A 108,943-nucleotide genomic window follows, 5' to 3' on the forward strand; every position below is an offset into this window, starting at 1 on the left:
TCCAGGTGCGTGGCGAAACGGGGCAGCGCCGCGGGGAGCTCGGCGCGGGCCGATTCCTGCGCCTCCACCGCCTGTTTCTCGTCGCCGAGCCGGGCGAGCAACAGCGACCGGAAGACGTTCAGTCGCCACCAGGGCACCGCGTAGTCGGAGGTCTGCTCGTACGAGCCCGCTTCGTCGAAGATCTTGCGCCCCAGGGTGTCCAGCGCACGGGCGGACGCGTGATCGCCCCGGAGGGCGGCGGCATGGGCCTTGCCGTACACGGCGTTCAGCAGACCGAGCGAAGGCCGGTCACCGATCTCCATCGCCTGATCGGCCAGCACGTCGGCCACGCCGAGAGAAGCCCCCTCGTACCCGAGGGCGATGGCCGCACGCCCACGCACCCACACGCGCGCGTGTGCGTCCCTGGACTCGTCCGCCGCCTGCGCCGCCATCCGGTACCAGTGCACCGCCTTGGAGCCGTCCGAACCGGGGAACGTCTTGGCGTACAGCGTCATCAGCCTGGACGCCACCGACCACAGGCGTGACTGATCCAACTGCTGCTGCACCACGACCAGTTCACCAGACACACGCCGCTGGATGTCGGCCGCGCCCATCGACATGTAGTCCGTGCCGTACGTGGCGAGCCGACTCTCCCAGTCGTCCGCCGAGGGCCCGCCCGAAAGCCGGGCGGCGAAGCCGGCGGACAGCAGCTCGGAGGCCGCCACCGGAGCTATGGCGGTCCCGGCGACATCGGTCAGGAAGGTACGTCGCTTCACTTCACCCTCAAGGACAGCCAGGGGCACGTCGAGGACGGCCGACAACTTCGCCAGGTAGAACCCGCTCGGGACGTTCCTGGAACGCTCCCACCGGCTCACGTACTCCCGATCGAGACTCGTGCCGTACGCGTCGTTGAGCGCCTGCGCCAACCGGCCTTGAGACCACCCACGGGCCTTGCGCAGGTCCCGGATCAACTCCCCGATCGCCATGGGTCCCATGATGCCCCTCGCGCACCACTCAACGGTCGTGAGAACAAACGAACATAGCGACTTGCCCCTGGAAATGCCCCTACGAGGGCGGACGAACAGCGGGACGATTCCCTGAGCGCAGGCCGCGCGGAGAACCCAAGGAAAAGAGGCTGCATGAGTACGCCACCGCTACCGCCCCTGCGGGAGACCCGACCGTTCCGCCCCGTCTCCGAGCCCGAGGCCGCCCGGGTCTTCCGGGACCTCAAGGCCGCCATGGATTCCGCCGGCCTGCCCACGAGCGGGCTCTACCGGGACGTCACGCACGGGCCCGGGGGTGACGAGCACCGGTACGGACTCGGGGTCGTCAGCCTCGGCGGGGCCAAGCGCCTCACCGTGCTGCTGAACTCGACGACCTGCACCACCCCGTGAGGTACCGCGTGGGTGACATCGTGACCGACGCGCAGCGGGCGCTCACCGGTGAAGTACGGGACGTGCACGGGAACCTGCTGACCCTGGTGCGGCCCAGCGGATACCTGTGGGAGGCGGCGATCGACCAGTGCTGGACGGCGAGCCCGGCGGAACGCGCGAGTCTGACCCCGCGCGGAGCCGTACGCATCATCAGCACCTCGCCGCCGCCCGCACGGCCCTCTTCCTGATCGCGGTGGCCGTGGGCGCACTCGGCACCGCCCTCTGGCTCCGCGCCCCGTGAGGCCCCTGCCCAGGGAGTCCGGGGCGGCCGGAGTTCGCCCGGTTGGGAGATGTCACTCGTACGGGCGTACTTTACTGGGCGTGTCGTCCTGGACACACAGCGTGCGGTACGTTCGCCGCAAAACGGCCCCCGCCGACGGTTCGCACCCATCGGCGAGGGCCTGAACCACCAGTGGAAGCAGCCCACCGTGATCTACCGGCACTTTAACGCGCCCTCCCGCGCCTTCAGTCAGTTCTCGCACGAACTCATCCGGCACCCTCGGCTCTCCTCCGACGCCGTCCGGCTTCTGACCTGGCAGCTCTCCCTGCCCGAAGGCGCCCGCGAATCACTCTCCCGAACCGCCGAACGCGCCCGGATCGGGGCAACCGCGTTCACCCGCGCCAAGCGACAGCTCAAGGAGGAAGGATTCGTGCACGAGCGGCGCGTCCAGGGCGCCCAGGGGCACTGGATCACCCAACAGCTCGTCTCCAGCACCCCGTTGACCTCCGACCAGGCCATCAAGCTGCTCGCCCGCACACCCCTCCCCACCTGCACGGACCAGACATCCCCGCAGGTCGTACCGAGCCCCCGGAAACCGGCCGCCGGTGAGCCGGGACCCCCACCCACCGACGGTCATCCAAAGAAAGACCCGCAGGGAAACACCTCCAACCTTCCCGCCGAGGCGCAGAAGACAGCCGGGACCGCCGGGGCAGACCAGCCGGACAGGACCGACCACACCCCCGCGACCGACCACACCCCCAGCCCCCACCTCCCCGACGCCCGCGCCCTCATCGGCGCCCTCCCCCTCCTCTCCCCCGCCCTCCGCCACATCCCACCCGCCATGCACGACGAACTCACCCACCTCGCCACCCGCTGGCTCGACGCCGGACACACCCCCACCGACATCCACCAACACATCCTGCGCGGCCTGCCCGGCACCGGAACCCCCGTACACCGCCCCGGAGGACTCCTCCGCTACCTCCTCCGCGACGTACCACCCCTCGCCCCATCCTCACCGCCCTCACCGCCCTCACCCCCCACCCACCGCCTCTCCGCCCGACTCCACGGCACCCGCGAATGCACCGGCCACCACACCCAGCCCATGCTCTTCCGCCCGATCGCCGACGAGACCCTCTGCGCCGCGTGCGTACCTCACGTCCCGCCACGCACCACAGCGATGTCCTCATGACGCCGACCGGGGTTGCTTCCCATACGGGTCGACCCGTATGGTTAATCCCCATGAGCTCCTCTCCGTCCTCCAGGGGACGTCCCAGGGATCCCCGCTCGCACGAGGCGATCGTCGGCGCGGCCACGGAGCTGCTGATCGAGGTCGGCTACGCCGCGACGTCGATCGGGGCGGTGGCCGCCCGCGCCGGTGTCGGCAAGGACACGGTCTACCGGAGGTGGCGGGGCAAGCCGGAGCTGGTCTTCGAGGCCGTGTTCACGACCACCGACCAGGCTCCGACCCCGGACACGGGAACGCTGGCGGGGGACCTGACCGCCCTGCTACAGGGCCTGATCGACGAGTTCCACGCACCGGCCGCCGCCGCGGCGCTCCCGGGGCTGCTCGCTGACTTCGCCGCCGATCCGGCGTTGAAGGCGCGCATCCGCAGCGACTTCCTGGCCCCCTCGAAGGAGCGGCTGCTCGTCGTCTTCGAACGTGCCGTTGCGCGCGGGGAGATCGCGGCCGACACCCCCGTCGATCTCGTCCTGGACACACTGGCGGGAGCCGTGTTCTTCCACGTCGGTCTGGTCGGGGAACACCCCGACCCTCAGCTGGCCGACCGACTGGCCGCCGTCCTGGCCGAGGGAATCGAGATCCGATGAACGGCTGGCTTCTCGCAGCGGGCGTCACCGCGTTCGGTGTGGCCGCGGCGCACATCGTCGGCGGGCACCGGGATGTGGTGCGCCCGCTGCTGACCTGCGGCCTCGCGGACGAACCCAAGCGCGTCCTCCACGCCGTCTGGCACATGGTGAGCGTCGACCTCGTGCTCTCCGCAGCCGCCTTGGTGTATCTGGCGCTGGCGGACGACACGTCAGGGACCGCCCCGACGGCGTGGTTCGTGGCCGCGCACTTCGTGGCGTACGCAGCCGCCTTCCTCGTCGTCACGCTCTCGGTCGGCTGGCCGAAGCCCCTGCTCCGGTTGCCGCAGTGGATCCTTCTCCTGCCGGTCGCGATCCTGACCGTGGCGGGCGTCGCCTAGCGTCCGCCCGCGACGGGGGGTGGACGCCCGCCGACCTGCACGTGGCTACCGCGCCGGTGTCGGCGCTCGGGGTGCAGACGAGGGCGCTCGACGCGCCGAGTTCGCGATCGCCAGCCGCAGCAGCCCGGGGCCGTCCAGCAGCCGGACGGCGAGGATCGGGCCGTCCCGGCGCCACGTCCTGACCGCCTCGGCGGTCGCCTCCGCACCCGACCGCCAGAACCAGCCCAGGTCCCCCGGATGCAGGTGTGACGGCGCTCCGTCGTGCTGCCGCTCCCGCAGCACGCCCACCGCCTCGCCCAGCGCGTCGACTTCCTTGCTTGCCGCACACGATCGCCATGCGCCCGATCGCAATGCGCCCGATCCCCCACCACGCCACCCGTCCTCCGCACCCCGTGTCCGCGACCGTGCGGCGGAATCGGCTCCTCCCTGTGCCTCCTCGGTAACAGACGTACGAGAACGGCTTGTCGATGCCGTTCCGGGAGCAGACTCCGCTCGCCGGCGACGGCCGAAGACACGGTCTCGCACGGCCGACCACGGGGGGACATCACCATGAACACGCACGTCAGGCAGGACCGTCAGAGCCCCAGGGGCTGGAAGCCGTACGCCGTCGGGGCCGCCGTCGTCGCCGCGCTGCTCGCCTCCACCGCGTGCCGGCCCGCTGCCGACGACGGCGCCGGCACGGGCGGTGCCTCCGGTGCGCCGAGCACCCCGAGTGCGACGGGTTCGGCCACGCCCGGCGGCGCGGCGACGACGGCGACGCCCAGTGACGCCCCTCCGGCCACGACCGGTGCCACGCCCGGCAGCCCCGCCGCTCCCGCCGCCCTCGCCGCCTGTACCGTCGACGACCTCGCCGTGTCCGCCGTCAAGGAGCCCGCGGGCGGCAAGGAGAACAAGCACCTTCTCCTCACCGTCCAGAACTCCGGCGACGACACGTGCCTCCTCCACCACTACCCCTACGTACGCCTCGGGGCCGATGCCCGGACCACCGTGCCCGTGATCAAGGACAGCGACCCGGACCCCGGCAAGCCCGTCTCCCTCGCGCCTGGTGACGAGGCCCACGCCGCGCTGCTCGTCCGCGGGGGTGCCAGGGACGAGTACGAGGCGCGGAGCATCACCCTCACCCTCCAGGGCCGCGAGCCCGGCAGTCGCGCGGGCGGGCCGATCGACGTCCCCATGCCGGCCGACCCGCTGTACGCGGACGACGGCCAGCTCGTCACCTACTGGACGACCGCCTCCGGGCTCGCCCTGGACTTCATCACGTCCAGGTGAGCGGACGCCCCGCCGCACCCGCCCCGCCCCGTCCGCCGGGCAGAATGCCCCCATGACCGCCGAGGAACACCCCGAGCTGCTCCAGCGCTGGAACGCCACCCTGCTCGCCGCCCGCGCCGGCCACGAGGGCCCGGACCCCGCCCCGTACGGACGGAACCTGCTGTCCCGCTGGTCCGAGCCGCAGCGCCGCTACCACACGGTCGACCACCTACGGGCGGTCCTCGACCGCATCGACGAACTGACCGACCTGGGCGGGGAGGGCGGCGAGCTGGAACTCGTACGGCTGGCCGCCTGGTTCCACGACGCGGTCTACCGGCCCGACCGCTCGGAGAACGAGGAACGCTCGGCGGTCCTGGCCGAGAAGGCCCTCACCGAGGCGGGCCTGACGGCACACGAGGTGACGGAGGTCGCCCGCCTGGTCCGCCTCACGACCACGCACGACCCGTCCCCGGGCGACCTGAACGGCGAGACGCTCTGCGATGCGGACCTCGCGATCCTGGCGACCACCCCGGACACCTACCGGGGATACACGGAAGCGGTCCGCGAGGAGTACGCCTTCGTCCCCGACGACGCCTTCCGCACGGGCCGCGCGGCGATCCTCCGCCACCTCCTCGACCTCCCCCGGCTTTTCCGTACGCCGTACGGGGCGGCGGCCTGGGAGGGGAGGGCGCGGGAGAACCTGGAACGGGAACTCAAGGAGCTGACGGACATGTCCGATACGGGGCGGGGCGAGGCCAAACCGTAACGCGGAATCCTTCCTGCCGCCCGTAAGATCATTTCGTTTTGATCTGTATGTGAACTGGCGCCAGGAAAGAAAAGTACATGAAGCTGCGCAGGGCCCTCCCGATTCTCGCCGTACTACCGGCCCTCCTCGCGGCGACCGCGTGCAGTGGCGAATCCACGGGATCCCCCACCGAAAAACCGAAGGCGAGCGCGACACAGAGCGCCGACGAAAAGGAGGCCGCCGAGGCGAAGCGTCTCGGGGCATTCGACGCCAAGGCCCTCGAAAAGATCGCCATCACCGGAAGGACCGGGGGTTTCGACGCCAAGAAGATCGCCCGGACGGAGGTCGAGGCCGGCCGCGGCATGGAGGCCGACCAGAAGGCCTGCCAGCCCCTCGCCAGCCTCATCGGCGGATTCACGCACATGCCCGCGGTGAGCACGGTCCACCGCTCCCTCCAGCCCGGCGACGCGGCCAACGCGACCGTCGGCTCCATGTGGCTCGCCTCGCACTCGGAGGACGACGCCACCCGGGTCATGAAGGAACTCCGCAGGGCCGTCACCGAATGCCCCAAGGGTTTCAAGACCCTCGGTCTCACGTACGGCAAGGTCGAGAGCCTCCCGACACCGAAGCTCGGCGACGAGGCGGTCGGCTATCGGATCACCGGCGACATCGGCAAGCAGAAGGTGCCGATGACGTACACGGTGGTACGCAGCGGGGGCGTCGTCGCCGCGTTCTACGGGGTGAACATGCTGGACCCGAAGAAGGCGGCGATCCCGGAGCCGGTGATCAAGGCCCAGCTGGAGCGGATCGCGGACGCGGAGGGCTGACACCACCGCCGCGGAAATGGAGAGGGGCCGCCCCCAGTGCATCCGCACTGAGGACGGCCCCTTCTTCTTGACGGTCAGAAGACATTCCCCGATTCCGCCGGGAACTCCGGCGGCCAGGGCCCGTCGTACAAGGACTCCCGCTCACCCATCAGGGCGTACTCCGCCTCCCGCCAGTTCGGATGGGAGCTGACGACGAAGCTTTCGCCGTCCGGATCCAGCATCCAGGTGTATTCGGCGCTCTCCGCCGGAATGCCGTGCCGTTCACCGAGCACGGCGAACTCGGCCGCGGACGCCCGCCGAATGTGGATCCCGTTCCGGTAGATGGGCTTGAGGAACATCAGTTCCACATGCCCGAAGTAGACCTCGACCCGCGTCGTGGTCCGGTCCACCAGAGTGGCCTCACTGGCCAGGAAGAGCTGTCGGTGCGAGGGGAGGAAACCGGTGACTCTGAAGAGCCGGCCCTCCCGGATGAAATCCGTCATGCCCGCCCTCTCCTCATCAGTCGGCGACCGGCTGCCCGTTGGCGTACTTCCACCGCTCCGGATAGACCTGTACGACCTTGCCGTCCTTGTTGGTCATCCACCAGTCGATGGACTTCCAGCCGCGGTCGTCCACCCGGACGGACGACTTGAGCTTGGTCATCTCCCATGCCGTTCCGTTGCCGGCCTGCCGGACGGCCTCCCAGTCGCCGCGCTTGATCCCCTCCCCTCTCTGGAGGAGCAGATTCAGCGCCTCGTCCGCGTTCGTGGCCCCTGGGACACCGTCCAGGGACACCGAGATCCGCACCGTGCGGTTGGACACCGCGTACTCCACTCCCACCGTCCAGATCGGGCGTACTCCCATCCCCATGTCGTCCGGCAGAAGGGTGCCGTATTCCTGGTTGTTGAAGGTGCGTCCCCCGACGACGCCCCTCAGATCATCCGAGTGGGGGTTGATCCCGAGGATGATGTGATCGCCGTCCTTGACGATGTCCTTGAGGATCTCCCGGCACTTCTCGATCAGCTCGTCGTTGCCCGACGAGGCCGAGAAGGAGGCAGCAGCCTTGAAGCCGGCGGCCCCGAAGGTCGCGGCGTCCGCCGCCTTGCACGCCTCGCCGGCGGCCCGGAAGACGCGGCTCAGGATGCCCTGGATGGCCACCTCGGTCAGACCGATGGTGCGCAGCGCCCGATAGGCGTCCATGAACCCGACGCCCATCCTGAGGGAGGCGTCCAGCGCGGCCACCGCGGCCTTGGCCGACCTGAAGATCGGACCCGCGACGAACCAGCTGGCCGCCCAGGCGCAGTCGCCCCAGCTGCCACCGGAGAGACCCGGCGTGATCAGCTTCGCGCAGCCGATGAAGTCCCCGAGAAGGACGTCGATCGGGTCGATGCCCGAGTTGAACTCCAGCATCGTCAGCGTGTGGCTGAGCCGCTTGGTCACGGGCTCCGACACGTCGGTCTTGAGGAAGATCGTGTCCTTCTGGGGGCAACTGCCCGTGGTGGTCGCGTACGACTCCCACGGCGCCGCGCACATGTAGACGTCCGCGTACGACCTGTACGTGACGTCCGCCGTGATCGTGCAGGTTCCGACGTGAATGAAGGGGTTGCAGTTGTCCTTGACGACGTTCTTCGGGTCGCCGATGTACTCGATGTGGTCGAGAACCGCCCACACGTCGCCGACCCCGGTGGTGACACCCTGCGAGATCTGCTCGCTGTTGCCGCTCTTCTCCGTGCGGTCCGCGGCCTCCTGGGCCTCGGTCGCCGCGTCCCGCGCGCCTTCGGCGGCCTTCTCCGCCGCCGTCGCGTCCTCCTCCGCCTTGGTGGCGGTGGCACGGGCGCTCGCCGCGTCCTCCTCGGCCTTTGCGGCCGCGGCACGGGCGGATGCGGCGTTCTTCTCCGCCTCGGTCGCCGCCGCGTCCGCCGCACCGGCGTCGGCCGCCGCGTCCATCGCCGCCGAAGACGCCTTCAGGGCGTCCTCGCCGGCCGACTTGGCGTAGCCGTCGGCACGGCCCGCTGACGCCTGGGCCTCCTTGGCGTCCTTCGCGGCCTGGGCGGCCGACTCCTGGGCGCGCTGGTAGGCCTTGGCCGCGCGCGACGCGTCGGTCGCCGCCGCCGCGGAGGCCTGCGCCGCGAGCTTCATGTCCGCGGCGGCCTGTTCGGCCAGGGCTTTCGCCTCGGCGGCGAACCCTTCGGCCTGCTGGGCCTTGGCGGCGGCCGCAGCGGCCTGCTGCTGAGCGATCGTCAGCGACTGCTGGCCGGTGAGCACCGCGAACGCGGCGGAGCTGTCGGCCTCCTGGAACGGACCGCCGAGCGAGATCGCCTCGTTCGCCGGCTTGAGCACAGCGGCCGCGGAGTCACGGGCCGCGAGCGAGGACTGTACGGCCGCGAGCGCCTTACCCGCGGTGGTCGCCGCCCAGGACGCGGTCTGCGCGGCCTCGGAACGGGCGGCAGCCGCCTCCGTCTTGGCGGTCTTCGCCGCCGCGGAGGCCTTCTCCGACTGCTCCTTGGCGCCCTTGGCGTCGGCCGCCGCCGCCTGCGAGGCGTCGATGGCCTCGGCCGCGGCCGCGTGGGCCGCCGCCGCGGAAGCGGCCGCGACCCAGTAGGCCGCCATGGCGCTGTCCGCCGCCGCCTTCGCGCGGGACGCGGCGCCCTGCGCCTTGGTGGCCGCCTCACGGGCGTTGACGGCGGCGGCGGTGGCCGCGTCCGCCGACGCGCGGGCGGCGGTGGCCGCCGTGGTCGCCGTGTTGGCGGCCGACCGGGCGTCGGTGGCGGCGGTACGGGAGGCGGTGGCCGCGTCCGTACCCTCGTCGGCGTCGGCCTTGGCCTCGAAGGCCGCTGCCTTCGCGTTCAGCGAGTCCCGCCGCAGCTCGGCCTCAAGGGCCCTGTCGCGGGCGGCGACCGCGTCGCGCTCCGACTGCTCGGCGACACCCCGCTTGGCCGAGGCCGTGGTTCCCGCCGCCTCGGCCGAGGTGCGGGCCTCACTCGCGATCCGGCCTTGGGCCAGGGCGTCGGCCTCGTGGCCCTTGGCCTTGTCCCGCTCGCGCTCGGCGGTGGCCCGGTAGGCCGCCGCGTTGGCGCGCTCCAACTCGGCGATGGCGCGCTGCGACTGCGAGATCGCCGCGGCCTTGCGGGCTTCCTCCTCTTCCGCCAGTGCGGTTTCCTTGGCCTTCCTGGCCTTCTCGGCGTTCGCCGCGGCCGAAGCCGCGTACGCGTCGGCGCTGTCCGCCGCGGCCTTCGCCTGGGCGGCGGCCTCCTGGGCGGCGATGCGGCGGAACTCGGTGTTCACCGCGTGTGCCTGGGTCTGCGCCAGGGCGAACAGCGTCTGCGACGTCGACACCGTGGCGTTGGCCGCGTTCAGGGCCGTCTCCGTCGCCTTCGCGGCGGCCGTGGCAGCCGCGCCCGAGGCACGGGCGACCTGGACCGACTGCTGGGCGTACATCAGGCCGCGACCGCGCGGCACCTCGGCCGCGTCCGCGATCGTCCACGCCTGCTGCTGCGCGGTCACCGCGCGCTGGGCGGCGGCGGTGGCCAGACCGGCCTGCTCCTGGGCCGTGGTGACGAGCGTCCGGACCTTGCCGCGGGCCTTCTCCAGGTCGGACTTCGCCTGGTCGAAGAGGGCCTGCTTCGGCTTGAGGATGTGGTCCGGGTCGGCCGCGAGCTTGTCGTGCCAGTACTTCTGCCAGCGAAGGATCTGGTCGGCGAGCCACGCCTGGCCGATGGCCTCGATCATGTTGTCGGTGGCGGCCTTCGTCGCCGCGGCGGCGTCGGCCTCCGCCCGCATGATGATCGCGCGCTGCGTGTTCTGCCCGGCGTACTCCGTCTCCCACTCGGCCGAGGCCTGGGAGACGACGTCACTGAGGGCGTTGCGCGGGTCGACCGGGTCACCGTGGTTGCACGTGGCCCAGGCCTGCTTGAGGTCCTCGACCTCGACACGGAACTCGGGGGTGCCCTCGGTGACCTTCCTGGCGGGGAAGCCGCCGTGCCGCAGATAGGTGGCGATGTCCGCGGAGGTCGTACCGCCGAAGAACTGGTTGTTCGTCGTACTGGCCGACCGCAGCATGGAGTCCGCCGCGAAGTCGTGCCAGTCGTCCTCGCCCCGGTTCTGGTCGGTGATCTCCCGGGCCTTGGCCAGCGACTCGGCACTCGGGTTGGTGTGCCCGTCCCAGCCGAGACGCGTCGACAACTTCGGCTGCGAGGCGTGGGTGAACGCCATGATCTCCGCACCGAACTGCGGTGCGTGCAGCGTGATCCCGTCGTCGAACGAGCTCATCGCGTACGGCCGGTTGGCGTCCTCCAGGATCGCCTTACGGGCCGCGATGGCGTCCACGTACTCGTACGCGGCCTTCTTGTCCTGGGAAGTGGCCTGCCCGAGGGGCATCAGCTGGAGCCAGGAGAGGTCGCCGACGACCGCGTGCAGCTGCGCGTTGTTCCCGGTCAGGCCGTCGATGGCGACCGCCTTCGTCCTGGCGCCGCCCGCGTGCAGGGCGACGCCGGTGATGCAGCGCTCCAGACGCGGGGTGGAGCGGACGCCACTGATGACGGACGTCAGCTCGTTGAGCCGGCGCAGGGCGTCGTCGGCGGCGTTGAAGATCGTCCGCATGCCGTCGGAGACCTTCTCGATCGCCACCGCGAGCGCGGGGACACGACCCACGATCACGGACGACGAGGGGATGTCGACCAGTGCCCAGAGGCAGTCGTCGACGTCCCGCGCGGCCAGGCAGTCCTTGACCTTCGCGGCGTCGAGCTGTTCGAAGAGGATCTGTCCGCCGTTGGCGGCGGCCCACTCGACGACGTTCACGGAGACGGCCGCGAGGCCCTTCCGGTAGTCGTCGACGCAGGTCTGGCCGCAGGCGTCGAGGAGGATCCGCTCCTCGCGGTCCCCGAGCGCGGGCCAGTTGCTCGCGCCGCCCTTGATGGGCGTGGTGCCCTTCTCAAGGGCCTCCTGGTGCGCGGCCTCGTTCTTCTCGCGCTGCTGCCTCTCGGCCTCCTTGGCGGCCTCTTCGGCGGCGGAGCTGTCGCCCGCCGCGTCGGACGCCTTGTCCTCGGCGTCCTTGGCGTCCTTCTCGGAGTCGGCCGCCTTCCTGGCGGCTTCGAGGGCCGCTTCGGCGGACCGGCCGGCCTTCTCGTTCGCCTCGGCCGCGTGCCGCTCGGCGGCGGTCGCCTCCCGGTCGGCCTCGGCGGCGATACCGCTCACCGCGCCGGCGGTGGTCCGGGCGCTCAGGGCGTCCTTCCCGGACTGCTCGGCGTGGCCGGCGGCGGCGTCGGAGGCGGCCTTCGCGCCCTGCCGGGCGTCGGAGGCCTGGGTGGCGGACGCCTGGGCCCGGGTCGTCGCCTCGACGGCACGCACCGAATCGCTCGCGGCGCGGGCGGCGGCCTCGGCGGCGAGCTTCGCGTCACCGGTGGCCTGCGCGGCGGTCTGCTGCGCGGACTCCGCGGCGGCGGCCGCAGCGGTGGCCTTGGCCTCGGCGGCGGCGGCCTGCTGCTCGGCGGCCGTCTTCGACGACTGCCCGACCAGTACGGCGAACGCGGCCGCGCTGTCCTTCTCCTGGTACGGGCTGCCGAGGGCGACGGCCTCGGCGGCGGAGGTGATCGCCGCCTTGGACGCGTCCCGGGCGGCGAGCGCGGCCTGGGCTGCGGCATGGGCACGGCCGACGACGGTCGCGGCCGACTTCACCGCCTCGGCGGCGCTCGTCCCGGCCGCGTCCGACTCGTGCCGGGCCTTCTTGGCCAGCTCGGTCGCGTTCTCCGAGGCCGTCGCCGCGTGGTCGGCGCGGATCGCGGCGTCCTGCGACGCGTCGAGGGCGGTGGCCGCGGCGGCGTGTGCCGAGGAAGCCTCGCCCAGCGAGGCGTAGTAGGCGGACCAGGCCGTGGCGGCACTGGTCTTGGCGCGCTCGGCGGCGCCCTCCGCCCTGGTGGCGGCGGTGCGGGCGCCGACCGCGGCGGTGGTCGCCTGGTCGGCGGCGGTCTGCGCGGCGGCCGCGGCCTGGACGGCCTCGTTCGCCGCCGTACGGGCGGCGGTGGCCGCTGCCCGCGTCTCGGCGGCGGCGGCGCTGCCCGCGGCGGCGGTCGCGGCGGCTTCGAGCGCGGCGGCGCGGGCCGCGGTGGCCTGCTTCGCCCTGAGTGCGGCTGTCGCCTTCTCGCGCGCGGTCTGCGCGGCCTTCGCCTTCTCGTCGGCGAGCTTCCGCTTCGCCGTGGCGTCGGCGGTCGCCGTGTCGGCAGCCGTTCCCGCGCTCGTGGCGGTGGTCTGCTGCGTGGCGGCCTTCTCCTCGGCCGCCTCGGCCTTGGCCCGCTCGGTGGCGGCCTTGGTGCGGGAGGCGACGGCGGTGGCCTTCTCCGCCTCCGCCTTGGCACGCTCGGAAGCGGCCGTGGCGGCGGCGGTCCTCGCCTTGTCGCGCTTCTCCTCGGCCGTCGTACGGGCGGCCTTCGCGGTGTTCGCGCTCTCCGCGGCGGCCGTGGCGTTGGCCACGGCGCTGTCGGCGGCGGCCTTCGCCTGGGCGGCGGCCTCCTCGGCGGCGACCCGGCGGAACTCCGTGGTGAGCGCAGCCGACTCGGTCTTCGCCTTGGCGAGGAGCGCGTCGCTGGTGGCGGCGGTGGCGTTGGCGGCGGCGAGCGCGGTCTCCGTCGCCTTCGCGGCGGCCGTTGCGGCGGCCGCCGAGGCACGGGCGACCTGCACCGACTGCTGGGCGTACATCAGACCCCGGCCACGCGGCACGTGCGTCGTGTCGGCGGCGGCCCACGCCTGCTGCTGCGCCGTCGTCGCCCGCTGGGCGGCGGCGGTGGCCTTGGCCGCCTGTCCCTTCGCCGAGGTGGCGAGGGCGGCGATGTCGGCGCGGTGACGGGCGAGGTCCGTCGTGGCCCGGTCGTAGTCGGCCTGGGTGGGCCGGCCCGGGTAGTCGGGCGTCCTGGCCAGCGTGTCCTGCCAGCCCTTGCGCCAGCGCAGGAGCTGCTCGGCGAGCCACGCCTTACCCAGGGCCTCGACGAGGTCGTCGGTGGCCTCGCGGGTGGCCGCGGAGGCCTCGGCCTCCGCGCGCATGATCGCGGCGCGCTGTTCCGCCTGACCGGTGTACTCCAGCTCCCATTCGATCATCGCGGCCATGACGAGCTCGTTGAGCCTGCGCGACGGGTCGTACGGGTTCGCGTAGTCACAGGCCGCCCAGGCCTGCTTGAGGTCCTCGACCTCGACGCGGTACTCGGGCGAGTCCTTGACGGGCGACACGGTCGGGAAGCCGCCACGCTTCAGGTAGGCCGCGATGTCGGTGGAGGTCCTGGAGCTCCAGCCGACCTGGCTGTCGCTGAGCATGCTCCTGGACGCCCAGTCGTGCCACTCGTCCTTGCCGCGGTTCTCCTCGGCGATGACGCGGGCGCGGGCGAGGGCCTCGGGGCTGGCCTTGCTGAGGGTGTCGTCGTCGAGGTGCTTGGCGAGTTCACGCTGGGTGCCGATGGTGAAGTTCCAGACGGCGTCGCCGAACTTCGGCGCCAGCCAGTCCAGCGGCTGGTCCCCGACGTGGTTCCTGGCGTAGACCTGGTTGGCGAGCGACAGCGCCTCGTCCCGGTCCCGGACGGCGTTGGCGTAGACGCCCCCGGCGTCCTCGTCGGCGTCGGCGGCGACGTCCAGGGGGCTGTCGAGCCACCAGTCGAGGTCCTCGCCGAGGACCGTGTCGAGCTCGCCCTCGGTTCCGGCCAGGCCCTCGATGGCCTTGGCCTTCATCAGGGGGCCGCCGATGCGCAGCGCCTGCGCGCCCCTGCAGCGGTCGAGGCGCCGGTCGGCGCCGATGCTGTTGCGGTACTGGGTGAGGTCGTCCTGTTCGGGCTCGGTCGCGGCGGCGACGGGTGAGCTGTGGATCATGCCGACCAGGACGGCGGAGGCCGTCATGAAGGCGGTGGTCGCGGTCACCCTGTTCAGGGCCGACCGGAGGCGACGCCGGCGTCTGCCGACGTCTCTGGGCAATGACATGTTCTGCCTTGGAATCTCGCTATCGTCCGGCAGCACGAATAAACATGGGCATGACAGGTAGCGGCTCGCCGGCCGGATGCGATCTCCGGGCACGACGGATGCCGGCACGCTCGCCCCCCACGAACCGGCGCTGCCGCTTACGTCGTGACAATGTCACGTACGAACCCACAAATGAAGATCAAATAAACCTCGCCAAGAGCGCATATCAGCCTGGTCCGGAATAAAACGACCACGAGTTGATCATCTTGTTACCGCGCGTAAAGGGCCGGGCGGAGCGGGCTCCCTCTCGCATCACGAGAAAAACCGGAACCCCGGAATGACAGCAACAAATCCACCGTTGACCCATGTCATGCCGTCTTCCCCCGCCGAGCCCGCCGCACCCGCCGCACCCGCCGCACCCGCCGCACCCGCCGCACCCGCCGCACCCGCCGCGGCGACCGCGTCCCCCGCCCCCGGCGCCCGCATGCCCCTGGCCGTCTACATCCTCGGCCTCTCCGTCTTCGCGCTCGGCACGAGCGAGTTCATGCTGTCCGGGCTGCTGCCGGCCATCGCGGAGGACATGAACGTCTCCATCCCCCGCGCCGGCCTCCTCATCTCGGCCTTCGCGATCGGCATGGTCGTCGGCGCGCCGCTCCTCGCGGTGGCGACCCTGAGGCTCCCCCGCAAGACCACCCTGATCGCCCTGATCACCGTCTTCGGCCTGGGCCAGATAGCGGGCGCGCTGGCCCCCACCTACGCGATCCTCTTCGCCTCCCGCGTCATCAGTGCCCTCGCCTGCGCGGGCTTCTGGGCGGTCGGCGCCGCGGTCGCCATCGCGATGGTCCCGGTGGGCTCACGCGCCCGCGCCATGGCGGTCATGATCGGCGGCCTGTCCATCGCGAACGTCCTGGGCGTCCCGGCGGGCGCGTTCCTCGGCGAGCACCTCGGCTGGCGCTCCGCGTTCTGGGCGGTCGGCGCGGCCTCGGCCGTCGCGCTGATCGGCGTGGCGACCCGTATCCCGCACCTCCCCCTCCCCGAGACGAAGCCCCGGCTCAAGCGGGAACTCGGCATCTACCGCGACCGTCAGGTCCTCCTCTCGATCGTGGTCACCGCGCTCGCGGCGGGCGGCGTCTTCTGCGCCTTCTCCTACCTGGCCCCGCTCCTCACCGACGTCTCCGGCCTCGACAAGGGCTGGGTCTCGGGCGTCCTCGGGCTCTTCGGCATCGGCGCCGTCGTCGGTACGGTGATCGGCGGCCGCGTCGCCGACGCCCACCTCTTCGGCGTGATGCTCACCGGCATCGCCGCCTCCACCGTCTTCCTCGTGGCCCTGGCCCTCTTCGCGACGAGCCCGACCGCGACGATCGTCCTCGCCTTCCTGCTCGGCGTCTCCGCCTTCTTCACGGCCCCGGCCCTCAACGCCCGCATGTTCAACGTCGCCGGCACCGCCCCCACCCTCGCCGGCGCCACCACCACCGCCGCCTTCAACCTCGGCAACACGGGCGGCCCCTGGCTGGGCGGTACCGTCATCGACGCCGGTCTCGGCTTCGCCTCCACGGCCTGGGCGGGCGCGGCGATGACGGCCCTGGGCCTCGGGACGGCGGCGGTGGCCCTCAAGCTCCACAGGTCGCCGTCGCGGGTGGTCACGTCGGGCGCCCCCCGGACCGAGAAGGCCGTGTCACGGTCCCGCTGAATTCCGGTGCGTACGGGGCCGTCCCCGTCCTACTGTGGCGTGGTGACGACTCGGATGATCATCCTCAACGGCGCCTCGAGCTCGGGGAAGTCCGGCATCGTCCGGTGCCTCCAGTCCCTGCTGCCGGACCTCTGGCTGGCGTTCGGCTGTGACTCCTTCGTCGACGCCCTGCCCGCGAAGGCGCAGACGTCCGACGGCGGGATCGTCGTCGACGCGGACGGCGGGGTCACCGTCGGGGAGGACTTCCGGAGACTGGAGGCGGCCTGGACGGAGGGCATCGTGACGATGGCCCGCGCGGGCGCCGGGATCATCGTCGACGACGTCTTCCTCGGCGGCGCGGCCTCCCAGCAGCGCTGGCGGAAGGCCCTCGGCGACCTGCCCGCCCTGTGGGTCGGCGTCCACTGCGACCCGGCCGTCGCGGCCGGCCGGGAGATCGCCCGGGGGGACCGCACGCCCGGCATGGCGGCGCGGCAGGCCCTGGTGGTGCACGATGGCGTGGAGTACGACCTGCGGGTCGACACCACGCACACGGAGTCCCTGGAGTGCGCGCGCACGATCACCGCCCGGCTGGGCTGACCCGGCGACCGGACTGCGCCATGCCGACCCGGCTGACCCGCACCCGGCTCGATCCTGGCGACCCGGCCGACCCGGCCGACCCGGCCGACCCGGCCGACCCGGCTGACCCGGCTGACCCGCACCCGGCTTCGTCCTGGCGACCCGGCCGAACCCGCCACCGGTCTACGAAGCCGGTCGCCCCTTCGGCCTCCGCAGGCCCGCCTTCGTGAGGCGGCGCAGCAGTTCCTTGGAGCCGACCTCGACCGCGCCGCCCGCCACGGCGTCCGCGTAGCGGTCGGAGGGGATGTCGTAGTGATCGCGCTCGAAGGCGCGGGGCGGGGCGCCGATCGAGGCGGCGAAGGTGTGCAGTTCCTCGAAGGAGACGTCGCTGACCAGGTGCGACCACATGCGGCCGTGGCCCGGCCAGGTCGGCGGGTCGATGTAGAGCGTCATGCCCGGACCACCTTCACCTCGCGCCGCCCGCTGAAGCCGGCCCACCCCGTCACCCCTCGCCGCCCATTCACCTCAGGCCCCCCACCGGCGCGACCACCACACCCTGTTCGGAGCAGACCCAGTGCGGGTCCGGGCCCAGTTCCGGTTCGACGTCCAGGGCGTGGGGGTCGCCCGTGGAGCAGACCGGGCAGAGGGGCCAGCGACCGTGCCGTTCGAGCAGGGCGTCCTGGACGTCCTGGGCGACGAGGCCCGCGACGTACGCCACGCCCTCGGGCCACTGCTCGACCCACCAGCGGCGGTGGGTCACCGAGTCCTCCACCATCGACACGACCTCGGCGGCGGCGACCTCCCGGGCCGCGAGGTCGGCCAGTACCAGCGCGCGAGCGGCGTGCAGCGCCTGCTCCACGGGGTCGATGTCGTCCATGCAGTCATTGTCACCCGACACGCGGAGACCGTGCGAAGCCGTCGGGAGAGGTGAGGGTCGTCGAAGCGGGGGTCTTCGAGACCGGGGTCTTGTCGACCCGCCCACCCGAAAGTATCTTTCAGATGTGAACAATGTAGTGAAGGAAAGTTTCATGAACGACGCGCCGCCCGCCCCCGCGGCCCTCGCGGCCAAGGTGCGGACCCTCGCGCCGTCCATGACCCGCTCCATGCAGCGGGTCGCCGAGGCCGTCGCTGGAGACCCGGCCGGCTGCGCCGCGCTCACGGTCACCGGCCTCGCCGAGCTCACCGGCACCAGCGAGGCGACCGTCGTCCGCACCGCCCGCATCCTCGGCTACCCCGGCTACCGCGACCTGCGCCTCGCCCTCGCCGGGCTCGCCGCCCAGCAGCAGTCCGGCCGCGCGCCCGCCGTCACCGCCGACATCACCGTCGACGATCCCGTCGCCGATGTCGTCGCCAAGCTGGCCCACGACGAGCAGCAGACCCTCGCCGACACCGCCGCCGGACTCGACACCGTCCAGCTCGGCGCCGCCGTCGCCGCCCTCGCCGCCGCGCGCCGCATCGACATCTACGGCATCGGCGCCTCCGGTCTCGTCGCCCAGGACCTCGGCCAGAAACTCCTCCGCATCGGCCTCATCGCGCACGCCCACAACGATCCGCACCTCGCCGTCACCAACGCCGTGCAGCTCCGCTCCGGCGACGTGGCCATCGCCATCACCCACTCCGGTTCCACCGGCGACGTCATAGAACCGCTGCGGGTCGCCTTCGACCACGGCGCCACCACGGTCGCGATCACCGGCCGGCCGGACGGACCCGTCACGCAGTACGCCGACCACATCCTCACCACCTCCACCGCCCGCGAGAGCGAACTGCGCCCCGCGGCCATGTCGTCCCGGACCAGCCAACTCCTGGTCGTGGACTGCCTGTTCACCTGCGTCACCCAGCGGACGTACGAGACGGCCGCCCCTGCCCTCGCCGCCTCGTACGAAGCACTCGCCCACCGCCACTCCCCCCGCACCCGCTGACGGAGCACCGCACGACTCCGACAGCGCCGACGACCACAGCCCCGAAAGAGCCGCACGTGTCTGCTACCTACTCCGAACTCCGCGCCCAGCTCGCCACCCTCACCACCGAGGCCTTCCGCCCCGAGCTCGCCGAGATCGACAAGCTCCCCACCGCCGAGCTCGCCGCGCTCATGAACGACGAGGACAAGACCGTCCCCGCCGCCGTCGCCAGGCAGCTCCCCGCCATCGCCGCCGCCATCGACGCCACCGCCGAGCGCATGGCCCGCGGCGGACGTCTCCTCTACCTGGGCGCCGGCACCGCCGGACGCCTCGGCGTCCTCGACGCCAGCGAGTGCCCGCCCACCTTCAACACCGACCCGTCCCAGGTCGTCGGCCTCATCGCGGGCGGCCCGTCCGCGATGGTCAAGGCCGTCGAAGGCGCCGAGGACTCGAAGGAACTCGCGGCGGAGGACCTCACCGCGCTCGGCGTCACCGCCGACGACACCGTCGTCGGCATCTCCGCCTCCGGCCGCACCCCGTACGCCATCGGCGCCGTCGAGCACGCCCGCGCCCTCGGCGCCCTCACCATCGGCCTGTCCTGCAACGCGGACAGCGCGCTCGCCGCCGCCGCCGAGCACGGCATCGAGGTCGTCCCCGGCCCCGAGCTGCTCACCGGCTCGACCCGGCTCAAGGCGGGCACGGCCCAGAAGCTCGTCCTCAACATGATCTCGACGATCACGATGATCCGGCTCGGCAAGACCTACGGAAACCTGATGGTCGACGTCCGCGCCTCCAACGACAAGCTCCAGGCCCGCTCCCGCCGGATCGTCGCCCTCGCCACCGGCGCCCCGGACGAGCAGATCGAGACCGCGCTCGCCGCCGCCGACGGAGAGGTGAAGAACGCGATCCTCATGATCCTCGCCGACATCGACGCCCCCACGGCCACCCGCCGGCTGCGGGACTCCCAGGGCCACCTGCGCGCGGCGCTGCACGCGACCGGGCCCACCCCGTGACTCCCACCCGGCAAGGCCGCGTCCTCGGCCCGGAGCCGCGAAGCGCCGGAGTTCGCCTCGTCTCCGGGGGTGAGGTCAGGCACCTCGCCCGGCCGGGCACCCGTCAACGACAGAGGACGTCCTCGCCCGGCCGCGCCCCCTCCGTCAGGAAGCGGGTCACCGCCCGGTCGCCGCACGCGTTCCCGTTGCCCAGATAGACCCCGTGCCCGCCCTGGTCGACGGTGACGAGCCGCGCCCGCTCGCCGAGCGCCGCCCGCATCCGCAGCCCCATGGAGTACGGCGTCGCCGGGTCCCGCAGGTTCTGGATCATCAGGATGTTCGACGGCCCGCGGCCGGTGACGCGGACGGGCTTCTCCCCGGACCCGCCCTTCCAGAAGGAGCAGGGCGTGATGTTCGCCGGCATCCCCGCCGTCAGCGGATTCCGCGCCCGGTCCACCGCTACGGCCCGCTCGTACGCCGGTACGGACGCGGGCCAGTCCACGTCGTTGCAGACCACGCCCATCGTGATCGCCGCCGCTTCGTCGGGCATCGCGCCCGAGAGCTCCCGCGGCAGCACCGGCTCGCCCGCCGGGTCGAGCGCCTCCGTCACGAGCCGCGCGAAGGACGGGAAGGCCGCGTCGGAGTAGAGCGCGAGCTGGAACGCCTGGAGCAGCACGGTCCCCGTCAGCATCGCCCCCGGCGTGGTCGTGGGGAGCGGTTCCCGGTCGAGCCGGGCGGCCAGGTCGAGGACGACCCGCCGTACGTCCCCGGGCCGCTCCGCGAGCCGCAGCCCTTCCGCCGCCCGGTCAGGGTGCGCCGCCCAGGCCGCGAAGTCCGGCAGCCGGTCCTCGGCGCCCCGCGCCATGCCTTCCAGCCAGCCCCGGGCGACCCGCCGCGGATCCGGGTCGCTGCTGCTGTCGAGGACCCAGCGGTCGGTGCGCCCGGGGTACCTCTCGGCGTACGCGGCCGCCACGTACGTCCCGTACGAGACGCTCCACGCCGACAGCTTCCGCTCACCGAGCGCCTGCCGCAGCCGTTCCAGGTCACGCACCTGGTTGGCCGTGGTCAGCCCGCGCAGCATGGCACCGCCGTTGCGGGAGCACGCCTCCGCGATCCGCTTCGCCCGGGTCACGTTGTCGTCGATCCGGCCGCCGCCGCCCGGCCAGGACCGCAGGGTCACCGTCCACCGGTCCTCCTCGGCGAGCCCGCACCGCGCCTTCGCGGACCCGCCGGTCCCGCGCGGATCGAAGGCCACCAGGTCGTACGCCCCGTCCATCTCCTCCGCCAGCGCGGCCCCCTTCTGCGCGAGCCGCTGCACCCCGGAACTCCCGGGCCCGCCCGGGATCACCATCAGCGTCCCGCGCCGCGCCTCCGGCCGCCCGGCGGTGAGCCGGGAGACGACGAGACCGATCTGCTCACCGCCGGGATCCGCGTAGTCGAGGGGTACGGAGAGGGTGGCGCACCGCTGCCCGGGCAGCGGCTTCACGGCGGGGTCGCAGTCCCCCCACTCCAGCCCGGCCGCGACGGCCGGGGCGGCACCTCCCCCGCCGAGGGTGACACCGGCGACGGCGGCGACGGAAAGGGCGAGCAGCAGGGCCTGACGTCCACGGTTCGTTGTCATACCCCCAGCCTCCCGAACCCCCGGCCCCCACCCCATCCGGCAGGCACGCCACCCGGGGTGGGGCCAACCCCCGCCCGACGGGGCCGGGTCGCCCGAGGTCCCCCCCGTCAGCCGTGGACAGGCCGCATCGTCCGCAGATGCCCCGCCAGCCGGTCGAACTGCTCCCGCACCCCCGCCTCCATCCCCGCCGCCAGCGCCTGGTCCCTGATCTCGTTCGACGGCCACACGGAGGTGCTGGTCAGGGCCGTGCCGCCGTCCGGGGTCGCGTCGAAGGTGAGGGTCACCCGGACCGGATCCGCGTCCGGCATCTGCTCGAAGACCTCCGTGTAGTCGAGCCGTTCGGCCGGGACGATCTCCTCGTACGTGCCGGAGAAGACGATCTCCTGGCCCTCCGGTGTGCTCTGGCCCCAGCGCCACGCGCCGCCGACCCTCAGGTCGATGTCGACGACCGACGTGGTCAGCGCGGACACGCCGTACCACGCGCGCACGTGCTCGGGACGGGTCCACGCCTCCCAGAGCAGGCCCGGCGGGGCGTCGAAGGTCCGGGTGATGACCAGCTCGCGGTCGGCCGGCGTCGTCAGCAGGGTGACCATCGTGGTCTCCCTTCACGAGAGGGGCCATTCCAGGATCACCCCGGCACCGAGGTAAGGCGAGCCCCGCGCAACACCGCAGTCCCCGCACGACGCCGAGGTCCCGTACGACGCCCCGGTCCCGTACGGCCCCGAAGTCCCGTACAGCCGGGGTCCTGGACAACGCCCGAGGGCGGCACCCCCTGGGGGTGCCGCCCTCGTTCTGATCTTCGCTTCCTCGCGTCAGCTCGCGCGTTCAGCGATGAACCACCGATCCCGGAGGATCAGAAGTCCATGTCACCGCCCGGCATGCCGCCGCCGGCCGGCGCGGACGCCTTCTCCGGCTTGTCGGCGATGACGGCCTCGGTGGTGAGGAACAGCGCGGCGATCGACGCGGCGTTCTGCAGCGCGGAGCGCGTGACCTTCGCCGGGTCGATGATGCCCTCGGCGATGAGGTCGACGTACTCGTTGGTCGCGGCGTTCAGGCCGTGGCCGACGGGCAGGTTGCGGACCTTCTCCGCCACGACGCCGCCCTCGAGGCCGGCGTTGATCGCGATCTGCTTCAGCGGGGCCTCGAGGGCCAGCTTCACGATGTTCGCGCCCGTGGCCTCGTCACCCGTGAGGTCCGCCTCGAGCTTCTCGAAGACCGAGGAGGCCTGGAGCAGGGCCACGCCACCGCCGGCGACGATGCCCTCCTCGACGGCCGCCTTCGCGTTGCGAACGGCGTCCTCGATGCGGTGCTTGCGCTCCTTGAGCTCGACCTCGGTCGCGGCGCCGGCCTTGATGACGGCCACGCCGCCGGCCAGCTTCGCGAGGCGCTCCTGGAGCTTCTCGCGGTCGTAGTCCGAGTCGCTGTTCTCGATCTCGGCGCGGATCTGGTTCACGCGACCGGCGACCTGCTCGCTGTCACCGGCACCGTCGACGATGGTGGTCTCGTCCTTGGTGATGACGACCTTGCGGGCGCGGCCCAGCAGGTCGAGGCCCGCGTTCTCCAGCTTCAGGCCGACCTCCTCGGAGATGACCGTGCCGCCGGTGAGGATGGCGATGTCGTTCAGCATGGCCTTGCGACGGTCGCCGAAGCCCGGGGCCTTGACCGCGACGGACTTGAAGGTGCCGCGGATCTTGTTGACGACCAGGGTCGACAGGGCCTCGCCCTCGACGTCCTCGGCGATGATCAGCAGGGGCTTGCCCGACTGCATGACCTTCTCCAGGAGCGGGAGCAGGTCCTTCACGGAGGAGATCTTGGAGTTGACGATGAGGAGGTACGGGTCGTCGAGGGACGACTCCATGCGCTCCATGTCGGTGGCGAAGTACGCCGAGATGTAGCCCTTGTCGAAGCGCATGCCCTCGGTGAGCTCGAGCTCGAGCCCGAAGGTCTGCGACTCCTCGACGGTGATGACGCCTTCCTTGCCGACCTTGTCCATCGCCTCGGCGATGAGCTCGCCGATCTGGGTGTCGGCGGCGGAGATGGAGGCCGTCGAAGCGATCTGCTCCTTGGTCTCGACATCCTTCGCCTGCTCGAGGAGGGCGCCGGAGACGGCCTCGACGGCCTTCTCGATGCCGCGCTTGAGGGCCATGGGGTTGGCACCGGCGGCGACGTTGCGGAGGCCCTCGCGGACGAGCGCCTGGGCGAGAACGGTGGCGGTGGTCGTACCGTCGCCGGCGACGTCGTCCGTCTTCTTGGCGACTTCCTTGACCAGCTCGGCGCCGATCTTCTCGTACGGGTCCTCGAGCTCGATCTCCTTGGCGATGGAGACACCGTCGTTGGTGATCGTGGGGGCGCCCCACTTCTTCTCGAGGACGACGTTGCGACCCTTGGGGCCGAGGGTGACCTTGACGGCGTCAGCGAGCTGGTTCATGCCGCGCTCGAGACCGCGCCGGGCCTCCTCGTCGAACGCGATGATCTTGGCCATGTGAAGTGGTCCTCCCGGACATGGGGTGGATAACGCTCCAGGACCGCGCCGACGCCCGCGACGGACGGCCTCCGCAACTCCGCGTGGTTCCTTGCCCCACCCGGCCGGCGACCTCGTCATGCCCGATCCTCGTAGCACTCTCACCTGCCGAGTGCTAACGCCAATGATTAGCACTCGACCTAGGAGAGTGCAAGCCGTTCCGAAGGAACGCCGACGAGGGGTGGCGGTCGGGTGACGGGCGGGTGCGGGCGCCTCTCGACGGTCGGGACGCGGACCGGCCGGTGGCGGAACACGTCGAGGGGCCCGCATCCCCAGGGATGCGGGCCCCTCGACGGCGTTGCGTCGGTGGCCGATCGCGCCGCGCTCAGACGGCGAGCTTGACCATGTCCGCCTGCGGACCCTTCTGGCCCTGCGAGATCTCGAACTCGACCCGCTGTCCCTCTTCGAGGCTGCGGTAACCATCCATCTGGATCGCGCTGTAGTGGACGAAAACATCCGCACCACCGTCGACCGCGATGAAGCCGTAGCCCTTCTCCGCGTTGAACCACTTGACGGTGCCCTGAGCCATGCCTAACTCCCCTATTACTGGCCCTTGCGCGGGACCCGCACTTCGCGGACCCGGGTCAGACCCTGCGCCGGAACGCGTCGACCGCGGCTGAATGTATCTGCCCAACTGCCCTCTGCAACAGGTCAATCGAGCGAGAATTCTGGGCGTCACGGAAAGGTGAATCGGGGAGAATTCCTGGAATTACGGGGCAAGTCGGGCCCGGCAAAGTACGCAGAAGGTACACAAGGCGCACACACTTTGGCTGCTTCTCGACGGGCGGGGCGCATTCACATATGCACCCGGCATGAGCAGCGGAGGGGACTTCCCCAACTCTACCCCGCTCAACCATGCAGAATTGCCCCCTCCGCTTTATGGCGCGGAAGGGGCAATTCGAGATCTTCGACGAAGAGAGGACAACGGGTACGGCTCAGCCTCCGGCGACGGCCGGGATGATCGAGACGCCCGCACCCGCCGGGGTCGCCGTCTCCAGGCCCTGCTCGAAGCGCACGTCGTCGTCGTTCACGTAGACGTTCACGAAGCGGCGCAGCTTGCCCTGGTCGTCGAGGACGCGGGCGGCGATGCCCGTGTGGTTCTTCTCCAGGTCCTCGATCACCTCGGCGAGGGTCGCGCCCTCGGCCTGGACCTCGGACTGCCCGCCCGTGTAGGTGCGGAGGATGGTGGGGATGCGGACGTTCACGGCCATGTCTTCGTAACCTTTCAGAGCGCCAGGCCGGCGTCGCGGAACGCGTCCAGGCTCGGGCGGATGGTGACGGTCGCCTGAGAGGTGTCGGCCACCGCGTCCAGGGTCTTGAGTCCGTCGCCGGTGTTGAGGACGACGGTGGTGAGGTTCGGGTCGATCAGCCCGTTCTCGACGAGCTTCCTCGCGACGCCGACGGTCACGCCGCCCGCGGTCTCGGCGAAGATGCCCTCGGTCTGCGCGAGCAGCTTGATCGCGTCGACGACCTGCTCGTCGTTCACGTCCTCCACGGCGCCGCCGGTGCGGCGGGCGATGTCGAGGACGTACGGGCCGTCGGCCGGGTTGCCGATGGCGAGCGACTTGGCGATCGTGTTCGGCTTCTGCGGGCGGACGACGTCGTGGCCGGCCTTGAAGGCGACGGAGACCGGGGAGCAGCCCTCGGCCTGGGCGCCGAAGATCTTGTACGGCTTGTCCTTGACGAGGCCCAGCTTGATGAGCTCCTGGAGACCCTTGTCGATCTTGGTGAGCTGCGAGCCGGAGGCGATCGGGATGACGAGCTGGTCGGGGATGACCCAGCCGAGCTGCTCGCAGATCTCGTACGCCAGCGTCTTGGAGCCCTCGCCGTAGTACGGGCGGAGGTTGACGTTCACGAAGCCCCAGCCCTCGCCGAGCGGGTCGCCGATGAGCTCCGAGCAGAAGCGGTTGACGTCGTCGTAGTTGCCCTCGATGGCGACGAGGTCACCGCCGTAGACACCGGCCATGACGACCTTGCCCTGCTCCAGGTCGTGCGGGATGAACACGCAGGAGCGGAAGCCGGCACGGGCGGCGGCGGCGCCGACGGCGCCGGCCAGGTTGCCGGTGGAGGAGCAGGACAGGGTGGTGAAGCCGAAGGCGCGGGCGGCCTCGATGGCCTGGGCGACGACCCGGTCCTTGAAGGAGTGGGTCGGGTTGCCGGAGTCGTCCTTGACGAAGAGCTTGCCGGGGGCGACGCCGATCTCGCGGGCGAGGTTGTCCGCCTGGACGAGCTTGGTCCAGCCCGGGTTCAGGTTCGGCTTGTCGGCGACGTCGGCGGGGACGGGCAGCAGGGGGGCGTACCGCCAGATGTTGGCGGGGCCGGCCTCGATCTGCTTGCGCAGCGCCTCGGGGTCACCGGTGGGGAGGTCGTACGCCACTTCGAGAGGTCCGAAACAGAGTTCGCAGGCGAAGATCGGGCCGAGCGCGAACACTTCACCGCATTCGCGACAGGAAAGCCCGGACGCGGGACCGAGGTCGACGGTGGTGGCGGGGGTGACGGTCTGTACAGCCATGGAGGCGAGGCCCTTTCTCCTCATCTTTCCCATGACGAATTTTTCGCCATGAGACGGATTTGGCACCTTCCCTAGTCAGGGACCTCGCTGGAGTACGAGCTGCTGACTGGAGGGTTGCCGGGGCTTCAACGGGCCGTTTCCCTCTGCCCCTCTGGATGAGCGGTATTCGGTTGTGTGACGCGGGCGGCACCCCGACATGCATCGGGCGTCCGCGTTGTTCAAGACTGTAACCGAAGGCATGGACGGTCGAGATGGTCGTCCGAACCGCGAGATGGAGATCACGTGCTGGATGAGGTGGAGCGCTGGCTGGACCGGCGGTCCTGGTCCGTGGCCGATCGACCGCTGGAGCGGGTTCTCGCCGCCAAGCGCGGGACGAAGGTCAGCGTGGTGCTGCCCGCGCTGAACGAGGAGGCGACGGTCGGGGACATCGTCACCGTGATCCGGCGCGAGCTGATGGGCGGGGCGGCGCCGCTCGTCGACGAGCTGGTGGTGATCGACTCGGGGTCCACGGACCGTACGGCGGAGGTGGCGGCCGAGGCCGGGGCGCGGGTGGTCGCGCGGGACGCGATCCTCCCCCGGATACCGGCGGTGCCGGGCAAGGGCGAGGTCCTGTGGCGGTCACTGATGGTGACCAGTGGGGACGTCGTCTGTTTCGTGGACGCGGACCTGCGGGACTTCTCCGCGGACTTCGTGACGGGGATCGTGGGCCCGCTGCTCACCGACCCGGACGTGGACCTCGTGAAGGCGATGTACGACCGCCCGTTCAACGACACCCCTGGTCAGGGCGGTCGCGTCACGGAGCTGGTGGCACGCCCGCTGCTCAACCTGCACTGGCCGCAGCTGGCCGGTTTCGTGCAGCCGCTGGGCGGGGAGTACGCGGCCCGCCGTTCGCTGCTCGAACGGCTGCCGTTCCCGGTCGGTTACGGAGTGGAGCTGGCGCTGCTGGTCGACGCGCTGCACACGGTGGGCCTGGACGCGCTCGCACAGGTGGACGTGGGGGTCCGCAAGCACCGCCACCAGGACGGGCTGGCGCTCGGCCGGATGGCGGCGGCGATCTACCGGACGGCGCAGCTGCGGCTTTCGCGGGGACATCTGGTGCGGCCGTGGCTGACCCAGTTCGAGCGGGGTGAGTCGGGGTTCACGCCGCGGACGTACGCGGTGGACACGGAGGAGCGGCCGCCGATGGCCGAGATCGTGGAGTACGCGCGCCGCCGCGTGGCGTAACGCCCCATGATGATGTGTTTTGCCTACATTGCCCTTTTATGCGCTTCAGACAACATCACCTGGGAAAGGTACTCGCGGCCGTCGCACTGATGACGGGCTCGCTCGCGCTCACCGCCGCCGGACCGGTCGCGGCCGACGTGGTCGAGCCCTTCGGCAAGCGGTACGACGCGTCGCTGTACGGCGACTTCGCCACGATCGGCGACACGGTGACGGCCGCCAGGACCGGCACCACCGGCGGAGGCACCGGCGCCGGCGGCGGTTACGGCTCCAGCACCGGCCGCGTCGTGCTACCGGCGGGCGCCGAGGTGGCGTACGCCCGGCTGTTCTGGGGCGGGAACGACGGCACGTACACGGGGCCGAGCGGCGCGCGCCTGGGCCGCTGCGACCTCTCGGGCGCGGACGCCGTCCGCTCGCCCGGCGACCCCGCGACGACCGCCCCCGTGCTCAAGGTCGGCGCGGGTCCCGCGACCCCCGTCTCCCTCGACAGCATGGTCACCGACCCGGCCGGCGTCGAGGGCCCGCACTACTACACGGGCGAGTCCGACGTGACCGCCGCCTTCAAGGGCGTCACGGGCACGGACACGCGGATCGCGGTCGGCAACGTCTGGGCCCCCACGGGCAAGGGCTGCGTGGCGGGCTGGTCCCTGACGGTCGTCCACCGGTTCCCGGGGCCGGACCCGGTCCACGCCCCCGAGCGGCGGAAGGTCTACGTCTACGGCGGGCACGTCCTCCAGCGCTCGACCTCCCCCTCGACCACGATCACCGTCGACGGCTTCGAGCGGGGGCCCGGCCCGGTACGGGCGAGCGTGACGGCGTACGGGGACGGCTGGAGCGCCTCGGACGCCCTGTTCCTCGTCGACGGCAGGAACCTCCGGGAGAGCCGCACCGGCACGGTCCGCGACCTCCTCGTCGCTGAGGACGTGGGCGCGGTCCCGCCGGGCGCGACCTCGGCCGACCTGACCTTCTCCACGAGCGGCGACACGTACGTGCCCGCGGCGCTCGCCTTCTCCGTACCGGTGCCGACCCCGACCCCGACGCCGACGCGGGTGCCTGACCGCCCGGCGAAGACCGAGGACCCGGCGGCCAGGGACGGGAAGCCGATGAAGACGGGGCCGCCCGCCACGCGAAAGCCGACGAACGCCACGCCGACGAACGCCACGCCGACCCCGACACCCACCCCGACCCCCACTCCGACCCCGGTGGACGCCACTCCCACCCCCGCTCCCCCGGCGACGTCGGATCCGGCCCTTCCGCCTCCCCCGGCCCCCGGGCCGGGCGGTCACAGCGGCGCGATGGCCGAGACCGGCGGCGACGGCGAGCGGCTCTGGCTGCTCGGGGCGCTCGCCCTGGCGCTCGCGGCGACGGGCCTGGTGGCGAAGGCGGCGATGCGAGGCCGACGCGACTAGGGCCAGGCATCCCGCCTCCCGGGCCCCTTCCCCACCACCGGAGGGACTCGCGACCACCCTCCGTGGCCGGAACCCCCCCGTCTCGTATACGTACGTTTGAGCGTTTACGGGACGGGCTAGGTTCGCCACATGGCTTCTGTGCTCGTGGCATCCAACCGTGGACCCGTCTCGTACGTGCTCGACGAGGACGGTTCGCTCGACACCCGGAGGGGTGGCGGCGGTCTCGTCTCCGGGCTGAGCGCCATCTCCTCGCAGGACAGCGTGTGGGTGTGCGCGGCGCTCGGCGCGGGTGACCGGGAGGCGGTCCGGCGCGGGGTCGGCGAGCCGGGCGTACGGATGCTGGACATCGACCCGGACACGTACGCCGACGCGTACAACGGCATCGCGAACTCGGCGCTGTGGTTCCTCCACCACCACCTGTACGACGTCCCGCGCGAGCCGGTCTTCGACGCGGAGTTCCGGCGCCGCTGGGAGGCGTACCGCCGCTACAACCGGGCCTTCGCGGAGGCGCTGGCCGCCGAGGCGGACGACGGCGCGGCGGTCCTGGTGCAGGACTACCACCTGGCCCTCGTCCCCGGGCAGCTCCGGGAGCTCCGCCCCGACCTGCGGATCGCGCACTTCACCCACACCCCGTGGGCCTCGCCGGAGTACCTGCGGATGCTGCCGGACGACATCCGCGAGGAGCTGCTGCGGGGGATGCTCGGCGCGGACCAGCTGGGCTTCCACACGGAGGAGTGGGCCGCGGCGTTCCGGGGCTGCGCCGGCGCGGACGTCGAGGGCACCCGGGTGGAGGTGTACCCGCTGGGCGTCGACACGGACGAACTGCGGGCGCTGGCGCACCGGCCGGCGGTGGACGAGTGGCTGGCGCGGCTCCGGGAGGAGGTCGGCGACCGGAAGACCATCGTCCGCGTGGACCGCACCGAGCTGTCGAAGAACATCCTGCGCGGCCTGCTCGCCTACCGCGAACTGCTGACCGCGCACCCCGAATGGCGCGACCGGGTGGTCCACCTGGCCTCGGCGTACCCCTCACGGCAGGACCTGGAGTCGTACCGGGCGTACACGGCCGCGGTGGCGACCCTCGCGGACGAGATCAACACCGAGTTCGGCACGCCGGACTGGCAGCCGGTCCTGGTCTCCGTCCAGGACGACTTCCCCCGCTCCCTCGCCGCCTACCGGCTCGCCGACGTGGCCCTGGTGAACCCGGTCCGCGACGGCATGAACCTGGTCGCGAAGGAGATACCGGTCGTCTCGGAGGAGGGCTGCGCCCTGGTCCTGTCGACGGGCGCGGGCGCCCACGAGGAGCTGAAGGAGGACGCCCTCACGGTGAACCCCTTCGACGTCACGGAGACCGCCGAGGCCCTCCACCGCGCCCTGTCGATGCCGCCGGCCGAACGCACCGACCGCACCAAGCGCCTCGCGGCAGCCGCCACGGCCCTCCCGCCCCAGCGCTGGTTCCTGAACCAGCTGGAGGCGCTCAGGGCGTAGGGGGCCGCTCCCTTCCCCATCGGGCCAGGGGTTCGAGGGCCTCGTTCAGGCGGGTGCCGCTCTTCGTGAGGGTGTACTCGACGCGGGGCGGGACCTCGTCGTAGGCGACGCGGTCCACGATGCCGTCCGCCTCCAGCTCGCGCAGATGGGAGGCGAGGACCTTCTCGGTGATGCCCGGGACGAGGCGGCGCAGTTCGCCGAAGCGGCGGTGCGGCTGTTCGTGGAGCGCCCAGAGGATGAGCACCTTCCACTTGCCGCCGATCACCTCCATCGCGGTGTCGATCCCGCACACGTGTCCTCCGTCGCCCTGCGGCCGGTTCACCGTCGCCATGCTCCCCACCCCTCCGACCTGCTCGCTCACCCCAGAGTAACCACCCACCTCCAAGTGGGTACTTGAGCAGGTCAGAGGGGTGGAGCAGCCTTGCACGCATGACACGGAACACCGCCGAAGAGTCCCCCCTCACCCTGCTCGGCCTCGGTGCGATGGGCACCGCCCTGGCCCGTACCTGGCTCGGAGCCGGCCACCCGCTCACCGTCTGGAACCGCACCCACGCCCGCGCCGAGGCGCTCGTCCCCGAGGGCGCGAAGGCCGCCGACAGCGCGGCCGCGGCCGTCGCGGCGAGCACCCTCGTCGTCGTCTGCCTCCTCGACGACGCCTCCGTCGGTGCCGCCCTGGACGGCGTCGACCTGACCGGCAAGGACCTGGTCAACCTGACCACCACGACCCCCGCCCGGGCCCGCGCCCGCGCCGCATGGGCCGAGGCGCGCGGGGCCCGCTACCTGGACGGCGGCATCATGGCCGTCCCGCCGATGGTCGGTGTCCCGGAGGCCGGCGGGTACGTCTTCTACAGCGGCTCGCGGGAGCTGTTCGAGGAGCACCGCGCGACCCTCGCCGTCCCGGTCGGCACGACGTACGTGGGTACGGACGCCGGGTTCGCCGCGCTGCACGACGTGGCCCTGCTGAGCGCCATGTACGGCATGTTCGCGGGCGTCGCGCACGCCTTCGCCCTGATCCGCCGGGAGGACATCGACCCGACCGCGTTCGCCCCGCTGCTCTCCGGCTGGATCGGGGCGATGGCGGGCCCCGCCGTGCTCCAGACCGCCGCCCAGCTGAAGAGCGGCGACTACACCACGGACGTCGTCTCCAACCTGGCGATGCAGGTCGCCGGCACGCCCACCTTCCTGGCGACGGCCGAGCAGCAGGGCGTCAGCCCTGAGCTGCTCACGCCGTACTTCGAGCTGATGCGCCGCCGGCTGGCCGTGGGCAGCGGAGAGGAGGACCTGACGGGCGTCGTCGACCTGCTGCTCCCGTGAGCCCCGCGCCCGGCGGGGCCCGTGAGCCTCCGCCCGGCGGGGCCCGTGAGCACCACGCCCGGCGGGGGCGCCGCTCAGTCCCCCCGTACCGCCGTCGCCAGTGCCGCCAGGAAACCCACGACGTCCCGGGGGCCGGCCACCGCGAGGTCCGCGCGGTCGGCGAGTTCGGGCACCTCGGTGGTGCCGCTGCACACCAGGAGGCCCGGGGTGCCGTCGGAGCGCAGCTTCTCGACGGCGGCGAAGGCGGGCAGGTCACCCAGGTCGTCACCCGCGTAGAGCACGGACCCGGCGCCCACCTCCCGTACGTACTCGGAGAGCGCCACGCCCTTGTCCATGCCGGGGGGCCGCAGCTCCAGGACCATGCGGCCCGGTTCGAGCACCAGGCCGTGGTGGGTGGCGAGCTCGCCGAGCGGGCCCTTCAGCGCCTCGAAGGCGCGCTCGGGGTCGGAGGCGCGGCGGGTGTGGACGGCGACCGCCCGGCCCTTCTCCTCGATCCAGACGCCCGGCCAGGCTCCGGCCCGATCGAGGAAGCCGGGGAGTTCGGCGCGTACGGAGGCCACCCCGGGGTGCGGGGCGGCGGCCTGGACGGTGCCGGTGACGGCGTCCCAGCGTTCGGCGCCGTAGTGGCCGAGGACCACCAGGTGCTCGAGGCCGGGCACACCGGCGAAGCCGCCGTAGCGGACGGCGACCCCTGCGGGGCGGCCGGTCACCACGGCGACGGAGGCGACCCGGGGCGCGAGCGCGGCGAGCGCGGCCACGGCGCCGGGGTGGGCGCGGGCCTGTTCGGGGTCGGGGACGATCTCGGCGAGGGTGCCGTCGAAGTCAAGGGCGACGACGGCCTTCTCGGGCCGCGCGAGAAACGCGGCCAGACCGTCGCGGCCGGCGGATGTGGTCGGGTGCGGAAGGCTGCTGACCATGCCTTCGACCCTACCCACGGTGAGGCGTTCAAGTCAGCGGGGCCCCACCGGACCCTCGGCGCCGGTCCCGGCGCAGGTCCCGGCGCCGGTCTCGGCGCAGGTCTCGGCGCCGGTCTCAGCGCCGCCGTCGCCGCTCGTCCCTGACCCGGCGGAGGCGGTTGACCGTCACCGGGTCGTGGGCGAGGGCGCGCGGGTCGTCGAGGAGCGCGTTGAGCAGCTGGTAGTAACGGGTCGGGGAGAGCCCGAGCCGCTCGCGTACCGCCCGCTCCTTGGCGCCGGGCCCGGGCCAGGAGCGGCGCTCGACGGCGAGGACGGCCCGTTCGCGCTCGCCGAGCCCGCTCTCGTCGTCGGCGTCCACCGTTTCCCGGTCCTCGGTCATACGACCAACCTATTACTCCTGCCCGGTACCGCGGCTCGTCGCTCCTACTCGGCGTTCTCCGCCGCCGTCGCCGTCCGGCTGATCGAGCCGAGGACGTCGGCGGGGCGACCGGCCGGGCTGACGGCCTTGCCGATGTTCTGCTTGATGTTCTCGCTGACCTGGGACCAGGACGTCTTGCCGACGGGCGGCAGCTGGCTGTCCGGGAGCGTCTTCAGGAAGACCCGCAGGTTGGCGTGCTCCGGCTCGGTCTCCATCCGGGTGGAGGCGCTGACGGTGACCGGGAGGAGGTCGTTGTCGCCGGCGAACTTCAGGACGTTCTCGTCGGTGAAGACGAAGTTGAGGAAGTCGCCGATCTCCTTGCGGTGACCGTTCTGCTTGAAGCCCATGATCCAGTCGGCGACGCCCATGGCGCTGTCCGGCGGCCCGTCGACGCCGGGCAGCGGGACCTGCCCGACCTCGACGCCCTTCTTCGCGGCCTCCTTGAGGAGCGACGGGTGGCCGTTGAGCATGCCGACCTCGCCGTTGGCGAAGGCGGCGAAGGCGGCCTTGCGGTTGAGCTTGGCGGGGGCCACGGGCCCGGTCAGGCCCTTGTCGACCAGGCTCTTCTTGAGCCACTCGAAGGTGCGGACGTTGGCGTCGGAGTCGACGGCGTAGCGGTCGGTTCCGTCGGTCCAGCCGCCGCCGCCGCTGAGCAGCCACATCAGGGCCTCGGCCTGGGCCTCCTCGGGGCCGAGCGGCAGCGCGAACGGGGTGCGGACACCGTCGTCCTTGAGCTTCTCTGCGGTGGCGGCGAGCTCGGCCCAGGTGGTGGGCGCCTTGGCGCCGGCGTCCTCGAAGAGGGCCTTGTTGTAGAAGAGGGACCGGGTGGAGGCCACGAAGGGCAGACCGTACTGGGTGCGCTTGTGCTCGCCGGCGTCGACGAGCGGGGCGAGGAAGTTGGCCTGTACGGGTATGGAGAGCAGCTCGTCGGCGGCGTAGAGCTGACCGGCGGCCGCGTAGTCGGCGTAGGAGCCGACCTGCGCGATGTCGGGGGCCTCGTCGGCCTTCACCATCTCGGAGACCTTGCGGTCGACGTCGTCCCAGGACACGACCTGCACCTCGACGGTGACGCCGGGGTGCTCGGCCTCGAAGGCGGCGACGAGGTCGGTCCAGTACTTCTTGGTGGTGTCGCCACCGTTGAGGTCGTAGTCGGCGGCGACCAGTCGCAGGGTCACGTCGCCCGAGTCGCCCCCCAGGGAGCCGCAGCCCCCGACCGTCGCGGTCAGGCCGAGTGCGGCGGCTGCCGCGGTCAGTCCAAGGAATCGTCGCCGTTCCACGGCTTCATCCACCTTTTGCTCGTCGTTGAGCTGCTTCGAGCGCCTTGTTTGCTCTGCGCAGGGCCGTAAGTCTCTCCTGTACGCGAACTGGAGGTCTACACCACTGGAGTGTCAGGTGCGCAACACCGGCGGGGACCACGGCCCCGTGACCCCGGTCGGATTTTGTACCCGCACGCAACAATCCACGAAAGTGGACTAGACCTTTGGGTTCCCGCGCGTCAGAATGTCCCCCGTGAGACACGTCATCGCCCTGGATGTGGGCGGCACAGGTATGAAGGCCGCTCTCGTCGGGGCGGACGGCACCCTGCTCCACGAGGCCCGCCGCGCCACCGGACGCGACCGCGGCCCCGAGGCGGTCGTGGAGACGATCCTCGGCTTCGCCGCGGACCTCCGCACCCTCGGCCGGGAACGGTACGGACAGCCCGCCGCGGCCGCCGGAGTCGCCGTCCCCGGAATCGTCGACGCCGAGAACGGTATCGCCGTCTACGCCGCCAACCTCGGCTGGCGCGACGTTCCCATGCGCGAACTCCTCAGCCGCCGCCTCGACGGCATCCCCGTCGCCCTCGGCCACGACGTCCGCACCGGCGGCCTCGCCGAAGGCCGTATCGGCGCGGGCAACGGCGCCGACCGCTTCCTCTTCGTACCACTCGGCACCGGCATCGCCGGCGCCATCGGCATCGGCGACCGCATCGAGGCCGGCGCCCACGGCTACGCCGGCGAGATCGGCCACATCATCGTCCGCCCCGGCGGCACCGCCTGCGGCTGCGGCCAGCACGGCTGCCTGGAACGGTACGCCTCCGCCTCCGCCGTCTCCCAGGCCTGGGCCGAGGCCAGCGGCGATCCGGACGCCGACGCCGCCGACTGCGCCAAGGCCGTCGAAGCCGGCGACCCCACGGCCCTCCGGATCTGGCAGGACGCCGTCGACGCCCTCGCCGACGGCCTGGTCACCGCGCTCACCCTGCTGGACCCGCGCACGCTCGTCATCGGTGGCGGACTCGCCGAGGCGGGGGAAACCTTGTTCACACCACTCCGGGCCGCGGTGGAGGAGCGAGTCACGTTCCAGAAGCTGCCCGCCATCGTCCCGGCAGCCCTCGGGGACACCGCCGGATGCCTGGGCGCGGGCCTCCTCGCCTGGGACCTGCTCGCCGACCAGCACTCCACCGACCCGGAGGTTTCCCCCTGATGGCCGATCACCAGGTTCTCGCCGGCGCACACGTCGTGCTGCCCACCGGAATCGTCGAGAACGGACGCGTGATCGTCACGGGTGACCGCATCACCGGCGCCGCCCCCGAAGGCGCGCCCGTGGTGGACCTGACCGGCCACTGGCTCGTCCCCGGCTTCGTCGACATGCACAACCACGGCGGCGGCGGGGCCTCCTTCACCTCGGGCACCGTCGACGAGGTCCTCAAGGGCGTCCACACCCACCGGCTGCACGGCACCACCACCGTCGTCGCCTCCTTCGTCACCGGCGAGGCGGACTTCCTCACCCAGCGGGCCGGGCTGCTCTCCGAACTCGCCGAGCAGGGCGAGATCGCCGGCCTCCACTTCGAGGGCCCGTTCATCTCCCCCTGCCGCAAGGGCGCCCACGACGAGTCGCTGCTGCGCGACCCCGACCCGGCCGAGGTGCGCAAGCTGGTCGACGCCGCCCGGGGCCAGGCCAAGATGGTCACCCTGGCCACCGAGCTGCCCGGCGGCCTCGACTCCGTACGGCTCCTCGCCGAGCACGGCGTGATCGCCGCCATCGGCCACACCGACGCGACGTACGAGCAGACCGTCCAGGCCATCGACGCGGGCGCCACCGTCGCCACCCACCTCTTCAACGCGATGCCCGGCCTCGGCCACCGCGCCCCCGGCCCCATCGCCGCCCTCCTGGAGGACGAGCGGGTCACCGTCGAGCTCATCAACGACGGCACCCACCTCCACCCCGCCGCCCTGGAGTTCGCCTTCCACCACGCGGGCAGCGAGCGGGTCGCGTTCATCACCGACGCCATGGACGCGGCGGGCTTCGGCGACGGCCGGTACATGCTCGGCACGCTGGAGGTCGAGGTGAAGGACAGTGTCGCCCGCCTCGTCGAGGGCGACTCCATCGCCGGCTCGACCCTCACCCTGGACCGCGCCTTCAAGCGCGCCGCCACCATCGACCGGCTCCCCGTCACGGCGATCGTCGAGGCCATCGCCGCCAACCCCGCCCGGCTCCTCGGCGTGTACGACCGCGTCGGCTCCCTCGAACCCGGCAAGGACGCCGACATCGCCGTCCTCGACGCCGAGTTCAACCTCACGGGCGTCATGCGCAAGGGCGAGTGGATCGTGGCCCCGACAGCGGCCTGATCAGGGGTCATACGCGAGGGCGGTCGGCCGGGGGGCTGGGCCGGCCGCCATTCGTTTGGCATGATCGGTGCCCGTCGGAACGTACGTTCCACAGAAGTTCACACGGTGCACGGAGTACGGGGGTGGAACAGGTGATTCTCACGGTCACCCTCAACACGGCACTCGACCTGACCTACCGGGTCCCCGCCCTCGTCCCGCACGCCTCGCACCGGGTCACCCAGGTCATCGAACGCCCCGGCGGCAAGGGCCTCAACGTGGCCCGCGTCCTCGCCGCCCTCGGATACGAGACGGTCGCCACCGGTTTCGCGGGCGGTGCGACCGGCGCCGTGCTCCGCGACCGGCTCGCCGCGACCCCCGTCCAGGACGAACTGGTGGAGACCGCGGGCCCGACCCGCCGCACCGTCGCGGTCGTCGACGCCGCCACCGGCGACACCACCCAGCTCAACGAGCCGGGCCCGGCCGTCACCGCCGCCGAGTGGACCGTCCTCCGCGCCCGCTTCACCGCGCTCCTGGACGGCGCCACGGCGGTCGCCCTCTGCGGCAGCCTCCCGCCGGGCATCCACGTCGGGGCGTACGCGGAGCTCGTCCGGCTCGCCCGCGCGGCCGCCGTGCCCGTCCTGCTCGACACCAGCGGCGAACCCCTGCGGCGCGGTATCGCCGCGCGCCCCGACCTGGTCAAGCCCAACGCCGACGAACTCGCCCAGCTCACCGGCTCCCGCGACCCGCTGCGCGCGACCCACGACGCCCGGGGCCGGGGCGCCCGCGCGGTCGTCTCCTCACTCGGCCCCGAGGGCCTGCTGGCCGCCACCCCCGAGGGCCTGTGGCGAGCGACCCCGCCCACGGCCATGAAGGGCAACCCCACGGGCGCCGGCGACTCAGCCGTCGCCGGCCTCCTCTCAGGCCTGGCCGACGACACCCCCTGGCCGGTCCGCCTGACCCGCGCGGTCGCCCTGTCGGCGGCGACGGTGCTCTCCCCCGTGGCCGGAGAGTTCGACCGAACGGCTTACGAGGAGCTGCTGCCCCGGGTGAGGGTCACCGAGGTACCGGTCCGGGACCGGGTGTAGCGGCCGTACCGGCCGTGATCAGCTCGCCGGTTCGTGCGTGACTTCCAGCCAGTCGAGCAGCACGTCGCACTGGTTGCCCGTCTCGCACGAGATCTTGATCTCGTTGCCGCCCTTCTTGAGGGTGACCGGCGCCCAGGTGGTCTGCCAGTTCTTCTCCAGGCTCGGGTCCGTGGAGTGGACGAAGTTCTTCAGGCCGAGGGGCGAGGAGTTCGCCTTGCCGTTGACCGTCAGGGTGGCGTTGGCGTCGACGGCCGGGATGGCGTAGCGCACGGTGAGGCGGTACTTGCCCCCCACCGGCATGTTCGCCTTCCACGTCACCGAGGAACCGACCTGGTTGAAGCCCGCGACGTACGTGCCGTCCGAGCCCTCCGCGCCCTTCACGTCCTTGGCGAGGGCGGCCGTGCCGCCCAGCTTCAGCGTCGCCGCGTCCTGCTTCGGCAGTTCCGCCGGGGTCTTGTCCGCGCTCGGGGCGGTGCTGGGCTGCTCGGAGACCGTGGACGGGGCCGTCGGGGTCGTGCCGCCGTCGGCCTGCCGGCCCTTGTCGTCCTTGCCCGCGTTGGTGATCACCGCGGCCGCGATGCCGATCACGACGACCGCGACGACCGCGACCGCGCCGATGAGGAGGCCCTTGGTGTTGGGGCCGCGGCCGGAGCCACCGCGCTGCTGGTGCGGCGGCGGGGACTGCCTCGGCGGGCCGCCGTAGGTCTCGGGGGCGGCGTACTGCGCCTGCTGCTGGCGGTACGGGGCCTGCTGCTGCGGCGGTACGTAGGCCTGCCCCTGACCCTGGGCCGGCCCGCCGTACTGGCGCTCGCCGACCGTTCTGACCTGGTGGTACGAGGTCCGGGGCACGCCGGGCTGAGCCACCGCGGGGCCGGGGTAACCGTAGCCGCCGCCCTGGGGAGGCTGAGCGCCCGCTGCCTGACCGTCCTCGTACAGGTAGCCGAACGGGTCGTCGTTCTCGGGCTTCTTCGCGCCGTCGTTACCGGCAGCCATCCGGGTTCCTCTCCATGCTCGCCAGCCGTCGCCGACCGGCCGAGCCTACCCCGAACGGACCAGCCCCCGAATCGGCCCCAAGCGTGTCACGGGCCTCAGCCGGCGCGGCGGTGGACCTTGGCGCGGGAGCGTTTCTCCACGTACATCCGCTGGTCGGCGGAGTTCAGGACCTCCTCCACGGACATCCCGCATTCGGCCCAGCCGATGCCGAAACTCGCCCCCACGCGGACCGCCCGGCCGTCCACCCGGATCGGCGGAATGATCGCGCTGCGCAGACGGACCGCGAGGTCGGCGGCGTCGGCCGCGCCGAGGCCGTCGGCGAGGACGACGAATTCGTCGCCCCCGAGCCGGGCGACGGTGTCCCCGTCCCGGACGCAGGTGGTGAGCCTGCGGGCGACCTCGATGAGGACGGCGTCACCGGTGTGGTGACCGAAACGGTCGTTGATCGACTTGAAGCCGTCGAGGTCGCAGAAGAGGACGGCGAGGCCCTTGGTGCCGTCGTCGGTCTCCCCGCCCGCCGGGCCGACGAGGTGGACGTGGTGGTCGTACGGCCCGACGCCGCCCACCGGCTCGAAACCGAAGCCGTGCTCGTGTTCGTGCTCGTACGGCACCTCGTAGGGGGAGGACCCGGCCGGGCCGGGGCCGTACCCGGTGCGGCCCGTCTCGTAGCCACCGTCCCGCGCGGAGTCGTAACCGCCGCCGAAGCCGCCGACCTGCGCGGCCACGGGGGGCGCAGCGGGGCGCTCGCAGATGCGGGCGGAGAGCCGGGAGCGCAGTTCGGCGCTGTTGGGGAGGCCGGTGAGGGCGTCGTGCGAGGCGCGGTGGGCGAGCTGGAGCTCGTGGCGCTTGCGCTCCTCGATGTCCTCGACGTGGGTGAGGAGGAAGCGGGGGCCGTCGGCGGCGTCGGCGACGACCGAGTTGCGGAGGGACACCCATACATAGGTGCCGTCGCGCCGCCCGAGCCGCAGCTCGGCCCGGCCGCCCTCGGCGGAGGTCCGCAGGAGGGTCCCTATGTCCTCGGGGTGGACGAGGTCGGCGAAGGAGTAGCGCCGCATCACGGAGGCGGGCCGGCCGAGGAGCCGGCACAGGGCGTCGTTGGTGCGGAGCAGCCGTCCGTGCTGGTCGCCGCCCATCTCGGCGATGGCCATGCCGGACGGGGCGTACTCGAAGGCCTGCCGGAAGGACTCCTCGCTGGCGCGCAGGGCCTGCTGCTCCCGTTCGAGCCGGACGAGTGCGCGCTGCATGTTGGAGCGGAGGCGGGCGTTACTGATGGCGATCGCCGACTGGGAGGCGTACATCTGGAGCGCCTCCTGGCCCCAGGGGCCGGGGTGCCGGCCGTTGCGCGGGCGGTCGACGGATATGACGCCGAGGAGCTCGCGGCCCGAGCCCGACGCGTACATGGGGGCGTAGAGGCGGTCGTGCGGGTGCCACTCGTCCTCGAAGCGGGGGGCGGGGCCGTCGGTGTGCCACTGGGGGACGTCGTCCTCCATGAGCACCCAGCCCTCGGTGTGCGGTATGAACCGCAGGTCGCCCCAGGCGTCCGCCATGGCGAGGCGCCGCTCCCAGGAGGCGCGGGAGCCGACCCGTCCGGTGATCAGGGCCTCGGCGGCGGAGCTTCCGGCGAAGGCGGCGACGACGAGGTCACCGTCGGGGCGTACGAGGTTGACGCAGGCCAGCTCGTAGTTGAGACCGGCGACCACACCGTCGGCGACGGTCTGCAGGGTGTCCGCCAGGCTGCGCGCAGTGTTGAGGTCCGCCACGACCTGATGCAGCTGCCGCAGGGTCGAGAGACGGACGTACGGCTCCGACTCGGTCTCCATCGCTCGCTCTCCCCGAGACCTCGACAGCAACTCCAGGGTTCTCATCGGCTTCGTGTTGCAGTGTCCCTGCCACTGAATCACAGCGAGCTGCGTAGCCGGTACACAGGGTCAGCAATAACTCGCCTCTGTGACTCAAGTCACAGCAGGTCATGGCCGGTTGCGCCGGGTCCCGGAGCCGGGCGGGCGTTCCGGACAGGGGCAGGTCCTAGGACCGCCGGGGGTACCGGACTGGTCCCCCCGCCCGATGCGGCCTCCGGAGCGCCCGGACTAGCGTGCGGGTGTGCTGCAGACGACCCCAGGCTCACCCCCCGTGTCCGATCTGGCCATCCCTCATGCTGAGGGGGTGAGCAACGACGACTTCCGGGCGGCGATGTCCCGCCTCGCGGCGGGCGTGGTCCTCGTGACCGCGCACGACCCCGACGACGGCCCGCGCGGCGAGGACGTCGGCATGACGGCCACCGCCTTCGTGTCGGTGTCCCTCGACCCGCCGCTGGTCCTGGTGAGCCTCCGCAACGGCTCCCGCATGGACGACCTGCTCACCGACGTCCCCGTCTGGGCGGTGTCGGTCCTCTCCGAGGGCCAGCGGCACATCGCCGGGCGCTTCGCGATGAGGAACCGCGTCAGCGACCGGCTCCTCTTCGCCGACCTGCCGTACATCCGGGGCGAGGAGAGCGGCGCCCCGCTGATGGGCGGCGCGCTGGCGACGCTGGAGTGCCGTACGGAGAGCCGTGTCGTGGCCGGTGACCACACGCTGGTCGTGGGCCGGGTCCTGACGGTCGGCGCCCTGGCGGCGGAGGGCGGCCCGCTGACGTACTACCAGGGGGAGTACCGGCACCTGTCCTGACGGACGGGACCCGTGGGAGCGCCCGGCTCCGGCCGACCGGGAGACGCGGGGGCGCTCAGCCCCGGTCAGGGGGATGCGGGAGCGGCCGGCCCACCTCGCGGGTGGCGGAAGCGCTCAGCCCCAGTCGCGGGACTGGCGGGTGCGCTTGGTCTCCGAGCGCTGCTTCTTCTCCCGCAGCCGGCGCTCGTTGATACCGCGCGGGATCTTCGTCGCCCTGCGGGGCTTCGGCGGCGGGGCCGTCGCCTCGGCGAGGAGGGCGGCCAGGCGGACCGCCGCCGTCTCGCGGTTGCGCCACTGGGAGCGGTGCTCCGAGGCGCGGACCGTCACCACCCCGTTGACCAGGCGGGTGGCCAGGCGCTCCAGGGCGCGGGCCTTCCACACCTCGGGCAGCGACGCGGTGGCCGCGAGGTCGAACCGGAGCTCGACCTGGGAGTCGCTGGTGTTGACGTGCTGTCCGCCCGGCCCCGACGAACGCGAGAAACGCCACTGGAGCTCGGCCTCGGGGAGCGAGACGGAGCCGCGGATGGGATACGGACCGGACATGCCCCCCATGTTCCCCGCAGGGGGCCATCGGAGTCATCCTGTTTTCGCCGGGCGGCTTCCGGGAACCGCCGGGGGCGCGCACGCGTTCCTCCAGGCGAAGACATCACGATGAAAGGGACTTTCCATGGCTGTGAGCCTGTCCAAGGGCGGCAACGTCTCTCTGACCAAGGAGGCCCCCGGCCTCACCGCTGTCACCGTGGGCCTCGGCTGGGACGTCCGTACGACCACCGGCACCGACTTCGACCTCGACGCTTCCGCGATCGGTGTGGACGCCGCCGGCAAGGTCGCCTCCGACGCGCACTTCGTCTTCTTCAACAACAAGTCGACGCCGGACCAGACCATCGTCCACACCGGTGACAACCGCACCGGCGAGGGCGGCGGCGACGACGAGCAGATCAACGTCAACCTCGCGGCCCTCCCGCCGAACGTCGACAAGATCGTCTTCCCGGTCTCCATCTACGACGCGGTGAACCGCTCGCAGAACTTCGGCCAGGTGCGGAACGCGTACATCCGCATCCTCAACCAGGCCGGCGGCGGCGAGATCGCCCGTTACGACCTCTCCGAGGACGCCGCCGTCGAGACCGCCATGGTCTTCGGCGAGCTCTACCGCAACGGCGCCGAGTGGAAGTTCCGCGCGGTCGGCCAGGGCTACGCCTCGGGCCTGGAGGGCATCGCCCGCGACTTCGGCGTCAACCTCTGACCCAGCACCACCACAGGCTGCCGACACGGCGGCGGAGGCGACTGCCGGCGCGGTCGCCGCAGCGACTGCCGACACCCGTCACGGCCGCCGCAGCGACTGCCGACACGACGCCGTCGCCGTCACGGGCAGGGCCCCGGCCGGGATTCTCCGGCCGGGGCCCTGCCCGTTCCGCGTGACCGTCGGGGGCCTCACGGCCGGTCCGGCTTCCCCTCGCCGTAGAGCCACACCTTCCACAGACCGTCGAGGTCCCGTCCGGCGACGCCCTCCGCGTAGGCCGTGAAGTCGGCCGTGGAGGCGTTGGCGTGACGGTACTTCGCGGGCCAGCCGCGCAGGATCTCGTCGAAGACCTCGTCCCCCACCGTCTCGCGCAGCTTGTGGAGGACCATCGCGCCCCGCTGGTACACGGGCGGGTCGAACAGGTTCTCCGGGGCGGGCGGATCGGCCGGCGGGAAGGTCCAGTTGATCTCCTTGGCGAACGCGCGGGCGAAGCTGGTCCGGGCGGGGACGTGCCCGTACTCCTCCGCGTACAGCCATTCCGCGTACGTCGCGAAACCCTCGTTCAGCCACAGGTCCCGCCAGGTCGCGGGCGACACGGAGTTTCCGAACCACTGGTGGGCCAGCTCGTGGACGAGGGTCGTCCGGTCGAAGGAGGCCGCGGGGAAGACGGGCCGGGTCTGGGTCTCCAGGGCGTAGCCGAGGGTGCCGTCCTCGGTGACGATCGCCCCGGCGGCCGAGAAGGGGTACGGGCCGAAGCGCCGGGTCTGCCGGTCGAGGATCTTCGGGATCTCGTCGAGGAGCGCGGCGCTGCCCGCCGCGACCACCGGATCGGCGGCGGTCAGGACGGGTACGGACCCCAGGGCGGTCGCCGTGTCCGTACGGAACCGGCCGACGGCGACCGTCGCCAGATAGCTCGCCATCGGTTCGGGCGCCTGCCACACGGTGGTGACGCGGCCGTCCGGCGCCGTCCGGCGGGCGGTCCTGACGCCGTTGGAGACGGCCTCGACACCGGCCGGGACGGTGAGGGTGATCTCGTACCCGGCCTTGTCCGAGGGGTGGTGATTGCCGGGGAACCAGGTCATCGAGCCCACCGGCTGACCGACCGCGACCGCCCCGTCGTCGGTGCGCAGCCAGCCTTCCCGGGTGCCGTCCGCGTCGGTGACCGCCTCGGGCACGCCCGCGTACGTGACGGTCGTGCGGAACTCCGCGCCCTCGCGGATCTCCTCGCGCGGCCGGAGCGTCAGCTCGTTCCCGGCCCGGTTGACCGCGGCGGGCTCGCCGTCGACGGTCGCCCGGCCGACCGTGAGACCGGCCAGGTCGAGGTTGAAGGCGCTGAGGTCCTGGCCGGCGCGGGCGGTGATCTCGGCGGTGCCGTCGAGCTGCCCGGTGCGGGGGTCGTAGGCGAGGGTCAGGGCGTACTGCCGCACGTCGTAGCCGCCGTTGCCCAGCTTCGGGAAGTACGGATCGCGCAGCCCTGCGGCCCCGGGGGTCCCCCGGACGCCGCCGAGGGCCGCGGTGCAGCCGCCCGCGAGCAGCGCGAGAGCGGTGAGGGCGGCGGCGAGAGCCGTGGCCGCCCGGGTCCGGCGGAGGTTCACGTACCGATCCTAAGCAGGACGGATACGACGTGCCCTGTCGACCTCGGGCGCTCACTCGCACAGGACGCGACGCCGGCGCTGCGCGCTTCACGCCTCGGGCCGCGACAGCTGATCTGCGCGCTTCACCGCCAAGGGCCGCGAGCCGCTCTGCGCGCTTACTTGCCCAGGGCCGCGACGCCGGCCTTGGCGAACTTCTCGTCGAGGTCGCCGGAGGGGGCGCCGGCGACACCGATGCCGGCGATGGGGGCGCCCTTGGCGGTGACCGGGGCGCCACCGGCGAGGAAGAGGGTGCCGGGGATGTCCTTCAGGTTCGGGGCCTGGGCGAGGCGGCCGGCGAGGACGGAGGTGGGCGCGTTCCAGGAGACGGCGGTGTACGCCTTCTTCTCGGCGGACTCGTAGGACTGCGGGCCGGCGCCGTCGCCGCGCAGGGTGACGAGGGTGTTGCCGTTGCGGTCGACGACGGCGACGGAGACGCGCTGGTTCTCCTTCTCGGCGGCGTCGAGGGCCGCCTGCGCGGCCATCGTGGCGGCCTCGATCGTCAGGTGCGTCGACTGCTGGAGGTTGCCGTTTCCGGCGTCGGCTCGGACCGCGGCGGCGGGGGCGGCGGCCGGGGCGGAGGCGTTCGCGGAGACCACGCCGAAGGTGCCGGCGGCGAGGACGGCGGCGGCGGCGGCACCGAAGAGGATCTTCTTCATGGGGAACTCCGTGAGGTGAGGTGAAGTGGTGTGGAGTGGTGTGAAGCGAAGTGGGGTGGAGTGAGGCGGGCGGGACGGGCTGGACGTCCGCCTCCTTCGCTCTGCCATCCATCCTGTGGCCGCGCCCCGCGCCGTCCGGTCCACGGACCGGCTGCCCTCCTCGCGCACACTGGAGGACGGCCGGGTCAGCCGATCGGCTGATGCCGGTGTGGTCACCCCGGGCCAGGATGGACAGATATCCCCAGGTCGGAAGGCAGTGGAAGGTGGGAACGTGACACGCCCGACGAGCCCCGCCGAGACCGGCCTCCCCACGGAGACCGACCGGGACCCCGACGCCCCCTGGCTGGCTCGGGTCATGCACATCGCCTTCTTCCTGCTCCTCGGCGCCTCGCTCGCCCGCTTCCTGCTGCGCCACCCCTGGGAGGACCGCAGCCCCTGGATCGTCGCCCTCTCCGGCGCCCTCGCCTCCCTCTACCTCCTCGGCCCCGTCGTCGGCACCCGCGCCGCGCCCCGCCGGATCGCCTGGCTGGGCACGGTCGTCGCGGTCTGGATCCTGCTCGTCGTCCTGGCGCCCAGCTTCGCCTGGTGCGCGGTGCCGCTCTTCTACACGGGGCTTCGCACCCTCCCGGCCCGCGCCGCGCTCGGCCTGGTCGCGCTGCTCACCGTGTTCGTGGTGTTCGCGCAGGTGCAGCTCGCGCACGGCGGCTGGGACCCGAACCTGATCGTCGCTCCGCCGGCCGTCGCCGCCATCGCCACCGGGGTCTTCGTGTACTCCGACCGGCAGGCGGCGCGTCAGCGGGCCCTCATCGACGACCTGATCCGCACCCGGCGGGAGCTGGCCGCGATCGAGCGCCGCGAGGGCACCCTCGCGGAGCGCCAGCGGCTGTCCATGGAGATCCACGACAGCCTGGCCCAAGGTCTGTCGAGCCAGCAGATGCTGCTCCAGGCGGCCGACCGGACCTGGGACGGCGACCCTGCGACGGCCCGCCGCCATGTCCGTACGGCCGAGTCGATCGCCGAACGCAACCTGGCCGAGGCCCGCCGCTTCGTGCACGACCTCGCGCCCGCCGACCTCGCCGAGGACGGCGGCCTCGAAGAGGCCCTGCGCGGTCTGGCCGGCCGCGAGTCGGCGGCCTTCCGGGTGGACGGGGCGGCCGTACCACTGCCCGAGCGGGTGCAGTCGGCACTGCTGCGGATCGCGCAGGGCGCCCTGGCCAACATCCGCGAGCACGCGGGCGCCGACTCCGCCGCCCTGACCCTGACGTACCTCGACGACCAGGTGGTCCTGGACATCGCCGACGACGGCCGTGGCTTCGACCCCGTCGAGAAGCCGGGCGGGGTGCGCGGCCACGGACTGCCCGCGATGCGCGTACGGGCCCGGCAGCTCGGCGGCACCCTGACGGTCGAGTCCACCCCCGGCGAGGGCACCGTGCTCTCCGCCGCGATCCCGCTGTCCCTGGAGTCGTGATGTCCGTACGGATCCTCCTCTGCGACGACCACGTCGTCGTCCGCGCCGGGTTGCTGGCGCTGCTCGGCAGCACCCCGGACATCGAGGTCGTCGGCGAGGCGGGCAGCGGCGAGGAGGCCGTCGCCATGGCGGCGAAGCTGAGGCCCGACGTCGTCCTGATGGACCTCCAGCTGGGCGCGGGCATCGACGGTGTGGAGGCGACCCGCCGGATCGCGCCCACGGGCGTCCACGTCCTCGTCCTCACCACGTACGACACGGACGCCGACATCACCCGCGCGATCGAGGCGGGCGCCACCGGCTACCTCCTGAAGGCCGAGCGGCCGGAGGAACTGTTCGCCGCCATCCACGCGGCCGCCCAGGGCCGCACCGCCCTGTCCCCGCCGGTCGCGAGCCGGGTCATGGACCGGATGCGGGGCGCGGCGGGGCCGAGTCTCACGGACCGGGAGCGGGACATCCTCGGCCAGCTCGGGCGGGGCCTCGGCAACCGGGAGATCGCACGGGCCCTGTTCATCAGCGAGGCGACGGTCAAGACGCACCTCGGCCGTATCTACGCGAAGCTCGGCGTCGACACGCGCGCGGGCGCGGTAGCGGTGGCGAAGGAACGACGCCTCCTCCCGTAGGGCCCCCACCCGCGCAGCCACCCCACGACACCTGCTCCCGTGGGGCACCGCCCCGCGCAGCCACCCCGCGGCGGCGGCTGCCGTAGGGACCCGCCCCCGGCGCCTGCAACGCCTCAGGCCGACACACTGCTACGGTGCGTTACCATCCGACCGCACGGGGTCATCACACGTGTCCCGAGACGGTCAGCCAGTCAGCCAGTGGGAGCGCAAGTGAAGCTCGCGATCGTCGGCGGCGGACCCGCCGGCCTCTATCTCTCGATCCTCCTGAAGCGGCAGGACCCGGCCCACGACATCACCGTGTACGAGCGGAACCAGGCGGGTTCCACGTACGGCTGGGGCGTCACGTACTGGGCCGGGCTTCTGGACAAGCTGCGCGCGGGCGACCCCGAGTCCGCGGCGGCCGTCGCGGAGGCCTCCGTGACCTGGAACGACGGGGTCGCCATCGTCCGCGACGAGCGGACCGTCCACCGCGGCGACGCCGGCTTCGGCATCGGACGCCGCCGGATGCTCGCCCTGCTCGCCGACCGGGCCGGGGAACTCGGCGTACGGGTGGAGTTCGAGCACGACATCCCCGGCGCGGACGCGCCCGAACTGGCCGACGCGGACCTGGTCGTGGCCGCCGACGGGGTGAACAGCGTGCTCCGCGAGGCGCACGCCGGCCACTTCGGCAGCGAGGTCGTGAGCGGCCGCAACCAGTACATCTGGCTCGGCACCACCAAGGTCTTCGACTCCTTCAGCTTCGCGTTCAAGGAGACCGCGCACGGCTGGATCTGGTGCTACGCCTACGGCTTCAGCGGCGAGCGCTCCACCTGTGTCGTCGAGTGCTCCCCCGAGACGTGGACGGGCCTCGGTCTCGACACGCGCGGCGAGACCGACAGCCTGCGCTTCCTGGAGAAGCTCTTCCACGACCTCCTGGACGGGCACGAACTGATCGGCCGCGACAGGGCCGACGACGCCGCCCAGTGGCTCACCTTCCGCACCCTCACCAACAGGGTGTGGCACCGCGGCAACCTGGTCCTCCTCGGAGACGCCGCCCACACCACCCACTACTCGATCGGCGCGGGCACGACGCTGGCCCTGGAGGACGCGCTCGCCCTCGCGGACGCCCTGCGCTCCTCGACGGACCTCGACACGGCCCTCACCCTGTACGGGAAGCGGCGCCGCGCCGAACTCGTCTCCGCCCAGAGCGCGGCCCGCTACAGCGCCCAGTGGTACGAGAACCTCCCCCGCTACATGAGGCTGGAGCCGGCCAGGATGTTCGCCCTCCTCGGCCAGCGCCACTCGCCCCTGCTCCCCCACGTGCCGCCGCAGCTGTACTACCGCCTCGACCGGGCCGCCGAACAACTGGAACCGCTGCGCCGCCTCAAGCGCTGGCTGGGACCCCGCCTGGCCCGGGCGACCCACGGCCGCCGCTGAACACCGTCCGTCACACGTCCCGGCGACGGACCGCGACCAGGGCCACCGCCACCGCGGCGATCGACCAGACCGCGTACACCGTCCAGGCCCCGCCCGTCGTCCACGGGTACTCCACCGGCACCGGAGACTCCCCCACCTCCGTGAGCCGCTTCCACGCGCTCTGCGGAAGGGCGTGCAGGAAGACCGCCGACCAGCGGCTGTCCCCGTCGACCAGCGCGGGGAGCAGCAGCAGGACGCCGGTGAGGGTGACGATCGTGGCCGCCGTGTGCCGCACGAGCGCGCCGAGCCCGAAGCCGACGAGCGCGCACACGGGAGCGAGCAGCGCGGACGCGGTGACAGCCGCCGCCGCGCCCGGATAGGCGATCGACATGCCCACGTCCCGGCCGGACAGCACCGCCTGCGTGGCGGCGAACGACACCCCGGCGACGAGGGTCCCGTACCCGAGCATGACGCCCGCGAGGACCAGCGTCTTCGCCGCCGTGACGGCACGCCGGTCGGGAACGGCGACGAAGGTCGTACGGATCTGCCCGGTGCCGTACTCGCCGACGATCACGAGCGCCCCGATCGCGCCGGTCGCGAGCATGAACACCATGGCCCCGCCGAGGGTGAAGGCGTCCCGCATCGCCCAGACCGGCACGAAGAGTGCGCGGATGCCCTCGGAATAGTGAGGGTAGTTCCGAAGGTCGGCGAAGGCCGCGCTGAGGTTGACGCCGAGGACGGCGACCGCGCCGACACCGAACGCCCAGGGGGTCGAGCGCAGGGACCACAGCTTCATCCACTCGCCGGCGAGCAGATCGCGGAAGCGGGCGTTCACCGGCTTCCCTCCTTCTTCTGGTACTCGACGCTGTCGGCGGTCAGTTCCATGAAGGCCTCCTCCAAGGACGCCGCACACGACGTCAGTTCGGCGAGCGGGGTGCCGTGCCGGAAGGCGAGCAGCCCGACGCCGTCCGCCGCCATCCCGGTCACGGTGAGCGCCCATTCCTCTCCTTCCGGGGGCCGTACGGTCGCCCCGGCGCGGATCAGAGCGGCGGCGAGGCCCGGCCCGGCGGCCCGGTCGGCGGTCCGTACGATCACGCCCCGGCGGGTGCCCCGGGCGGCGAAGTCCCCCAAGCTCTCGGCGGCGATCAGCCGGCCGCGGCCGATGACGACGAGGTCGTCGGCGGTGTGCTCCATCTCGCTCATCAGATGGCTGGAGACGAACACCGTGCGGCCCTCGGCGGCGAGGCGCCGGAACAGCTCCCGCGCCCAGCGGACCCCTTCCGGGTCCAGGCCGTTGACCGGCTCGTCGAAGAGCAGCACGGGCGGGTCGCCGAGCAGGGCGGCGGCGATCCCGAGGCGCTGCCTCATGCCGAGGGAGTAGCCGCCGATCCGGCGACGGGCCGCCTCGGCGAGACCCACCTCGTCGAGGACCTCGCCCACGCGGCGGCGCGGGAGACCGTTGCTCCGGGCGAGGGCGGCGAGGTGCCCCTCGGCGGTCCGCCCGCCGTGGACGTCGTGCGCGTCGAGCAGCGCCCCGACGTGCCGCAGGCCCCGGGGCAGCTCCCCGAACCGCCGCCCGCCTACGGTCGCGGTCCCGGAGGTCGGCTCGTTGAGCCCCAGGACCAGCCGCAGGGTCGTGGACTTCCCGGCGCCGTTGGGTCCGAGGAACCCGGTGACCCGCCCGGGCCGCACCGTGAAGCTGAGCCGGTCGACGGCGGGCCGGTCGGACATGACGGCCCTCCGCCCGAGGGGGCCGCCGATCCGGCGGCCGTAACGCTTGGTCAGTTGTTCTACTTCGATCACCTGGCCCACGGTGCCGGGACGCCACCCCCGCCCGCATCGGCCCGCCGGCCGCAGTCACACGGTGGCAGTGGCCCCCGGGCGTACGCCCCCGGGCCGATGTCCGGCCGGCCGCACCGCGCCTACGATCGGCCCATGCCCGCCACCGGACCGCCCGCCGACGCCCCCTCGGCCACCCGCACGGCCGACGCCCCGCCGGGCGGGCGCACCTCCGCGACCCTGGCCTGGTGCGCGGCCGCCGCGCACCCCTTCGTCCTCTTCGCGGGCCTCCAGGCGGGACCGATCCGCACCGCCCCCGAGTTGCGCATCCTCCTCGTCGCCATCGGCACCGGCCTGCTGCTCCCCCTCCTGCGGCGCCGGCCCGAGGTGGTGCTCGGGCTGCTCCTCGTCGGGCTGTTCGCCGCGTCGACGACCCGGCCGTCCGCCGGGCTGACGTACCTGCCGGTCCTCGCCGCCGACGCCTGCGTCGGACGGCTGGTGGCCCACCGCCCGCTCCGGGTCGCCCTGCCCGCCGCGGCGGTGACGCTCGCCGTACAGATCGGTTCGGCGCTGTACACGACCTCGGGCCAGGACGTCTTCGTCACCACGGTCGTCGCCCTGGCCCTGGCGATGTTCACCGCGGGCCTGCTCGGGCACTCCTCCCGTGAGCGGCGCTCGCACGCGGCGGAACTGCGCGCCCGGACGGCGGCCGAGGCCGTCACCGCCGAACGGCTGCGGATCGCCCGCGAACTGCACGACGTGATCGCCCACAGCATCGGCGTCATCGCCATCCAGGCGGGGGTGGGCCGCCGGGTCATCGAGACCCAGCCCGCCGAGGCCCGTAACGCCCTCGCGACCATCGAGACCACCAGCCGGGAGACCCTCGCCGGTCTGCGCCGCACCCTGGGCTTGCTGCGGGCCTCGGCGAAGGACGCCCCGGGGCACGCCCCCGCACCGCGTGGCCCGGCGCCCGGCCTCGCCGACCTGGAGCGGCTCGCCGCGTCCACGGCGGACGCGGGAGTGCGGGTCGAGGTGCGGCGGCTGGGAGACCCCGGGCGGCCGCCGCCACCGGAGGTCGACCTGGCCGCGTACCGGATCGTCCAGGAGTCGCTGACCAATGTCGTACGCCACGCGGGCGCCCGCGCCTGCCGGGTGACGTTGGAGCGGGGCGAGGACGTCCTGCTCGTCGAGATCACGGACGACGGCCCGCCCACCCCCGCCGCACCCCCCTCCCCTGTCCCCTCCCCCGAAGAGGGGTACGGCATCGTCGGCATGCGCGAGCGGGCGGCGCTCCTCGGCGGCCGCTTCTCGGCGGGGCCGCGCGCCGGAGGCGGCTTCCATGTGACCGCCGAACTACCGCTGCCCCACCCGGCTCGGAAAGGAACCCCCGCCCCATGAGCACGCCGATCCGGGTCCTCCTCGTCGACGACCAGCCGCTGGTACGAGCGGGTCTGCGCGTCCTGATGGCGGACAGCCCGGATCTCGAGGTCGTCGGCGAGGCGGGCACCGGCATCGAAGCGGTCCGGCTCACCGAGGACCTCCGGCCGCGGCCCGACGTGATCGTGATGGACGTACGGATGCCCGGCATGGACGGCATCGAAGCGACCCGGATCGTCACGGCGGGCACCGACGCGCCCCGGGTCCTCGTCCTGACCACCTTCGACGACGACGAGTACGTGTACGGCGCGCTCCGCTCCGGGGCGAGCGGCTTCCTCGTCAAGGACATGGCCCTGGACGACATCCTCGCGGCGATCCGGGTGGTCGCCGCAGGTGACGCCCTGATCGCGCCAGGCGTCACCCGCCGCCTGATCGAGGAGTTCGCGGCCCGCCCGGAGCCCGCCTCGGCCTCCGGCGCCGCCACGGCCCCCGCCGCCACACTTCTCACGCCGGGTGCGCTCGCCGGGGTCACCGCGCGGGAACGCGAGGTCCTCGCCCTCGTCGGCCGCGGTCTGTCCAACGGCGAGATCGGGGAGCGGCTCCACATCAGCGCGGCCACCGCCAAGGCACACGTGGCACGCCTCTTCACCAAACTGGGCGCCCGCGACCGGGTGCAGCTGGTGATCCTCGCGTACGAGGCGGGGCTGGCGCCGTGACACCATCGGTCCCGTGCTCGACATCGGCTACTCCCTCTCCCGTCGCTTCCCCGACCCGCCGCAGACCGACTACCGCCACGCGGACGTCCACGCGCTGCGCCACGACCTGTTCTGCGGGGACGTGTACCTCGCCGACACCAAGGCGGACCGGGAGATCTCCACAGCCTGGGGATGGGTTCCTGTGCTCGACTTCGCGTGGGCGCTGTGCGACATCGTCGAGCAGCTCGACCAGGACCCGCGCGGCAACCGCTCCGCCCGGCAGCAGTACGCGGAGCTCGACTTCACCGAGTCCTCCGACCGGATGCTCTTCGAGCGCCGCTTCGGCTGGGTGGACGTCGAGGCCGACTGGATGCCGGGGGACGAGCCGCCCCTCACCTTCGGCCACTCCCTCCTGCGCCGCGAGGCCCGCGACTTCCTGCACGACCTGATCGCCGACCTCACCGACATGCACGAGGGCCTCGCCGACAACCCGGCCGTCTGGTCCTTGCAGGCCCGCTTCCCCCGCCTGCCGTAGGGGACCTCGCAGGACAACGCGCCACGGCGAGCCCCCGGGTCTCACCCCTCCACCCGCACCCCCAGCCGCGCCGCGAGCACCGGCGCCAGGTCGAGGAGCTGGGCCGTCGAGATCACCGCGCCCGCGAGCGACTCCACCCCCCGCTCGATCTCCAGGCGCTGGACCCCTCTCAGGTCCACGTCCGTGAGCCGGGCCCCGCTGAAGTCCACGCCCGTGAGCACGCAGTCCACGAACTCCACCCGCTCAAGCACCGCACCCCCGAGGTCGAGCTCGCTCAGCACACAGCCCTCGAAGACGACGTCCTTCAGCTTCGCCGCCCGCAGGTTCAGGTAGTCGCACTTCCCTCCCCGCACCACGACTCTCTCCAGCACCGCCCCGTGCAGCTGCGCCCCGCCGAGCCGCGCGTCCACCACCTCCACGTCCCGCAACTGCGCCCCGGCCAGGACCGTCCCCACCCCGCGTACGCCGGTCAGCACCGAGTCGAGGAACCGGGCCCCCGTCAGGCGCGTCTCGTCGAGCCCGCACTCGCGCAGCGCGCAGTCCAGGAACCGCGCGCCCTCCCCCGACTGCCCCGCGAGGTCGAGCCCGGCCAGTTCGAGGCCGTCGTAGTCCCCGTCCGGCGCGAGACCGCCCTCGTACGCCTCCAGGGGAGGGAGCCGCACCTCCGGCCGCCGGGCCCCCGCCACCGCCGCCTTCTTCTTCCGAGTCGTCACCATGACCCCATGGTGATGTACGCCACTGACAACGCCCCCGATGTCACGAACGCGTCCCCGCCGTCCGTCCTCCGGTCAGGACCGGTCACCAGCCCGACACGAGGGAGACGGACATGCGGAAGCTCACGATCATCGGCGGCGGCTTCGCCGGACTGACCGCGGCCATCACCGCCGCCGAGGCCGGCACCAGGGTGACCGTGTACGAGGCGCACCGGACCCCCGGCGGCCGGGCCCGTACGGCCGAGGGCCCGTACCGCACCAACGAGGGCCCGCACGCGCTCTACGCCGGCGGCCCCCACTGGACCTGGCTCGGGCAGCGGGGCCTGCTCGGTCCGCTCGCGCCCCTGCCGCCCGCCGAGGCGCTCCGGTTCCGCTTCCACCGCGCCGGCGCCCTGCGCCGCACCCCGCCGCTCGGCCTGCTGCGGCAGTCCCTCCGTACCGCCGGCAAAGCCCCCGTGGACCTCGACTTCCACACCTGGGCCCGGGGGTTCGCGGGCGAACGGGCGGCGCGGGAGGCCGCCGCGTACGCCGGGGTCGCGCTCTTCCACCACGACCCCGGCGCACTCTCCGCCCGCTTCGTCCAGGAACGGCTGCACCGGGCCGCCGCCGTCCCGCCCGAGGCGCACTACGTGCGGGGCGGCTGGGGCGAGCTCATCGGGCGGATGGTCGCGCGCGCGTGCGAGATGGGCGTACGGATCGAGACGTCGGCCCGCGTCGAGAGCCTCGATGGCCTCGATGGCCTCGATGGCGGCGGCGGACCGGTGATCGTCGCCACCTCCCTGCCCGCCGCCGCCCGGTTCCTCCGCGACCCGTCGCTGACCTGGGAGAGCGGCCGTACCGTCCTCGTCGACCTTGCCCTGCACGGCCGGAAGGGGGACCCGTTCGTGATCTCCGACCTGGACGCGCCCGGCTGGATCGAACGGTTCACCGCCCAGGACCCGTCCCTCGCCCCGGCCGGACATCAGCTGATCCAGGCCCAGTTCCCCATCGGACCCGGCGCGACCGGGGCGGACGGCGTCGCCCACGGGGAACGCCTCCTCGACCTGGGCTTCCCCGGCTGGCGCGAACGGACGGTGTGGCGGCGGGATTCGGTGGCCCAGGGGCGTACGGGGGCGGTCGACCGTCCTGGCACGACCTGGCGCGACCGGCCGGCCGTCGACCGGGGCGACGGCGTGTACCTGGTGGGGGACCAGGTGGCGGCGCCGGGGGTGCTGTCGGAGGTGTCGTTCACGAGCGCGGTCGAGGCGGTGTCCCTGGCCCTGCGCGCGGACCACCTGGCCGCGAGGCACGCGTGACCTCGGCCGTACTCGCCGACCACCTTGAACCCCCTGAATCCCTCGAACCCGTCGAACCCCTCGAACCCGTTGAACCCGTTGAACCCCTTGACCTCAAGCAAGCTTGAGGTCGGAGGCTTGCCCTGTCGGCGCCGCACGACACCCGCACACCCGCCCGTACGACGACAGGGGAACCGCCATGCACGCCGTCCGCCTCCACGCCTTCGGCCCCGCCGAGAACCTCACGTACGAGGAGACGCCCGACCCCGTACCGGGCCCCGGTCAGGTCCGCATCCGGGTCGCCGCGGCCGGTGTGCACCTCCTCGACACCGCGCTCCGCGAGGGGATGACGGGCCCGTTCCCGGCGCCCGCCCGCCTGCCCACCATTCCCGGCCGCGAGGTCGCCGGCACCGTCGACGCCCTCGGCGAGGGCACCGACCCGGCCTGGCTCGGCCGGCGGGTCGTCGCCCACCTCGGCATGAACCCCGGCGGGTACGCCGAACTCGCCGTCACCGACACCGCCCGCCTCCACGCCCTGCCCGACCACCTCGGCGAGGCCGAGGCCGTCGCCATGATCGGCACCGGCCGCACCGCCCTGGGCATCCTGCAGTTCACCGAACTCGGCCCCGAGTCGGTGGCCGTCGTGCCCGCCGCCGCCGGCGGCATCGGCACCCTGCTCGTCCAGTACGCCAAGAACGCCGGCGCCACCGTCATCGGCCTCGCCGGCGGCCCCGCGAAGGTCGCCCTCGTCCGGGAGAACGGCGCCGACCTGGCCGTCGACTACAAGGAGCCGGACTGGCCGGAGAAGGTCCGCGCGTACCTGGGCGACCGCACCGCCACCGTCGTCTACGACTCGGTCGGCGGCGACACCGGCCGCGCCGCCGTCGACCTCCTCGGCCCGGGCGGACAGCACGTCGTCTTCGGCTGGTCCGGCGCCGGACTCCACGACGGTGAAGCGCTCACCTTCCCACCGGAGGAACTCGCGGCGCGCGGCATCACCTCGGACTCCGTCCTCGGCCCCGTCATGATCCAGAAGGCGGGCGGAGACGTCCGCAACCTCGAACTCGCCGCCCTCGACGCGGCGACCACCGGCACCCTCCGCCCGGCGGTCCACCGCTTCCCGCTCGCGGACGCGGCGGGCGCCCACCGCGCCCTGGAGACCAGGGGCACGACGGGCAAGGTGGTCCTGGTGCCGTAGGGCACGCCCGGCGGCCCGGGCGGCGGCCCCGGTCCCGTCCGCTGTCACGCCCCGAGGGTCAGACCCCGACGACGTCCCAGGAGTGTGCCTTGAACTCCTTCTTGAAGTCGGGGTGGTCCTCCCACATCCGGGCGATGGAACGCAGCACGTCCCAGTTCTGTTCGAGGGCCTGGTCCACCACGGGCCGCAGCTCCGCCGACTCCCGCTTCTCCACGAGCCCGCCGACGGCCGCCGCGGCCTGCACGGTGTAGCGCGTGGCGCGCAGGGCCCGGGACGTGTCGTCCATCCCGAACCCGTGGTCGCTCCCGTTCGCGGGATCGAAGAGCGGGGTCAACCGCGCCTCGATGAAGGCCGTGATCCGCTGGAAGCGCTGCTCGATGTCCGTATCCATGCCCCCTTTCCTACACCCCCGGCCCACCGAGCCCGGCCAGTGCCCCGTCCGTCAGGCGGTAGACCGTCCACTCGTCCTGCGGGCGGGCGCCGAGGGACTCGTAGAAGTCGATCGAGGGCTTGTTCCAGTCGAGTACGGACCACTCCAGGCGCTCGTACCCGCGCTCCACGCAGATCCGGGCCAGTTCGCGCAGCAACGCCTTGCCGTGGCCGCCGCCGCGGGCCTCCGGGCGGACGTACAGGTCCTCCAGGTAGATGCCGTGGACTCCGCGCCAGGTCGAGAAGTTGAGGAACCAGAGCGCGAAGCCGACCACGTCCCCGGCGTCCGTCTCCGCGACGTGGGCGAAGGCGGCGGGCCGGGCACCGAAAAGGGCCTCGTGGAGCTGCTCGGGGGTCGTACGGACCTCGTGGAGGGCCTTCTCGTACTCCGCGAGGTCGCGGACCATGGCGTGGATGACGGGGACGTCGACGGGCGTGGCGGTACGGATCATGCGCCCCAGGGTGCCCTGGCGGAGGCCTCCGCGGCGAACGGAATCCGCGCGACGGTCACGCCCCACGCCACCGCGCCACAGACCACCCCACCACCTCCCACACCACCCGCGACACAGACCGCCCCCTCACCCCCTCCCCGCCACCAGGAGCCGCGCGACCTCCACCTGCTCCTCGTTCAGGCCCGGTTCGCCGTCCGCCACGTCCCAGAGGGCGTTCTGCAGGATGCGGCCCAGCGTCCACGCCACCGCGCGCGCCCGGTCGCCGACGACCTCGGCGAGCAGGTCGAACCGCCACAGGACGTCAGCCGGGTCGAAGCGGTCGAGCAACGACGGCAGCAGTTCGAAGCCCGGGTCCCCCGCGAGCGGCTTCGGGTCGATCGCCAGCCACGGTTCGCGCCCGCCCGCCAGGACGTTCCCCAGGTGCAGGTCCCAGTGGAGCAGCCTGCCACCCGGTTCGCCCGCCACCTCCCGTACCGCCGCCGCGCAGTCCCGCAGGACCGCCGCGTCCCGCGCGCCGAGGCGTACGGCCGCGTCGGGGACCTCGGCGAGCATCCCGGCCGCGATGTCGCCGAGCGTGCGCAGCCCCGGAGGCGCGGGGACCGCCGTCAGGCGCGCGAGCAGCCCGGCGACGACCCCGAGGGCCTCCCGGGTGTCGGTGAGGGACGTCAGCGGCCGGGCGTCGTCGAGCCGTTCCAGGAGCATGGTGCCGTTCCCCGGGTCATGGTCGAGGAGCCGTACGACGCCGTCACCGTCCCAGGCACGCAGGCCGATCGGCTCGCCCTCCGTCTCCTCGTCAAGGAGCTGCATCTTCAGCGCCGCGCGCGTGCCGTCCGCAACCCGTTCGACGGGCAGGACCAGGGAGGCCACCCCGTACATGGAGGGACCCGTGACCCGCAGTCCCCACCGGCGGATGGACCCCTCGGCGAGGGCGGGCAGCCCGGCGACGAATGCCCGCCCGGCCTCCCCGTTGTACTTCGCCTGCGACGCCGCCAGTTCGTCAGGAACGCGAATCATCCCCGAACCTTAGGCACCCGCCTTCCGGAGCGACGAGTTCCGCACGAGATCCGCAGGGCGGACGCAACGGAATCCGCACCGCTCACGCGCGGGACGGGCCCCGTCGAACCAGGGCCGGGCGCCCTCGGGAAGGCGCCGCCGAGGGCCCGTATCCCTGGGACCGAGGCCCCGGGTAACCTCCCGCCCACGCACCCGGAAGAGGGATACACATGAGTACGGTCAACGGCGGCATCTCGTTCTGGTACGCGCAGGACGGCACCCCCGCTCCCCGCGAACCGCTCCCCGGCGACACCACGGCCGACGTCTGCATCGTCGGCGGCGGCTACACAGGTCTGTGGACCGCCTACTACCTGAAGAAGGCCGTCCCCTTCCTCAACATCACCGTCCTCGAAGCGAAGTTCTGCGGGTACGGAGCCTCCGGACGCAACGGCGGCTGGCTGTACAACGGCATCGCCGGCCGCGACCGCTACGCGAAGTTGCACGGCCACGAGGCGGCCGCCCGCCTCCAGCAGGCCATGAACGCCACCGTCACCGAGGTCCTCGACGTCTGCGAGGCCGAGAAGATCGAGGCCGACCAGCACCGCGGCGGCGTCCTGGAGGTGGCCCTCTCCCCCGCCCAGCTCGCCCGCCTCAAGGCGTTCCACGCGGCGGAGGCCGCCTTCGGCGAGACCGACCGCGCCCTGTACGGGGCCCGCGAGACCGCCGCCCGGATCCGCGTCACCGGTGCCGTCGGCTCGTCCTGGACCCCGCACGGGGCCCGACTGCACCCCGTGAAGCTCGTGAAGGGCCTCGCGGCCGCGGTCGAGGCTCTGGGCGTCGTGATCCACGAGTCGACCCCCGTCACCGAGATCAGGCCGAAGCACGCGGTCACCCCGTACGGCACGGTCCGCGCCCCGTACGTCCTGCGCTGCACCGAGGGCTTCACCGCCACCCTCGCCGGCCAGCGCCGCACCTGGCTCCCCATGAACTCCTCGATGATCGCCACCGAGCCCCTCGACGACGCCCAGTGGGAGGCCGTCGGCTGGGAGGGCCGCGAGACCCTCGGCGACATGGCCCACGCCTACGTGTACGCCCAGCGCACCGCCGACGGCCGCATCGCACTGGGCGGCCGGGGCGTCCCGTACCGCTTCGGCTCGAAGACGGACAACGACGGCCGCACCCAGCCACAGACGATCGAGGCCCTCCGCGACATCCTGGTCCGCCTCTTCCCCCAGCTGGCGGGAGTACGGATCGACCACGCCTGGTCCGGAGTGCTCGGCGTCCCGCGCGACTGGTGCGCCACGGTCACCCTCGACCGCTCCACGGGCCTCGGTTGGGCGGGCGGCTATGTGGGCTCGGGCGTCGCCACGGCCAACCTCGCGGCCCGCACCCTCCGCGACCTCATTCAGCAGGACTCGGGCCAGTCGGGCCCCACGGACCTGACGGCCCTGCCCTGGGTGAACCACAAGGTCCGCAAGTGGGAACCGGAGCCCCTGCGCTGGCTCGGAGTCCAGACGATGTACGCGGCCTTCCGGGGCGCGGACCACCGCGAGGCCACGGGGAACACCGCGGCGACGGACCGGGTGGCGGTGGTGGCGAACCGCCTGAGCGGGCGCTGAGGGGCGGGGTCGGGGAGAGGCACGGATACCGGGTGGGGGGGCGCCCCCGCCCGCCGAGCGGGCGCTGAGGGGGCGGGGTCGCGAGGAGGCACGGATACGGGGGTGGGGCCCCCGCCCGCCGAACGGGCGCTGAGGGGGCGGGGCCGCGAGGAGGCACGGATACGGGGGTGGGGCCCCCGCCCGCCGAACGGGCGCTGAGGGGGCGGGGCCGCGGAGGGGCACGGATGCCTGGTGGGGGCCACCCCCGCCCGGCATCCCCCGCCCGCTCCCCGGGGCCCTCACTCCACCTGGATGCCGAAGTCCCCCACGAGCTCCCCGAGGCCGCCCCGGTATCCCTTCCCCCCGAGGACGAAGTCCCAGTCGCCGCCGGCGCGACGCCGGAACGAGCCGAGGACGAGTGCCGTCTCGCCGGGGCGCCCGTCGGAGACGACGAGCTGGTCGAGCTCGGCCCCGGAGTCGTCGCGGAGCCGGATGCCGGCATCGGTGAACCCCCCGAGGTCGGCCTCGGGGTTCACCTCGGGGTCGACGGCGGCCACGAGCACGAGCCGGTCGGCCCGCGTCGGCAGCGCGTCGAAGCCGACGCGTACGGCGGCCCGGTCGCCGGGCACGGCGGAGGTCATCGCGACCGAACCGTCAGGCGTTGAAGGGTTGTTGAAGAAGACGAACCACTCGTCGCCGAGGACCTGGTTGCCGGAGCAGACCAGCGCGCAGACGTCGAGCGCCGCCGAGCCGGCCCACACCATCCCGAGCAGATTGAAGTCGGCATCGGCCTCGACGGGCGCGTCCACGGCGGCGACGGCCGGGGCCCCGGGCCCCAACCGCCCCCGGAGCCCGTGCTGATGGAGCAGGTCGACGAGCTCGGTCCCGGCGATGAGGGTCAGGGGCTTGCCGTTGGCGAAGGTGTACGAGCCGGGGCCGAACTTCGAGGTGGTGACGAGCACACCCTTGTTCGCCCCGGCGCCCTGCACGGTCCCGTACAGATCACGTACGGCGGACGGGGGCACGGTGTTCCGGTACCGCTTCACCTGGACGACGATGGAACCGCCGCTGATGGGGTCGGGGTCGAGGGCCTCGACGTCCACCCCGCCGTCGTTGGAGCGGCGGGTGGTGACGGCCTGGAGCCCCCGGGCCCGGAAGAGCTGGGCCACGAGCCCCTCGAAGGCGATGGGGTCCATGGCGAGGAGGTCGGGTTCCTCACCGTCCCCCTGGACGACGACGTCCGGCCCGACCTGATCGGGGGTCAGCAGGGGAGGGACGGAGGCCCGCTCGTCGGGCTTGGTGGCCAGCCGCCCGCCGAGGGCGCCGGTCAGGCACTCCACGGCCGCGACGAACTCCAGGTTCAGGCGGTCGAAGACGTTCCGCTCGACGGCGACGGAGGCGACGCAGACCCTCCCGGCGAGCCCGGTGGCGGGATCGACCCCGCCGACGTACCCGTTGAGGACGACGGTCTCCAGGGCACCGAACCGGTCGGCGGCGAACAGCTCGCGCACGGCGAGAAGCACGCTCTGCGCGATCACGTCACGGTAGAGGGCGCGCCGCTGCGTGGCCGGCCTCGGCACCTCCTTCTCCTGGTCGGTGCCGGGCAGGTACTTCACGCCCTTGGCCTCGGGGACGACGTCGTACCCGGGCAGGTCCCAGTCCAGCACCAGCTTCCGGCCACCGCGCGCGTAGGCGGCGGACACCTCCCGGGGAAAGCCCTCGGGCCAGCCGGCGGAGGAGAAGAGCACGGCGGAGAAGAACTCCACGACGGTCTCGGCCTCACCGGCGCGCAACGCCGCCTCGGTCCCGGCGACACCACTGTTGTGCGCACGTATCTCGGCGAGCCGGGCGGCGGCCCAGGTCTCGTACTCCCGCCGGTACGCGGCGAGTTGCTCGACCCGCCGGGCCTCGGCGGCCTGCGCCGCGTACCAGTCCCGCTCGAACCGGGCGCGCGCGTCCCGCTCGGCCTGGGCCCGCCCGGAGGCGGTCCAGGCGCTCTCGGGCTGGTACGACCGCTGGTCGGGCATGGCGACGGGCTCCCCGAGGGGCCCCGACGAGAACGGCTCGACGGCCTCGTCCCGCCGCAGCGACCCCACGGAGAACGCGGGCGCCCGGCAGCCGGCGGCGAGCAGACCCTCCAGCAGGGCGACGCGCTCCTCCACCTCCCGGGTCCGCCGCAACGCGTCCGCGTCCCGCTGCTGCCGGTAGGCGGCCCGCTGCTCCCGCTGCATCCGGGCGACGTCCCGCTCGTACGCCCGCTGGGCCCGCTCGGCGTCCCGCTGCTGCCGCAGCACCGCCTGATGCTGCCCCTCCCGCTGCCGCTGCGCCACCCGCTGCTGCTCGGCCCATACGCCGATCAGCCCCCCGGACCGTCGCACCATCAGCCCCACCCCTCCCGCAGAACACCCCACACCACCGGCACACCCCGTAACGCCCAAGTGTCCCGGACAGGAGCGGCCCGGGACACAAGAACGCCGGAGCCGAGGCCGCGGCCCGACACCCCAGCCGACCGGCACGGCACGGAAAGGCTCTCGCTGCGCCTGGACACCGCCCGCGCAGGAACCAGGGCCGGGTCGGGGGCGTAGGCGGGGGGATGCCGTCGGGATCTCAAGCCACAGCTCATGCGGGCCGACGGGCGTCGAGGCCCAGGGGGTGGTGGGTGGTGGTGCCGCCGTCGTTGACACCGGTGAACGCTCTGAACAGGCTCTTCACAAGAGAGGGCGGGCCATCATGGGCCCGAGATGCGAGTTCGCTGGCTTGGTGCAGTGCGGCCATGTCGCCCGCTTCGTGTGTACCGCGCGTGACCACCCGCTCGGCTTCGTGCAGACCAACCCCCAGCGGGCGCAGCGCCTCCCAGACGGACCTGACCGCCGACAGTCGGCGGTCGCGCAGCACGTCGGCATCGACCTCTTGGCAGGTCCGTTCCTCCAGGTAGGCCCACCAGCCGCTCACCGGGCCACCAGCCGGGATTTCAGGGTGCGCGTCATAGGTTCGAACGTACGCCAGGACTCGGTGCCCGCCCCGGCCGCCCTCATGGTGGTGCCGTCGGATCTCGGGCTCTGGCTCTGGCTCATCTTCTGTGAAATCACCCGGGCCGGGCTCGTGCCCACGCCTCAAGCCTCCGGCCTGCCAGTTCTTTTCGGTCGCCAACCTCGGACGCCGGGGATCGGCTCGACTTCTCACCAGGTGAGCCAAAACCCGATCTCGCGTCGACAAAGCCAGACGGCAACCTGCAAGGGAAGACCCGGCAAGAGGGCGCTCTCTGTCGTAGGTGCCTGACAGGATCCGGACCGTGATAGCCATCGAAGATCTCGTTCCTCGCGTAGCTGCGAAGGCCAAGGCCACTTCTACGGCCTTGCCTTCCGCCGCCACCGCCGAGGAGGTTGCCGAGGCGGAGGCAGTTCTCGGCTTCGGCCTCCCGCCCCTGCTGGCGAGCCTGTACCGGGAGGTGGCCAACGGTGGCTACGGCCCCGATTACCAGCTTCTTCCGCTGGTCGGACCAGGGCGTACGGCGCTGAGCGAGTACCAGTCCGAACGATCCGCCTCGGCCGAGGACGAGGCACCGTACTGGCCGGCGGGCGTGCTGCCGATCCTCGACTGGGGCTGCGCCATGTACGCCGCGGTGGACTGCCTCAGCGAGACCGCCACGGTCCTCCTCTTCGACCCGAACGCCATGACGGACGACGGAGCCGCCGCCTGGTTCGTCGATGCCGGGAGTTTGGCCGAGTGGCTCGAAACCTGGCTCGCCGGAACAGGCTGGTACCGGGAAGACGCCGACGAGTACGAAGACGTCGCGGAGCCGACCCCGTGGGAGATGGCCGCCTCCCGGATCGGGGAGTGAACGAACCGCGGGATGGCCGTTGAGCTCACTCGGTGGAGCGGCTCCATAAGCGAAAGCGGCCTGGGGGCCGCCCAATTGTGGCCGGGTGCGCTGGATGCCTGTCCGGCCCGACCCATGTTCACCCCGGGGTCGAGTCAGTGGAACCAGACGACGAGACGCACGTTCTCCGCGCCGTGGACCTCGCTGAGGATGCGCATGACGCTCCAGACGCGACCCCAGTCAGTGTCGGTCCCTGCGGCCGACGCACGACTTCGTGTGCCGGAGGCGTCCGTCTCCTGCCAGTCGGTGGCGGACAGCTCGGCCCAGGTCACCCATGTCGTCCCGTACACGGAGTCGGTGCCGCCGCAGCCGGCGAACTCACGACGCAGCCCTTCAGACGCGTCATCCGGAAAGCCACGGTCCTCAGCAAGCGGACGGAAGCCGAAGGAGTTGCGGATCCCGAAGAGACAGGCCAAGCCGTCGTAGGCGTTGCCCCTGTTCAGCAGGAAGAGGTCGATGCCCGCTTCCCAGACGGTGTCCTCGTCGTCCGAACCCCACAGCCGGGCCCCCGGTCGGCACTCGATCATTCCGCTGACATCGGTCGACATGGCGTGATCCTGCCCCCAGGCCCAGGAGCCGGCACCCGCGTTTCGCCCCGCGCGCTCGCGGCCGTCCTCGGCCGATCGCAGCCGTTGATGTCACCCGTAGATGTCGAAGACCCCCAACCAAGATCGGTTGGGGGTCTTCGCTTGTCCTACCTGGAGCCCCCTGTCGGGTTCGAACCGACGACCCCCGCTTTACAAGAGCGGTGCTCTGGCCAGCTGAGCTAAGGAGGCAGCGAGTGCAGTGTATCCAACCTCGTCCGGGAGGCGGTCGGAAATCTCGCACGCTTCGGACTGCTGACAGATCCCGGTTCGCCAGGTAGCGTCGCCTGGAGTTCACCCTGGTGGACTAGACCTCCATCCTTCCTTTACTCGGATCGTCCGGCACGTTCCTGCCGGTGAAGGGACACATCACCATGGCTTCCGTCACTTTCGACAAGGCGACCCGGGTGTACCCCGGTGCCACCAAGCCCTCCGTCGACCAGCTCGACATCGAGATCGCCGACGGCGAGTTCCTCGTCCTCGTCGGGCCCTCCGGCTGTGGCAAGTCGACCTCCCTGCGCATGCTCGCGGGTCTCGAGGACGTCAACGCCGGCTCCATCCGCATCGGGGACCGCGACGTCACGCACCTGCCGCCCAAGGACCGGGACATCGCCATGGTGTTCCAGAACTACGCGCTGTACCCGCACATGAGCGTCGCCGACAACATGGGCTTCGCGCTCAAGATCGCCGGCGTCAACAAGGCCGAGATCCGCGCCAAGGTCGAAGAGGCCGCGAAGATCCTCGACCTCACCGAGTACCTGGACCGGAAGCCGAAGGCGCTCTCCGGCGGTCAGCGTCAGCGTGTCGCCATGGGCCGTGCCATCGTGCGTGAGCCGCAGGTCTTCCTCATGGACGAGCCGCTGTCGAACCTCGACGCCAAGCTCCGTGTCTCGACCCGTACGCAGATCGCCGGCCTCCAGCGCCGCCTGGGCATCACCACGGTCTACGTCACCCACGACCAGACCGAGGCCCTCACCATGGGCGACCGCGTCGCCGTCCTCAAGGACGGTCTGCTCCAGCAGGTCGACTCCCCGCGCAACATGTACGACAAGCCCGCCAACCTCTTCGTCGCCGGCTTCATCGGCTCCCCCGCCATGAACCTGATCGAGGTCCCGATCGTCGACGGCGGCGTGAAGTTCGGCAACAGCATCGTCCCCGTCTCCCGCGACGCGATCGCCGCGGCGTCCGCCAAGGGCGACACCACCGTCACCGTCGGCGTCCGCCCCGAGCACTTCGACGTGTCGGGCCCGACGAGCAAGGACGGCCTCGCCGTCATCGTCAACGTCGTCGAGGAGCTCGGCTCCGACGGCTTCGTGTACGGCTCCACCCGCGTCGACGGCGAGGACAAGGACCTGGTCGTCCGCGTCGGCGGCCGTGACGTCCCCGCCAAGGGCACCACGCTGCACGTCGTGCCGCGCGCCGCCGAGCTCCACGTCTTCTCGACCTCCACGGGTGCGCGCCTCAGCGACTGACCCGCACCCGGTCGGCTCGACCCCGACCTCTCCTCGGCCCCGCGTCTCTTGCAGATGCGGGGCTGTTGGTCTAAGTGGTGGTTTAACCCGTGAAACCCCGGCATTCAGGGCCCACACCCACCTCCCGCGTCAACACGGAATTCGAAAAGCCGCTTCGAACCATCCCCCGCAAGAGTGACTAAATGTCGCCATTTCACTACCTACCGCTACGCTCTCGTGCGTGACGCACACTGCCCGCCGAATCGGCCGCTCTCTCGCCCTCGTCCTGCCCGTCGTCCTGGTGCTCTCGGGAACGCTCGCGGTATCCGCCGTTCCGTGGGCCGGCCAGGACGCCGGTACCCAGCTCACGGCCTCCTCCTCGGAGGTCTCCGTCCCCGCCAAGTCCCGTGCCCCGCAGGACGTCCTGCGTGACCAGCTCCTCGCCGAGCTCCAGGAGAAGGATCCCGGCACGGCCCTCACCCACCTCCAGCGCGAGGTGGAGAACCGGCCCTCCCTCGCCAAGCACTGCATGTCCATCGCCCGCGCCCTGGGCCGCGCCGCCGTCGAGCAGTACGGCCCGCACCGCGCCCAGTCCTTCTCCCGGCCGGTCTGCGACACCTCGTACGCCACCGGCGTGATGCGCGCGAGCTGAGGCACCGTCGCGCGTCAGGCAGTCGGCCGTACGGGGCGCCTATCGTTCCCCGTATGCACAACACCTCTCCGACGCAGGCCGTGGTCCTGGCGGGCGGCCAGGGCTCACGGCTCCGCCCGTACACCGACGACCGCCCCAAGCCGATGGTCGAGATCCCGGGCACCGGGACCCCGATCATCGGCCATCAGCTTTCCTGGCTCGCCGCCGAGGGCGTGACCCACGCCGTCGTCTCCTGCGGCCATCTGGCCGAGGTGCTCCAGGAGTGGCTGGAGAGTGCCGACCTACCCCTCGAGGTGACCACGGTCGTCGAGACCGAACCCCTGGGCCGTGGTGGCGGCCTCAAGTACGCCGCCGCGCGTCTGCCCGCGCCGGACCAGCCCTGGTACGCCACCAACGGCGACATCTGGACCCGTTTCTCCCTGCGCGAGATGGCCGCCTTCCACGCGGAGCGCGACGCCCTCGCCACGCTCGCCCTGGCCCGCCCCCGCATCCCGTGGGGCGCCGTCGAGACCGACACGTTCGGGCACATCACCGACTTCGTCGAGTCGCCGCCGTCGCCGTTCCTCATCAACGCCGGCGTGTACGTCTTCTCCGCCGCCTTCACGGAGCTCCTCCCGGACCTGGGCGACCACGAGCGCACCACGTTCCCCCGGCTCGCCCGCGAGCGGCGCCTGGCGGGCTTCCCGCTGCCCCAGGGCGCGTACTGGAGGGCCATCGACACCGCCAAGGACCTCACCGAGGCCGCCAAGGAGCTCGCCGCGCAGCGGGGTTGAGGCCCACAGCGTCCAGGCCCGCCGGAGAGGCGGCGCCTCGTCCGTGCGGTACCAAGCACGCCGGAAGAGCGGCACCGCTCCGTGCGGTACCAGGCACGCCGGAAGAGCGGCACCGCTCCGTGCGGTGCCGCCCTTCCGTTGCTCGTCCGTACGGGCTGTCAGCCCAGCAGGCCACCGATCGGGTTCCTCGCGCCGCCCGTCGTCGAGCCGCTCTCCGACGGGGTCCCGGTCGAGCCGGTCGAGCCGGTCGAGCCGCCCGTGGTGCCGCCGCCGCCCGTCGTACCGCCGGTGGTGGTCGGGGTGTCGCTGGTGGTCGGCGGGGGCTCCGGCCTGGACCGCGTGGGCGTACGGCTGCTGCCGCCGCCGGTGCTGCCGCTGCCCTGCGTGGCGGTCGGGCGCTGCTCACGGGTCCGGGTGGACTCACGGGTCGGCTCGGTGGGCCGGGTCGCCTCCTGCGTCTCCTCGCGCTCCGCCGGGGCCTCGCCGGTCGCGGAGGGCTTCGGCTCGGTGGGCGCGGCCTTGGAGGGGGCGCGGCGCGTCGGCTCGGCGGGGAGCGGCTGGCCGGGGAGGTGGTTGATGGGGTCGTCGTTGGGACCCGGGACGGTGACCATCTCGGTGGAGCGGACGGCGCCGCCGAGGACGGAGCCGACGAGGAGGGTGAGGCCGACGACGACGGAGGCGACGAGGATGCTGCGGCGCATGACGCGGCGGCGGAGGTCCCAGAGGTCGGCGCGGGGGCCGAGGGTGCGCCAGGCCTCTCCGGCGAGGCGGCCGTCGAGGGAGTAGACGGGGGCTCCGGCGATGATCAGCGGGGACCAGGCGGCCAGGTAGATGATGTCGGCGGAGTCGTAGACCGGGACGGTCTTCCAGCTGACGGTCAGGAGCAGCGCGGCGGAGAGCAGGGCGCCGACGACGGCGGCGACGCGCTGCCAGAGGCCGAGGACGGTGAGGACGCCGACGACGACCTGGAGGAAGGCGACGGTGAGTCCGGCGCCGACGGGGTGCTGGAGGGCGAAGTCGCGGAGGGGTTCGGCGAGGGCCCAGGGGTGGAGGGAGTTGAGCCACTTCACCATGGAGCCGCGCTCGCCGCCGTCGAAGTACACGGGGTCGCAGAGCTTGCCCATGCCCGCGTAGATGGAGATGAAGCCGAGGAAGACGCGGAGCGGGAGGAGGACGACGCCGAGGTTCATCCGGCGGCCCGGGTAGTAGGCGTGCCGGACGCTGTCCTGCCCGTGGCGCTGCGCGGTCCGGCCCTGCGCGTCCTCGTCCTCGTACGCTCCGGGGCCCTCGGGCTCGGACCGGAGGTCGTACAGGTCGTCGTACGCGCCCTCGGCGCGGCGCATCGGCGGCAGCAGCGGTCCGGCGGCGGGGGGCACCACGGAGGTGGGCATGGTGTCGTCGATGCGCGGGACGGCCTGGGTGGCGCCCGCGTCGAGACCGGGGCGGCCCGGGTGGCCGATGCCCGGCTCCAGGGTGGAGACGGAGGACTCGCGGACGGCCTGGAGGAGGCCGGTGGCGCCCGGTGAGGACTTTCCGGTCCATACGACGGGACGACGGCGCGGTCCGCCCGCTCCGGCCGTGGCCCCGGACAGGGCGGGGGTACGGGCGCCGGCGCCGAACTTCGGCTGCGGAGCCGGCGCGAGCCGCACACGGAAGCTGGCGTGGTTCACGATCACCTGGGCGGGATCGGAATCCACCTTGACCATGCTCAGCGCGGGCTGATCGTCGAACCCCGGCCGGGGCGTTCTGGTGTCCACACTCATCTAACCGAGTGATCTGGGTTTAGGACACTGCCTTGACGGCTCGCAAATGTCCGAGACCCGTCAAGATCAACGCCACGGCCGGGGCCGGGTGGTGCGCGGGGTGTCACTCCCGGGTGTTACGCCATACGGCGGCGGGCCGCCTCGTAGAGGACGACGCCCGCGGCGACACCGGCGTTGAGCGACTCGGCGCCGCCCGGCATCGGGATGCGGACGAGGAAGTCGCAGGTCTCGCCGACGAGACGGGACAGACCCTTGCCCTCGGAGCCGACGACGATGACGACCGGGCCGCCCAGCTCCTCCAGCTCGTGCACGTCGCGGTCCCCGTCGGCGGCGAGGCCGACGACCGTGACGCCGGCCTTCTGGTACGCCTCCAGGCAGCGCGTCAGGTTGGTGGCGCGGGCGACCGGCGTACGGGCGGCGGTACCGGCCGAGGTCTTCCAGGCGCCGGCGGTCATCCCGGCGGCGCGGCGCTCGGGGACGACGACGCCGTGGCCGCCGAAGGCGGAGACGGAGCGGACGACCGCGCCGAGGTTGCGCGGGTCCGTGACGCCGTCGAGGGCGACGATCAGCGGGTCCTCGTGGTCGTCGAAGGCCGCCGCGGCGAGGTCCTCGGGGTGCGCGTACTCGTACGGCGGGACCTGGAGGACGAGGCCCTGGTGGTTGAGGCCGTTCGTCATGCGGTCGAGCTCGGGGCGCGGCGCCTCCATGATGTTGATGTTGCCGCGGCCTGTGGCGAGGTTCAGGGCCTCGCGCACGCGCTCGTCGTTGTCGATGAACTGCTGCACGTACAGCGTCGAGGCGGGCACGCCGTCGCGCAGGGCCTCGAAGACCGGGTTGCGGCCGACGACCATCTCGGACAGGCCCTTGCCGCCGCGGCGGGCGACGGGCTTGCGCTTGGCCGTGTTCCGGGCCATCGCGTTGGTGACGCGGAAGGCCTTGTGGCCCTTGCGGGCCTCGGCCTTGGGCGTCGGGCCCTTGCCTTCGAGGCCCTTGCGCCGCTGGCCACCGCTGCCGATCGTCGCACCCTTCTTGTTGGACGTGCGACGGTTCCTGCGCTGGCTGTTCCCGGCCATGACTACTCTCATCCTCGGTGTTGCGTACGGAGGCGTATGCGGCCCACGTACAAGGTCTGTAACTGAAGTGTGCCGCCCGGGGGTCCGAGCGGCACTTCTTCTAACGGTTGCCCAGCGTCCAGCGGGGGCCGTCGGGGCTGTCCTCGATGGCGAGGCCGGACTGGCCCAGTTGATCGCGGATCGCGTCCGCGGTCGCCCAGTCCTTGCGCTCGCGGGCCGACTCGCGCTGCTGGAGCACGAGCCGTACGAGGGTGTCGACGACGCCGTGGAGCTCTTCGCCGCCACCGGTCTCCTCGGCCCAGTGCGGGTCGAGAGGATCGAGGCCGAGGACGCCGAGCATGGCCCGGACCTCGGCGAGGCGGGCGATGGCCTCGTCCTTGTCGTCCGCGGCGAGGGCGCTGTTGCCCTGGCGGACGGTGGTGTGGATGATCGCGAGCGCGTGCGGCACGCCCAGGTCGTCGTCCATGGCCTCGGCGAAGGCCGGCGGCACCTCGGCGGCGGGGGCGACGGTCGTCCCCGCCTTCTCGGTGGCGCGCTGGACGAAGCCCTCGATACGGGCGAACGCCGACTCGGCCTCGCGCAGGGACTCCTCGCTGTACTCGATCATCGAGCGGTAGTGCGGGGTGCCCAGGTAGTAGCGGAGGACGATGGGCCGCCAGTTCTTCACCATCTCGGACACCAGCACGCTGTTGCCGAGCGACTTCGACATCTTCTCGCCGCTCATGGTGACCCAGGCGTTGTGCACCCAGTACGAGGCGAAGTCGTCGCCGAAGGCCTTGGCCTGGGCGATCTCGTTCTCGTGGTGCGGGAAGATCAGGTCGAGGCCGCCGCCGTGGATGTCGAAGGCGGAGCCCAGGTACTTGTGGGCCATGGCCGAGCACTCCAGGTGCCAGCCGGGGCGGCCGCGGCCCCACGGGGTCTCCCAGTCGGGCTCGCCCGGCTTGGTCGCCTTCCACATGGCGAAGTCGCGGGGGTCGCGCTTGCCCGTGATGCCGTCCTCGGAGGGCTGGCGGAGGTCGTCGATGTCCTGGTTGGACAGCTCCAGGTAGCCCGGGAAGGACCGCACGTCGAAGTAGACGCTGCCGTCGGCCTCGTAGGCGTGACCGCGCTCGATGAGGCCGCGCATCATCTCGATCATCTCGGGGACGTGCCCGGTGGCCCGGGGCTCGTACGTCGGCGGGAGGCAACCGAGCGCGTCGTAACCCGAGTTGAACGCCCGCTCGTTCTCGTAGCCGATGGACCACCAGGGGCGGCCCTGGTCCACGCCCTTGGTGATGATCTTGTCGTCGATGTCGGTGACGTTGCGGATGAACGTGACGTCGTAGCCGCGGTACGCGAACCAGCGGCGCATGATGTCGAAGTTCAGCCCCGACCGGATGTGACCGATGTGCGGGGCCGCCTGGACGGTGGCGCCACAGAGGTAGATCGAGACGCAGCCCGGCGTGAGCGGGGTGAAGTCACGGATCTGCCGGGCGCTGGTGTCGTACAGGCGAATAGTCACCACTCCAGGGTAGTGGGCGTGTGGTAGTGCCCCGATACCTGTCGCCCGTCTCCCACCACGTTTTTCACCGGCCCTGCCGCGATACGGGGTAGACGAGGGCGGTCGCGAGCGCCGCGAGGCCCTCGGCGCGACCCGTGAGCCCGAGGCCGTCCGTGGTGGTGCCGGAGACGGAGACCGGCGCTCCGGCCGCCTCGCTCAGCGCCTGCTGAGCCTCGTCGCGCCGCTTGCCGACCTTGGGGCGGACGCCGACGACCTGGACGGCGATGTTCCCGATCTCGTACCCCTCGGCGCGGACGATCCGGGCGGCCTCGGCGAGGAGGGTGACGCCGGAGGCGCCGGACCACTCGGGGCGCGAGGTGCCGAAGTGGGCGCCGAGGTCGCCGACGCCGGCGGCGGAGAAGAGCGCGTCGCAGGCGGCGTGGGCGGCGACGTCACCGTCGGAGTGCCCGGCGAGGCCGTACCCCTCGGAGTCCTCCCAGAGCAGGCCGGCGCACCACAGTTCGCGGCCCTTCTCGAAGGCGTGGACGTCGGTGCCGATGCCGGTACGGGGGATGACGGGCGGCGTGGGCGACGGCAGGGTCGGCGGCGTGGTCGGCTCAGAAGCCATCGTTGGCCCTCCTGCGGGCGAGTACGGCCTCGGCGAGCACGAGGTCGAGGGGGCGGGTCACCTTGAAGGCCTCTTCGTGGCCGGGGACGACGACGACGGGCGCGCCGAGCCGCTCGACCATGCCGGCGTCGTCGGTGGCGCCCTCACCCGCGAGGGCGACGGTGGCGTGGGCGTGGACCAGGGTGTCGTGGTCGAAGCCCTGCGGGGTCTGGACGGCGCGGAGCCGGGCCCGGACCGGGGTGGCGACGACCTGCTCGGGGTCGCCCGGCTTCTCGGCCGGTTCGACCTCCTTGACGGTGTCGGAGACGGGCAGCGCGGGGACGACGGCGACGGCCCCGTCCCGTACGGCCTCGATGACGGCGTCCACGGTGTCGACGGGGACGAGCGGGCGGGCCGCGTCGTGGACGAGGACGGTGGTGACGCCCTCGGGGAGCGCGTCGAGCCCGAGGCGTACGGACTCCTGACGGGTCTCACCGCCGGGCACGACGAGGTAGTCGGTCCGCTCGGGGAGGGCGTGGGCGTCGAGGAGGTTCTTGACCTCGGCGGCGCCCTCGGGGGGCGCGACCACGACGACGAGCGAGACCGCGCGGGAGGCGGCCATGGCACGGACGGCGTGGATGAGCATGGGGGTGCCGCTCAGCGTGCGCAGCGCCTTGGGGGCGCCCGGCCCGAGGCGTACGCCCCGGCCGGCCGCCGGGATCACCACGGCGGTACGAGAAGGACGCGCTTCGTCTGACATCGGTTGCACTCCGGCAGGTTTGTTTCCGCGGCCGACATGGGTATGGCCTCACCGTGCCGGACGCTCCGCCTTGACCGGGCCCTTTCCGTGACGACGGTCGAGGCGTGCCGCCCGAGCACTGGGGTTCGTACGGCACAGGGGGTGCGGGGTCTTCTTCGGCGGTGGGCAGGTGCTCCGCATACGGTGATGCCCGCATGCGTACGCGAACATGCCGCAGGGCCCGACGGCAGCACTGTGTGGATCACAGCACGCCAACGGGCACCGCGGCATCGCTTCACTTGGATACGCGCTCGAATGTCGTCAGAGCACGCTCAGGACGCGAGGACCTCGTCGAGGAGAGCCTCGGCCTTGTCCTCGTTCGTGTTCTCCGCGAGCGCCAGCTCGCTGACCAGGATCTGCCGCGCCTTGGCGAGCATGCGCTTCTCGCCTGCGGAGAGACCCCGCTCGCGCTCGCGCCGCCACAGGTCGCGGACCACTTCGGCGACCTTGATGACATCGCCGGAGGCGAGCTTCTCGAGGTTTGCCTTGTAGCGACGGGACCAGTTCGTCGGCTCTTCGGCGTACGGCGCGCGCAGCACCTCGAAGACCCGGTCCAGCCCGTCCTGACCGACAACGTCGCGAACACCGACGAACTCCGCATTGTCCGCCGGCACGCGAACCGTCAGGTCGCCCTGCGCGACCTTGAGCACCAAGTAGGTCTTGTCCACGCCTTTGATCTGGCGAGTTTCGATGGCCTCGATCAGCGCGGCCCCGTGATGGGGATAGACCACGGTGTCGCCAACCTTGAACGTCATGTGACAGGTACCCCTTCCGTGGCTATCCAGAGTAACACGGATTCAGCTTCTTCTGAATGGCGTTTTCGCAGGTCAGGGCATATCTCGGGGCTTGACAACGGCGACACGAACGTGCTGCGGAGGGCTTCCGGAAGGGGGTATTCGCAGGTCGGAGCGGCTGTGCGGACACAGAGAAACCCGCACGTTACACCTACCGGGAGCCCCACCAAGGAGGGCCGATGTCCCGATTTGTCGGGTTCAGAGTGGGCTTCTTCACCTACTCCGTTCGAGGATCGTCCACCCGTACGGATGCATCGCGGGGTGATTCCGTAATTGATCAGTCGACGCGGGTGCGGGATTTTCCGGAGGTGCGGCTCGGGGAATGCGGGGCCGCCGTCGAATTGATCAAGGCGGTTATGTGAACAACGGGTCAATGGGGCGTGATCCGGCCACACCGGCCGACTTCCGACGCGGGCGGGGCGGCCACCGGTCCGGCGCCCGGCCCGGCGTCCGGCCGGTGGCTGGCCCGGTGGCCGGCCGGTGGCCGGGGGCGTCGGCCGCTCCGCAGCGATGCCCTGGAGAGGGCCGAGGGCGGTTGGGGGCGGTTAGGGGCGGGTCGGGTGCGGGACGGAGAGTAGGGCTCGGTAACCTAAGCGCGCTGACGCACCTTTAGTCGGCTCTCAGCTCCACAGCCGGTCCGTCAGCTCGCCCGTAAGCCCTGTCCTCAAGCCTGTCCGTACGTCCTAGGAGATGCCGCCGCCGTGAGCCGCAGCCTTCGACGCGGCGCCCTCGCCGCCACCGCCATCGTGTTCTCCATCGCCACGCTCTCCGCCTGTGGGGCGGGCAACGACGCACAGACGCTCGGCGTCCGGCCGGACAACCCCGCCGTCACCGTGGACGACGTCAAGATCCAGAACGCGCTCGTGATCACCCAGCCCGAGGCGGGTGTCAAGGGCCCGGCCGTCGTCTCGGCCACCGTCTTCAACAACGGGGACGCGCCCCAGACCCTCGACGCCATCAGCCTCCCGGGCAGCAACGCCACGGTGAAGCTGAAGGCGGCCGAGGGCACCGGCCCGATCACCGTCCCGGCCGGCGGCTCCGTCGTGATCGGCGGCGCGGGCAACGCCACCGCCACCATCGAGAACGGTTCCGAGGCCGCCCGCAAGGGCGACGCCCAGAAGGTCGTCTTCAAGCTGAGCAAGACCGGCGACGTCGGCATGAACGCCTTCGTCGTCCCGGCGTCGAGCTACTTCAAGGACTTCGGCCCGTCCATCGTCCCGGCCCCGCCGGGCACCACGCCCAGCGCCTCCGCGACGCCCTCGGGCGAGGCGGAGCACGGCGCCGAGCACGGCGGCGAGTCCACGGGCTCCGGCCACTGACACAGCCAGGCACGTGTGAAGGGGCGCTCCCCGGCCGGGGAGCGCCCCTTCACACGTACACCGAGCCTTCCCGTCCCCTGGGGGCCGGGCGGGAGCCACGGCCGCTGAGGGCCGGGCGTGGTTCACGGCCCCTCGGGGCCGGGCCGGGTCTACCGCTCGAACTTGTAGCCCAGGCCCCGGACCGTGACCAGGTAGCGCGGGGCGCCCGGGTCCGGTTCGAGCCCCTCCCCCGCGTGCGCCCCTCGCGCCGCTCGGCCCCGGAGGGCCTCCCGGGCTTCGGGACGCTGTGCCGGACTCCGTCCGGCCCCCCGGGGCCGGGCCGGGTCTACGGCTCGAACTTGTAGCCCAGGCCCCGGACCGTGACCAGGTAGCGCGGGGCGCCCGGGTCCGGTTCGATCTTGGCGCGGAGGCGCTTGACGTGGACGTCGAGGGTCTTGGTGTCGCCGACGTAGTCCGCGCCCCACACCCGGTCGATGAGCTGCATGCGGGTCAGCACACGACCCGCGTTGCGCAGGAGCATCTCCAGGAGGTCGAACTCCTTCAGCGGCAGGTCGACCTTCCCGCCCGCGACCGTCACCACGTGGCGGTCGACGTCCATGCGGACCGGGCCGGCCTCCAGCGCCGCGGGGGTGACCTCCTCCGGCTCACCCCGGCGGCGCAGGACCGCGCGGATGCGGGCGACCAGCTCCCGCGAGGAGAAGGGCTTCGTGACGTAGTCGTCGGCTCCTATCTCCAGCCCGACGACCTTGTCGATCTCGCTGTCCTTGGCGGTCACCATGATCACCGGGACGTTCGAGCGGCCGCGCAGCTGCCGGCACACCTCGGTGCCGGGCAGCCCCGGGAGCATCAGGTCGAGGAGCACCAGATCGGCGCCGTTGCGCTCGAACTCGTCGAGACCGTCGGGCCCGGTCGCCGCCACGGCGACCTCGAAGCCTTCCTTGCGAAGCATGTAGGACAGGGCGTCGCTGAAGGATTCCTCATCCTCGACGACGAGCACTCGGGTCACGGAAGGACCTCCGGGGCAGGAAGCGGTTCGGTCATGAGATCAGGGGTGGAGGACGAGACAGGCCGGCGGTCCCGTACGTTGCCCGCCTCTGGCAGTCGCAGGGTGAAGGTGGAGCCCTGACCCTCGGTGCTCCAGACGGTGACCTCCCCGCCGTGGGAGGCGGCCACGTGCTTGACGATGGCGAGGCCGAGTCCCGTGCCGCCGGTGGCACGGGAGCGGGCCGGGTCGACCCGGTAGAAGCGCTCGAAGATCCGCTCGCGGTCCTTCTCGGAGATGCCGATGCCCTGGTCGGTCACGGCTATCTCGATCAGGTCGCCGCCGGGCGCCGCGATGGTGCGGGCGGCGATGCCCACCCTCGTACGGGCCGGTGAGTAGTTGACGGCGTTCTCCACGAGGTTGCCGAGGGCGGCGGCGAGCTGGCCGCGGCTGCCCCAGACGTACAGGTCGGCGGCGCCGCCGGAGACCATGGTGATCTGCTTGGTGGAGGCGGTGTGCCGGGAGCGGTCGATCGCCTCGGCGACGAGTTCGTCCACGGACACCGGCTCGGAGTCTTCGAGCGGGTCGTCGTTCTGCACGCGGGAGAGGTCGATCAGCTCCTGTACGAGGTTGGTGAGGCGGGTCGCCTCTATCTGCATCCGGCCGGCGAAGCGGGTGACCGCCTCGGGGTCGTCCGACGCGTCCATGACCGCCTCGGAGAGCAGGGAGAGCGCGCCCGTGGGCGTCTTGAGCTCATGGCTCACATTGGCGACGAAGTCCCGTCGTACCGCTTCGATACGGCGGGCCTCGGTGAGGTCCTCTACCAGGAGCAGCACCAGCCGCGAGCCCAGCGGGGCGACCCGGGCGGAGACGGCGAGGGCCTCCCCGCGTCCGCTGCCGCGCCGCGCCAGGTCCAGCTCGACCTGGCGTATCTCCCCGTCCCGGCGCGTGTCGCGGGCCATGTTGAGCATGGGCTCGATGGCCAGCTTGCCGCCCCGGACCAGGCCGAGGGCGTACGCCGCCGAGCTGGCCTTCACCACGGAGTCGCTCTCGTCGAGGACGACCGCGGAGGAGCGCAGCACGGACAGCACGGTGTCGACACCGGGCGGGAGCACGGCGTCGGTGTGCAGGGAGGTACGGGTGGGTCTCGCCTGGTCGCGCTCGCTCCAGCGGAACGCCAGCATGGCGATCACGCCGGTGCACACGCCGGCGATCGCGGCCAATGCGGCGACTGCCGCGTTCACGTCCATGCCAACCAGGTTATGCGGGCGGAGGGACACTCTCCCAGCCGTCCGAGTGGCTGCTCGAACACTCGTCGCTCAGAGTTCACTGTGTAGACGGGGCCGGTTCATTTGCCCCGGACCGGACGGTGGCGCGTGTAGCCCAGAGTTCACCTGGGGGAAAGTGCCGGTTCATGTGTGGGGGTGGAACCGGACGCGTAGGGAGCCGAACGTGGGAGCGTGGGGGTTCCGAGCCCCACCCGGACCCCGGAGCTTTGCGTAGAGAGGGACAGCCCATGCGGGACGCGTACCACGAGGAACTGGACTCGATCGGCGAGAGCCTGGTCGAGATGGCCCGACTTGTCGGGTCTGCCGTCGGGCGCGCCACGACGGCGATGCTCGACGCGGATCTGAAGCTCGCGGAGAGCGTGATCGCGGCGGACCAGAAGGTCGACGACCTGCAGCACGACCTGGAGGCGCGCGCGATCGCGCTGCTCGCGCGGCAGCAGCCGGTCGCGACGGATCTGCGGATAGTGGTGACCTCGCTGCGGATGAGCGCCGACCTGGAGCGCTCGGGTGACCTGGCGCAGCACGTGGCGAAGCTGGCGCGGCTGCGGTTCCCGGACTCTGCGGTGCCGCGTGACCTGCACGCGACCATCCTGGAGATGGGGCAGCTGGCGCAGCGCCTGATGGCGAAGGCGGCGGAGGTCATCATCACGAAGGACGTCGACCTGGCGCTCCAGCTGGAGCAGGACGACGACGAGATGGACCTGCTGCACCGGACGCTGTTCCAGCACCTGATCGACGACCGGTGGAAGCACGGCATCGAGACGGCAGTGGACGTGACGCTGCTCGGCCGGTACTACGAGCGGTTCGCCGACCACGCGGTGTCGGTGGCGAAGCGGGTCGTGTACCTGGTGACGGGTGAGCACGCGGACGAGCTGCAGGCGTCGGACGCGCCGGTGGAGGGCGCGTAGTCCTGGCGCGGGCCGGTCGGGCGGCGTGGGCGCCGATGCGCCGTTGATGCGCCGGTCCGACTGGGCATGCAATGGGGGGAGGCGACGCACGCCTCGAAAGGGAGGGACCCTATGGCCGAATCCCCGATGACGACGACCGACTCCGACGCGGAGGCGCCGCGCGAGGCGGTGTTCCTGCCGCTGCTCGGCGCCTGCGGCTGCGGTTCGGGCTGCGGCTGCGGCTGCCAGTCGGGCGCGCCCTGCCAGTGCGGGGGCTTCACGGGCTGACGGGCGAGGGTGGGGGGGGGGGGGGGGGCTGGTTTGGGGCCCGCCCCCCCCGCGGCCCGCGCTGGGCGGTGAGGGGTCGGCAGAGGGGGGCGGGTGGGGGGGCTCTTCTGGGGCGCCGGGGGGGGGGGGGGGGGGGGGGGGGGGAGGGTTCCGCACCCCGCCCCCCACTCCCCCCTGCTTCCCCTACGTCTCAGACATCTAGGACGTCGAGTACGCCGACGGTCTGGCCGCCGCTGACCTCGCCGGTCGTACGGAAGCCGAGCCGGCGGTAGAAGGCGCCGGGTCCGTTCCCGCCCGGCTCCCACGTCACGTACATCCGCTGTGTTCCGCGCCGCCGGAGCTCGTCGCGTACGGCCTCGACGGCGAACCGGCCGTACCCCTTGCCCTGGGCGTCGGCGGAGATGTTGAGGCGCCACAGTCCGCTGCGGCGGTCGGCGGGGTCCTTCTCCTCGTCCCAGGGGAGGTCGATGAAGGCCATCAGGAAGCCGACGAGCTCGTCGCCGTCGAAGACGAGGCGCGGCCAGGCTCCCTCCCCGAAGGCGTACGCCTGGGCGAGGGACCGCACGACGGGGGCGACGTCGCGCTCCTGGTGGGGGTGGACGCGCAGGGCGACGGCGGCGTCGACGTTGGCGGGGGTGACCTGCTCCAGGCGCAGCGAGGGGTTTCGGGGGGTGCTCATGGCCTGGACGGTAACGACTCCGCGGGACGGTCGCCGCAGGTTGTCGGACCGGGCCCGGGGGCCTGCCCCGGCACGACACGAGGCCCCCACCGGCGGGGACTGCCGCGGGTGGGGGCCTTGAGGGTGCGTCAGGGCTACTTCTTGCCCTGGTTCTTCACGGCCTCGATGGCCGCGGCGGCCGCGTCCGGGTCGAGGTAGGTGCCGCCCGGGTTGAGGGGCTTGAAGTTCTCGTCGAGCTCGTAGGACAGGGGGATGCCCGTCGGGATGTTGAGGCCCGCGATGTCCGCGTCCGAGACGCCGTCGAGGTGCTTGACCAGGGCACGGAGGCTGTTGCCGTGGGCGGCGACCAGGACCGTGCGGCCGGTGAGGAGGTCGGGGACGATCGCGTCGTACCAGTAGGGGAGCATCCGCTCGACGACGTCCTTGAGGCACTCGGTGCGCGGGCGCAGCTCCGGGGGGATCGTCGCGTAACGGGCGTCGCGCGCCTGCGAGTACTCGTTGTCGTCGGACAGCACCGGCGGCGGGGTGTCGTACGAGCGGCGCCACAGCATGAACTGCTCCTCGCCGAACTCGGCGAGCGTCTGGGCCTTGTCCTTGCCCTGGAGGGCGCCGTAGTGGCGCTCGTTGAGGCGCCAGGAGCGGTGGACCGGGATCCAGTGGCGGTCCGCGGACTCCAGCGCGAGCTGCGCCGTGCGGATGGCGCGCTTCTGGAGGGAGGTGTGGAGCACGTCGGGCAGCAGGCCGGCGTCCTTGAGCAGCTCGCCGCCGCGCGTCGCCTCCTTCTCGCCCTTGGCGGTGAGGTTCACGTCCACCCAACCGGTGAACAGATTCTTCTCGTTCCACTCGCTCTCGCCGTGGCGGAGGAGGATCAGCTTGTACGGTGCGTCGGCCATGCGGACGAGCCTAATCGACCTCTGACGATTGACGCGCGTCGTCAATCGGCTGGCGTCCGACGGGTGAGATGCGTAAGTTACGGAAGCCGGAAGCAGGGCTTACGTACAGCAGGGGGCGGCCTCACATGTCCATCGACTCGCTCAGACGATCGGCGGGGGCGACGGTCTCCGGACTCCCCCAGGGCTTCTGGTGGCTCTGGCTGTCGACCCTGGTCAACAGGACGGGCGCTTTCGTCCTCACCTTCCTCTCGCTCTACCTGACGGTGGAGCTCGGGCACTCCGCCTGGTTCGCCGGGCTCGTCGTCGCCCTCCACGGCCTCGGCGGCGTCGCCGGTTCGCCGCTCGGCGGCGCGCTCACCGACCGCTGGGGCCGGCGCCCCACCATGGTCACCATGCACCTCGGCGCCGCCGCCTGCGCCGCCGCCCTCGCCGTCGTGACCAGCGCCTGGGCCATCGCCGTCGTCGTCCTCCTCATGGGCGTCGCCATGCAGGCCGTCCGCCCCTCCATCAACGCCACCATCGCCGACATGGTGCCCGCCCACGACGTGCGCCGGGCCTACGCCCTCAACTACTGGGCCCTCAACCTCGGCTTCGCCATCGCCTCCATCGGCGGCGGCGCCGCCATCTTCCTCGGCTACCGCACCCTCTTCGTCGTCGACGCCGTCGCCACCGTCCTGTGCGCCGTCATCGTCTTCCTGCGGCTCCCCGAGACCCGGCCCGAGGCGCGCGTCGACACGGCGGGCGAGCCCGTCGTCGAGGCCGAGGTCAGCATGCTCACCGTGCTGCGCGACGCCCCCTTCCGCACCCTCGTCCTGCTCAACCTGCTCGTCTGCGTCGTCTTCACCGCCCCCTGGATCGGCCTGCCCCTCACCATGGCGGGCCAGGGCCTCTCCCCCTCCTCCTACGGCGTCGTCATCGCCGTCAACGGCATCGTGATCGTCGGCTTCCAGTTGCTCGTCAACAGGCTGACCGAGAAGCACTCACCGGTCCTCCTGCTGAGCCTCTCCTCCCTCCTCTTCGCCGTCGGCACCGGCGCCACCGCCCTCGCCGGCTCCTCCGTGGCCTTCGCCGTGACCGTGGTCGTCTGGACCGTCGGCGAGATGATCCACGTCCCGACGAACGCCGCCGCCACCGCGCGCCTCGCCCCCGAGCACGCCCGGGGCCGCTACCAGGGCGTGATGGGCATGTCCTGGGCCGTCGCCGGTTTCGTCGCCCCCATCGCGGCCGGTGCGATCGTCGACGGCCCCGGCCCCGGCGTCCTGTGGGCGGCGACGGCCGCGATCGGCGTCCTCGCCGCCGTCGGCTACCTCACCCGCCTGCGCACCGCCCTCACGGACGACGCCCACGCCGCCGACGACTCCTACGACGGGGACGACCCCTACGACGCGGACGACTCCTGCGACGCGGACAAGGCGGGCGGCATCGACCCGGCGGTGGCCGCTCCCACCGTCACCCCGAAGGACCAGGACCCCGTCAACGTCTGAACTCCCGCCGCGCCTCGTACCGGTACGGCGGTGATCGGTCAGTCGGCGGGCCCGCCGCTGTCGGACTTCCGGGTCAGGCTCTTGAACGCGTCGAGGTTCCGGGTCGACTCGCCGCGCGAGACCCGCCACTCGTACTCGCGGCGGATCGCCGACGCGAACCCGAGCTCCAGGAGCGTGTTGAAGTCGCCGTCCGCGGCTTCGAGGACCGAGCCGAGCAGCCGGTCCAGTTCCTCGGGCGTGACGGCCGACAACGGCAGCTTGCCGGCCAGATAGACGTCACCGAGGCCGTCGACCGCGTAACTCACCCCGTACAGCTTGAGGTTGCGTTCGAGGAGCCAGCGGTGGACGCCCGCCTCGTTCTCGTCGGGGTGGCGGATGACGAAGGCGTTGAGCGAGAGCGAGTGACGGCCCGCGCGCAGCGACAGCGTCGTGAACAGTTTGCGCGTGCCGGGGAGTTTGACCACGTACGAGCCCGGTTCCGGGGACTCCCACTCCAGTTCCGCGTCCTTGAACGTGTCCTCGACGATCCGCCGGACGTCCTCAGCCTCAGCCATGGTGGGAGCGTACGCGACGGCGGTTCTCGAGCAGCCGATGATCGTGCATGGCCGCCGTGTACACGTCCGCCGTCCCCGACGCGGCCGTGTCCCAGCCGAAGGAGCCGGCGTGCCGGGCAGCCGCCGCGCCCATCCGGTCCGACAGGGACGGGTCCGCCACGAACCGGCCCAGCGCGCGGGCGTAGTCCGCCGGATCGTGCCCCCGCACGAGGAAGCCGGTCACGTCGTCCCGTACGGCGACGGGCAGGCCGCCGACCGCCGCCGCGACGACCGGGGTGCCGGCCGCCTGCGCCTCGATCGCCACCAGGCCGAAGGACTCGCTGTACGAGGGCATGACGAGGACGCTCGCCGCGCGGAACCAGTCGGCGAGCCGGTCCTGGCCCACCGGCGGGTGGAAGCGCACGAGGTCCGCGATGCCGAGCCGGGCGGCCAGCTTGTGCAGCCCCTCCGGCTTCGCGAGGCCGCTGCCGCTCGGCCCGCCGACCACCGGCACGATCATGCGCGAGCGCAGCGAGGGGTCCTGCTCCAGGAGCACCGCGGCGGCCCGCAGCAGGATGTCCGGGGCCTTCAGCGGCTGTATGCGGCCGGCGAAGACCGGGATGAAGGCGTCCTGCGGCAGCCCGAGCCGGGCCCGCGCGGCGGCGCGGCCGTCGGCGGGGCGGAAGTGGTCGAGGTTGACGCCGGGGTGCACGACCGCGATCTTGCCGGGGTCGGCCTCGTAGAAGCGGGCCAGCTCGGTGGCCTCCTCGGCCGTGTTCGCGATCAGCCGGTCGGCCGCGGAGACGATCTGCGTCTCGCCGATCACCCGGGCCGCGGGCTCGGGCGTGTCGCCCTCGGCGAGCGCCGCGTTCTTGACCTTCGCCATGGTGTGCATGGCGTGGACGAGCGGCACGCCCCAGCGCTCGGCGGCGAGCCAGCCGACGTGTCCGGAGAGCCAGTAGTGGGAGTGGACGAGGTCGTAGTGCCCCGGGCGGTGGCCCGCCCACGCCCGCATCACGCCGTGCGTGAAGGCGCAGAGCTGGGCCGGCAGCTCCTCCTTGGCCAGACCCTCGTACGGGCCGGCGTCCACATGCCGTACGAGCACGCCGGGGGTCAGCTCCACGACCGGGGGGAGTCCGCCCGTCGTGGCCCGGGTGAAGATCTCCACCTCGATGTCGATGGCGGCGAGACGTTTCGCCAGCTCGACGATGTAGACGTTCATGCCACCCGCGTCCCCGGTGCCCGGCTGGTGCAGCGGCGAGGTGTGGACGCTGAGCATGGCCACGCGGCGGGGGGTCCGGTTCCGGCCGGGGAGCCGGAGCCTGGATGGTGCCGGGTGCCGGTGCCGGGTACCGGCGAACCGGGACACGTACTGGCTCACGTCGGCGGTCCTTCCGCTGGGGGGCCTGGGTCGGGCATGGCACGCCGGAGGGCGCGGTCCGTCCTTCAGCCGCCACAACACCGGAATGACACCTTTCATTTCCGGTGGGTGGGGCGCTTTGCCAATTCATTACCGGCGGGGGCTCGGGGCTAGGCGACCGCGGGGCAGGGGCCGACCGCCCCGGGCCTCGGCCTCGCGCCGGGCGCCCCCGCCCGGGGCAAGCCGCCCCGGGCCCCGGGTGCCGGGTCGGCGCCCCGCGCCAGGCAAGCCGCCCCAGCCCCAGCCCCGCAGTCGGCACCCCCGCGCAGGGGCACCCCACGCCCCCGGCCTCACCGTCGGCGCCCCCCGCGCAGGGCAGCCGCCCCGGGCCCCGGCGTCAGCGCCCCGCGCGCCGCCCCCGCCCTCCCCGTCGGCGCCCCCCGCGGCCTCCTCTACGCTCATGGCATGGCCCCGCGCACCACCCGCCCCGTCGGCACCCCGACCCGTGGGACCACCAACCCCAACCGGCTGCGCCGCATGGACCGCTGGATCGCCGCCGTCCACGGCCCGGCCCTGCGCCGCTCCCCCGAGCCGCCCGTCGCCGTGGACCTCGGGTACGGGGCAGCCCCCTGGACCGCCGTCGAACTTCTCGCCCGGCTGCGCACCGCCGACCCCCGCACCCGTCTGTACGGCATCGAGATCGAACCCGCCCGCGTCGAGGCCGCGAAGCCGTACGAGCACGAGGGCCTCTCCTTCCTGCACGGCGGCTTCGAGGTGCCGGTGCCCGGCCAGGTGTCCCTGATCCGGGCGGCGAACGTGCTGCGCCAGTACGACGAGGAGCAGGTCGCGGCCGTGTGGCGGCGGCTGTGCGAGCGGCTGGCACCCGGCGGGCTGCTCGTGGAGGGCACCTGCGACGAGATCGGTCGCCGCCACGTGTGGGTGGCGCTCGACCGGAGCGGGCCGCGCACGGTGACCTTCGCGACCCGGCTCGGTTCGCTGGACCGCCCGTCGGACCTGGCGGAGCGCCTGCCGAAGGCGCTGATCCACCGCAACGTGCCGGGCGAGCCGGTGCACGCGTTCCTGCGGGACTTCGACCGGGCGTGGGCGGCGGCCGCCCCGTACGCCTCGCTCGGCGCGCGGCAGCGGTGGATCCGCTCCGTCCGCGACCTGGCGGCGGACTGGCCGCTGACGGACGGTCCCCGGCGGTGGCGTCAGGGCGAGGTGACGGTGCGGTGGGAGGCGCTGGCGCCTCGGGAGTGAGGGCCGGCGGCTCGGGTGACCAAGGCCACGGGGTGGCGCGGTTTCGGAGGGCCTTTCCCCAACTCCCGCTGAATTTCCGTTCCACCGGGAACGCCCCGCCCGCCTCACCCGTCCCAGGGAGGGGGAGCAGGCCCAAGGGGCCCGGTTTCCCCTGTTACTTTCCGGTCTCGCATGGCACTATCGCCATCGCCGCCATCACGTTACTGACGGTAAATCAGATGTGGCCGTCCAAAGGGGGAGCCAGTGAACCGACGCCGCCACGCCACCGCCGCGATCACCATGATCTGCGCCTTGACCGTGCTGGCCTCTCCGGCACTGACCCTCCAGGCCGCCGCCGCGCCCCTCCCCCCTCCGCCGCCGAAGAAGAACCTGGAGCAGGTACGCCAGGAGATCGACGCCCTGTACCGGCAGGCCGCCGTCGCCACCGACGCGTACAACCTCGCGGAGGAGAGGACCGAGGAGCAGTCCGCCGAGATCGTCCGTGTCGCCCGGATGATCTCGGAGGCCCGCGCGAAGATCGAGGCGCTCAAGGCCAGGGCCGGCGCGTCCGCCCGTGCCCAGTACCGCAACGGCGGGCTTCCCGACGGCGCGCAGCTCGTCCTCACCGACGACCCGCAGCTCTTCCTCGACGCGGCGGGACGGCTCAAGGCCGGAGCGAAGGCCACCACCGACCTCCTCGGCGAGATGAACCGCACCCAGGCCCAGTTGGACGTCTACGCCGAGGACGCGGGCACCAACTGGACCAAGCTTGAGGCCCACCGCATCCGGCAGGCCCAGGCGAAGAAGCAGATCAACGAAAAGATCGCCGCCGCGAAGAAGCTGGAGTCCGAACTCGCCGCCGAGGAGCGGGAGCGGCTGCGGCACCTTGAGGAGCAGGAGCGGCAGCGGGCCCAGACGACCTGGCTCGACACCGGCGTCCTCACCGGCCTGAAGGCCGACGCGACGCCGGCCGCCGCGAAGGCGATCGCGTTCGCGACGGCGCAGATCGGCAAGCCGTACGTGTGGGGGGCGGAGGGACCGGGCTCGTACGACTGCTCGGGGCTGACCCAGAGCGCCTGGGGCGCGGCCGGCCGGCCGATTCCGCGCACCTCGCAGGAGCAGTGGCGCCTGCTGCCGCGCGTGGCCGTGGAGGACATGCAGCCGGGTGACCTGATCGTCTACTTCGCGGACGCGAGCCACATCGGGATGTATGTCGGGAACGGCACGATGGTGCACGCCCCCCGCCCGGGACGGGACGTGACGCTGGCGGGAGCGGGATCGATGGAGATACTGGGAGTCGTACGCCCGGCCTGAACCGAAGCGGACCGGGCGCCTGCGACCCGAGGCGACCCGAGGCGACCCGTGGTGAGCGTGCGGCGCCCCAGGCGACCGGTGGCGACCGTGTGACACCCGAGGCGCCCGCGTGGCGACCAACGGCGACCGCTGGCGACCGGGGAGGCGACCGGTGGCGACCGCGCGGCGCCCCCACGCGACCGCATGGCGCCCCGGAGGCAACGACCGGGGCGTTCGGAAGGCGACCCCGTGGCCCTCACGGACGGCGGACCGCCGCCCCCGCGTGACCTTTCTCATTGCCGCCGGGGCCCTCCCGCGCGGCGTACGGCGGCAAGTACCTCCCCTTCCGCGGCATATGCCAATCTCGCCACGGGCGCTCGCCACCTGATCACCATTCCGCTGCGCACCGCCCTACCGCTAGGGTCCGGGACGGGCGGGACGCCACCCGGCGCCCCGCGCAGTCTCGGGGGGAGAGAAGGAAGACCGGACCGATGCCCGTATCGCTACCGCGTCAGAGAATCGTCTCTGCAGCTGCGGGACCCGGCGAGGCCACTCCCATGGACGCCACCGCTATGACAGGCACAGTCACAGGCACCGACCGCACCGATCTCACTCTCCTGGTCGTCGAGGACGACCCGGCGGGTGCCCTCGCCGTACCCCGGCTCCTCGACGCGGCCGACGCCTTCGGCACCCGGGTCCGCATCCGTACCGCCCGCAACCTCACCGAGGCCGAGCGGCTCCTCACCGACGACGTCCACTGCGTCCTCGTCGACCTCTCCCTGCCCGGCCCCCGCGCCGCGGGCGACGACCCGCTCGCCCCGCTCCGGCACATCCTGCGCCTCGCCCCGCGCCACGCCGTCCTCGCCCTCGCGGCCTCCGCCGACGCGGAGCTGGCGGCCGAAGCGGTACGAGTCGGGGCCCAGGACCACCTCTTCCGCGAGGAACTCGACGGGCGGCTGCTCAGCCGCGCCATCCGGTACGCCGTGGAGCGCAAGCGGGCCGACGCCGTCCAGGTGAAGCTGGCCGAGTCGCGGCTGCGGGCCCAGGAGAACGCCCGGCTGGAGCGCGGACTGCTCCCCACGCCCCTCCTGGAGGGCTCCGACCTGCGGTTCGCGGCGCACTACCGGCCCGGCCGCTCCCGCGCCCTGCTCGGCGGCGACTTCTACGACACGGTGCGTACGCCCGACGGCACCGTCCACGCCATGATCGGCGACGTCTGCGGACACGGCCCCGACGAGGCGGCCCTTGGCGTCGAGCTGCGCATCGCGTGGCGGGCCCTGACCTTCGCGGGGCTGTGCGGGGACGAGCTGCTCTCGACGATGCAGCAGGTCCTGGAGCACGAGCGGGAGAGCGACGAGATCTTCGCGACCCTCTGCACCGTCGACATCGCGCCCGACGGACGCCGGGCCGGCATGTGCCTGGCCGGCCACCCGTCACCCCTGATCGCCCGGCAGGGACGGGCGGCACGGCTGCTCCCGTACGAGGACGGCGGCCCGGCCCTCGGTCTGCTGCCGCGCGCCCGCTGGCCACGGCGGCAGGTCGAGCTGGGCGGGGCGTGGAGCCTGCTCATGTACACGGACGGTCTGATCGAGGGCCGCTCGGCGGGGCCCGGCTCGCCGCGCCTCGGTCAGGACGGCATGGTCGGGATGATCAACCGGCAGCTGGCCGCGGGCCTGCGGGGCGAGGAACTCCTGGAGGCGGCGGTCACGGAGGTCCGGTCGCTGAACGGCGGCGAGCTGACGGACGACGTCGCGGTCCTGGCCCTGGAACGGGACAGGACCCGGGGATAGCCCCGGGCCCTGCACCTGCGTTTTCGGCTGGACTTCGGTGGTCGCTACCGACCGCCGTTGTACGGGCCGTACGGTCCGTCGCTGCTGGAGCCGCCGCCCCGGCGGCCGCCGCGGCCTCCGCCGGAGACCTGCGCGAGCGCGGGGCGTACGTCCACCATGAAGACGATGGCGGCGATCACACCGGCGATCTGCAGGAACAGCATCGGCAGCAGCAGGTTCACGACGAGGTTGATGCCCAGGATGATCAGCCAGAACCTCTTCGTCTGCTTCTCGGCGGCACGGTACGCGTCCTCGCGCGCCATGGCGGCGAAGACGAGCGCGGCGACGGCGAAGCCGGTGAAGAGGAGAAAGACCACCAGGGAGAGAAGGGAGTCGAATCCCGCGCGCAACATGCTGAGCACCGCCTAGAGAAGAGGGGAAGAGCGCCTCGCGGTCAAGGTACCCGCTCCGACGCCTTGGATACCCGTATCAGTGCCCGGTCCTACTTCTCCTCGGCGGCGACGGGCGCCTTCTTGGCGGAGGCCTTACGGGTGGCGGGCTTCCTGACGGTCGCCTTCGAGTCCGAGTCGGTGTCGGAGGCGGCGGCGTCCGCGACCGACGCGTCGGCCCTGTGCCCGGCCCTGTCCTCGTCGGCCTTCTCGTCCGGCTCGACGACGACGGCGATCTCGACGATCTCCTCGGCGACCTCGCCCCGCCAGGCCTTCACGGCCTCCTCGCCGTGGGCGGCGACCTCCTCGTACTTCTCCCGGGCCTTGACCGCGTACTCGGCGGCGACGCCGACGCCGCGCATGGCGAGGTCCTGGGCCGTCTCACCGAGCTTCTTGAGGTCGGTGTCGAGACCGCCGACGACATCGGCGAACCTCGACTGCACGGTGGCCTGGGCCTCCTTGGCCTGGGCGGCCACCTTCTCCTGCACGACCTTGGGGTCGGTCTTCCGTACGGCCTCGATCCGGGCGGGGGCCTCGGCGGCGATCTGCTCGATCAGGCCGGGGACCTTCCTGGCCTGCTGCACGGCGAGGTCGGCGGTACCGGCGGCGAAGTAGAGAGGGGTACGCAGTTCGTCGATGATGGGCATGCTGGTGGTCCTCCCGGAGATGACGTACGAGCGAGCTACTTCAGGGGCGTTTCGGCATCGGGCACGTCGGCGGGCGACCCGGGGGCCGCGTCGGCGTCCGGCCCGGGGGCTGCGTCGGCGTGGGTGTCGGCTGCTGCCGCGGCTGCGTGGGCTGCGGCGGCCTCCGCGTCGGCTATCGCGGCAGCGTGTGCTGCGGCGGCTGCCTCGGCGGCGTTCTCCTTGCGGAAGGAGTCGTAGATCTGGAGCAGCACCTGCTTCTGCCGCTCGTTGATCGAGGGATCGGCCAGGATGACGGCGCGCGTCTCCAGCTCGTCCCGCTCCTTCTCGTCGAGGATCCCGGCCCGTACGTAGAGCGTCTCGGCGGAGATCCGCAGGGCCTTCGCGACCTGCTGCAACACCTCGGCGCTCGGCTTCCGCAGCCCGCGCTCGATCTGACTCAGGTACGGATTCGACACCCCGGCGGCGTCGGCGAGCTGCCGCAGGGACAACTGCGCGGTCCTCCGCTGCTCACGGAGGTACTCACCGAGATTGCCGACGTTGAGCGATGCCATGCCCCGACCATGCCAGCCTTTGCTAACTATTGCAAGCAGCCGCTTGCAGGAGTCACCCCTCCCGGGGCCTCCGGCCGCGCCGTGCCACCATGGGGCCGACGCCGAGGGGGAGGCCACGCATGCCGGTGGAACGCGCAGGGCGGGACAAGGACGTGCCGTACGCGGAGCAGGGCGGCGCGGCCGGACGCGAACCCGCGCCGGCCCCGGTCCGCGAGACCGGAGGGGCGGATGTGGTGAGCCCCCGGCGGCGCGCGGAGGTCCTGGACGAGACGGGCGGTGCGGCGGGCCGACGGCGCGCTGAGGTTCTCGACGAGACGGGCGGTGCGGCGGGCCGACGGCGTTTCTCCGGGCCCGCGACCGGGGGCGAGCGGGAGATGCTCGTCGGGTTCCTGGCGGACCAGCGCGCGACCCTGGTCCTGAAGTGCGCGGACCTGGAGGGGGTGCGGGCGGCGGAGTTGGGCCGGCGGGCGGTCGAGCCGTCCACCCTGTCGCTGCTCGGCCTGATCCGGCACCTCACCGACGTCGAACGCCGCTGGTTCGGGCAGGTCCTGGCCGGCCGGGACGACGCCGGTCCGCTCTGGTCCTCCGCCGACGACCCGGACGGCGACTTCGACGGCGCCGCACCGGACCCCGCGAACATCGCGGCCGCCTGGGAGGCCTGGCGTACGGCGGTGGACTTCGCCGACCGCTTCACGGCCGAGGCCCCGGACCTCGACGTCTCTGGCCACGACGGCTGGCGTGGCACGGTGTCCCTCCGCTGGGTCCTGATCCACATGATCGAGGAGTACGCCCGCCACAACGGCCACGCGGACCTCCTCCGCGAACGGATCGACGGCACCCGGGGCCTGTGAGCCCCCACCACGGGGGCGCTCCTCACCCCACCCAGGCGGCGAGCGCCGCGTAGTCCGGGTCGGTGAGCCCGCGCGCGGGATCCCTCGCACCCGCCCACCCATCCGTCCGCTTCCCGATAATCCGTGACGGATCCATTTTCGTTACCCTGGCCGGTATGACTGCCATGGCGCCCACCCGCACCGAGCCCGACCTCTCCTACCTCCTCGACCACACCAGTCACGTCCTGCGGACCCGGATGGCCGCCGAGCTCGGTGCGATCGGGCTCACCCCCCGGATGCACTGCGTCCTCGTCCACGCGCTGGAGGAGGAGCGCACCCAGGCGCAGCTCGCGGAGATCGGCGACATGGACAAGACGACCATGGTGGTCACCGTCGACGCGCTGGAGAAGGCCGGGCTCGCCGAGCGCCGGCCGTCGAGCACCGACCGTCGGGCGCGGATCATCGCCGTGACCGAGGCGGGGGCGAAGGTCGCCCGGGAGAGCCAGAAGATCGTCGACGGCGTCCATCAGGGCGCCCTCTCCTCCCTCCCCGACACCGAGCGGACCGTCCTCCTGCGCGCCCTGAACCAGTTGGTCACCGGGCATCTGGAGACCCCCGTCGAGGGCCCGAGGACGACCCGCCGGGCGCGGCAGCGCGGCTAGGGGGTCCCCGAGGGCGTCCCTGTCGGCGTCCCCGAGGTCCCGATCGGCCTGCGCAGGTCGTCGCGTATCCGGGCGGTCGTCGCCGCCGCCCGTTCGAGTGTGCTGCTCGGGGTGAACGCGACCGCGACGGTGGTGTTGGCGTCACCCCAGCCGCACACGGTCTCCTGCTCCACCGTCGTACAGCGGAACTCGACGTCCGAGCCGGGGACGCGGATCGTTCTGGGCGGTTCGACGACGGTCTCGTCGCCCGTCACCGTCATGGCCCCGATCAGGCCGTCTCGATCCCCCTCCGGATCCTTGTACCGACCGGAAGAGCCGTACACCCGCACCGTCCGGAACAGGGGAGGTGTGTCGTGGACGGTGTCGGTGACGCTGTAGTCGGCGGTGAAGTGCGTGGAATCCCTCTGACTCTCGCTGTCCGGTTGCGGAGCCGGAGGGAGGCGGTACTCGATGTTCCATCCGTACGCGCCCCCCACTATCGACTCGGGAATGACGAGTTCGTGCGTGGCCTTGGGGAAGGATTCGTCCGAGCCCGCGCCCGTGGACGCGTAGATGCCGTAACCCGCGCCCCCGAGCACGATCAGGGCTCCTGCCACCCCCGCGGCGAGGGTTCCCGCGCGCCTCCGCCCCGGCGGCGCCTCCACGAGCCGAGACCCGGCGGACGGCACGGCGGCGACGGTCTCGGCACCGGCGACGTCCCGGTCGATCGGCGCGGCGGCCGACTGGGCGGTCGGCGTGGGCCCGGCGGGGGCGGGTGACGGGTGCGCAGCCGCGTCCGGAACCGTGCCCACCACCACGTCCGGCGCCGTGCCCACCGCCGCGTCCGGAACCGTGCCCACCGCCGCGTCCGGAACCGTGCCTGCCACATCCGGCGCGAAGACGTCCAGCAGTCCCCGGGGCGTCGGCCTGGTCGCCGGGTCCTTGGCCAGACAGGCGGCGACCACCGGCCGCATCGCCCCGGGCAGGGCGGACAGGTCGGGCGGCTCGTGCACCGCCCGGTACATCAGCGCCATCGGGGAGCCCTCCCCGAACGCCTGGCCACCCGCCGCCGCGACCAGCACCGCGCCCAGCGCGAACACATCGGCGGGTCCGCCGACCTCGAGTCCCTGGGCCTGCTCGGGAGCCAGGAAGCCTGGCGTGCCGAAGGCCGCTCCCGTGGAGGTCAGCCGGGTCGACTCCAGCGCCCGGGCGATACCGAAGTCCAGCACTCGCGGGCCGTCGTCGGCCATGATGATGTTGCCCGGCTTGAGGTCCCGGTGGATCAGGCCGCAGGCGTGGATGGCCTGGAGCGCCTCCGCCAGCGCCGCCCCGAGCTGCCGCAGCGGGGCCTCGCCCATCGGGCCCCTGCGCGCGACCAGCCCGGACAGCGTCGGCCCCGCGATGTACGCGGTCGCCAGCCAGGGCGCCGCCGCGTCCGGGTCGGCGTCGACGACCTGTGCCGTATGGAACCCGCCGACCCTGCGGGCAGCTTCGACCTCGGCTCGGAACCGGGCGCGGAAATGCGGGTCCACGGCCAGCTCGGGGCGGGCCACCTTCACGGCCACGGTACGTCCGCCCCGGGACCGCGCCAGGTACACCGTGCCCATGCCGCCCGCACCCAGCTCGCGCTCCACGACGTAGTCGCCGATGCGCTCCGGCAGGTCCACGCCCACGCCGTCCACCCCCAGCCCCTTGCGGCACACCCCCGTTGGAATGCCGTCGAACAGTATGGCCGAGCCTCCCCCACTCCTCGTCCCGTAAAAAATAGTCTGCAACAAAACCATCTGCTAATGTCGCTCTTGTTGCCTCCCTCGAACAGGAGTGACCCCCATGCCCGCGCCCCGCCCCGCTTCTCGCGCCGCTTCCCGCCCCCTCGCCCCCCAGCTCGCCCTCGGCGTTCTCGTCACCGGCATGCTCATGACAATCCTCGACGGCAGCATCGTCACGGTCGCGATGCCCGCCATCCAGAGCGACCTCGGGTTCACCCCCGTCGGCCTCAGCTGGGTCGTCAACGCCTACCTCATCGCCTTCGGTTCGCTCCTCCTCCTCGCCGGCCGCCTCGGGGACCTGATCGGCCGCAAGCGGATGTTCCTCGCGGGCACCGGGGTCTTCACCGCCGCCTCCCTGCTCGCCGGGGTCGCCCCCTCCCCCGGCATCCTCGTCGCCGCCCGCTTCCTCCAGGGCGTCGGCAGCGCGATGTCCTCGGCCGTCGGCCTCGGCATCCTCATCACCCTCTTCACCGTGCCCCGCCAACGGGCCCGCGCCATCGGCGTGTTCAGCTTCACCGGCGCCGCCGGCGCCTCCCTCGGGCAGGTCCTCGGCGGTGTCCTCACCGACGCCCTCGCCTGGAACTGGATCTTCTTCATCAACCTGCCCATCGGCATCGCCACCCTCCTCGTCGCCCTCCGCGCCCTCCCCTCCGACCGGGGTCTGGGGCTGAAGGCGGGCGCCGACGTCATCGGCGCGGCTCTCGTCACCACCGGGCTCATGACCGGGATCTACGCGGTCGTCAAGATCGAGGAGTACGGAGCCGGTTCGGCGCACACCCTCGGCGTCGGGGCCCTCGCTCTCGCCCTCCTGGCCGGGTTCCTCGTCCGTCAGGCCAGGACCGCGAACCCGCTCATGCCCCTGCGGATCCTCCGCTCCCGCGATGTCTCCGGCGCCAACGCCGTCCAGATGCTGATGGTCGCCGCGCTCTTCTCCTTCCAGATCCTCGTCGCCCTGTACCTGCAGAAGGTCCTCGGGTACGGAGCCGCCGAGACCGGCCTCGCGATGCTGCCCGCCGCCGCGATCATCGGAGCCGTCTCGCTCGGCGTCTCGGCCCGCCTGATCGCCCGCTTCGGCGAGCGGAACGTCCTGCTCACCGGCCTCGTCCTGCTCGTCGGCGTCCTCGGTCCGCTGACCCGCGTCCCCGTCCACGCCTCGTACGTCACCGACCTGCTCCCCGTGATGCTGCTCGCCGCCGGCTTCGGCCTGGCGCTCCCCGCCCTCACCTCGCTCGCCATGTCGGGGGCCGAGGAGGCGGACGCGGGCCTCGCCTCCGGCCTCTTCAACACCACCCAGCAGATCGGCATGGCCCTCGGCATCGCCGTCCTCTCCACCCTCGCCGCCACCCGCACCGAGTCCCTCACCGCGGCCGGGCGGCCCGCCGCGGAGGCCCTGACCGGCGGATACCACCTGGCCTTCGGCGTCGGCGCCGGCCTCCTCGTCGCCGCCTTCGCCATCGCCTTCACCGTCCTCCGCCGCCCGACCGGCCCGACACAAGCACCGGAACTGCCGGAGCCCGCGAAGGCCCTGGTCACCCACTGAGGAGCACCACCCGCGAAGGAGTACGCCCCGGAAGCGGCGGCGGGACCGACGGGCCCTCACGGCGAGAACGGCGCCCCGGGAGCCGATCGGCCCCGTCGCCGACCCGCTCTTCCGCCGGACTCACCGCGCCGTACGGGTACCCCGCCGCGCGCCCGGCGGTGACAGCGCCCCGCGACGTCAGGAGGCGCACCCCTCCACGAGCACCGCGATCCCGTCCAGGGTCCGGGCGAGCCCGAAGCGGAACTCCGCCTCCGGCTCGTCGGGCAGGTCCATCACACCCGAGTCCAGCAACCGCGCCACCTCCGGATACCGCTCCGGGTCGGCGAGTCGCCGCAGGGTGCGGGCGTACCGGGAGAGGACCTCCTCCGGGCTCGCGTCGCCCCCGGCGATGACGCTGCCGAGGTCGGCCATGACCAGGGCGTCGTTCCGGACGAAGCCGCCGAGCAGCATGGTCACCGAGATCTTGGCGCCCGCGTCGAGGCCCGTGCCCGCGAGAGCGACGAGGGCCTGCTCCCACCAGGCGACCAGGTTCGGGGTCGCGGGCGGGCCCGACACCGGGAGCCGCAGCATCCAGAGGTGGCGGTGGTAGACCTCGCGCAGCGCCCACGCCCAGGCTTCCAGGGCCTCGCGCCAGCCGGTGCCGGGCGGGAAGAGCGCGGGCGGGGCGCCGACGGCGGCCTCCTGCATGAGGACGTGCAGCTCGCTCTTGGCGGAGACGTACCGGTAGAGCGACATCGTCGAGACGCCGAGCTCCTTGGCGACGCGGCCCATGGAGACGGCGCCGAGGCCTTCGGCGGCGGCGAGCGCGACGGCCGCGTCGACGATCCGGTCCAGGGTCAGGCCCGGCTTGGGCCCTTTCGACGGGCGTTCGCGCAGCCCCCAGGCGGCCTCGATGCTCGGCGGCAGAAACGTCCCGCCGTCGCCACCCCGACCGCCGTCGCCGCCGCCGCGACCCCTGCCGCCCTCGCCGTCCGCCATAACCCGCCGCCTCCCGGCCACCTCACACGCTTGACGTCCATCCTAGTAATGCGTAACCCTTACACAGTGCCGCGTATGTCATACGCAGTAAAGACCGGCACGTCTCTGCGTCGCGTCCCACCCCGCACGCACGCCGCACCGTGCGAGCCCGCCCCCTCGCACCACACGCCCCACGAGCCCAGGGAGCACACCCATGCCTCCGGCCATCGAAGCCACCGGCCTGACCAAGTCCTACCGGGACGTCCGCGTCCTCGACGCCCTCGACCTCCACGTCACCTCCGGCACCGTCTTCGCCCTCCTCGGGCCCAACGGCGCGGGCAAGACCACCGCCGTCCGCATCCTCGCCACGCTGACCCCGCCCGACGCCGGCCACGCGCGCGTGGCCGGGCACGACGTCGTCGGCGCACGCTCCCGGGTCCGCCGCGCGATCAGCCTCACCGGACAGTTCGCCGCCGTCGACGAGGCCCAGACCGGCGCCGAGAACCTGTGGACGGTGGCCCGGCTCTCCGGCCTCTCCCGCCCGGCCGCCACCCGCCGCGCCGCCGAACTCCTCGAACGCTTCGACCTCACGGAGGCCGGCGACCGCCTGACCAGGACGTACTCGGGCGGTATGCGCCGGCGCCTCGACCTCGCCGCCGGTCTCGTCCGCGACCCCGGCGCGACCCGGGTGATGTTCCTCGACGAACCGACCACCGGGCTCGACCCGCGCAGCCGCCAGGAACTCTGGCAGGCGGTCAAAGAGCTCTCCGACAGCGGTACGACGGTCTTCCTGACCACCCAGTACCTGGAGGAGGCGGACCGCCTCGCCGACCGGATCACCGTCCTCGGCAAGGGCCGCGCGCTCGCCGAGGGCACGCCCACCGAGCTGAAGGCCCGTTACGCCGCCCACCGGCTCGACCTCGTCGCGTACGACCACGAGAGCTACCTGCGCCTCACCGCCCGACTCCCCCTCACCGACCCCGCGGCGACCCGCGACCCCGGGACCCGCGCCCTCGGCGTCCCCACCGACGGCGGCGCCGCCCACGTACGGGCGCTGCTCGACGACCTCGACCCCGAGCGCCGCGACATCGCCCGCTTCACGCTGCACTCGGCCACGCTCGACGACGTCTTCATGACCCTCACCGCCGACAAGGAACCCAGCCATGTCTGACCACACGACGTCGGCCTCCGGCTCGTACGGCCCCACCGGCGGCACCGCACGTCACCTCACCCGCGGTCTCACCGCCGCGAGCACCCTCACCGGGCGCGACATCCGGCTCCACCGCCGCAACATCGACGCCATCATCACCTCGTTGATGATGCCGATCATGCTGATGCTGGTCTTCGTCTACTTCTTCGGCGGCGCCATCGACACCGGCACCCGCTACGTCACCTACGTCGTCCCCGGCGTCCTCGTCCTCTGCGCCGGATTCGGCGCTGCGGGCACCGCCGTCTCCGTCACCGAGGACATGCGGCTCGGGGTCGTCGACCGTTTCCGTACGCTCGACATCGGCGGGACGCCGTTCCTCGCCGGGCATGTGGCCGCCGCCCTCACCCGCAACGCGCTCTCGACCGCCCTCGTCCTCGGCGTCGCCTTCCTCATCGGCTTCCGCCCCGCCGCCACGGCCGGCGGCTGGCTCGCGGCGATCGGACTGCTGCTCGCCTACATCACCGCCGTCTCCTGGCTGTCGGCGGCCCTGGGCCTGCTCACCAGGACGGCGGAGGCGGCCGGAGCGGTCATCTTCTTCATGATGTTCCTGCCGTACCCGAGCAGCGCGTTCGTACCGATCGACACCATGCCGAGCTGGCTCCACGGCTTCGCAGAGCACCAGCCGGTGACCCCGCTGATCGAGTCGATGCGCGGGCTGCTGCTCGACCAGCCGGTCGGGAACTCCCCCTGGATCGCCCTGAGCTGGTGCGCGGCCCTCCTCACGGTCGCGGTCGCGGCCTCCGGGTTCCTCTTCCGCGTGCGGACCCGCTGACGGCCGGCCCCGAGGGACGTCAGAAGATGTCCGGCGAGAACGGCCGCAGCGGCGTACGGAACAGCAGGTCGGCGCGTGCGGCGGCGCCCGCCGTCAGCTCCTCGACGCGCCCGAGCCGGCAGAGCCGTACCGCTGACTCGTCACCGAAGGCGAGCGTGCTCAACTCGGCGATGTCGAGCGCGAGATCGGCCGACCCGGTGGTACGGGCGGCGGTGGCGCCGTCCGGGGAGGCGTCGAGCCGGTAGCGCCCGCCGGCGAGCCCGTCCCCGTCCCGCAGATCGAGCACGAGGCCGTCGGTCACCGGGTACGTCCGGCTCTCCAGGACCCGGACCACGTCCAGGACCCGCACCCACAGCATGTCCGCGTACGTCAGCGTCCTCGCGGCACGCGGATCCGGCAGCAGCAGCGGCAGCGGGTCGTCGGGCGCCCGGTAGCCGGAGCGGACCGTGCCGACCCAGTCGACGGAGCACAGGAAGTGCCAGAGGGCGCGCTCGGCGGCCGGGGTGACGGCGATCAGGTCCCGTACGGTCGCGGTGTTCAGCGGCTGCTTGGCGTCGCCCCACTTGTCGTCGGCCGTGTAGGCCACGAACCCCTCGACCTCGCCGGACTCCGCGCGGTACAGCGCGTAGTACGGCTCCCGCCACGGCTCGCTGTCCACCCCGAGGCCGGTGCCGACCGCCCAGTCGCGCGTGCCGCGATGGGTGACCCCGGCGCGGACGCCGGCGAGACGGCGGTGCACCCCGGGGCCGACCTCGCGGATCTCGGCGGCGTCGGTCAGGTCGATCCGGCCGCCGTCCTCGGGGCGGCCCGAGCGACGCGGGTCGAGTCCGGCCCTGCGCACGTCCACGCTCCACTCGGTGGCCCAGCTCGCCACGCCGAAGCCGTACCGCCCGTAGATCGGGTACTCGGCGGCGATCAGGGTGGCGATCGCGTCGCCCCGGTCCTTCGCGGCGGCCAGGTCGGCGGTCATCATCCGGCTGAGGAGCCCGCGCCTGCGATGCGTCGGGGAGACGGTGACCTGGCTGATCGCGTCGGCGGTGAGGCTGCCTCCGCCGACCGTGCTGACCTCCTGCCGGAAGGACCGGAAGGTGGCGACGACCCGGCCGCGGTCGAAGGCGCCGAGGGTCCGCGCGAGGTCGACGTGCGCCAGCCGGTCGGCGACCTCCTCGTCGGACACGACGGGCGGGCGGAGGAACCCGGTGCGCAGGGCGCGCTGCCAGTCGGGGAACTCGGACTCCGTCACCGCGCGTACGTCGACACTCATCCTCCGACCCTACGCACACCCCCGACGCGTCCGCACGCGAGTTTCCCGCGGCCGCCCCGGGCCGCTCGCGCCCTTCCCGCGAGGCCCCCTCGCGCCCTCCCGCAGCCCGCCCGGGGACCCCGTCCCCGGGCCCGCCCCGGAGCCCCCCGCCCTGCCGCGTCACGCCAGCAGGTCGTCGACCTGCGCCTCGCCCTCCCGGTAACGGCGGGCGATCTCCGCGCTGCAGTCGTCGGCGGTCCGCTGGAGGTGCTGCCTGCGCCGGGAGACCTGCTGCTCGTACCCCGCGAGCCGCCCCATCGCCGTATGCAGCTCGTCGTCCGTCCGGGCCGTCAGGTCCGACAGCTCGACCTCCGACAGCATCTCGGCCGCGAGCCGCCGGTACTCCTCGCTCCTCGGCGTCGACAGCGTCACGTGCCGGGCCGAACTGCGATGCCGGGAGGGCACGTCGGCGAGGATCTCGGAGAGCCGGTCGAGGACCGGCGTCTCCGGATCGGTCCGCCGCGCCAGCTCGGCCCGCAGGATGTCGATCCGCCCCTGGAGCATCCGCCGTACGTAGCTCAGGTCGGCCTCGTCGCTCTGCGCGTCCCGCCGCAGCGTCCGCAGCTCGGGCAGCCGCAGCGCGCCGAGGTCCGGCTGCGGCCCGTCCGGCAGTGCGGCCTCGGCGGACCGTTGCACGGGCGGCCGCGAAGCCGGGCCTCCGCCCGGCGCACCGCCCCTGGTGACGGAGCGGATCAGCGGTACGGGACCGGACGGTGTCGGTCCGGTGCCAGGTGCACTCATGAGAATCGTCCCCTCGACCGGTGCGGAGCCGCACCGCCTGACACGCATGGTGCCACTCCTGCACGCGCGCGTGCAGGCGCTCTGCACCCGTTCGGCCCCTCGTCCGCCGGACTGCGGGCGGCTGGGTAGGTTGGGACGCATGCGTGCAGTGGTGCAGAGGGTCGACGGCGCGAGCGTCGTCGTCGCAGGGGAGACCGTCGGTGAGATCAGCGGAGAGGGGCTGTGCGTCCTGGTCGGGGTGACCCATGACGACACCCCGGAGAAAGCCGCTCAATTGGCCAGAAAGCTCTGGTCCGTCCGGGTACTGACCGACGAGAGGTCATGCTCGGACGTGAACGCGCCGCTGCTCGTGATCTCCCAGTTCACGCTCTACGGCGACGCCCGCAAGGGCCGCCGCCCCACGTGGAACGCCGCCGCCCCCGGCCCCGTCGCCGAACCCCTCGTCGACGAGGTCGTGGCCCGGCTACGGGAACTGGGCGCCCACGTGGAGACGGGCAGGTTCGGCGCGTCCATGCGCGTCTCCCTCACCAACGACGGCCCGTTCACGGTGCTGCTGGAGGTCTGACCCGCCGACGGCCTACGGCTCGACCACGGTCTCCTGGGCGGCCGCCGTCGTCCCGACGATCAGCGGGGCGTCCACGGGCACGTTCCGCTTCACCAGGGCCAGGGCGATCGGGCCCAGTTCGTGGTGGCGGACGGAGCTGGTCACGAAACCGAGCTGCCGGCCCTCCTCACCGTCGGATGCCAGCCGGACCGGGGCGCCGTGCCCCGGCAGCAGCACCTCGCTGCCGTCCAGGTGCAGGAACACCAGGCGGCGCGGCGGCTTCCCCAGGTTCTGCACCCGGGCGACGGTCTCCTGGCCCCGGTAGCAGCCCTTCTGGAGGTGGACGGCGCTGCCGATGAGGCCGATCTCGTGCGGAATCGTCCGGTGGTCGGTCTCGAAGCCGAGCCGCGGCCGGTGCGCCTCGACCCGCAGCGCCTCGTACGCGAGCATCCCGGCGACCGGACCGTGCGTACCGGCGAACGACTCCAGGTCGGCCCGGGGCAGGAACAGGTCGCGGCCGTGCGGGGTCTCCCGTACGGCGACGCCCTCGGGCACCTCGGCGATGGAACCGGCCGGCAGGTGGACGACGGCGATGTCGTCCGTACGGTCGGCGACCTCCACCCGGTAGAAGAACCTCATCGACTCCAGGTACGCGACGAGTTCCGCCCGCGTCCCCGGCTCGACGTGCGCCCACACCGTCTCGCCGTCGTCGACGAGGTACAGGGCGTGCTCGATGTGCCCGTTCGCGGAGAGGACGAGCGCCTCGGTGGCCTTGCCGGGCGGCAGGTCCGTCATGTGCTGGGTGAGGAGGAGGTGCAGCCAGCTCAGGCGGTCGTCACCGGTGACGGTGACGACACCGCGGTGCGAGAGGTCGACGAAACCCTTGCCGTCGGCGAGGGCGCGCTGCTCACGGAACAGGTCGCCGTAGTGCGCGGCGACACCTTCGTCGCGGCCTTCGGCGGCGACGGCACCGGGCAGGGACAGCAGAGGGCTGGTCGTGGAAGGTCGCTGCATACGGCAAGCCTACGACTCCGCGGCGGCTGCCTTCCTGGCGCAGTCCCCGCAGCGCCCGAAGATGGCGAAGTGCTTCATGTCCGTCTCGAACCCGAAGGTCTCGCGGAGCTTCCCCGTGAACTCGGCGGCCACCTCGACGTCCGCCTCGATCACCTCGGAGCAGTCCCGGCACACCAGGTGCAGGTGGTGGTGCCGGTCCGCGAGGTGGTACGTCGGGGCCCCGTGCCCCAGATGGGCGTGGCTCACGAGCCCGAGCTCCTCCAGGAGCTCCAGGGTCCGGTAGACGGTGGAGATGTTCACCCCCGACGCGGTCCTGCGGACCTCGACGAGGATGTCGTCGGGCGTCGCGTGTTCCAGCGCGTCGACGGCCTCCAGGACAAGCTGACGCTGCGGCGTCAGCCGATAGCCGCGCTGCCGCAGGTCGCTCTTCCAGTCGGTGCTCACCACGCCCCCCAGTGTAGGAGGGCGCGGCGCGCGGACCCAGGCCTCCGGCGGAAGGGGTTCCCGCGAAGGGCTTCCGGCCGGGGGGTTTCTAGCGGAAGAAGGCGATGCCGTCGTCCGGCAGGTCGCCGAGGTTGCGGGCCATGTCCGCGACCTCCTCCGGCGTCACGACCTTCTTCAGGTGCGCCGACATGTACGGCCGCAGCGGGACCTCGGGGGTCGCCTTCTCGCCCACCCACATGAGGTCGCTCTTGACGTAGCCGTACAGACGCTTGCCGCCGGAGTACGGGCCCGAGGCCGCGGTCCGGGCGACGGCGTCCGTCGCCAGGTCGATCTGCGGCTTCTGGTCGGCAAGCTCGCCGTACCAGATCTCGACGATGCCCTGGTCACGGACCATGACGACCTCGACCTTGCGGTCCTTGTCGATGCGCCAGTACCCGCTCTCGCTCTCCAGCGGGCGGACCTTGTTGCCCTCGTTGTCCAGGACCCAGGAGTGGGACGCGTACTCGAGGAAGTCCCGGCCGTCGTGGCTGAACGTCACGGACTGGCCGAAGTTGCACTTCTCGGCGCCGGGGAAGTCGGCGACACCCGCGCCCTCCCACGTGCCCAGCAGGAACGCGAGGGGGACGAGGTCCGGGTTGAGGTCGGACGGGATCTCGATCATCAGCAACTCTGGCGTTCTCTAGAGGTGGTCAGCGCTGGCCCTGGTACAGCTTCTTCACAGCGAGTCCGGTGAAGGCGATCACGCCGACGGCGACCAGGACCAGCAGAGCTTCGAAGAAAATGATCACAGGGTGCTCCTCGACTGAGCGGTGAAGGCGGAACGGGCCGGACCCCAGCTTAATGGTCGGGGGTCCGGCCCACTCGATGAGGTCGGTCTCGCGCGGCGCCGCTAGCCGAGCAGCTGCGCCTGGAGGGCGACGGTCTGCTGGAAGGGGACGGTCGGCGTCCCGCCCTTGCGGGTCTGGGTGACCACGGCGAACGTGTCACCGGCCTGGATGTAGGACCAGCGGGTCTGCTGGGGGCCGTACGGCTCCTCCTCCGCATAGGAGTAGACGGAGAGGTACGGCACCTCGACGCCGTTCGTGGACATGTCGATCTTCGCCGACTCGACCCCGAGGGGCAGCCCACTGCTCTGCGAGACCCCCCGGGTCACCACGTCCTTGTAGGCCTCGGAGAACGCCACCGACGTGAACCGCAGCAGGTGGATCCGCGTGGTCGTGCCGTCCGGCGTGGTCCAGCCGCGGGCGGCGATGTGCCGGAGCGCCGACTCGGTCATGTACTCCTTCACATCGCCCCGGTCCTTCTCGGGCAGCAGCGCCAGGTACGAGTCGAGGCCTGCCCAGCCGCCCTTCAGCTTCGGGTCGACCGTCGCACCCGCCGGGGCGGGCAACAGGAGCTCGCGCAGGTCCGCGTGGTGGACCTCGCCGGTGTTGCCGTCGGTCCACGGGCGCGGGGCGCCGTGGGGCAGCGCCGGAAGGGCGAGCTTCGGGTACTCCCAGCGGCCGTCGGTCTCGGTCGCGAGCCCCGGCACCTCGGTGCGCTCCATGGCGGTGATCCCCATCGCCGTACCGGCACCGACACCGCCGCAGACGAGCACGGCGGCGGTCCAGCGGGCGATGCCCATGAGCAGGGGTCGCCGTGACTTCCTGGGCGCGGTCCGGGCCGGAGCCTCGGACTTCGGCTCGACCGGGGCTTCGGGCTGCGGCTCGACCTGGGCCTCGGTGACGGGCGCCGAACCCTCCGTCTGAGGATCGGAGGGGGCCTCGGTCTGGGTCCCGGCCTCGGTCTGGGTTTGGGTCTGCTCGGTCATACGTACTCCCCCGGGGACTCGATGTGGTCGAGCTGCTTCTTCAGCAGGTCCGCCACCCGCGTCGTGTCGAACGGCTTGGCGCCCGCCGCCGTGACGGTGACGAGTACCTCGGAGTCGTACGCGAGGCAGATCATCTCCTCCAACGCCTTGGCCCGCTCCTTCTTGTCCAGTGAATCGTCCTCGGGCGCCGTGTAGCAGACGGTGTTCCGGTGGTCCTTCACCTTGGGTCCCTTCGGGAACTCCAGGCTGTCCATGACCTCCTTGCGCAGCCGGTAGATGTTCTTGATCTGCTTCTTGTCCTTCATCCGCGCGATCTCGACGGAGACGACGACGTCGTTGTCCCGGTCGGCGAAGGAGCGGACTCCGATACCCGCGATGCCGAGCTTGTCGACCTCCTTCTCGAAGGCGCGGCGCTTCTTCCCGGACAGCCCCTCACCCACCTGCTTCATCAGCGCGGTGGCCTCCGCGGCGCCGAGCTCGCCGTCGTTCCCGTACAGCTCCTCGTCAGGGCCGAACTCGTACCCCTCAGGCAGCGGCAGCAGGAGCTTGCTCAGCGGGGTGCCGGACTTGCCGCGTGCCAGGGCGGCGGCAGGGTCCTCGTCCTGTGCGGTCCTCTTCGTCGGCGCCCACAGCTCCGTCGGCGCGGTGCGGTCGGCGGAGGAGACGGTGACGGCGGTGTACGCGACGCCACCGCCGATCAGGCCGAGGACGATCACGGAGGGCAGGACGACTCCGAGCAGGACCCGGCGGGCCCCCCGCTTCCTCACCGTCGGCTGCGCGGGTTCCGTCGGCCCTGCCGGCCGGTCCGCCACGGGTTCGGTCATGTCGTTCCGGTCCTCACTCACAGGCGCCCCAGCTGTCGCTCGGCCAGCGAACGGATGTACGTCTCGGCGATCTTCTTCGTGTCCACGACGAAGATCTCGACCGCGACGTCACCGCGGTGGAAGTAGGCCCTGGCCTCGTACATGTCGAGGTAACCCGCCTTCCGCTGCACGGGGAAGACGTAGTAGATGCCGTTGGCCGAGCCCTTGAGCTCCTTGCCCTCACTGTCGGCGAAGTCCTCGTCGGGCATGTAGTCCTGCTGGTCCTCGATGAACTCCTCCGCTCCGAGGACGTCGCCCGCGCGGTACTGGACCAGTCGGATCTCGGTCCGCTTGTGTTCGCCCGTCGCCCAGGCCGTGACCGCGACCCGGCGGATGTCCAGATCCAGCTGGTGGTCGAGTGCGCCGCCCGGCTCGGTGAAATGCGAGGCGAACTCGTACACCGGCATCCAGCCGTCGTCGTCGACGAACTCGTCCTTCTTCGCTCCGGCGGGCTTCGGCAGCAGCAGTTTCCGGAGGTCGCCCTGCGCCTTCGCCTGCCGGTCCTCCGAGGCCGGGAGCGGCTTCGCCTTCTGCCCCTTCGGGAGCGGCTTCGGGTGGACGAGGTCCGGCTGGTTCAGCGGCGGGAGGGCGGTCGGTTCGCGCTGGGCCTGGATGCCGTAGCCGACGGCGATGCCGCCGACGAGGCCGAGGACGGCCGCGACGGCTATGAGGCCGACCGTGCGGAGGGCACGGCGGCGGGGCCGTACCGCCGACGGTGTGTCCGGAGACACATCGGGTGCGATCGGCTGCGAGGCGACCGGAGGGGCGGTTTCCGCCCCGGCATCCGGCTCCGGCGGCGGTGCCGTTTCCGGATTTCGCCTGATTTCTTCGTTGCTCAAGAGTCCCCCCACGAGACCTGAAGCGCGGATTCCGTCATCCGCGCACCCACCAGACACGTGAGGCGCGCAGGGGGTTGCAGGGGCGCGCATTACAGTTCGGTATATGGCGAAGAAGCTCGTGATCAAGGTGACCGCAGGGGCCGACGCCCCCGAACGCTGCTCGCAGGCCTTCACGGTGGCCGCGGTCGCCGTCGCCAGCGGGGTCGAGGTCTCGCTCTGGCTGACCGGCGAGTCCGCCTGGTTCGCTCTCCCGGGCCGGGCCGCCGAGTTCGAACTCCCGCACGCGGCGCCGCTGCCGGACCTGATCGACTCGATCCTGACGGCCGGGCGGATCACCCTCTGCACGCAGTGCGCTGCCCGTCGCGAGATCACGGAGAAGGACGTCCTGGCCGGCGTCCGTATCGCCGGCGCCCAGGTCTTCGTCCAGGAGGCCATGGCGGACGGGACCCAGGCCCTCGTGTACTGACCTTCCCGCGCCCTGCGCCCCGCTCAGCGCTCCCGGCGCCGCTTCCCGTCGAGTTCGTCCCACCACTCGTCCGACTTCGGGTCCCCCGAGGGGTCGTCCCACCAGCGGTCCTCGGGGCCCCGGCGGTTCGCGATCATCGCGGCTGCCGGCGGGATGAGCATGGCGACCACGCACATGCCGACGGCCACCGGCGTCGAGAAGAGCCGCACGACGGCCCAGGCGCCCACGAAGAGGGTCAGGCAGGCGCCCATCATCCAGAAGTAGACGTGCCGACGGCGTGCGTACACACCTTCAGCGTACGACCGGGCCGGCCCCCCGTCATCGGCGGTCGGTCCGCCGCAGCGCCTCGAAGCCTGAGAGGCGCCCCAGCGCCGAGCAGTGCGAGAGACGCAAAAGGAAAAGGACCGAAGGGCCGTGCCTCTGGTCCTGGAAATGGCGTCCAACCCCCCAGGAGGCACGGCCCTTCGGCCGGTTCAGCGTTGCGGGATCACACCGCGATGGCGACCTCCGCGAGGCCACCCTTCTGCGCCACGACCTGGCGGTCGGCGGTGCCGCCCGGCACCAGGGCGCGGACGGTCCACGTGCCCTCGGCCGCGTAGAAACGGAACTGGCCGGTGGCGGAGGTCGGGACCTCGGCCGTGAACTCGCCGGTCGAGTCCAGGAGGCGGACGTAACCGGTGACGGGCTCGCCGTCCTTGGTCACGAAGCCCTGGATCGTGGTCTCACCGGGCTTGATCGTCGAGGCGTCGGGGCCGCCGGGCTGCGCTCCACACATGTCGTTCTGTCCTTACGGGTCGAGGGGTCCGGAGGAGGGGAGGTCCGGGGGATTACTTGTTGGCGCCGAGCTCGATCGGCACGCCGACGAGGGAGCCGTACTCGGTCCACGAACCGTCGTAGTTCTTGACGTTCTCGACGCCGAGCAGCTCGTGCAGCACGAACCAGGTCAGCGCGGAGCGCTCACCGATGCGGCAGTAGGCGATGGTGTCCTTCGCCAGGTCGACCTGCTCGTCCTCGTAGAGGGCCTTGAGCTCGTCGTCCGACTTGAAGGTGCCGTCGTCGTTGGCGTTCTTCGACCACGGGATGTTGCGGGCGCTCGGCACGTGGCCGGGGCGCTGCGACTGCTCCTGCGGGAGGTGGGCCGGGGCGAGCAGCTTGCCGGAGAACTCGTCGGGCGAGCGGACGTCGACCAGGTTCTGGGCGCCGATCGCGGCCACGACGTCGTCGCGGAAGGCGCGGATCGAGCTGTCCTGGGGCTTGGCCTTGTACTCGGTGGCCGGGCGGGACGGCACCTCGGCGACGAGGTCGCGGGAGTCGAGCTCCCACTTCTTGCGGCCGCCGTCGAGGAGCTTCACGTCCTGGTGGCCGTAGAGCTTGAAGTACCAGTAGGCGTAGGAGGCGAACCAGTTGTTGTTGCCGCCGTAGAGGACGACCGTCGTGTCGTTCCCGATGCCCTTGGCCGAGAGGAGCTTCTCGAAGCCCTCCTGGTCGATGAAGTCGCGGCGGACCGGGTCCTGAAGGTCCTGGGTCCAGTCGATCCGGATGGCGTTGCGGATGTGGTTCTTCTCGTAGGCCGAAGTGTCCTCGTCGACCTCGACGATGGCGACCTGCGGGTTGTCGAGGTTGGCCTCGACCCAGTCCGCGTCGACCAGGACGTCGCTGCGAGCCATGCTGTTCTCCTCCGGGGCAGTGTGCGGCGGTGTGGTGCGGGTGTGGCGCGGTACGCGTCGTCGCACGGACAGCGGACGTGCGTACGGCTACACAGGGCGGCCCTGACCTCGGTGGGAGGGCCTGAGGAATGCGGGAGTGGTGAGTCCCGCTCAGACGGAGCGACAGAGCATGGCGGCGACGCGGCACAGGTCTACTGCCCGCCGCTTCGTGAGATCCGCCTGTCGCTTCATGCCCTCGATCGTAGGGACGGACAGGCGGCCGTGTCACCGGCGTGTCGCATTTTGAGACGCGATCGTCCGAGATGTGAGACACGATCACGGCGTGAGAGGGCTCCGGGCGCCCGGGGACCCTGGTCCGGGGCCTTGCTTCTACGGTTCGGACAGCCGCGTCTCAGGATGTGATCCACAGGCGGTCCAGACGCGCTCACCCCGTGCCTGCCGGGGCTCACGGAGGGGCGGCGTCAGCCCGCCAGGACTATGTCCCGACCCGTCACCGAGATGGCCAGTCCCTCCGGGCGCGGCTCGACCTTCTCCACCTTCATCCCGGCGATCAGCCCGATCGGGCGCTCGAAGTCGGTCCGCTCGCGCACCAGGTCCTCGACGCCCGGGATGCCCTCGCCGGGCACCTCGTCGGCGCGGACCTTGAGGGTGTCGCCGTTCACCACGGACACCGTCGACAGGACCGTGCGGGTCAGGGTGCGGCCCATGACCTTCACCCCGCCCGTCACCTTCACCTTGCCGTTGCCGCCGTAGGCGACGGTGGCCTCCCGGTCGGAGGCGGCGGTGAGGTCCGCGTACGAGATGAGGGCGGTGCCGCTGGCGGAACCCGCCCTCGCGCCCGCCCAGTCGCCGGTCACCGTGACGTCCCGCAGGGCCACGGTCAGCTCACCGACCCGGATCCGCCGGCTGCCCGCCGTCGCCGTCACGCCCGTCGCCTTCACGTCGACCTCGTCGAACCGCTTGTCCGCGACCTGGGTGAGGAACGGGAAGCCCTTGATGTCGACGTCGATGGACTCGCTCTCGGCGGCCGCGAGCTTCACCCGGCTCGACGCCTCCGACTCGGCGTACGCCACGGCCAGCCGGTCGATCCCGACGAGGACCCCGCCCAGCACGACGGCCACGACCAACAGAATCCGCAGTGCTCGCATGGGCTGAGTGTCCCCCCGTTGGAAATGGATATGTGCCGGCCCCCCGACACGAAGATCGACGAGTCGGAGGGCCGGTTGGTTCCCGCGCGGCTTTCGGATCAGGGTCCGGTCAGGGCGGGGTCAGGGACGCGTCGGGGCGCCGTCGGGGTCAGGTGAGGGCCCGGCCGAGCAGGTACACGGCAGGCGCCGCCGCCGTCAGCGGCAGCGCGACCCCGGCCGTCATGTGGACGAAGCGGGACGGGTAGTCGTAGCTGGCCACCCGCAGGCCGACGAGCGCGCACACCCCGGCCCCGAGGCCCAGGAGCGCCCCGGAGGTGCCCAGGTCCGTGAACCCGCCGGCCGCGATCCCGGCACCGGCGGAGGCGAGCAGCGCGGCGACCAGGGACACCGGGCCAGGCAGCGGGAGGGCGCGCGCCAGGACGGCGGCGGCGACCGCGACCCCGCCGACGACCACCGCGTCGGACGCGGCGCCGAGGTGCCCGGTGGCGATGACCGTCAGCGCCGCCGAGGCGACCGTGGCCATCAGGCCGTACATGCGCTCGTCCGGGTCGGCGTGGCTGCGCAGCTGGAGGACGAGGCAGAGCAGCACCCAGGCGCCGAGCGTGCCGAGGATCGCGGCGGCCGCGTGCTCCTGGCCGATGGCGAGCAGGACCGCGTCGGCGGCGAGGCCGCCCGCGAAGGCGAGGGCGATGCCCTGCCGGGCGGGCCACATGCCGTTGAGCCGGAACCAGCCGGCGGCGGTGAGGCCCTGGAGCAGGACGAGCGGGAGGAGCAGTCCGTAGGTGCCGAGGGAGGCGCCCCCGGCGAGCAGCAGCCCGAGGACGGCGGTCAGGGCGGCGGGTCGCATCCCGGGCTCGATGACGGGCGAACGGCCCTCCGCGCGGGCGCGCTGGGCGTCGGTCAGCCGGGTGCTCCCGGAGGTCGTGGGCGAGGACCAGCCGGGACCCGCCTCACCCGCCGCCGGGCCGGACGCCGGAGGGGCCGCGGGAGTCCGGGCCGGGACCTCCTGCGGCGGGGCCTGCGGCTCGGCGTGGTGCCCGACCTGCCCGCCGTACGACGGGTACGGCTCGTACGGCTGCTGCGGCGGCTCGTACGCCTGCGCGTACGGCTGCGGGTGCGACTGACCGGGCGCCTGCTCGTACGACTGTGCGGGCGGCTGCCCGTAAGGCTCCTGCGTCCCGTACGTCCCCGGGGCCTGCGGCTGTCCCTGCGCCTGGGCGGCCCTCGCGGCCCGGACCTGGTCGTAGGAGACGGCCGGCTGGTACTGGGTGTCCCAGGTCTGACCCTCCCACGTCTGCGTGACGTCGGGGTCCTGCGGCCGCTGCTCGCCGCGGCCCCGGTCTCCGTCCGCGTACGGGTCGTACT

At 72.4% G+C, this 108,943-nt stretch carries 107 protein-coding genes, 1 tRNA gene, 2 pseudogenes and 1 riboswitch (2 of these 111 running past the window's edge); of the genes and pseudogenes, 48 read left to right on the forward strand and 62 right to left on the reverse strand.

The features are described 5' to 3' along the window. Window positions 1-965, reverse strand: the 5' portion of a protein-coding gene (locus ACFWV2_RS05690; protein WP_384402100.1) for a helix-turn-helix domain-containing protein. The gene continues 139 nt to the left of window position 1, outside the view; 965 of the gene's 1,104 nt are visible here — the first part of the coding sequence; it begins with the start codon at window positions 963-965; the stop codon falls past the left edge of the window. Window positions 966-1,118: 153 nt separating this feature from the next. Between ACFWV2_RS05690 and ACFWV2_RS05695 the strand changes: the two genes are divergently transcribed. From ACFWV2_RS05695 to ACFWV2_RS05715, 5 genes are all read left to right on the forward strand, one after another. Further along, window positions 1,119-1,373 (forward strand): hypothetical protein, encoded by a 255-nt coding sequence (locus ACFWV2_RS05695; protein ID WP_384402103.1) that lies wholly within the window; start codon window positions 1,119-1,121, stop codon window positions 1,371-1,373. Window positions 1,374-1,381: 8 nt separating this feature from the next. Beyond that, on the forward strand, window positions 1,382-1,600 hold the full coding sequence (locus ACFWV2_RS05700) for a hypothetical protein (RefSeq protein WP_384402106.1): 219 nt from the start codon (window positions 1,382-1,384) through the stop codon (window positions 1,598-1,600). A 102-nt stretch (window positions 1,601-1,702) separates the two neighbouring features. Continuing rightward, window positions 1,703-2,821: a hypothetical protein gene (locus ACFWV2_RS05705; RefSeq protein ID WP_384402109.1), complete on the forward strand. Its 1,119-nt coding sequence runs from the start codon at window positions 1,703-1,705 to the stop codon at window positions 2,819-2,821. 50 nt (window positions 2,822-2,871) lie between these two features. Continuing rightward, window positions 2,872-3,459, forward strand: a complete 588-nt coding sequence (locus ACFWV2_RS05710; protein WP_384402112.1) for a TetR/AcrR family transcriptional regulator — start codon at window positions 2,872-2,874, stop codon at window positions 3,457-3,459. Next, window positions 3,456-3,836 (forward strand): hypothetical protein, encoded by a 381-nt coding sequence (locus ACFWV2_RS05715; RefSeq protein ID WP_384402115.1) that lies wholly within the window; start codon window positions 3,456-3,458, stop codon window positions 3,834-3,836. The genes ACFWV2_RS05710 and ACFWV2_RS05715 overlap by 4 nt, the downstream gene beginning before the upstream one ends. Before the next feature lie 87 nt (window positions 3,837-3,923). Here the strand turns inward: ACFWV2_RS05715 and ACFWV2_RS05720 are convergent. Continuing rightward, window positions 3,924-4,173 (reverse strand): annotated as a pseudogene (locus tag ACFWV2_RS05720) (GNAT family N-acetyltransferase); the annotation flags it as partial. A 212-nt stretch (window positions 4,174-4,385) separates the two neighbouring features. Between ACFWV2_RS05720 and ACFWV2_RS05725 the strand changes: the two are divergent. The 3 genes from ACFWV2_RS05725 (at window position 4,386) to ACFWV2_RS05735 (ending at window position 6,656) form a co-directional block, all read left to right on the forward strand. Beyond that, a complete protein-coding gene (locus tag ACFWV2_RS05725; protein WP_384402118.1) occupies window positions 4,386-5,105 on the forward strand; it encodes a DUF4232 domain-containing protein in 720 nt (239 codons plus the stop codon). A 52-nt stretch (window positions 5,106-5,157) separates the two neighbouring features. Next, on the forward strand, window positions 5,158-5,850 hold the full coding sequence (locus ACFWV2_RS05730; protein ID WP_384402120.1) for a hypothetical protein: 693 nt from the start codon (window positions 5,158-5,160) through the stop codon (window positions 5,848-5,850). Window positions 5,851-5,927: 77 nt separating this feature from the next. Beyond that, on the forward strand, window positions 5,928-6,656 hold the full coding sequence (locus ACFWV2_RS05735; RefSeq protein WP_384402123.1) for a hypothetical protein: 729 nt from the start codon (window positions 5,928-5,930) through the stop codon (window positions 6,654-6,656). Window positions 6,657-6,730: 74 nt separating this feature from the next. On the opposite strand, the gene ACFWV2_RS05740 is transcribed toward ACFWV2_RS05735, so the two are convergent. Both ACFWV2_RS05740 and ACFWV2_RS05745 read right to left on the reverse strand, forming a co-directional pair. Beyond that, a complete protein-coding gene (locus ACFWV2_RS05740) occupies window positions 6,731-7,138 on the reverse strand; it encodes a hypothetical protein (RefSeq protein ID WP_384402126.1) in 408 nt (135 codons plus the stop codon). Between the two features lie 16 nt (window positions 7,139-7,154). Continuing rightward, on the reverse strand, window positions 7,155-14,528 hold the full coding sequence (locus tag ACFWV2_RS05745) for a polymorphic toxin type 27 domain-containing protein (RefSeq protein WP_384402129.1): 7,374 nt from the start codon (window positions 14,526-14,528) through the stop codon (window positions 7,155-7,157). A 523-nt stretch (window positions 14,529-15,051) separates the two neighbouring features. On the opposite strand from ACFWV2_RS05745, the gene ACFWV2_RS05750 reads away from it, so the two are divergent. After that, a complete protein-coding gene (locus tag ACFWV2_RS05750) occupies window positions 15,052-16,257 on the forward strand; it encodes a Cmx/CmrA family chloramphenicol efflux MFS transporter (RefSeq protein ID WP_384402502.1) in 1,206 nt (401 codons plus the stop codon). A gap of 54 nt (window positions 16,258-16,311) precedes the next feature. Then, entirely contained in the window at window positions 16,312-16,833 is a 522-nt protein-coding gene (gene cpt, locus ACFWV2_RS05755; protein WP_384402505.1) for a chloramphenicol phosphotransferase CPT, read from the forward strand. Window positions 16,834-16,995: 162 nt separating this feature from the next. Here cpt and ACFWV2_RS05760 read toward each other — a convergent pair whose 3' ends face one another. Both ACFWV2_RS05760 and ACFWV2_RS05765 read right to left on the reverse strand, forming a co-directional pair. Then, window positions 16,996-17,265, reverse strand: a complete 270-nt coding sequence (locus ACFWV2_RS05760) for a DUF4031 domain-containing protein (RefSeq protein ID WP_384402132.1) — start codon at window positions 17,263-17,265, stop codon at window positions 16,996-16,998. 67 nt (window positions 17,266-17,332) lie between these two features. Beyond that, window positions 17,333-17,689 (reverse strand): hypothetical protein, encoded by a 357-nt coding sequence (locus tag ACFWV2_RS05765; protein ID WP_384402135.1) that lies wholly within the window; start codon window positions 17,687-17,689, stop codon window positions 17,333-17,335. 124 nt (window positions 17,690-17,813) lie between these two features. On the opposite strand from ACFWV2_RS05765, the gene ACFWV2_RS05770 reads away from it, so the two are divergent. Together ACFWV2_RS05770 and murQ are read left to right on the forward strand one after the other, a co-directional pair. Then, on the forward strand, window positions 17,814-18,731 hold the full coding sequence (locus tag ACFWV2_RS05770) for a MurR/RpiR family transcriptional regulator (RefSeq protein WP_384402138.1): 918 nt from the start codon (window positions 17,814-17,816) through the stop codon (window positions 18,729-18,731). A 56-nt stretch (window positions 18,732-18,787) separates the two neighbouring features. Beyond that, complete coding sequence (gene murQ, locus ACFWV2_RS05775) at window positions 18,788-19,723, forward strand: N-acetylmuramic acid 6-phosphate etherase (protein ID WP_384402141.1); 936 nt, start codon at window positions 18,788-18,790, stop codon at window positions 19,721-19,723. A gap of 103 nt (window positions 19,724-19,826) precedes the next feature. Here the strand turns inward: murQ and ACFWV2_RS05780 are convergent, their stop codons facing one another. The 6 genes from ACFWV2_RS05780 to thrC all read right to left on the reverse strand — a co-directional run bounded on the left by ACFWV2_RS05780 (window position 19,827) and on the right by thrC (window position 26,380). Next, window positions 19,827-21,323 carry an alpha/beta hydrolase gene (locus ACFWV2_RS05780; RefSeq protein WP_384402144.1) on the reverse strand — a complete coding sequence of 499 codons (1,497 nt, stop codon included), beginning with the start codon at window positions 21,321-21,323 and terminating at the stop codon, window positions 19,827-19,829. A 107-nt stretch (window positions 21,324-21,430) separates the two neighbouring features. Further along, on the reverse strand, window positions 21,431-21,916 hold the full coding sequence (locus tag ACFWV2_RS05785) for an SRPBCC domain-containing protein (RefSeq protein ID WP_360794320.1): 486 nt from the start codon (window positions 21,914-21,916) through the stop codon (window positions 21,431-21,433). Window positions 21,917-22,176: 260 nt separating this feature from the next. Further along, a complete protein-coding gene (gene groL, locus ACFWV2_RS05790; RefSeq protein WP_360794318.1) occupies window positions 22,177-23,805 on the reverse strand; it encodes a chaperonin GroEL in 1,629 nt (542 codons plus the stop codon). Between the two features lie 364 nt (window positions 23,806-24,169). Next, window positions 24,170-24,373: a cold-shock protein gene (locus tag ACFWV2_RS05795; RefSeq protein WP_015035246.1), complete on the reverse strand. Its 204-nt coding sequence runs from the start codon at window positions 24,371-24,373 to the stop codon at window positions 24,170-24,172. 406 nt (window positions 24,374-24,779) lie between these two features. After that, complete coding sequence (locus ACFWV2_RS05800; RefSeq protein ID WP_360794315.1) at window positions 24,780-25,055, reverse strand: MoaD/ThiS family protein; 276 nt, start codon at window positions 25,053-25,055, stop codon at window positions 24,780-24,782. 14 nt (window positions 25,056-25,069) lie between these two features. Continuing rightward, window positions 25,070-26,380, reverse strand: a complete 1,311-nt coding sequence (gene thrC / locus ACFWV2_RS05805) for a threonine synthase (RefSeq protein ID WP_384402149.1) — start codon at window positions 26,378-26,380, stop codon at window positions 25,070-25,072. Beyond that, window positions 26,374-26,518, reverse strand: a riboswitch (SAM riboswitch). It overlaps the preceding gene by 7 nt. A 120-nt stretch (window positions 26,519-26,638) precedes the next feature. Here thrC and ACFWV2_RS05810 point away from each other — a divergent pair. The 3 genes from ACFWV2_RS05810 to ACFWV2_RS05820 all read left to right on the forward strand — a co-directional run bounded on the left by ACFWV2_RS05810 (window position 26,639) and on the right by ACFWV2_RS05820 (window position 30,471). Next, on the forward strand, window positions 26,639-27,580 hold the full coding sequence (locus tag ACFWV2_RS05810; protein ID WP_384402152.1) for a glucosyl-3-phosphoglycerate synthase: 942 nt from the start codon (window positions 26,639-26,641) through the stop codon (window positions 27,578-27,580). Between the two features lie 38 nt (window positions 27,581-27,618). After that, window positions 27,619-28,986: a hypothetical protein gene (locus ACFWV2_RS05815; protein ID WP_384402155.1), complete on the forward strand. Its 1,368-nt coding sequence runs from the start codon at window positions 27,619-27,621 to the stop codon at window positions 28,984-28,986. Between the two features lie 129 nt (window positions 28,987-29,115). Continuing rightward, on the forward strand, window positions 29,116-30,471 hold the full coding sequence (locus ACFWV2_RS05820) for a trehalose-6-phosphate synthase (protein ID WP_384402158.1): 1,356 nt from the start codon (window positions 29,116-29,118) through the stop codon (window positions 30,469-30,471). Here ACFWV2_RS05820 and ACFWV2_RS05825 read toward each other — a convergent pair. Beyond that, window positions 30,461-30,802, reverse strand: a complete 342-nt coding sequence (locus ACFWV2_RS05825) for a winged helix-turn-helix transcriptional regulator (protein WP_384402161.1) — start codon at window positions 30,800-30,802, stop codon at window positions 30,461-30,463. The two genes, ACFWV2_RS05820 and ACFWV2_RS05825, sit on opposite strands and share 11 nt — an antisense overlap. A 98-nt stretch (window positions 30,803-30,900) precedes the next feature. Here ACFWV2_RS05825 and ACFWV2_RS05830 point away from each other — a divergent pair, with 98 nt between their 5' ends. Further along, complete coding sequence (locus tag ACFWV2_RS05830; protein ID WP_384402164.1) at window positions 30,901-31,785, forward strand: NAD(P)-dependent oxidoreductase; 885 nt, start codon at window positions 30,901-30,903, stop codon at window positions 31,783-31,785. A gap of 74 nt (window positions 31,786-31,859) precedes the next feature. On the opposite strand, the gene otsB is transcribed toward ACFWV2_RS05830, so the two are convergent. The 3 genes from otsB to ACFWV2_RS05845 all read right to left on the reverse strand — a co-directional run bounded on the left by otsB (window position 31,860) and on the right by ACFWV2_RS05845 (window position 34,409). Beyond that, window positions 31,860-32,702, reverse strand: a complete 843-nt coding sequence (gene otsB / locus ACFWV2_RS05835) for a trehalose-phosphatase (protein ID WP_384402167.1) — start codon at window positions 32,700-32,702, stop codon at window positions 31,860-31,862. Window positions 32,703-32,817: 115 nt separating this feature from the next. Next, window positions 32,818-33,081, reverse strand: coding sequence for a DUF3263 domain-containing protein (locus tag ACFWV2_RS05840; RefSeq protein ID WP_384402170.1), 264 nt, complete (start codon window positions 33,079-33,081; stop codon window positions 32,818-32,820). Between the two features lie 44 nt (window positions 33,082-33,125). Then, window positions 33,126-34,409: an ABC transporter substrate-binding protein gene (locus tag ACFWV2_RS05845; protein WP_384402172.1), complete on the reverse strand. Its 1,284-nt coding sequence runs from the start codon at window positions 34,407-34,409 to the stop codon at window positions 33,126-33,128. A 220-nt stretch (window positions 34,410-34,629) separates the two neighbouring features. On the opposite strand from ACFWV2_RS05845, the gene ACFWV2_RS05850 reads away from it, so the two are divergent. The 3 genes from ACFWV2_RS05850 to ACFWV2_RS05860 all read left to right on the forward strand — a co-directional run bounded on the left by ACFWV2_RS05850 (window position 34,630) and on the right by ACFWV2_RS05860 (window position 37,789). Further along, complete coding sequence (locus ACFWV2_RS05850; protein WP_384402175.1) at window positions 34,630-35,580, forward strand: ROK family protein; 951 nt, start codon at window positions 34,630-34,632, stop codon at window positions 35,578-35,580. Continuing rightward, the gene (gene nagA / locus ACFWV2_RS05855) at window positions 35,580-36,725 is read left to right on the forward strand and encodes an N-acetylglucosamine-6-phosphate deacetylase (protein WP_384402178.1); all 1,146 of its coding nucleotides are present in this window, start codon (window positions 35,580-35,582) and stop codon (window positions 36,723-36,725) included. The genes ACFWV2_RS05850 and nagA overlap by 1 nt, the downstream gene beginning before the upstream one ends. 131 nt (window positions 36,726-36,856) lie before the next feature. Then, window positions 36,857-37,789 (forward strand): 1-phosphofructokinase family hexose kinase, encoded by a 933-nt coding sequence (locus ACFWV2_RS05860; RefSeq protein ID WP_384402508.1) that lies wholly within the window; start codon window positions 36,857-36,859, stop codon window positions 37,787-37,789. An 18-nt stretch (window positions 37,790-37,807) separates the two neighbouring features. Here ACFWV2_RS05860 and ACFWV2_RS05865 read toward each other — a convergent pair whose 3' ends face one another. Together ACFWV2_RS05865 and cdgB are read right to left on the reverse strand one after the other, a co-directional pair. Next, window positions 37,808-38,782, reverse strand: coding sequence for a CBM35 domain-containing protein (locus ACFWV2_RS05865; protein WP_384402181.1), 975 nt, complete (start codon window positions 38,780-38,782; stop codon window positions 37,808-37,810). 95 nt (window positions 38,783-38,877) lie between these two features. Then, window positions 38,878-40,602, reverse strand: a complete 1,725-nt coding sequence (cdgB, locus tag ACFWV2_RS05870) for a diguanylate cyclase CdgB (protein WP_384402184.1) — start codon at window positions 40,600-40,602, stop codon at window positions 38,878-38,880. Between the two features lie 280 nt (window positions 40,603-40,882). On the opposite strand from cdgB, the gene ACFWV2_RS05875 reads away from it, so the two are divergent. Then, complete coding sequence (locus ACFWV2_RS05875; protein ID WP_384402186.1) at window positions 40,883-41,446, forward strand: flavin reductase family protein; 564 nt, start codon at window positions 40,883-40,885, stop codon at window positions 41,444-41,446. A gap of 114 nt (window positions 41,447-41,560) precedes the next feature. Here ACFWV2_RS05875 and arfB read toward each other — a convergent pair whose 3' ends face one another. Next, complete coding sequence (gene arfB / locus ACFWV2_RS05880) at window positions 41,561-41,998, reverse strand: alternative ribosome rescue aminoacyl-tRNA hydrolase ArfB (protein WP_360794288.1); 438 nt, start codon at window positions 41,996-41,998, stop codon at window positions 41,561-41,563. A gap of 115 nt (window positions 41,999-42,113) precedes the next feature. Between arfB and ACFWV2_RS05885 the strand changes: the two genes are divergently transcribed. Continuing rightward, complete coding sequence (locus ACFWV2_RS05885; RefSeq protein WP_360794286.1) at window positions 42,114-42,689, forward strand: TerD family protein; 576 nt, start codon at window positions 42,114-42,116, stop codon at window positions 42,687-42,689. Window positions 42,690-42,877: 188 nt separating this feature from the next. On the opposite strand, the gene ACFWV2_RS05890 is transcribed toward ACFWV2_RS05885, so the two are convergent. Further along, window positions 42,878-44,281: a M1 family metallopeptidase gene (locus ACFWV2_RS05890; RefSeq protein WP_384402190.1), complete on the reverse strand. Its 1,404-nt coding sequence runs from the start codon at window positions 44,279-44,281 to the stop codon at window positions 42,878-42,880. A gap of 155 nt (window positions 44,282-44,436) precedes the next feature. After that, on the reverse strand, window positions 44,437-44,976 hold the full coding sequence (locus ACFWV2_RS05895; RefSeq protein WP_384402193.1) for a heme-binding protein: 540 nt from the start codon (window positions 44,974-44,976) through the stop codon (window positions 44,437-44,439). A gap of 271 nt (window positions 44,977-45,247) precedes the next feature. Between ACFWV2_RS05895 and ACFWV2_RS05900 the strand changes: the two genes are divergently transcribed. The 3 genes from ACFWV2_RS05900 (at window position 45,248) to ACFWV2_RS05910 (ending at window position 48,480) form a co-directional block, all read left to right on the forward strand. Then, window positions 45,248-46,444, forward strand: a complete 1,197-nt coding sequence (locus ACFWV2_RS05900) for a histidine kinase (RefSeq protein WP_384402196.1) — start codon at window positions 45,248-45,250, stop codon at window positions 46,442-46,444. Then, on the forward strand, window positions 46,444-47,064 hold the full coding sequence (locus ACFWV2_RS05905) for a response regulator (protein ID WP_384402199.1): 621 nt from the start codon (window positions 46,444-46,446) through the stop codon (window positions 47,062-47,064). The genes ACFWV2_RS05900 and ACFWV2_RS05905 overlap by 1 nt, the downstream gene beginning before the upstream one ends. 210 nt (window positions 47,065-47,274) lie before the next feature. Continuing rightward, window positions 47,275-48,480: an FAD-dependent monooxygenase gene (locus ACFWV2_RS05910; RefSeq protein WP_384402203.1), complete on the forward strand. Its 1,206-nt coding sequence runs from the start codon at window positions 47,275-47,277 to the stop codon at window positions 48,478-48,480. A 10-nt stretch (window positions 48,481-48,490) separates the two neighbouring features. Here ACFWV2_RS05910 and ACFWV2_RS05915 read toward each other — a convergent pair whose 3' ends face one another. After that, complete coding sequence (locus tag ACFWV2_RS05915) at window positions 48,491-49,294, reverse strand: ABC transporter permease (RefSeq protein WP_384402206.1); 804 nt, start codon at window positions 49,292-49,294, stop codon at window positions 48,491-48,493. After that, window positions 49,291-50,262 (reverse strand): ATP-binding cassette domain-containing protein, encoded by a 972-nt coding sequence (locus tag ACFWV2_RS05920; RefSeq protein ID WP_384402209.1) that lies wholly within the window; start codon window positions 50,260-50,262, stop codon window positions 49,291-49,293. The genes ACFWV2_RS05915 and ACFWV2_RS05920 overlap by 4 nt, the downstream gene beginning before the upstream one ends. Before the next feature lie 132 nt (window positions 50,263-50,394). On the opposite strand from ACFWV2_RS05920, the gene ACFWV2_RS05925 reads away from it, so the two are divergent. The 3 genes from ACFWV2_RS05925 to ACFWV2_RS05935 are packed head-to-tail and all read left to right on the forward strand — an operon-like array spanning window position 50,395 to window position 52,845. Further along, the gene (locus ACFWV2_RS05925) at window positions 50,395-51,636 is read left to right on the forward strand and encodes a sensor histidine kinase (protein WP_384402211.1); all 1,242 of its coding nucleotides are present in this window, start codon (window positions 50,395-50,397) and stop codon (window positions 51,634-51,636) included. Beyond that, a complete protein-coding gene (locus ACFWV2_RS05930) occupies window positions 51,633-52,331 on the forward strand; it encodes a response regulator (RefSeq protein ID WP_384402214.1) in 699 nt (232 codons plus the stop codon). The genes ACFWV2_RS05925 and ACFWV2_RS05930 overlap by 4 nt, the downstream gene beginning before the upstream one ends. 13 nt (window positions 52,332-52,344) lie before the next feature. Then, on the forward strand, window positions 52,345-52,845 hold the full coding sequence (locus tag ACFWV2_RS05935; protein WP_384402217.1) for a hypothetical protein: 501 nt from the start codon (window positions 52,345-52,347) through the stop codon (window positions 52,843-52,845). A gap of 41 nt (window positions 52,846-52,886) precedes the next feature. Here the strand turns inward: ACFWV2_RS05935 and ACFWV2_RS05940 are convergent, their stop codons facing one another. Continuing rightward, on the reverse strand, window positions 52,887-53,561 hold the full coding sequence (locus ACFWV2_RS05940) for a pentapeptide repeat-containing protein (protein ID WP_384402220.1): 675 nt from the start codon (window positions 53,559-53,561) through the stop codon (window positions 52,887-52,889). A 110-nt stretch (window positions 53,562-53,671) separates the two neighbouring features. On the opposite strand from ACFWV2_RS05940, the gene ACFWV2_RS05945 reads away from it, so the two are divergent. Continuing rightward, window positions 53,672-54,853, forward strand: a complete 1,182-nt coding sequence (locus tag ACFWV2_RS05945; protein WP_384402223.1) for an NAD(P)-binding protein — start codon at window positions 53,672-53,674, stop codon at window positions 54,851-54,853. Between the two features lie 178 nt (window positions 54,854-55,031). Continuing rightward, the gene (locus ACFWV2_RS05950) at window positions 55,032-56,030 is read left to right on the forward strand and encodes a zinc-binding dehydrogenase (RefSeq protein ID WP_384402226.1); all 999 of its coding nucleotides are present in this window, start codon (window positions 55,032-55,034) and stop codon (window positions 56,028-56,030) included. A gap of 58 nt (window positions 56,031-56,088) precedes the next feature. On the opposite strand, the gene ACFWV2_RS05955 is transcribed toward ACFWV2_RS05950, so the two are convergent. The 3 genes from ACFWV2_RS05955 to ACFWV2_RS05965 all read right to left on the reverse strand — a co-directional run bounded on the left by ACFWV2_RS05955 (window position 56,089) and on the right by ACFWV2_RS05965 (window position 57,925). Then, a complete protein-coding gene (locus ACFWV2_RS05955) occupies window positions 56,089-56,421 on the reverse strand; it encodes a hypothetical protein (protein WP_360794268.1) in 333 nt (110 codons plus the stop codon). A gap of 10 nt (window positions 56,422-56,431) precedes the next feature. Beyond that, complete coding sequence (locus tag ACFWV2_RS05960; protein ID WP_384402230.1) at window positions 56,432-56,911, reverse strand: GNAT family N-acetyltransferase; 480 nt, start codon at window positions 56,909-56,911, stop codon at window positions 56,432-56,434. Window positions 56,912-57,037: 126 nt separating this feature from the next. After that, the gene (locus ACFWV2_RS05965) at window positions 57,038-57,925 is read right to left on the reverse strand and encodes an aminoglycoside phosphotransferase family protein (RefSeq protein WP_384402233.1); all 888 of its coding nucleotides are present in this window, start codon (window positions 57,923-57,925) and stop codon (window positions 57,038-57,040) included. Window positions 57,926-58,134: 209 nt separating this feature from the next. On the opposite strand from ACFWV2_RS05965, the gene ACFWV2_RS05970 reads away from it, so the two are divergent. Next, the gene (locus ACFWV2_RS05970) at window positions 58,135-59,523 is read left to right on the forward strand and encodes an NAD(P)/FAD-dependent oxidoreductase (RefSeq protein ID WP_384402236.1); all 1,389 of its coding nucleotides are present in this window, start codon (window positions 58,135-58,137) and stop codon (window positions 59,521-59,523) included. A 278-nt stretch (window positions 59,524-59,801) separates the two neighbouring features. Here the strand turns inward: ACFWV2_RS05970 and ACFWV2_RS05975 are convergent, their stop codons facing one another. Together ACFWV2_RS05975 and ACFWV2_RS05980 are read right to left on the reverse strand one after the other, a co-directional pair. Next, window positions 59,802-61,883 carry a restriction endonuclease gene (locus tag ACFWV2_RS05975; RefSeq protein ID WP_384402239.1) on the reverse strand — a complete coding sequence of 694 codons (2,082 nt, stop codon included), beginning with the start codon at window positions 61,881-61,883 and terminating at the stop codon, window positions 59,802-59,804. Window positions 61,884-62,121: 238 nt separating this feature from the next. Then, the gene (locus ACFWV2_RS05980) at window positions 62,122-62,454 is read right to left on the reverse strand and encodes a hypothetical protein (RefSeq protein WP_384402242.1); all 333 of its coding nucleotides are present in this window, start codon (window positions 62,452-62,454) and stop codon (window positions 62,122-62,124) included. Window positions 62,455-62,857: 403 nt separating this feature from the next. Here ACFWV2_RS05980 and ACFWV2_RS05985 point away from each other — a divergent pair, with 403 nt between their 5' ends. Further along, on the forward strand, window positions 62,858-63,343 hold the full coding sequence (locus ACFWV2_RS05985; RefSeq protein WP_384402245.1) for an SMI1/KNR4 family protein: 486 nt from the start codon (window positions 62,858-62,860) through the stop codon (window positions 63,341-63,343). A 134-nt stretch (window positions 63,344-63,477) separates the two neighbouring features. On the opposite strand, the gene ACFWV2_RS05990 is transcribed toward ACFWV2_RS05985, so the two are convergent. Both ACFWV2_RS05990 and ACFWV2_RS05995 read right to left on the reverse strand, forming a co-directional pair. Next, on the reverse strand, window positions 63,478-63,930 hold the full coding sequence (locus ACFWV2_RS05990) for a hypothetical protein (RefSeq protein ID WP_384402248.1): 453 nt from the start codon (window positions 63,928-63,930) through the stop codon (window positions 63,478-63,480). Between the two features lie 151 nt (window positions 63,931-64,081). Then, a tRNA-Thr gene (locus ACFWV2_RS05995) sits at window positions 64,082-64,158 on the reverse strand. 182 nt (window positions 64,159-64,340) lie between these two features. Here ACFWV2_RS05995 and ACFWV2_RS06000 point away from each other — a divergent pair. The 3 genes from ACFWV2_RS06000 to ACFWV2_RS06010 all read left to right on the forward strand — a co-directional run bounded on the left by ACFWV2_RS06000 (window position 64,341) and on the right by ACFWV2_RS06010 (window position 66,842). Then, complete coding sequence (locus ACFWV2_RS06000) at window positions 64,341-65,438, forward strand: ABC transporter ATP-binding protein (RefSeq protein WP_384402250.1); 1,098 nt, start codon at window positions 64,341-64,343, stop codon at window positions 65,436-65,438. A gap of 220 nt (window positions 65,439-65,658) precedes the next feature. Then, the gene (locus tag ACFWV2_RS06005; protein ID WP_384402253.1) at window positions 65,659-66,069 is read left to right on the forward strand and encodes a hypothetical protein; all 411 of its coding nucleotides are present in this window, start codon (window positions 65,659-65,661) and stop codon (window positions 66,067-66,069) included. A 53-nt stretch (window positions 66,070-66,122) separates the two neighbouring features. Continuing rightward, window positions 66,123-66,842 carry an NDP-sugar synthase gene (locus ACFWV2_RS06010; protein ID WP_384402256.1) on the forward strand — a complete coding sequence of 240 codons (720 nt, stop codon included), beginning with the start codon at window positions 66,123-66,125 and terminating at the stop codon, window positions 66,840-66,842. A gap of 158 nt (window positions 66,843-67,000) precedes the next feature. Here ACFWV2_RS06010 and ACFWV2_RS06015 read toward each other — a convergent pair whose 3' ends face one another. The 6 genes from ACFWV2_RS06015 to ACFWV2_RS06040 form a co-directional block, all read right to left on the reverse strand. Next, window positions 67,001-68,605 (reverse strand): DoxX family membrane protein, encoded by a 1,605-nt coding sequence (locus tag ACFWV2_RS06015; RefSeq protein WP_384402259.1) that lies wholly within the window; start codon window positions 68,603-68,605, stop codon window positions 67,001-67,003. A 116-nt stretch (window positions 68,606-68,721) separates the two neighbouring features. Next, entirely contained in the window at window positions 68,722-69,678 is a 957-nt protein-coding gene (gene rlmB / locus ACFWV2_RS06020) for a 23S rRNA (guanosine(2251)-2'-O)-methyltransferase RlmB (RefSeq protein WP_384402263.1), read from the reverse strand. Window positions 69,679-69,778: 100 nt separating this feature from the next. Continuing rightward, window positions 69,779-71,179 carry a cysteine--tRNA ligase gene (cysS, locus tag ACFWV2_RS06025; RefSeq protein ID WP_384402266.1) on the reverse strand — a complete coding sequence of 467 codons (1,401 nt, stop codon included), beginning with the start codon at window positions 71,177-71,179 and terminating at the stop codon, window positions 69,779-69,781. A gap of 64 nt (window positions 71,180-71,243) precedes the next feature. Beyond that, window positions 71,244-71,786 carry a 2-C-methyl-D-erythritol 2,4-cyclodiphosphate synthase gene (gene ispF, locus ACFWV2_RS06030; protein WP_384402269.1) on the reverse strand — a complete coding sequence of 181 codons (543 nt, stop codon included), beginning with the start codon at window positions 71,784-71,786 and terminating at the stop codon, window positions 71,244-71,246. After that, on the reverse strand, window positions 71,776-72,525 hold the full coding sequence (ispD, locus tag ACFWV2_RS06035) for a 2-C-methyl-D-erythritol 4-phosphate cytidylyltransferase (RefSeq protein ID WP_384402272.1): 750 nt from the start codon (window positions 72,523-72,525) through the stop codon (window positions 71,776-71,778). Before ispD ends, ispF begins: the two co-directional genes overlap by 11 nt. A gap of 311 nt (window positions 72,526-72,836) precedes the next feature. Continuing rightward, on the reverse strand, window positions 72,837-73,319 hold the full coding sequence (locus tag ACFWV2_RS06040) for a CarD family transcriptional regulator (RefSeq protein WP_003953493.1): 483 nt from the start codon (window positions 73,317-73,319) through the stop codon (window positions 72,837-72,839). Window positions 73,320-74,059: 740 nt separating this feature from the next. Between ACFWV2_RS06040 and ACFWV2_RS06045 the strand changes: the two genes are divergently transcribed. Beyond that, window positions 74,060-74,677, forward strand: a complete 618-nt coding sequence (locus ACFWV2_RS06045; RefSeq protein ID WP_384402275.1) for a DUF461 domain-containing protein — start codon at window positions 74,060-74,062, stop codon at window positions 74,675-74,677. Between the two features lie 325 nt (window positions 74,678-75,002). Here ACFWV2_RS06045 and ACFWV2_RS06050 read toward each other — a convergent pair whose 3' ends face one another. Beyond that, a complete protein-coding gene (locus tag ACFWV2_RS06050) occupies window positions 75,003-75,683 on the reverse strand; it encodes a response regulator transcription factor (RefSeq protein WP_015035162.1) in 681 nt (226 codons plus the stop codon). After that, window positions 75,680-76,909 carry a sensor histidine kinase gene (locus ACFWV2_RS06055; protein WP_384402278.1) on the reverse strand — a complete coding sequence of 410 codons (1,230 nt, stop codon included), beginning with the start codon at window positions 76,907-76,909 and terminating at the stop codon, window positions 75,680-75,682. Before ACFWV2_RS06055 ends, ACFWV2_RS06050 begins: the two co-directional genes overlap by 4 nt. 266 nt (window positions 76,910-77,175) lie before the next feature. On the opposite strand from ACFWV2_RS06055, the gene phoU reads away from it, so the two are divergent. Both phoU and ACFWV2_RS06065 read left to right on the forward strand, forming a co-directional pair. Further along, window positions 77,176-77,856: a phosphate signaling complex protein PhoU gene (gene phoU / locus ACFWV2_RS06060; RefSeq protein ID WP_073819993.1), complete on the forward strand. Its 681-nt coding sequence runs from the start codon at window positions 77,176-77,178 to the stop codon at window positions 77,854-77,856. Window positions 77,857-77,967: 111 nt separating this feature from the next. Next, on the forward strand, window positions 77,968-78,123 hold the full coding sequence (locus ACFWV2_RS06065; protein ID WP_360794238.1) for a hypothetical protein: 156 nt from the start codon (window positions 77,968-77,970) through the stop codon (window positions 78,121-78,123). A 190-nt stretch (window positions 78,124-78,313) separates the two neighbouring features. Here ACFWV2_RS06065 and ACFWV2_RS06070 read toward each other — a convergent pair whose 3' ends face one another. Both ACFWV2_RS06070 and ACFWV2_RS06075 read right to left on the reverse strand, forming a co-directional pair. Beyond that, the gene (locus ACFWV2_RS06070; protein WP_384402282.1) at window positions 78,314-78,802 is read right to left on the reverse strand and encodes a GNAT family N-acetyltransferase; all 489 of its coding nucleotides are present in this window, start codon (window positions 78,800-78,802) and stop codon (window positions 78,314-78,316) included. Window positions 78,803-78,936: 134 nt separating this feature from the next. Next, window positions 78,937-79,695, reverse strand: a complete 759-nt coding sequence (locus ACFWV2_RS06075) for a phosphoglyceromutase (RefSeq protein ID WP_384402285.1) — start codon at window positions 79,693-79,695, stop codon at window positions 78,937-78,939. 125 nt (window positions 79,696-79,820) lie between these two features. Between ACFWV2_RS06075 and ACFWV2_RS06080 the strand changes: the two genes are divergently transcribed. Next, window positions 79,821-81,179: an MDR family MFS transporter gene (locus tag ACFWV2_RS06080; RefSeq protein ID WP_384402288.1), complete on the forward strand. Its 1,359-nt coding sequence runs from the start codon at window positions 79,821-79,823 to the stop codon at window positions 81,177-81,179. A 38-nt stretch (window positions 81,180-81,217) separates the two neighbouring features. Here the strand turns inward: ACFWV2_RS06080 and ACFWV2_RS06085 are convergent, their stop codons facing one another. Together ACFWV2_RS06085 and mshA are read right to left on the reverse strand one after the other, a co-directional pair. Next, the gene (locus ACFWV2_RS06085; protein WP_384402291.1) at window positions 81,218-81,733 is read right to left on the reverse strand and encodes a YbjN domain-containing protein; all 516 of its coding nucleotides are present in this window, start codon (window positions 81,731-81,733) and stop codon (window positions 81,218-81,220) included. Further along, window positions 81,726-83,093, reverse strand: a complete 1,368-nt coding sequence (gene mshA / locus ACFWV2_RS06090; protein WP_384402294.1) for a D-inositol-3-phosphate glycosyltransferase — start codon at window positions 83,091-83,093, stop codon at window positions 81,726-81,728. The genes ACFWV2_RS06085 and mshA overlap by 8 nt, the downstream gene beginning before the upstream one ends. A gap of 444 nt (window positions 83,094-83,537) precedes the next feature. Between mshA and ACFWV2_RS06095 the strand changes: the two genes are divergently transcribed. From ACFWV2_RS06095 to ACFWV2_RS06105, 3 genes are all read left to right on the forward strand, one after another. Then, window positions 83,538-84,332, forward strand: coding sequence for a class I SAM-dependent methyltransferase (locus tag ACFWV2_RS06095; protein WP_384402297.1), 795 nt, complete (start codon window positions 83,538-83,540; stop codon window positions 84,330-84,332). A gap of 243 nt (window positions 84,333-84,575) precedes the next feature. Then, on the forward strand, window positions 84,576-85,625 hold the full coding sequence (locus ACFWV2_RS06100; RefSeq protein ID WP_384402300.1) for an NlpC/P60 family protein: 1,050 nt from the start codon (window positions 84,576-84,578) through the stop codon (window positions 85,623-85,625). A 536-nt stretch (window positions 85,626-86,161) separates the two neighbouring features. Continuing rightward, the gene (locus tag ACFWV2_RS06105; protein ID WP_384402303.1) at window positions 86,162-87,394 is read left to right on the forward strand and encodes a PP2C family protein-serine/threonine phosphatase; all 1,233 of its coding nucleotides are present in this window, start codon (window positions 86,162-86,164) and stop codon (window positions 87,392-87,394) included. Between the two features lie 44 nt (window positions 87,395-87,438). On the opposite strand, the gene ACFWV2_RS06110 is transcribed toward ACFWV2_RS06105, so the two are convergent. The 3 genes from ACFWV2_RS06110 to ACFWV2_RS06120 form a co-directional block, all read right to left on the reverse strand. After that, entirely contained in the window at window positions 87,439-87,786 is a 348-nt protein-coding gene (locus ACFWV2_RS06110; RefSeq protein WP_360794220.1) for a DUF2516 family protein, read from the reverse strand. An 89-nt stretch (window positions 87,787-87,875) separates the two neighbouring features. Continuing rightward, a complete protein-coding gene (locus ACFWV2_RS06115; RefSeq protein WP_384402307.1) occupies window positions 87,876-88,469 on the reverse strand; it encodes a hypothetical protein in 594 nt (197 codons plus the stop codon). A 35-nt stretch (window positions 88,470-88,504) separates the two neighbouring features. Then, window positions 88,505-89,020, reverse strand: coding sequence for a helix-turn-helix domain-containing protein (locus ACFWV2_RS06120; protein WP_384402310.1), 516 nt, complete (start codon window positions 89,018-89,020; stop codon window positions 88,505-88,507). Between the two features lie 374 nt (window positions 89,021-89,394). Here ACFWV2_RS06120 and ACFWV2_RS06125 point away from each other — a divergent pair, with 374 nt between their 5' ends. Both ACFWV2_RS06125 and ACFWV2_RS06130 read left to right on the forward strand, forming a co-directional pair. Further along, window positions 89,395-89,871, forward strand: coding sequence for a DinB family protein (locus ACFWV2_RS06125; protein ID WP_384402511.1), 477 nt, complete (start codon window positions 89,395-89,397; stop codon window positions 89,869-89,871). Window positions 89,872-90,026: 155 nt separating this feature from the next. Then, window positions 90,027-90,512 (forward strand): MarR family winged helix-turn-helix transcriptional regulator, encoded by a 486-nt coding sequence (locus ACFWV2_RS06130; RefSeq protein ID WP_384402313.1) that lies wholly within the window; start codon window positions 90,027-90,029, stop codon window positions 90,510-90,512. Here ACFWV2_RS06130 and ACFWV2_RS06135 read toward each other — a convergent pair. Beyond that, window positions 90,509-92,173, reverse strand: a complete 1,665-nt coding sequence (locus ACFWV2_RS06135; protein WP_384402316.1) for a serine/threonine-protein kinase — start codon at window positions 92,171-92,173, stop codon at window positions 90,509-90,511. The two genes, ACFWV2_RS06130 and ACFWV2_RS06135, sit on opposite strands and share 4 nt — an antisense overlap. A gap of 148 nt (window positions 92,174-92,321) precedes the next feature. On the opposite strand from ACFWV2_RS06135, the gene ACFWV2_RS06140 reads away from it, so the two are divergent. Then, on the forward strand, window positions 92,322-93,800 hold the full coding sequence (locus tag ACFWV2_RS06140; protein ID WP_384402319.1) for an MFS transporter: 1,479 nt from the start codon (window positions 92,322-92,324) through the stop codon (window positions 93,798-93,800). A 177-nt stretch (window positions 93,801-93,977) separates the two neighbouring features. Here ACFWV2_RS06140 and ACFWV2_RS06145 read toward each other — a convergent pair whose 3' ends face one another. Then, a complete protein-coding gene (locus ACFWV2_RS06145; protein WP_384402323.1) occupies window positions 93,978-94,778 on the reverse strand; it encodes a TetR/AcrR family transcriptional regulator C-terminal domain-containing protein in 801 nt (266 codons plus the stop codon). A 193-nt stretch (window positions 94,779-94,971) separates the two neighbouring features. Between ACFWV2_RS06145 and ACFWV2_RS06150 the strand changes: the two genes are divergently transcribed. Both ACFWV2_RS06150 and ACFWV2_RS06155 read left to right on the forward strand, forming a co-directional pair. Further along, entirely contained in the window at window positions 94,972-95,928 is a 957-nt protein-coding gene (locus tag ACFWV2_RS06150; RefSeq protein ID WP_384402326.1) for an ATP-binding cassette domain-containing protein, read from the forward strand. Beyond that, window positions 95,921-96,739, forward strand: coding sequence for an ABC transporter permease (locus ACFWV2_RS06155; RefSeq protein WP_384402329.1), 819 nt, complete (start codon window positions 95,921-95,923; stop codon window positions 96,737-96,739). The genes ACFWV2_RS06150 and ACFWV2_RS06155 overlap by 8 nt, the downstream gene beginning before the upstream one ends. 19 nt (window positions 96,740-96,758) lie before the next feature. On the opposite strand, the gene ACFWV2_RS06160 is transcribed toward ACFWV2_RS06155, so the two are convergent. Continuing rightward, the gene (locus ACFWV2_RS06160; protein WP_384402332.1) at window positions 96,759-98,003 is read right to left on the reverse strand and encodes a GNAT family N-acetyltransferase; all 1,245 of its coding nucleotides are present in this window, start codon (window positions 98,001-98,003) and stop codon (window positions 96,759-96,761) included. A gap of 159 nt (window positions 98,004-98,162) precedes the next feature. Beyond that, the gene (locus ACFWV2_RS06165) at window positions 98,163-98,783 is read right to left on the reverse strand and encodes an ABC transporter substrate-binding protein (RefSeq protein WP_384402335.1); all 621 of its coding nucleotides are present in this window, start codon (window positions 98,781-98,783) and stop codon (window positions 98,163-98,165) included. A gap of 139 nt (window positions 98,784-98,922) precedes the next feature. Here ACFWV2_RS06165 and dtd point away from each other — a divergent pair, with 139 nt between their 5' ends. Continuing rightward, complete coding sequence (gene dtd / locus ACFWV2_RS06170; RefSeq protein WP_360794199.1) at window positions 98,923-99,348, forward strand: D-aminoacyl-tRNA deacylase; 426 nt, start codon at window positions 98,923-98,925, stop codon at window positions 99,346-99,348. A 12-nt stretch (window positions 99,349-99,360) separates the two neighbouring features. On the opposite strand, the gene ACFWV2_RS06175 is transcribed toward dtd, so the two are convergent. The 6 genes from ACFWV2_RS06175 to ACFWV2_RS06200 all read right to left on the reverse strand — a co-directional run bounded on the left by ACFWV2_RS06175 (window position 99,361) and on the right by ACFWV2_RS06200 (window position 104,189). Then, complete coding sequence (locus tag ACFWV2_RS06175; RefSeq protein WP_384402338.1) at window positions 99,361-100,341, reverse strand: YgfZ/GcvT domain-containing protein; 981 nt, start codon at window positions 100,339-100,341, stop codon at window positions 99,361-99,363. Window positions 100,342-100,350: 9 nt separating this feature from the next. Beyond that, window positions 100,351-100,788 carry a Fur family transcriptional regulator gene (locus tag ACFWV2_RS06180; protein WP_384402341.1) on the reverse strand — a complete coding sequence of 146 codons (438 nt, stop codon included), beginning with the start codon at window positions 100,786-100,788 and terminating at the stop codon, window positions 100,351-100,353. An 85-nt stretch (window positions 100,789-100,873) separates the two neighbouring features. After that, entirely contained in the window at window positions 100,874-101,446 is a 573-nt protein-coding gene (locus ACFWV2_RS06185) for an FABP family protein (RefSeq protein ID WP_384402344.1), read from the reverse strand. A 228-nt stretch (window positions 101,447-101,674) separates the two neighbouring features. Next, a complete protein-coding gene (locus tag ACFWV2_RS06190; RefSeq protein WP_384402346.1) occupies window positions 101,675-102,595 on the reverse strand; it encodes a hypothetical protein in 921 nt (306 codons plus the stop codon). After that, on the reverse strand, window positions 102,592-103,419 hold the full coding sequence (locus ACFWV2_RS06195; RefSeq protein ID WP_384402349.1) for a hypothetical protein: 828 nt from the start codon (window positions 103,417-103,419) through the stop codon (window positions 102,592-102,594). Before ACFWV2_RS06195 ends, ACFWV2_RS06190 begins: the two co-directional genes overlap by 4 nt. 17 nt (window positions 103,420-103,436) lie before the next feature. Then, window positions 103,437-104,189, reverse strand: a complete 753-nt coding sequence (locus ACFWV2_RS06200; RefSeq protein WP_384402352.1) for a hypothetical protein — start codon at window positions 104,187-104,189, stop codon at window positions 103,437-103,439. Between the two features lie 211 nt (window positions 104,190-104,400). Between ACFWV2_RS06200 and ACFWV2_RS06205 the strand changes: the two genes are divergently transcribed. Next, window positions 104,401-104,763, forward strand: a complete 363-nt coding sequence (locus tag ACFWV2_RS06205) for a DsrE family protein (protein ID WP_384402355.1) — start codon at window positions 104,401-104,403, stop codon at window positions 104,761-104,763. A 23-nt stretch (window positions 104,764-104,786) separates the two neighbouring features. On the opposite strand, the pseudogene ACFWV2_RS06210 reads toward ACFWV2_RS06205, so the two are convergent. The 6 genes and pseudogenes from ACFWV2_RS06210 to ACFWV2_RS06235 all read right to left on the reverse strand — a co-directional run. Next, window positions 104,787-105,065 (reverse strand): annotated as a pseudogene (locus ACFWV2_RS06210) (DUF3099 domain-containing protein); the annotation flags it as partial. A gap of 185 nt (window positions 105,066-105,250) precedes the next feature. Further along, entirely contained in the window at window positions 105,251-105,538 is a 288-nt protein-coding gene (locus ACFWV2_RS06215) for a DUF1416 domain-containing protein (RefSeq protein ID WP_017242395.1), read from the reverse strand. A 52-nt stretch (window positions 105,539-105,590) separates the two neighbouring features. Further along, on the reverse strand, window positions 105,591-106,430 hold the full coding sequence (locus tag ACFWV2_RS06220) for a sulfurtransferase (RefSeq protein ID WP_384402358.1): 840 nt from the start codon (window positions 106,428-106,430) through the stop codon (window positions 105,591-105,593). 150 nt (window positions 106,431-106,580) lie between these two features. After that, window positions 106,581-106,661, reverse strand: a complete 81-nt coding sequence (locus ACFWV2_RS06225; RefSeq protein WP_350497993.1) for a putative leader peptide — start codon at window positions 106,659-106,661, stop codon at window positions 106,581-106,583. A gap of 230 nt (window positions 106,662-106,891) precedes the next feature. Next, window positions 106,892-107,578 carry a DUF2993 domain-containing protein gene (locus ACFWV2_RS06230; protein ID WP_384402361.1) on the reverse strand — a complete coding sequence of 229 codons (687 nt, stop codon included), beginning with the start codon at window positions 107,576-107,578 and terminating at the stop codon, window positions 106,892-106,894. Window positions 107,579-107,726: 148 nt separating this feature from the next. After that, window positions 107,727-108,943: the 3' portion of a hypothetical protein gene (locus tag ACFWV2_RS06235; protein ID WP_384402363.1), read on the reverse strand. Its footprint extends 31 nt past the window's final position; 1,217 of the gene's 1,248 nt are visible here — the last part of the coding sequence; the start codon falls outside the window, past its right edge; its stop codon occupies window positions 107,727-107,729.

The organism is Streptomyces sp. NPDC058671 (genome assembly GCF_042716475.1).
Taxonomy (GTDB): domain Bacteria; phylum Actinomycetota; class Actinomycetes; order Streptomycetales; family Streptomycetaceae; genus Streptomyces.

What these genes read in the sequence shown, in the direction of transcription:
- ACFWV2_RS05695 (WP_384402103.1), top strand. Translation starts at nt 1,119, where the DNA reads ATGAGTACGCCACCGCTACCGCCCCTGCGGGAGACCCGACCGTTCCGC.
- ACFWV2_RS05705 (WP_384402109.1), top strand. Translation starts at nt 1,703, where the DNA reads ATGTCACTCGTACGGGCGTACTTTACTGGGCGTGTCGTCCTGGACACA.
- ACFWV2_RS05710 (WP_384402112.1), top strand. Translation starts at nt 2,872, where the DNA reads ATGAGCTCCTCTCCGTCCTCCAGGGGACGTCCCAGGGATCCCCGCTCG.
- ACFWV2_RS05715 (WP_384402115.1), top strand. Translation starts at nt 3,456, where the DNA reads ATGAACGGCTGGCTTCTCGCAGCGGGCGTCACCGCGTTCGGTGTGGCC.
- ACFWV2_RS05725 (WP_384402118.1), top strand. Translation starts at nt 4,386, where the DNA reads ATGAACACGCACGTCAGGCAGGACCGTCAGAGCCCCAGGGGCTGGAAG.
- ACFWV2_RS05730 (WP_384402120.1), top strand. Translation starts at nt 5,158, where the DNA reads ATGACCGCCGAGGAACACCCCGAGCTGCTCCAGCGCTGGAACGCCACC.
- ACFWV2_RS05735 (WP_384402123.1), top strand. Translation starts at nt 5,928, where the DNA reads ATGAAGCTGCGCAGGGCCCTCCCGATTCTCGCCGTACTACCGGCCCTC.
- ACFWV2_RS05740 (WP_384402126.1), bottom strand. Translation starts at nt 7,138, where the DNA reads ATGACGGATTTCATCCGGGAGGGCCGGCTCTTCAGAGTCACCGGTTTC.
- ACFWV2_RS05750 (WP_384402502.1), top strand. Translation starts at nt 15,052, where the DNA reads ATGCCCCTGGCCGTCTACATCCTCGGCCTCTCCGTCTTCGCGCTCGGC.
- cpt (WP_384402505.1), top strand. Translation starts at nt 16,312, where the DNA reads ATGATCATCCTCAACGGCGCCTCGAGCTCGGGGAAGTCCGGCATCGTC.
- ACFWV2_RS05760 (WP_384402132.1), bottom strand. Translation starts at nt 17,265, where the DNA reads ATGACGCTCTACATCGACCCGCCGACCTGGCCGGGCCACGGCCGCATG.
- ACFWV2_RS05765 (WP_384402135.1), bottom strand. Translation starts at nt 17,689, where the DNA reads ATGGACGACATCGACCCCGTGGAGCAGGCGCTGCACGCCGCTCGCGCG.
- ACFWV2_RS05780 (WP_384402144.1), bottom strand. Translation starts at nt 21,323, where the DNA reads ATGACAACGAACCGTGGACGTCAGGCCCTGCTGCTCGCCCTTTCCGTC.
- ACFWV2_RS05785 (WP_360794320.1), bottom strand. Translation starts at nt 21,916, where the DNA reads ATGGTCACCCTGCTGACGACGCCGGCCGACCGCGAGCTGGTCATCACC.
- groL (WP_360794318.1), bottom strand. Translation starts at nt 23,805, where the DNA reads ATGGCCAAGATCATCGCGTTCGACGAGGAGGCCCGGCGCGGTCTCGAG.
- ACFWV2_RS05795 (WP_015035246.1), bottom strand. Translation starts at nt 24,373, where the DNA reads ATGGCTCAGGGCACCGTCAAGTGGTTCAACGCGGAGAAGGGCTACGGC.
- ACFWV2_RS05800 (WP_360794315.1), bottom strand. Translation starts at nt 25,055, where the DNA reads ATGGCCGTGAACGTCCGCATCCCCACCATCCTCCGCACCTACACGGGC.
- thrC (WP_384402149.1), bottom strand. Translation starts at nt 26,380, where the DNA reads ATGAGGAGAAAGGGCCTCGCCTCCATGGCTGTACAGACCGTCACCCCC.
- ACFWV2_RS05815 (WP_384402155.1), top strand. Translation starts at nt 27,619, where the DNA reads ATGCGCTTCAGACAACATCACCTGGGAAAGGTACTCGCGGCCGTCGCA.
- ACFWV2_RS05820 (WP_384402158.1), top strand. Translation starts at nt 29,116, where the DNA reads ATGGCTTCTGTGCTCGTGGCATCCAACCGTGGACCCGTCTCGTACGTG.
- ACFWV2_RS05825 (WP_384402161.1), bottom strand. Translation starts at nt 30,802, where the DNA reads ATGGCGACGGTGAACCGGCCGCAGGGCGACGGAGGACACGTGTGCGGG.
- ACFWV2_RS05830 (WP_384402164.1), top strand. Translation starts at nt 30,901, where the DNA reads ATGACACGGAACACCGCCGAAGAGTCCCCCCTCACCCTGCTCGGCCTC.
- otsB (WP_384402167.1), bottom strand. Translation starts at nt 32,702, where the DNA reads ATGGTCAGCAGCCTTCCGCACCCGACCACATCCGCCGGCCGCGACGGT.
- ACFWV2_RS05840 (WP_384402170.1), bottom strand. Translation starts at nt 33,081, where the DNA reads ATGACCGAGGACCGGGAAACGGTGGACGCCGACGACGAGAGCGGGCTC.
- nagA (WP_384402178.1), top strand. Translation starts at nt 35,580, where the DNA reads ATGGCCGATCACCAGGTTCTCGCCGGCGCACACGTCGTGCTGCCCACC.
- ACFWV2_RS05865 (WP_384402181.1), bottom strand. Translation starts at nt 38,782, where the DNA reads ATGGCTGCCGGTAACGACGGCGCGAAGAAGCCCGAGAACGACGACCCG.
- cdgB (WP_384402184.1), bottom strand. Translation starts at nt 40,602, where the DNA reads ATGGAGACCGAGTCGGAGCCGTACGTCCGTCTCTCGACCCTGCGGCAG.
- arfB (WP_360794288.1), bottom strand. Translation starts at nt 41,998, where the DNA reads ATGGGGGGCATGTCCGGTCCGTATCCCATCCGCGGCTCCGTCTCGCTC.
- ACFWV2_RS05885 (WP_360794286.1), top strand. Translation starts at nt 42,114, where the DNA reads ATGGCTGTGAGCCTGTCCAAGGGCGGCAACGTCTCTCTGACCAAGGAG.
- ACFWV2_RS05895 (WP_384402193.1), bottom strand. Translation starts at nt 44,976, where the DNA reads ATGAAGAAGATCCTCTTCGGTGCCGCCGCCGCCGCCGTCCTCGCCGCC.
- ACFWV2_RS05905 (WP_384402199.1), top strand. Translation starts at nt 46,444, where the DNA reads ATGTCCGTACGGATCCTCCTCTGCGACGACCACGTCGTCGTCCGCGCC.
- ACFWV2_RS05925 (WP_384402211.1), top strand. Translation starts at nt 50,395, where the DNA reads ATGCCCGCCACCGGACCGCCCGCCGACGCCCCCTCGGCCACCCGCACG.
- ACFWV2_RS05930 (WP_384402214.1), top strand. Translation starts at nt 51,633, where the DNA reads ATGAGCACGCCGATCCGGGTCCTCCTCGTCGACGACCAGCCGCTGGTA.
- ACFWV2_RS05940 (WP_384402220.1), bottom strand. Translation starts at nt 53,561, where the DNA reads ATGGTGACGACTCGGAAGAAGAAGGCGGCGGTGGCGGGGGCCCGGCGG.
- ACFWV2_RS05945 (WP_384402223.1), top strand. Translation starts at nt 53,672, where the DNA reads ATGCGGAAGCTCACGATCATCGGCGGCGGCTTCGCCGGACTGACCGCG.
- ACFWV2_RS05950 (WP_384402226.1), top strand. Translation starts at nt 55,032, where the DNA reads ATGCACGCCGTCCGCCTCCACGCCTTCGGCCCCGCCGAGAACCTCACG.
- ACFWV2_RS05955 (WP_360794268.1), bottom strand. Translation starts at nt 56,421, where the DNA reads ATGGATACGGACATCGAGCAGCGCTTCCAGCGGATCACGGCCTTCATC.
- ACFWV2_RS05960 (WP_384402230.1), bottom strand. Translation starts at nt 56,911, where the DNA reads ATGATCCGTACCGCCACGCCCGTCGACGTCCCCGTCATCCACGCCATG.
- ACFWV2_RS05965 (WP_384402233.1), bottom strand. Translation starts at nt 57,925, where the DNA reads ATGATTCGCGTTCCTGACGAACTGGCGGCGTCGCAGGCGAAGTACAAC.
- ACFWV2_RS05970 (WP_384402236.1), top strand. Translation starts at nt 58,135, where the DNA reads ATGAGTACGGTCAACGGCGGCATCTCGTTCTGGTACGCGCAGGACGGC.
- ACFWV2_RS05975 (WP_384402239.1), bottom strand. Translation starts at nt 61,883, where the DNA reads ATGGTGCGACGGTCCGGGGGGCTGATCGGCGTATGGGCCGAGCAGCAG.
- ACFWV2_RS05990 (WP_384402248.1), bottom strand. Translation starts at nt 63,930, where the DNA reads ATGTCGACCGATGTCAGCGGAATGATCGAGTGCCGACCGGGGGCCCGG.
- ACFWV2_RS06000 (WP_384402250.1), top strand. Translation starts at nt 64,341, where the DNA reads ATGGCTTCCGTCACTTTCGACAAGGCGACCCGGGTGTACCCCGGTGCC.
- ACFWV2_RS06010 (WP_384402256.1), top strand. Translation starts at nt 66,123, where the DNA reads ATGCACAACACCTCTCCGACGCAGGCCGTGGTCCTGGCGGGCGGCCAG.
- ACFWV2_RS06015 (WP_384402259.1), bottom strand. Translation starts at nt 68,605, where the DNA reads ATGAGTGTGGACACCAGAACGCCCCGGCCGGGGTTCGACGATCAGCCC.
- rlmB (WP_384402263.1), bottom strand. Translation starts at nt 69,678, where the DNA reads ATGGCCGGGAACAGCCAGCGCAGGAACCGTCGCACGTCCAACAAGAAG.
- ispF (WP_384402269.1), bottom strand. Translation starts at nt 71,786, where the DNA reads ATGGCTTCTGAGCCGACCACGCCGCCGACCCTGCCGTCGCCCACGCCG.
- ispD (WP_384402272.1), bottom strand. Translation starts at nt 72,525, where the DNA reads ATGTCAGACGAAGCGCGTCCTTCTCGTACCGCCGTGGTGATCCCGGCG.
- ACFWV2_RS06040 (WP_003953493.1), bottom strand. Translation starts at nt 73,319, where the DNA reads ATGACGTTCAAGGTTGGCGACACCGTGGTCTATCCCCATCACGGGGCC.
- ACFWV2_RS06055 (WP_384402278.1), bottom strand. Translation starts at nt 76,909, where the DNA reads ATGGACGTGAACGCGGCAGTCGCCGCATTGGCCGCGATCGCCGGCGTG.
- phoU (WP_073819993.1), top strand. Translation starts at nt 77,176, where the DNA reads ATGCGGGACGCGTACCACGAGGAACTGGACTCGATCGGCGAGAGCCTG.
- ACFWV2_RS06065 (WP_360794238.1), top strand. Translation starts at nt 77,968, where the DNA reads ATGGCCGAATCCCCGATGACGACGACCGACTCCGACGCGGAGGCGCCG.
- ACFWV2_RS06070 (WP_384402282.1), bottom strand. Translation starts at nt 78,802, where the DNA reads ATGAGCACCCCCCGAAACCCCTCGCTGCGCCTGGAGCAGGTCACCCCC.
- ACFWV2_RS06075 (WP_384402285.1), bottom strand. Translation starts at nt 79,695, where the DNA reads ATGGCCGACGCACCGTACAAGCTGATCCTCCTCCGCCACGGCGAGAGC.
- ACFWV2_RS06080 (WP_384402288.1), top strand. Translation starts at nt 79,821, where the DNA reads ATGTCCATCGACTCGCTCAGACGATCGGCGGGGGCGACGGTCTCCGGA.
- ACFWV2_RS06085 (WP_384402291.1), bottom strand. Translation starts at nt 81,733, where the DNA reads ATGGCTGAGGCTGAGGACGTCCGGCGGATCGTCGAGGACACGTTCAAG.
- ACFWV2_RS06095 (WP_384402297.1), top strand. Translation starts at nt 83,538, where the DNA reads ATGGCCCCGCGCACCACCCGCCCCGTCGGCACCCCGACCCGTGGGACC.
- ACFWV2_RS06105 (WP_384402303.1), top strand. Translation starts at nt 86,162, where the DNA reads ATGGACGCCACCGCTATGACAGGCACAGTCACAGGCACCGACCGCACC.
- ACFWV2_RS06110 (WP_360794220.1), bottom strand. Translation starts at nt 87,786, where the DNA reads ATGTTGCGCGCGGGATTCGACTCCCTTCTCTCCCTGGTGGTCTTTCTC.
- ACFWV2_RS06115 (WP_384402307.1), bottom strand. Translation starts at nt 88,469, where the DNA reads ATGCCCATCATCGACGAACTGCGTACCCCTCTCTACTTCGCCGCCGGT.
- ACFWV2_RS06120 (WP_384402310.1), bottom strand. Translation starts at nt 89,020, where the DNA reads ATGGCATCGCTCAACGTCGGCAATCTCGGTGAGTACCTCCGTGAGCAG.
- ACFWV2_RS06125 (WP_384402511.1), top strand. Translation starts at nt 89,395, where the DNA reads ATGCTCGTCGGGTTCCTGGCGGACCAGCGCGCGACCCTGGTCCTGAAG.
- ACFWV2_RS06130 (WP_384402313.1), top strand. Translation starts at nt 90,027, where the DNA reads ATGACTGCCATGGCGCCCACCCGCACCGAGCCCGACCTCTCCTACCTC.
- ACFWV2_RS06140 (WP_384402319.1), top strand. Translation starts at nt 92,322, where the DNA reads ATGCCCGCGCCCCGCCCCGCTTCTCGCGCCGCTTCCCGCCCCCTCGCC.
- ACFWV2_RS06145 (WP_384402323.1), bottom strand. Translation starts at nt 94,778, where the DNA reads ATGGCGGACGGCGAGGGCGGCAGGGGTCGCGGCGGCGGCGACGGCGGT.
- ACFWV2_RS06150 (WP_384402326.1), top strand. Translation starts at nt 94,972, where the DNA reads ATGCCTCCGGCCATCGAAGCCACCGGCCTGACCAAGTCCTACCGGGAC.
- ACFWV2_RS06155 (WP_384402329.1), top strand. Translation starts at nt 95,921, where the DNA reads ATGTCTGACCACACGACGTCGGCCTCCGGCTCGTACGGCCCCACCGGC.
- ACFWV2_RS06160 (WP_384402332.1), bottom strand. Translation starts at nt 98,003, where the DNA reads ATGAGTGTCGACGTACGCGCGGTGACGGAGTCCGAGTTCCCCGACTGG.
- ACFWV2_RS06165 (WP_384402335.1), bottom strand. Translation starts at nt 98,783, where the DNA reads ATGAGTGCACCTGGCACCGGACCGACACCGTCCGGTCCCGTACCGCTG.
- dtd (WP_360794199.1), top strand. Translation starts at nt 98,923, where the DNA reads ATGCGTGCAGTGGTGCAGAGGGTCGACGGCGCGAGCGTCGTCGTCGCA.
- ACFWV2_RS06175 (WP_384402338.1), bottom strand. Translation starts at nt 100,341, where the DNA reads ATGCAGCGACCTTCCACGACCAGCCCTCTGCTGTCCCTGCCCGGTGCC.
- ACFWV2_RS06185 (WP_384402344.1), bottom strand. Translation starts at nt 101,446, where the DNA reads ATGATCGAGATCCCGTCCGACCTCAACCCGGACCTCGTCCCCCTCGCG.
- ACFWV2_RS06190 (WP_384402346.1), bottom strand. Translation starts at nt 102,595, where the DNA reads ATGACCGAGCAGACCCAAACCCAGACCGAGGCCGGGACCCAGACCGAG.
- ACFWV2_RS06195 (WP_384402349.1), bottom strand. Translation starts at nt 103,419, where the DNA reads ATGACCGAACCCGTGGCGGACCGGCCGGCAGGGCCGACGGAACCCGCG.
- ACFWV2_RS06205 (WP_384402355.1), top strand. Translation starts at nt 104,401, where the DNA reads ATGGCGAAGAAGCTCGTGATCAAGGTGACCGCAGGGGCCGACGCCCCC.
- ACFWV2_RS06215 (WP_017242395.1), bottom strand. Translation starts at nt 105,538, where the DNA reads ATGTGTGGAGCGCAGCCCGGCGGCCCCGACGCCTCGACGATCAAGCCC.
- ACFWV2_RS06220 (WP_384402358.1), bottom strand. Translation starts at nt 106,430, where the DNA reads ATGGCTCGCAGCGACGTCCTGGTCGACGCGGACTGGGTCGAGGCCAAC.
- ACFWV2_RS06225 (WP_350497993.1), bottom strand. Translation starts at nt 106,661, where the DNA reads ATGAAGCGACAGGCGGATCTCACGAAGCGGCGGGCAGTAGACCTGTGC.
- ACFWV2_RS06230 (WP_384402361.1), bottom strand. Translation starts at nt 107,578, where the DNA reads ATGCGAGCACTGCGGATTCTGTTGGTCGTGGCCGTCGTGCTGGGCGGG.